At 70.5% G+C, this 115,343-nt stretch carries 92 protein-coding genes, 1 pseudogene and 2 riboswitches (2 of these 95 only partly in view); of the genes and pseudogenes, 43 read left to right on the forward strand and 50 right to left on the reverse strand.

From position 1 onward, the window contains the following. A protein-coding gene (locus tag G4D86_RS16565; RefSeq protein ID WP_163995143.1) for a fatty acyl-AMP ligase crosses the window boundary here: on the forward strand, positions 1-200 show its 3' portion. Its footprint begins 1,510 nt before the window's first position; the window shows 200 of its 1,710 coding nt (coding positions 1,511-1,710); its start codon lies off the left edge, out of view; the stop codon is at positions 198-200. A 673-nt stretch (positions 201-873) separates the two neighbouring features. Continuing rightward, complete coding sequence (locus G4D86_RS16570) at positions 874-1,971, forward strand: NAD(P)/FAD-dependent oxidoreductase (protein WP_163994768.1); 1,098 nt, start codon at positions 874-876, stop codon at positions 1,969-1,971. A 27-nt stretch (positions 1,972-1,998) separates the two neighbouring features. On the opposite strand, the gene G4D86_RS16575 is transcribed toward G4D86_RS16570, so the two are convergent. Beyond that, a complete protein-coding gene (locus tag G4D86_RS16575) occupies positions 1,999-2,580 on the reverse strand; it encodes a hypothetical protein (protein WP_163994769.1) in 582 nt (193 codons plus the stop codon). A gap of 237 nt (positions 2,581-2,817) precedes the next feature. Here G4D86_RS16575 and G4D86_RS16580 point away from each other — a divergent pair, with 237 nt between their 5' ends. The 4 genes from G4D86_RS16580 to G4D86_RS16595 are packed head-to-tail and all read left to right on the forward strand — an operon-like array spanning position 2,818 to position 12,964. Beyond that, the gene (locus tag G4D86_RS16580) at positions 2,818-3,963 is read left to right on the forward strand and encodes a peptidylprolyl isomerase (protein WP_163994773.1); all 1,146 of its coding nucleotides are present in this window, start codon (positions 2,818-2,820) and stop codon (positions 3,961-3,963) included. A 29-nt stretch (positions 3,964-3,992) separates the two neighbouring features. After that, a complete protein-coding gene (locus tag G4D86_RS16585) occupies positions 3,993-8,477 on the forward strand; it encodes a PKD domain-containing protein (protein ID WP_163994776.1) in 4,485 nt (1,494 codons plus the stop codon). Further along, positions 8,474-9,034, forward strand: a complete 561-nt coding sequence (locus G4D86_RS16590; RefSeq protein ID WP_163994779.1) for a hypothetical protein — start codon at positions 8,474-8,476, stop codon at positions 9,032-9,034. Before G4D86_RS16585 ends, G4D86_RS16590 begins: the two co-directional genes overlap by 4 nt. 21 nt (positions 9,035-9,055) lie before the next feature. Further along, the gene (locus G4D86_RS16595; RefSeq protein ID WP_163994782.1) at positions 9,056-12,964 is read left to right on the forward strand and encodes an NHL repeat-containing protein; all 3,909 of its coding nucleotides are present in this window, start codon (positions 9,056-9,058) and stop codon (positions 12,962-12,964) included. 50 nt (positions 12,965-13,014) lie between these two features. On the opposite strand, the gene G4D86_RS16600 is transcribed toward G4D86_RS16595, so the two are convergent. Further along, on the reverse strand, positions 13,015-14,037 hold the full coding sequence (locus G4D86_RS16600; protein WP_240360292.1) for an alpha/beta fold hydrolase: 1,023 nt from the start codon (positions 14,035-14,037) through the stop codon (positions 13,015-13,017). Between the two features lie 173 nt (positions 14,038-14,210). On the opposite strand from G4D86_RS16600, the gene G4D86_RS16605 reads away from it, so the two are divergent. Both G4D86_RS16605 and G4D86_RS16610 read left to right on the forward strand, forming a co-directional pair. After that, the gene (locus tag G4D86_RS16605) at positions 14,211-15,104 is read left to right on the forward strand and encodes a helix-turn-helix transcriptional regulator (protein ID WP_163994785.1); all 894 of its coding nucleotides are present in this window, start codon (positions 14,211-14,213) and stop codon (positions 15,102-15,104) included. Positions 15,105-15,160: 56 nt separating this feature from the next. Continuing rightward, entirely contained in the window at positions 15,161-15,724 is a 564-nt protein-coding gene (locus G4D86_RS16610) for a Uma2 family endonuclease (RefSeq protein WP_163994788.1), read from the forward strand. 1 nt (position 15,725) lies between these two features. On the opposite strand, the gene G4D86_RS16615 is transcribed toward G4D86_RS16610, so the two are convergent. Then, on the reverse strand, positions 15,726-17,402 hold the full coding sequence (locus G4D86_RS16615) for an FAD-dependent oxidoreductase (protein ID WP_163994790.1): 1,677 nt from the start codon (positions 17,400-17,402) through the stop codon (positions 15,726-15,728). 230 nt (positions 17,403-17,632) lie between these two features. Between G4D86_RS16615 and G4D86_RS16620 the strand changes: the two genes are divergently transcribed. Next, positions 17,633-18,694: an MBL fold metallo-hydrolase gene (locus G4D86_RS16620; protein ID WP_240360293.1), complete on the forward strand. Its 1,062-nt coding sequence runs from the start codon at positions 17,633-17,635 to the stop codon at positions 18,692-18,694. Between the two features lie 4 nt (positions 18,695-18,698). Here the strand turns inward: G4D86_RS16620 and G4D86_RS16625 are convergent, their stop codons facing one another. The 8 genes from G4D86_RS16625 to G4D86_RS16660 form a co-directional block, all read right to left on the reverse strand. Then, the gene (locus G4D86_RS16625) at positions 18,699-20,054 is read right to left on the reverse strand and encodes a hypothetical protein (protein WP_163994794.1); all 1,356 of its coding nucleotides are present in this window, start codon (positions 20,052-20,054) and stop codon (positions 18,699-18,701) included. A 137-nt stretch (positions 20,055-20,191) separates the two neighbouring features. After that, positions 20,192-20,785, reverse strand: coding sequence for a Uma2 family endonuclease (locus tag G4D86_RS16630; protein WP_163994796.1), 594 nt, complete (start codon positions 20,783-20,785; stop codon positions 20,192-20,194). Between the two features lie 101 nt (positions 20,786-20,886). Further along, entirely contained in the window at positions 20,887-21,474 is a 588-nt protein-coding gene (locus G4D86_RS16635; RefSeq protein WP_163994797.1) for a Uma2 family endonuclease, read from the reverse strand. Between the two features lie 56 nt (positions 21,475-21,530). Next, positions 21,531-22,268, reverse strand: coding sequence for an SDR family oxidoreductase (locus G4D86_RS16640; protein WP_163994799.1), 738 nt, complete (start codon positions 22,266-22,268; stop codon positions 21,531-21,533). Positions 22,269-22,293: 25 nt separating this feature from the next. After that, on the reverse strand, positions 22,294-23,685 hold the full coding sequence (locus tag G4D86_RS16645; RefSeq protein WP_163994801.1) for an FAD-binding oxidoreductase: 1,392 nt from the start codon (positions 23,683-23,685) through the stop codon (positions 22,294-22,296). A gap of 13 nt (positions 23,686-23,698) precedes the next feature. Continuing rightward, positions 23,699-25,144, reverse strand: a complete 1,446-nt coding sequence (locus tag G4D86_RS16650) for a UbiA family prenyltransferase (RefSeq protein WP_163994803.1) — start codon at positions 25,142-25,144, stop codon at positions 23,699-23,701. An 84-nt stretch (positions 25,145-25,228) separates the two neighbouring features. Beyond that, entirely contained in the window at positions 25,229-26,272 is a 1,044-nt protein-coding gene (locus G4D86_RS16655) for a class I SAM-dependent methyltransferase (protein ID WP_163994805.1), read from the reverse strand. Between the two features lie 9 nt (positions 26,273-26,281). Continuing rightward, complete coding sequence (locus tag G4D86_RS16660; protein WP_163995145.1) at positions 26,282-26,665, reverse strand: MXAN_6627.5 family MYXO-CTERM protein; 384 nt, start codon at positions 26,663-26,665, stop codon at positions 26,282-26,284. Positions 26,666-26,782: 117 nt separating this feature from the next. On the opposite strand from G4D86_RS16660, the gene G4D86_RS16665 reads away from it, so the two are divergent. After that, on the forward strand, positions 26,783-28,105 hold the full coding sequence (locus G4D86_RS16665; protein WP_163994806.1) for a response regulator: 1,323 nt from the start codon (positions 26,783-26,785) through the stop codon (positions 28,103-28,105). A 109-nt stretch (positions 28,106-28,214) separates the two neighbouring features. On the opposite strand, the gene G4D86_RS16670 is transcribed toward G4D86_RS16665, so the two are convergent. Further along, positions 28,215-28,598 (reverse strand): hypothetical protein, encoded by a 384-nt coding sequence (locus G4D86_RS16670; RefSeq protein WP_163994808.1) that lies wholly within the window; start codon positions 28,596-28,598, stop codon positions 28,215-28,217. A gap of 201 nt (positions 28,599-28,799) precedes the next feature. Then, positions 28,800-29,444: a hypothetical protein gene (locus G4D86_RS16675; RefSeq protein ID WP_163994810.1), complete on the reverse strand. Its 645-nt coding sequence runs from the start codon at positions 29,442-29,444 to the stop codon at positions 28,800-28,802. 60 nt (positions 29,445-29,504) lie between these two features. Between G4D86_RS16675 and G4D86_RS16680 the strand changes: the two genes are divergently transcribed. The 4 genes from G4D86_RS16680 to G4D86_RS16695 all read left to right on the forward strand — a co-directional run bounded on the left by G4D86_RS16680 (position 29,505) and on the right by G4D86_RS16695 (position 31,875). Next, positions 29,505-30,023: a hypothetical protein gene (locus G4D86_RS16680; protein ID WP_205519597.1), complete on the forward strand. Its 519-nt coding sequence runs from the start codon at positions 29,505-29,507 to the stop codon at positions 30,021-30,023. Between the two features lie 68 nt (positions 30,024-30,091). After that, positions 30,092-30,745 (forward strand): thioredoxin-dependent thiol peroxidase, encoded by a 654-nt coding sequence (bcp, locus tag G4D86_RS16685; protein ID WP_275899116.1) that lies wholly within the window; start codon positions 30,092-30,094, stop codon positions 30,743-30,745. Between the two features lie 123 nt (positions 30,746-30,868). Continuing rightward, a complete protein-coding gene (locus tag G4D86_RS16690; RefSeq protein ID WP_163994814.1) occupies positions 30,869-31,366 on the forward strand; it encodes a hypothetical protein in 498 nt (165 codons plus the stop codon). Between the two features lie 107 nt (positions 31,367-31,473). After that, entirely contained in the window at positions 31,474-31,875 is a 402-nt protein-coding gene (locus G4D86_RS16695; protein ID WP_163994816.1) for a hypothetical protein, read from the forward strand. A gap of 12 nt (positions 31,876-31,887) precedes the next feature. On the opposite strand, the gene nagZ is transcribed toward G4D86_RS16695, so the two are convergent. The 4 genes from nagZ to G4D86_RS16715 form a co-directional block, all read right to left on the reverse strand. After that, on the reverse strand, positions 31,888-32,952 hold the full coding sequence (gene nagZ / locus G4D86_RS16700) for a beta-N-acetylhexosaminidase (protein WP_163995147.1): 1,065 nt from the start codon (positions 32,950-32,952) through the stop codon (positions 31,888-31,890). Between the two features lie 149 nt (positions 32,953-33,101). After that, positions 33,102-33,467 (reverse strand): response regulator, encoded by a 366-nt coding sequence (locus G4D86_RS16705; RefSeq protein ID WP_163994818.1) that lies wholly within the window; start codon positions 33,465-33,467, stop codon positions 33,102-33,104. Positions 33,468-33,469: 2 nt separating this feature from the next. Beyond that, the gene (locus tag G4D86_RS16710; RefSeq protein ID WP_163994820.1) at positions 33,470-34,957 is read right to left on the reverse strand and encodes an ATPase domain-containing protein; all 1,488 of its coding nucleotides are present in this window, start codon (positions 34,955-34,957) and stop codon (positions 33,470-33,472) included. Between the two features lie 137 nt (positions 34,958-35,094). After that, positions 35,095-36,021, reverse strand: a complete 927-nt coding sequence (locus G4D86_RS16715) for a DUF6209 family protein (RefSeq protein ID WP_163994822.1) — start codon at positions 36,019-36,021, stop codon at positions 35,095-35,097. Between the two features lie 194 nt (positions 36,022-36,215). Here G4D86_RS16715 and G4D86_RS16720 point away from each other — a divergent pair, with 194 nt between their 5' ends. From G4D86_RS16720 to G4D86_RS16730, 3 genes are all read left to right on the forward strand, one after another. Further along, positions 36,216-37,592 carry a hypothetical protein gene (locus tag G4D86_RS16720; RefSeq protein WP_163994824.1) on the forward strand — a complete coding sequence of 459 codons (1,377 nt, stop codon included), beginning with the start codon at positions 36,216-36,218 and terminating at the stop codon, positions 37,590-37,592. 20 nt (positions 37,593-37,612) lie between these two features. Next, a complete protein-coding gene (locus G4D86_RS16725) occupies positions 37,613-38,995 on the forward strand; it encodes a DUF4785 family immunoglobulin-like domain-containing protein (protein WP_163994826.1) in 1,383 nt (460 codons plus the stop codon). Positions 38,996-39,084: 89 nt separating this feature from the next. Beyond that, positions 39,085-39,366: a hypothetical protein gene (locus G4D86_RS16730; protein WP_163994828.1), complete on the forward strand. Its 282-nt coding sequence runs from the start codon at positions 39,085-39,087 to the stop codon at positions 39,364-39,366. 7 nt (positions 39,367-39,373) lie between these two features. Here G4D86_RS16730 and G4D86_RS16735 read toward each other — a convergent pair whose 3' ends face one another. Further along, complete coding sequence (locus G4D86_RS16735; RefSeq protein WP_240360294.1) at positions 39,374-40,120, reverse strand: trypsin-like serine peptidase; 747 nt, start codon at positions 40,118-40,120, stop codon at positions 39,374-39,376. Positions 40,121-40,150: 30 nt separating this feature from the next. After that, positions 40,151-40,909, reverse strand: a complete 759-nt coding sequence (locus G4D86_RS16740) for a zinc-dependent metalloprotease (RefSeq protein WP_163995148.1) — start codon at positions 40,907-40,909, stop codon at positions 40,151-40,153. A gap of 493 nt (positions 40,910-41,402) precedes the next feature. Here G4D86_RS16740 and G4D86_RS16745 point away from each other — a divergent pair, with 493 nt between their 5' ends. Together G4D86_RS16745 and G4D86_RS16750 are read left to right on the forward strand one after the other, a co-directional pair. After that, positions 41,403-42,590 (forward strand): DUF6068 family protein, encoded by a 1,188-nt coding sequence (locus G4D86_RS16745; protein ID WP_163994832.1) that lies wholly within the window; start codon positions 41,403-41,405, stop codon positions 42,588-42,590. 166 nt (positions 42,591-42,756) lie between these two features. Then, on the forward strand, positions 42,757-45,492 hold the full coding sequence (locus G4D86_RS16750) for a serine/threonine-protein kinase (protein WP_240360295.1): 2,736 nt from the start codon (positions 42,757-42,759) through the stop codon (positions 45,490-45,492). Between the two features lie 13 nt (positions 45,493-45,505). Here the strand turns inward: G4D86_RS16750 and G4D86_RS16755 are convergent, their stop codons facing one another. From G4D86_RS16755 to G4D86_RS16775, 5 genes are all read right to left on the reverse strand, one after another. Beyond that, positions 45,506-46,072: a hypothetical protein gene (locus G4D86_RS16755; protein WP_163994836.1), complete on the reverse strand. Its 567-nt coding sequence runs from the start codon at positions 46,070-46,072 to the stop codon at positions 45,506-45,508. Positions 46,073-46,292: 220 nt separating this feature from the next. Next, the gene (locus tag G4D86_RS16760) at positions 46,293-47,633 is read right to left on the reverse strand and encodes a sigma 54-interacting transcriptional regulator (protein WP_163994838.1); all 1,341 of its coding nucleotides are present in this window, start codon (positions 47,631-47,633) and stop codon (positions 46,293-46,295) included. A gap of 75 nt (positions 47,634-47,708) precedes the next feature. After that, positions 47,709-48,767, reverse strand: a complete 1,059-nt coding sequence (locus tag G4D86_RS16765) for a papain-like cysteine protease family protein (RefSeq protein WP_163994840.1) — start codon at positions 48,765-48,767, stop codon at positions 47,709-47,711. 123 nt (positions 48,768-48,890) lie between these two features. Beyond that, positions 48,891-50,501: a mucoidy inhibitor MuiA family protein gene (locus tag G4D86_RS16770; protein WP_163994842.1), complete on the reverse strand. Its 1,611-nt coding sequence runs from the start codon at positions 50,499-50,501 to the stop codon at positions 48,891-48,893. A 1-nt stretch (position 50,502) separates the two neighbouring features. After that, entirely contained in the window at positions 50,503-52,716 is a 2,214-nt protein-coding gene (locus G4D86_RS16775) for a mucoidy inhibitor MuiA family protein (protein WP_163994844.1), read from the reverse strand. 279 nt (positions 52,717-52,995) lie between these two features. On the opposite strand from G4D86_RS16775, the gene G4D86_RS16780 reads away from it, so the two are divergent. Then, positions 52,996-53,349 carry a hypothetical protein gene (locus G4D86_RS16780; protein ID WP_163994846.1) on the forward strand — a complete coding sequence of 118 codons (354 nt, stop codon included), beginning with the start codon at positions 52,996-52,998 and terminating at the stop codon, positions 53,347-53,349. Positions 53,350-53,450: 101 nt separating this feature from the next. Here G4D86_RS16780 and G4D86_RS16785 read toward each other — a convergent pair whose 3' ends face one another. The 4 genes from G4D86_RS16785 to G4D86_RS16800 all read right to left on the reverse strand — a co-directional run bounded on the left by G4D86_RS16785 (position 53,451) and on the right by G4D86_RS16800 (position 57,710). Continuing rightward, positions 53,451-54,164 carry a class I SAM-dependent methyltransferase gene (locus G4D86_RS16785; RefSeq protein WP_163994848.1) on the reverse strand — a complete coding sequence of 238 codons (714 nt, stop codon included), beginning with the start codon at positions 54,162-54,164 and terminating at the stop codon, positions 53,451-53,453. Between the two features lie 43 nt (positions 54,165-54,207). Beyond that, positions 54,208-54,765 (reverse strand): class I SAM-dependent methyltransferase, encoded by a 558-nt coding sequence (locus G4D86_RS16790; protein WP_163994850.1) that lies wholly within the window; start codon positions 54,763-54,765, stop codon positions 54,208-54,210. Between the two features lie 67 nt (positions 54,766-54,832). Beyond that, the gene (locus tag G4D86_RS16795) at positions 54,833-56,461 is read right to left on the reverse strand and encodes a M57 family metalloprotease (RefSeq protein ID WP_163994852.1); all 1,629 of its coding nucleotides are present in this window, start codon (positions 56,459-56,461) and stop codon (positions 54,833-54,835) included. 121 nt (positions 56,462-56,582) lie between these two features. Next, positions 56,583-57,710 (reverse strand): hypothetical protein, encoded by a 1,128-nt coding sequence (locus G4D86_RS16800; RefSeq protein ID WP_163994854.1) that lies wholly within the window; start codon positions 57,708-57,710, stop codon positions 56,583-56,585. Positions 57,711-57,974: 264 nt separating this feature from the next. Between G4D86_RS16800 and G4D86_RS16805 the strand changes: the two genes are divergently transcribed. Then, positions 57,975-58,208 carry a hypothetical protein gene (locus G4D86_RS16805; RefSeq protein ID WP_163994856.1) on the forward strand — a complete coding sequence of 78 codons (234 nt, stop codon included), beginning with the start codon at positions 57,975-57,977 and terminating at the stop codon, positions 58,206-58,208. Between the two features lie 787 nt (positions 58,209-58,995). Here the strand turns inward: G4D86_RS16805 and G4D86_RS16810 are convergent. Continuing rightward, entirely contained in the window at positions 58,996-60,465 is a 1,470-nt protein-coding gene (locus tag G4D86_RS16810; RefSeq protein WP_163994858.1) for an SMP-30/gluconolactonase/LRE family protein, read from the reverse strand. An 82-nt stretch (positions 60,466-60,547) separates the two neighbouring features. Here G4D86_RS16810 and G4D86_RS16815 point away from each other — a divergent pair, with 82 nt between their 5' ends. Further along, on the forward strand, positions 60,548-61,243 hold the full coding sequence (locus G4D86_RS16815) for an AIM24 family protein (protein WP_163994860.1): 696 nt from the start codon (positions 60,548-60,550) through the stop codon (positions 61,241-61,243). A 43-nt stretch (positions 61,244-61,286) separates the two neighbouring features. Here the strand turns inward: G4D86_RS16815 and G4D86_RS16820 are convergent, their stop codons facing one another. The 4 genes from G4D86_RS16820 to G4D86_RS16835 all read right to left on the reverse strand — a co-directional run bounded on the left by G4D86_RS16820 (position 61,287) and on the right by G4D86_RS16835 (position 66,790). Then, on the reverse strand, positions 61,287-62,792 hold the full coding sequence (locus tag G4D86_RS16820; protein ID WP_163994862.1) for a serine hydrolase: 1,506 nt from the start codon (positions 62,790-62,792) through the stop codon (positions 61,287-61,289). A gap of 213 nt (positions 62,793-63,005) precedes the next feature. Further along, positions 63,006-64,442, reverse strand: coding sequence for a serine/threonine protein kinase (locus G4D86_RS16825; protein WP_163994864.1), 1,437 nt, complete (start codon positions 64,440-64,442; stop codon positions 63,006-63,008). Positions 64,443-64,592: 150 nt separating this feature from the next. Continuing rightward, positions 64,593-65,561, reverse strand: a complete 969-nt coding sequence (locus tag G4D86_RS16830) for a hypothetical protein (protein WP_163994866.1) — start codon at positions 65,559-65,561, stop codon at positions 64,593-64,595. Positions 65,562-65,653: 92 nt separating this feature from the next. Continuing rightward, complete coding sequence (locus G4D86_RS16835; protein WP_163994868.1) at positions 65,654-66,790, reverse strand: DNA topoisomerase subunit B; 1,137 nt, start codon at positions 66,788-66,790, stop codon at positions 65,654-65,656. Positions 66,791-67,060: 270 nt separating this feature from the next. Between G4D86_RS16835 and G4D86_RS16840 the strand changes: the two genes are divergently transcribed. Both G4D86_RS16840 and G4D86_RS16845 read left to right on the forward strand, forming a co-directional pair. Continuing rightward, positions 67,061-67,360, forward strand: coding sequence for a hypothetical protein (locus G4D86_RS16840; protein ID WP_163994870.1), 300 nt, complete (start codon positions 67,061-67,063; stop codon positions 67,358-67,360). Positions 67,361-67,394: 34 nt separating this feature from the next. Then, positions 67,395-67,961, forward strand: coding sequence for a hypothetical protein (locus G4D86_RS16845; RefSeq protein ID WP_163994236.1), 567 nt, complete (start codon positions 67,395-67,397; stop codon positions 67,959-67,961). Between the two features lie 79 nt (positions 67,962-68,040). Here the strand turns inward: G4D86_RS16845 and G4D86_RS16850 are convergent, their stop codons facing one another. The 6 genes from G4D86_RS16850 to G4D86_RS16875 all read right to left on the reverse strand — a co-directional run bounded on the left by G4D86_RS16850 (position 68,041) and on the right by G4D86_RS16875 (position 76,094). Beyond that, positions 68,041-68,700: a hypothetical protein gene (locus tag G4D86_RS16850; RefSeq protein WP_163994872.1), complete on the reverse strand. Its 660-nt coding sequence runs from the start codon at positions 68,698-68,700 to the stop codon at positions 68,041-68,043. A gap of 167 nt (positions 68,701-68,867) precedes the next feature. After that, on the reverse strand, positions 68,868-70,439 hold the full coding sequence (locus tag G4D86_RS16855; RefSeq protein ID WP_163994873.1) for a DUF1570 domain-containing protein: 1,572 nt from the start codon (positions 70,437-70,439) through the stop codon (positions 68,868-68,870). Between the two features lie 234 nt (positions 70,440-70,673). Further along, positions 70,674-71,879, reverse strand: a complete 1,206-nt coding sequence (locus G4D86_RS16860) for a sensor histidine kinase (protein ID WP_163994875.1) — start codon at positions 71,877-71,879, stop codon at positions 70,674-70,676. 198 nt (positions 71,880-72,077) lie between these two features. After that, entirely contained in the window at positions 72,078-74,177 is a 2,100-nt protein-coding gene (locus tag G4D86_RS16865; RefSeq protein WP_163994877.1) for a BatA domain-containing protein, read from the reverse strand. Continuing rightward, positions 74,174-75,052, reverse strand: coding sequence for a DUF58 domain-containing protein (locus tag G4D86_RS16870; RefSeq protein ID WP_163994879.1), 879 nt, complete (start codon positions 75,050-75,052; stop codon positions 74,174-74,176). Before G4D86_RS16870 ends, G4D86_RS16865 begins: the two co-directional genes overlap by 4 nt. Positions 75,053-75,065: 13 nt before the next feature. Next, positions 75,066-76,094 carry an AAA family ATPase gene (locus tag G4D86_RS16875; protein ID WP_163994881.1) on the reverse strand — a complete coding sequence of 343 codons (1,029 nt, stop codon included), beginning with the start codon at positions 76,092-76,094 and terminating at the stop codon, positions 75,066-75,068. 278 nt (positions 76,095-76,372) lie between these two features. Here G4D86_RS16875 and G4D86_RS16880 point away from each other — a divergent pair, with 278 nt between their 5' ends. Then, positions 76,373-77,743, forward strand: coding sequence for a hypothetical protein (locus G4D86_RS16880; RefSeq protein WP_163994883.1), 1,371 nt, complete (start codon positions 76,373-76,375; stop codon positions 77,741-77,743). Positions 77,744-77,772: 29 nt separating this feature from the next. Beyond that, entirely contained in the window at positions 77,773-78,564 is a 792-nt protein-coding gene (locus tag G4D86_RS16885; protein ID WP_163994885.1) for an enoyl-CoA hydratase/isomerase family protein, read from the forward strand. A 55-nt stretch (positions 78,565-78,619) separates the two neighbouring features. On the opposite strand, the gene mltG is transcribed toward G4D86_RS16885, so the two are convergent. Together mltG and G4D86_RS16895 are read right to left on the reverse strand one after the other, a co-directional pair. Continuing rightward, the gene (gene mltG, locus G4D86_RS16890; RefSeq protein ID WP_163994887.1) at positions 78,620-79,639 is read right to left on the reverse strand and encodes an endolytic transglycosylase MltG; all 1,020 of its coding nucleotides are present in this window, start codon (positions 79,637-79,639) and stop codon (positions 78,620-78,622) included. A 101-nt stretch (positions 79,640-79,740) separates the two neighbouring features. Next, complete coding sequence (locus G4D86_RS16895; protein WP_163994889.1) at positions 79,741-80,883, reverse strand: hypothetical protein; 1,143 nt, start codon at positions 80,881-80,883, stop codon at positions 79,741-79,743. Between the two features lie 144 nt (positions 80,884-81,027). On the opposite strand from G4D86_RS16895, the gene G4D86_RS16900 reads away from it, so the two are divergent. Next, positions 81,028-84,363, forward strand: coding sequence for a TIGR02266 family protein (locus G4D86_RS16900; protein WP_163994891.1), 3,336 nt, complete (start codon positions 81,028-81,030; stop codon positions 84,361-84,363). Positions 84,364-84,373: 10 nt separating this feature from the next. Next, positions 84,374-85,627, forward strand: a complete 1,254-nt coding sequence (gene fliB / locus G4D86_RS16905) for a flagellin lysine-N-methylase (RefSeq protein WP_163994893.1) — start codon at positions 84,374-84,376, stop codon at positions 85,625-85,627. Between the two features lie 9 nt (positions 85,628-85,636). On the opposite strand, the gene G4D86_RS16910 is transcribed toward fliB, so the two are convergent. Then, positions 85,637-85,975: a TerB family tellurite resistance protein gene (locus G4D86_RS16910; RefSeq protein WP_163994895.1), complete on the reverse strand. Its 339-nt coding sequence runs from the start codon at positions 85,973-85,975 to the stop codon at positions 85,637-85,639. Positions 85,976-86,019: 44 nt separating this feature from the next. Next, positions 86,020-86,583 (reverse strand): annotated as a pseudogene (locus G4D86_RS16915) (DsbA family oxidoreductase); the annotation flags it as partial. 237 nt (positions 86,584-86,820) lie between these two features. Between G4D86_RS16915 and G4D86_RS16920 the strand changes: the two are divergent. Further along, positions 86,821-88,866, forward strand: a complete 2,046-nt coding sequence (locus G4D86_RS16920) for a S9 family peptidase (RefSeq protein WP_163994899.1) — start codon at positions 86,821-86,823, stop codon at positions 88,864-88,866. 63 nt (positions 88,867-88,929) lie between these two features. Here the strand turns inward: G4D86_RS16920 and G4D86_RS16925 are convergent, their stop codons facing one another. The 4 genes from G4D86_RS16925 to G4D86_RS16940 form a co-directional block, all read right to left on the reverse strand. Continuing rightward, positions 88,930-89,211 (reverse strand): hypothetical protein, encoded by a 282-nt coding sequence (locus tag G4D86_RS16925; RefSeq protein WP_163994901.1) that lies wholly within the window; start codon positions 89,209-89,211, stop codon positions 88,930-88,932. Positions 89,212-89,311: 100 nt separating this feature from the next. Then, positions 89,312-91,108 carry a peptidase MA family metallohydrolase gene (locus G4D86_RS16930; protein ID WP_163995149.1) on the reverse strand — a complete coding sequence of 599 codons (1,797 nt, stop codon included), beginning with the start codon at positions 91,106-91,108 and terminating at the stop codon, positions 89,312-89,314. A gap of 8 nt (positions 91,109-91,116) precedes the next feature. Then, positions 91,117-94,260 carry a DUF4175 family protein gene (locus G4D86_RS16935; protein WP_163994903.1) on the reverse strand — a complete coding sequence of 1,048 codons (3,144 nt, stop codon included), beginning with the start codon at positions 94,258-94,260 and terminating at the stop codon, positions 91,117-91,119. Between the two features lie 237 nt (positions 94,261-94,497). Beyond that, positions 94,498-95,040: a MarR family winged helix-turn-helix transcriptional regulator gene (locus tag G4D86_RS16940; RefSeq protein ID WP_163994904.1), complete on the reverse strand. Its 543-nt coding sequence runs from the start codon at positions 95,038-95,040 to the stop codon at positions 94,498-94,500. A 301-nt stretch (positions 95,041-95,341) separates the two neighbouring features. On the opposite strand from G4D86_RS16940, the gene G4D86_RS16945 reads away from it, so the two are divergent. Continuing rightward, on the forward strand, positions 95,342-95,740 hold the full coding sequence (locus G4D86_RS16945) for a hypothetical protein (protein ID WP_163994906.1): 399 nt from the start codon (positions 95,342-95,344) through the stop codon (positions 95,738-95,740). A 59-nt stretch (positions 95,741-95,799) separates the two neighbouring features. On the opposite strand, the gene G4D86_RS16950 is transcribed toward G4D86_RS16945, so the two are convergent. The 3 genes from G4D86_RS16950 to G4D86_RS16960 form a co-directional block, all read right to left on the reverse strand. Beyond that, on the reverse strand, positions 95,800-97,527 hold the full coding sequence (locus G4D86_RS16950; protein ID WP_163994908.1) for a dipeptidase: 1,728 nt from the start codon (positions 97,525-97,527) through the stop codon (positions 95,800-95,802). A gap of 168 nt (positions 97,528-97,695) precedes the next feature. Beyond that, a complete protein-coding gene (locus G4D86_RS16955; RefSeq protein WP_163994910.1) occupies positions 97,696-98,046 on the reverse strand; it encodes a ComEA family DNA-binding protein in 351 nt (116 codons plus the stop codon). After that, positions 98,043-98,291 (reverse strand): hypothetical protein, encoded by a 249-nt coding sequence (locus G4D86_RS16960; RefSeq protein ID WP_205519598.1) that lies wholly within the window; start codon positions 98,289-98,291, stop codon positions 98,043-98,045. The genes G4D86_RS16955 and G4D86_RS16960 overlap by 4 nt, the downstream gene beginning before the upstream one ends. Before the next feature lie 270 nt (positions 98,292-98,561). On the opposite strand from G4D86_RS16960, the gene G4D86_RS16965 reads away from it, so the two are divergent. From G4D86_RS16965 to G4D86_RS17025, 13 genes are all read left to right on the forward strand, one after another. Continuing rightward, a complete protein-coding gene (locus tag G4D86_RS16965) occupies positions 98,562-99,830 on the forward strand; it encodes a dipeptidase (RefSeq protein WP_163994914.1) in 1,269 nt (422 codons plus the stop codon). 167 nt (positions 99,831-99,997) lie between these two features. After that, positions 99,998-100,576 (forward strand): hypothetical protein, encoded by a 579-nt coding sequence (locus G4D86_RS16970; RefSeq protein WP_240360297.1) that lies wholly within the window; start codon positions 99,998-100,000, stop codon positions 100,574-100,576. A 443-nt stretch (positions 100,577-101,019) separates the two neighbouring features. Continuing rightward, positions 101,020-101,553: an FHA domain-containing protein gene (locus G4D86_RS16975; protein WP_240360298.1), complete on the forward strand. Its 534-nt coding sequence runs from the start codon at positions 101,020-101,022 to the stop codon at positions 101,551-101,553. A gap of 6 nt (positions 101,554-101,559) precedes the next feature. Further along, positions 101,560-101,806: riboswitch (cobalamin riboswitch) on the forward strand. A gap of 593 nt (positions 101,807-102,399) precedes the next feature. Continuing rightward, on the forward strand, positions 102,400-104,310 hold the full coding sequence (locus G4D86_RS16980) for a TonB-dependent receptor plug domain-containing protein (protein ID WP_163994920.1): 1,911 nt from the start codon (positions 102,400-102,402) through the stop codon (positions 104,308-104,310). 652 nt (positions 104,311-104,962) lie between these two features. Further along, the gene (locus tag G4D86_RS16985; protein ID WP_163994922.1) at positions 104,963-106,525 is read left to right on the forward strand and encodes an MXAN_6577-like cysteine-rich protein; all 1,563 of its coding nucleotides are present in this window, start codon (positions 104,963-104,965) and stop codon (positions 106,523-106,525) included. A 133-nt stretch (positions 106,526-106,658) separates the two neighbouring features. Further along, on the forward strand, positions 106,659-107,552 hold the full coding sequence (locus G4D86_RS16990) for an ABC transporter substrate-binding protein (RefSeq protein ID WP_420821858.1): 894 nt from the start codon (positions 106,659-106,661) through the stop codon (positions 107,550-107,552). Positions 107,553-108,033: 481 nt separating this feature from the next. Continuing rightward, positions 108,034-108,492: a hypothetical protein gene (locus tag G4D86_RS52130; RefSeq protein ID WP_205519601.1), complete on the forward strand. Its 459-nt coding sequence runs from the start codon at positions 108,034-108,036 to the stop codon at positions 108,490-108,492. A gap of 79 nt (positions 108,493-108,571) precedes the next feature. Further along, positions 108,572-109,630 carry a FecCD family ABC transporter permease gene (locus G4D86_RS17000; protein WP_163994924.1) on the forward strand — a complete coding sequence of 353 codons (1,059 nt, stop codon included), beginning with the start codon at positions 108,572-108,574 and terminating at the stop codon, positions 109,628-109,630. Between the two features lie 59 nt (positions 109,631-109,689). After that, positions 109,690-109,901: riboswitch (cobalamin riboswitch) on the forward strand. A 144-nt stretch (positions 109,902-110,045) separates the two neighbouring features. Then, positions 110,046-111,356 (forward strand): hypothetical protein, encoded by a 1,311-nt coding sequence (locus G4D86_RS17005; protein WP_163994926.1) that lies wholly within the window; start codon positions 110,046-110,048, stop codon positions 111,354-111,356. Beyond that, positions 111,353-112,090 carry a cell surface protein gene (locus G4D86_RS17010; protein ID WP_240360299.1) on the forward strand — a complete coding sequence of 246 codons (738 nt, stop codon included), beginning with the start codon at positions 111,353-111,355 and terminating at the stop codon, positions 112,088-112,090. Before G4D86_RS17005 ends, G4D86_RS17010 begins: the two co-directional genes overlap by 4 nt. After that, entirely contained in the window at positions 112,087-112,608 is a 522-nt protein-coding gene (locus G4D86_RS17015; protein ID WP_240360300.1) for a QcrA and Rieske domain-containing protein, read from the forward strand. Before G4D86_RS17010 ends, G4D86_RS17015 begins: the two co-directional genes overlap by 4 nt. Positions 112,609-112,763: 155 nt before the next feature. Beyond that, positions 112,764-114,452 (forward strand): FHA domain-containing protein, encoded by a 1,689-nt coding sequence (locus tag G4D86_RS17020; protein ID WP_163994928.1) that lies wholly within the window; start codon positions 112,764-112,766, stop codon positions 114,450-114,452. Positions 114,453-114,542: 90 nt separating this feature from the next. Continuing rightward, a protein-coding gene (locus tag G4D86_RS17025) for a serine/threonine-protein kinase (RefSeq protein WP_163994929.1) crosses the window boundary here: on the forward strand, positions 114,543-115,343 show its beginning. It continues 2,904 nt past the right edge of the window; only the first 801 of its 3,705 coding nucleotides appear in the window; its start codon is at positions 114,543-114,545; its stop codon lies off the right edge, out of view.

Consider the following 115,343-nt stretch of genomic DNA (forward strand, 5'->3'; position numbering starts at 1 on the left):
GCGTGCGGCCGCACACGGTGCGGCTGTTGGAGCCGGGGACGCTGCCGCGCACGTCGAGCGGCAAGCTGCGCCGGACGGAGGCGCTGCGGCGCTACCTGGCCGGAGAGCTGGCGCCGCCGAAGAAGGTAGGCATGGTCGGCATGGCGGTGGAGATGGCGAAGAGCGCCATCGCCATGGCGAGGGCGGAGCAGGACTCGTGAGCTGGAGCTCGGCGGAGTCAGGACGCGATAGCCCGCAGCGCGCCGCTCCGCCCCAGCTGGAGGATGCCTCGCGGAATGAACGTTCCTTCCGCGGCTCCCGGCCGCCGGGAGGCAGCCCCCTCCGTGCTGCGGGCCAGCCCCGTGCCCAGGAGGATGACTCGTGGAATGAACGTTCCTTCCGCTGCCCCCGGCCGCCGGGGGAGACCTCAGTCCATACGGGCCGCTCCCTCGCCCAGGAGGAGGACTCGCGGAATGAACGTTCCTTCCGCGGCTCCCGGTCGCCGGGGGAGACCTCAGTCCATACGGGCCGCCCCCACGCCCAGGAGGAGGGCTCGCGGAATGAACGTTCCTTCCGCGGCTCCCGGTCGCCTGGGGAGATCTCAGTCCATACGGGCCGCCCCCTCGCCCAGGAGGAGGACGCGCGGAATGAACGTTCCTTCCACGGCAGCCGGCGGCCGGGAGGCACCTCCCGCCATGCGAGTCGCCCCCGTGCCCTGAAGGACTCGCGGAATGAACGTTCCTTCCACGGCCACCAGCCACCGGGAGGCACCCCCCTCCGTGCTGCGATCTACCCCCGTGCCCTGGAGGAGGACGCGCGGAATGAACGTTCCTTCCACGGCAGCCGGCCGCCGGGAGGCACCTCATCGGACGCGGCGTGGGCGGAGAGCGCCACGTGAAGCGGTATGACGTCGCGGTGGTGGGCGGAGGACCGGCCGGGCTGGCCGTAGCCATCACCACCACCGCGCGAGGGCTGAACACGGTGGTGCTGGAGCGCGCGACGGTGCCCGCCGACAAGGCCTGCGGCGAGGGACTGATGCCTCCCGCGCTCGCGGTGCTGGACCGGCTCGGCGCGCTAGCCCTCCTGGACCGCCGCGAAACCTCGCCCTTCGTGGGCATCCGCTACGTGCAGGAGGACGGCTCCACGGTGGAGGGACTGCTACCCGGAGCCGGAGGGCTCGGCGTGCGGCGCGTGGCCCTGGCCTCCGCCCTGGTGGCGCGAGCCCGCGACGTGGGCGTGGAGCTCCGTGAGCGCACGCAGGTGTTGTCCCACCACCGCAGCAGCGAAGGCATGACGCTGGAGACCGCCGAAGGCCCGGTGGAGGCACGGATGCTGGTGGCGGCGGACGGGCTCGGCTCACCGCTGCGGCGCGCGGAGGGCCTCGACGTGGAGTCCTCGGGCCCGAAGCGCTTCGGCCTGCGCCGCCACTTCCAGCTGGAGCCGTGGACGCCCTACGTGGAGGTGCACTTCGCGGACGGCGTGGAGGCGTACGTCACCCCCGCGGGAGCCCGGCGAGTGGGCCTCGCCTTCCTCTGGGAGGACGGCGTCGTCGAAGGCCGCGTGGGCTTCGAGACGCTGCTCACACGCTTCCCCCGCCTCGCCGAGCGGCTGACAGGCGTGGAGCCAGACTCCCAGGTGCGAGGCGCAGGACCCCTGGCGCGCGTGGCCCGCGCGCGAGTCGCGGACCGCTTCGCACTGGTGGGAGACGCCGCCGGCTACGTGGACGCGCTGACAGGGGAGGGGCTCTCCCTGGCCTTCGCCTGCGCGGAGTCCCTGGGCACGCTGCTGCCCGACGCGCTGTCGAAGGGCGCGACCCCGGACGCCCTGCGCCCCTACGAGGCCTGCTTCCAGCGCGTGTTCCGCAAGTACGCCTGGACGACGCGAGCACTGCTCATGCTGGCCCGCCGTCCCCGGCTGCGCCGCCCGGTGGTGCGTCTGCTCGCGAAGACCCCCTGGCTCTTCGAGCGCATCCTCCACGCCGTGGTGACCTGAGCCGGCGGTGCGGCTGCTGTCGGAGCGTTATTGCTTCGCGGCCGGGCCCGCGAGCAGCCGCATGATGACCTCGTCCGCACGAACGTTCTTCATCTTCTGTTCGAAGAGCTTGCTGTCGCGCGCCCACTGGTCGGAGACACTGGTGGTGACGGACGGGGTGGCGTCGCAGTGGGTGAGCCGGACGTGGATCTCGCCAAGATAGACAGCCTTGCCTGCGACCACGTCGAACGTGGTCCGGGTCTCCCTGTAGAGGGACGGGCCGTTCTTGACCTCCAGATGTCGGAGCCGATACGTGCCCTCGAAGAGTGACTTCACCGAGAAGTGGCCGGGAGGCGCTTGAAACGCCTGTTCGATGGCCGGGTCATTCAAGGGAATCTCACTCACGCCGCTGTACATGGCATGGGAATCCATGAACCCGAGATTCGCGGAAGGGTTCTCGCCATTCTTGCAGTCGGTGGAGAAGCGGGTGGAGACGATGATCAACCCCATCTTCGGGTTCTCCGAGAGGCGGTAGTCGCCAGCGACATCGTTGATGGTACTGGCGCGTGTGCTGCCGCATCCCGCGCCAATCAGCACGCACAGGGCTACCCCGAAGAGACGAAGACGCATTCACTGCTCCTGGTGTGAGGACCGGATTCCGGGCCTCTTCTATCGCATCCGACGCGGGCTCCCCGCCGTCCGTGGACCGCGAGTCCACAGCGCTCCGGTGCCGTTGCCTGTGAGGCAACACGCCGACGCCTGCGCTGAAGCCTCCCTCCCTCGGGAAGTGCCGCGGGCCCGGTCCTTGCTCAATGGCCGGCTCGTCGCATTCCCGTACCCGACTCCCAAGCCCCGCTCCCGGTGACCATGGAAGCCACGCCTTCACGTCTTCGTCCTCGAACTCCCGCGCGCCGGTGGCTGCTCGCCGCCAGCCTGCTGCCCATTGCCCTGGGTGGGTTCGCGGCCCTCTCCGCCTCGAGCCGGCTGGACCAGCCGGAGCAGCAGGAGGTCGCCCTCGTCAACGACAAGCCCGTGTCGCTGGAGCGGTTCAACCGCCTCCTCGCCTTCACCGTGGCGCGCGCCACCTCCACCGATGGCCGCATCCCGGACGCGGACGCGCTCCTGCTCAAGAACGCCATCACCCAGAAGCTCGTCGACGAAGCCGTCACCGACGCGGCCGCCAAGGAGCAGGGCGTCGAGGTGTCGGAGAAGGAAATCGACGCGGCCTTCGCGGCCTTCGCGCAGACCTTCCCCACCAGCGACGCCTTCAAGCAGCACGTGGAGAGCACCCCGGACGGCGCCACGGCCCTCCGCGGTGACATCCGCCAGCGCCTGCTGCGCGAGCGGCTCGCGAAGAAGGACGCGGGCTGGACGCTCCCTCCCGACGAGGTGAAGCGCTACTACGAGGACAACGTCGCGACGTTCCACCAGCCCAAGCGGGTGCACGCGAGCGAGGTGCTCGTGCTTCCCGGCAAGGACTCCCTGACCCGGGCCAAGGAGCTGCTGGAGAAGGTGCGCAAGGGCAACGAGGCCTTCGCCGACGTCGCCCGCAATTCTTCGGAAGGCTCCACCCGCGCCCTCGGCGGCGCCCGGATGGACCTGACCGAGGACAAGCTCGAGGCCCACGTCTGGAAGGCGCTGGTGGAGCGCAAGCCCGGAGAGCTCACCGACGTCCTCGAGACGAAGGAGGGCTACTGCTTCCTCCTCGTGCATGAGGTCGTCCCCGCGGTGGACCGGAAGTTCGAGGACGTCCAGCCCGAAATCCAGGCCTGGCTGGAGCGGCTGTACGCGGAAGGCCGGCTCCAGGACCTGCTCGCGGAGCTGCGCTCCAAGGCCGTCATCAAGAACCTCTTCGCCGAGCGCTACGCGGACCTGCTCAAGGACCTGCTGAAGCCGGGCACTCCCGCCGCGCAGCTCTCGTTCAGCCTCCCGTCCACCTCGTCGGCGCCGGTGCCCGTCCCGTCCGGCGTGCCCGCCACTTCCGCCTCTCAGCTGAGCCGCCCGCGCCCATGAGCCCCGCCCCTATCTCGAGAGTCACTTCGATGCGCATCCATTGGCTCGCCTGTCTCCTCCTGGTCCTGGGCGCCTTCGCCAGCCAGGCCGGCGACTTCGCTGGACCCCAGCAGGTCAAGACCACGCAGGGTTATTTCGAGTTCGCGGAGGGCGGCTACCTCTGGCCCTTCCAGGTCAACTGCGCCCAGACGGGCTTCTCGCCCGGGCCCTCGGTGCAGATTGCCCCGGGCTCCGGAGACCCGGGCGTGGCGACGTCCAACCCGCTCTCCTCGCCCGGAGGGTGCCCCATCTTCGACTCGACGGGGGACGGCCAGCCCGAGTTCCACTTCAACATGAGGTTCAACTCCCTGCGGGACCTGGGACTGAAGACCATCACCTGCAACGGCACGCACGTCGACCCCGCCTACTGCGTGAGCGCGTCCTTCCCGCCGTGCAACGTCGTCTGTGACCTGGCGGGCGTGAGCAACTTCCCCGCCCCCGTCACCTTCCGCATCACCGTCACCAACTCGCCGCCCACCGCCAGCCTGAACCACACGCCCACGCCGGCGTGGAACGCCACCGTCACGCTGCGCTCCAACGCGTCGGACCCGGATGGCGGCGGGCTGACGCACGCCTGGCGCATCGTCAGCAAGCCGCCCATGTCCACCGCGACGCTGGCGGCCGCCAACACCGCCAACCCCACCATCACCTTCACCAGCGACCGTGACATCGGCAACTACCAGTTCGCGGTGGACATCGCGGACAACGAGGGCGAGCTGAAGTCCTTCACCTACGCGTTCTCCGTCCCCAACGTGCCGCCGAACATCAGCGTCGCCGGCGCGACGACGATTGACGCCAACACGCCCATCGCCCTCACCGCGTCGCCCACCACGGACGTGGACGGCGGCGCGCTGACCTTCGTGTGGGACTTGCTGGAGGCGCCCACCCGCTCGGGCCTCGCCCCGCAGAGCAACTACGCCACCACCGCGGGCATCAACATCCCCACCAACGGCAACCACGTGGGCACCTGGCGCTTCCGCGTCACCGCGAAGGACAACGAGAACGCCACCGACTCGGAGACAGTGACTGTCACGGTGCGCAACCTGAAGCCGCGCATCTCCTTCACCGGCCCCACGGAAATCGACGTCGGCCAGGCGCTCCAGGCGGCGACCAGCATCACCACCGATGACGACGGCGGCAACCTCACCTTCAAGTGGGAGCTCATCCAGGCGCCCCAGTCCGCGGGCGTCTCGCCGCTCACCGTGCTGTCCACCAGCGCCTCCGCCACCCGCGCGACTTCGGCGAGCTCCGCCGGCACGTGGATTCTGCGCCTCACCGCCACCGACGACGAGAACGAGTCCGTGAGCCAGGACCGCGCCATCGTCGTGGATGGCCTGCCCACCGCGGACATCGCCGGGCTGGACGTGGCCCACCTGCTGGAGTTCCCCCTGTTGCTGGACGGGCGCGGCTCCGTGGACCCTGACTCCCCGTGCCCCAGCCAGGCCAACCGCTGCCACGTGACGGACGGCAGCGCCGTCTCGGGCATCTCCGCGGGCATCGTCCGCTACACCTGGTACGTGGTGGACATCCCGCCGGACGCGTGGGGCCCCTACACCACCGGCCGCGTGGACGAGGTGTTCAACATCCCCGCCAACACCTCCACGCTGTCGCTGGACTGGTCGGACCTGCAGCCGGGCCAGTGGCAGTTCGAGCTGGAGGTGCAGGACGGCGAGGGCAACGTCGCGACCACCCGCCACACCGTCGTCGTCGTGCCGCCGCAGACCGTGCCCGCCGCCGTCGTCAGCGGGTCCGCCTGGTACCTCGTCAACCTCGCGGGCGTGCTGCCCGGCGCCATCGTCGTGAATGGCGCCGCCAGCTTCGACCTGGACAACGCGGTGTCGGGCCCTCCCGGCTCGGGCCTGGGAATCACGAACTACGCCTGGTCCGCGGTGCCGCCCGCCGGGTGCGCCGTGCCGTCGCTGCCGAGCGGCCCCTCGGCCAGCGTCCTCACCCTGTATCCCGCGGGCGCCGCCGTCCCGCCGGTCTGCCAGGGCTTCTGGAAGATTCGCCTCACCGTCACGGATGACGACTCGCCCGCCCAGACGAACTACGCGGAGACGGGAGTCACCATCGGCAACTGCGCGGCCGGCGTCTGCGTGGATGCGCCCACCACCGGCACGCCCGCCATCGTCCAGTCCTTCGACAGCGCGGACATCGACGTCTACTACCACATCGACTCCACGCTCTACGAAGACCCCATGTTCATGCTGGGCATGTACACGCTGCTGGAGGTCCTCCCCACGGGCAGCACCACGCCCGTCTACTCCGCGGTGGAGCTGAATGTCCCGCCGATGAGCAAGGGCCTGCCCCTGGTCTTCAACTGGAACGGGTTCACCAACGGTGGCACGCGGCCTCCCACCGGCCGCTACGACGTGCGCGTGACGCTGCTCGACTTCACGCTCTCGCCCACCCTCTTCTCCGGCTTCCAGTCGCAGGCCATCCAGACGGAGACGGTCTCCCTCCAGCTGGCCAGCACCGCGCCCTACGTCGACCGTGACGCCGTGGTGGCGGGCACGGGCAACGTGACGTTCGACTATCGCGTGGATGGCGCCCTCTCCATCTCCAGCCTGGAGTGGCGCGTGGTCAACCCGACGGGCAGCGTGGTGACGCGCGGCAACACGCCGAGCGCCGCCGCCCTGGGCACCTTCTCGTGGAACGGCCGCGTGGGCGCCACGCCCCAGGCCGCGGGCCGCTACCAGATGGAGGTCGAGGCGTTCCGCGGCGGCCGCTCCCTGGGCGTCTCCCCTCGAGTTTCCTTCACCCTCTACGACATGGCGCTCGAGGTCCCCGGCCACGCCATTCCCGCCAGCGGCCTGCCCGTCGCAGTCAACTCGGATGATGACGACGCGAACGGTGTCGTGGACTCCGCCCAGACGCCCGCGCCCGCCGCGGAGAACGACCTGGTGGCCGTCACCCTCCGCTTCCAGCCCCGCGTGGACGGCACGCTCACCCTGAGCTCGGACGCGCCGGCCCAGCTCAAGGTCTGGACCACCGCGAACAAGACCGGACAGCTGGTGCTGCCCAAGACGTTCAACCTCCCCGCGGACGCCGTCCCCGCCCAGGTCTACGTCGAGGCCCTCACGCCCGGCGCGCCGAAGCTGCGGGTGCAGTACACGCCCCCCGCCACCGCCGCGACTCCGCAGAAGGAGCTGAAGCTCAACCTCTGGAAGCTGGACACGATGCAGGACACCAACGGCGACTTCCGCATCACCGCGGCGGACGCGTCCACGCTCTTCGTCCGGGTGGGCCTGTGGGACTTCGCCTTCCGGGTGGCGGCGGATGCCTTCGGCGCCATCAACACCCTCTACAACGAGTCGGACCAGGTGCGCCTGGGGGCCTCCGCCAACCCGGACAACTTCGTCGGGCGCGACTCCCGCCGCTTCTACTACCAGCTCACCGACGCGGCGCGGAACACCAACGCCGCCACGGCGGAGGAGTACGCCCTGGAGTGGTTCACCACGGAGGCGGACGGCGTCACCAACCAGGACGCCCCGGCCACGAAGACCCTCACCCTCACCGAGACGGGGCCCAACACGGGCATCTTCGTGTCCCAGGCGGTGATGGTGGTGGCGGACCAGATTGACCGGGACGTGCCCACCAACACGGGACTCACGGCCCACGCGGGCAATGCGGCCTACAACGCGGCGGACCACCGCGTCCGTCAGGCGAAGAACCCGGACGGCCGGGTGGTGGCCAGGTACCAGTCGGCCGACCCGGCGACTCCGGCCAGCCTGCTCAAGACGCCGCTCTTCCAGCGCGCTCCCGAGGAGCGCCGGGTGATGACCGTCCGGGTCTTCAACTTCCAGGACCCCAACAACCTGAACATCCCGGCCGTCCCCGCGGCGACCGTGGACCTCGTCACGCAGATTCTCCGGGAGCAGTACATCCTCATGGGGATTCGCGTGGAAATCGTCCACACCGCCGCCACGGACGTCATCACCCTGCCCGCCGGCAGCCCGGTGAACCTGAACAGCGTCGCCAGCTTCGGGGGAGGGTACGGAGGCCTCGCGCCCTCGGCGGACCAGCTGGCGCTCATCAACCTGGTGCGCGGCGTGGACCCGGCCAGCCCCGCCAACACCAACACGGTGTACCTGCTCTTCGTGGGCAACCTGAACACGGGCAACCGTGGCGAGTCCTTCCCGGATGGGTGGATTCCCGCGGGCTCTCCCGCCAGGAACTTCGTCATCGCCGCGGGCCGGGCCGCCGCCATCGGCGACACCGGCGCGCACGAGGTGGGCCACATGCTCACCAACGCCACGCTGACGCTGGCCGAGGCCAGCGGGACGCAGGCCGGCTGGGCCAGCGGCGGGCACTACGGCGGTACCCACGACATGTTCAACCTGATGCGCAACGGAACCATCATCACCAGTCCGCGCCTGCACACGAACACCAAGCGGCTGTGGGACGACACCGCCGTCCACACCGTGCAGCAGATTACCCGCGCGCGCACCACGCGCTTCCTGAGGACTCCATGAACCGGCGCCTGCTTGCTGTCCTGGCACTCACCCTCTCCACCATGGCCTTCGCCCAGACGGCCGCCGTGGAGCTCGGCCGCGACTTCGCCACGGATGATGGCCTCGCGCGGCTCTCCGCCTACTCCCGCTTCGAGAAGGCGGTGGCACCGGCGGCGCGAGCGTCCGCCCTCTCGGACATCTGGGAGTCGGTGGAGGGCAAGCCCGAGGCGGAGGCGGTGCGCTCCAGCGTGCTCGCCTACCTGATGTCGCAGCCGGCGCAGAAGATGCCGTGGGACGCGCGCCTGGGCGGCCACGTGGCCGAGGCGGGCAAGGCCAAGAGCCCTGCCCTGAGGCGACTGTCGTTGAACACCTTCTCGCGCCGCGGTCCCGAGCTCGCCAAGCAGGAGACGCTCACCTTCCTGGACGACACGGACGACAACGTCCGCGAGCTGGCCCTGATGGAGGTGTCGCGCTGGTCGGACGGGAAGTCCGTCCTCACCGACTACGTGACGAAGCACTCCAAGTCCACGCTGCACAAGGGCTCCGTGGCTCGCGCCCGGTTCCTCCTCGACAAGTAATCTCCTGAAAGGACTCCACTCGTGAGCCCCACACCTTCCACGCACCGCCTGAGGGCGGTGCGGCGTACCCTTGTTGTCTTCGTAGGTCTCGTCCTCGTCTGGAGTCAGACCTCCCTGGGCGGCGGCGCGGCCGATGCCGGCGCGCCCAATCCCGTCACCGGCGGCTTCCTCGTTCCCTTCGGCGTGGGCGTCGACGAATTGAACGGCCGCGTGCTGGTGGCGGACACCGCGCACCGGCTCATCAAGTACACCGCCATCTCCACCCTCTCGGGGGGCGCGCCCACCTGGTCGGAGGTCGGCTTCGTGGCGGACCCCACCCAGGAGCAGGCCCTCAACCAGCCCCAGGGCGTGGCCGCCGACGCGCAGGGCAACCTCTACGCCCTGGACAGCATTGGCGGCGAGGTGGAGCTGTACCGGTGGAACGCCGCCACCTCCAGCTACACGTATGACCCGGCCTTCGCATCCACCACGCGCAACAGCGTGGCGGGAGTGAATATCACCCAGCCCAAGGACCTCGCCGTGGGGGCCATGGGCAAGGTGTACCTGCTCGACTCGGGCAACAACCGCATCCTCGTGGCGGACGGTCCGGACGACACGAGCTGGTCGGTCGCGCTCTCGGACCCCACGTGGTTCGGCGCCAGTGGCTTCGACGTGGGCGCGGACGGCACCTTCTACGTGGCGGACACCGGCAACAACCAGATTGTCAAAGTCCCGCCGGTGGGCTCGCCCCTGCGCTTCGGCTCCATGGGCTCGGGCACCTCGCAGTTCCGCAGCCCGCGCGACGTGGCCGTGGCGCCGGACGGGATGATGTGGGTGGCCGACACGCAGAACCACCGCGTCACCGTCTTCCGCCCGGACGGGAGCTTCGACTCCACGCTGGGCATTGCTCCGCTCTTCACCTCGCCGCAGAAGCTGGAGATTGACGGGCTGGGGCGCGTGTTCGTCATCGACTCGGACGCCGCGCGGCTCGTGGCCTTCCTGGGCTCGGGCGCGCCGATGCCCTTCGACCTGTACGCGCGGGACTACCTGGGTGACACCGGCACGGAGCCCTCCTCCACCGCCATCACCCTGTCCTCGCCGGACATCCTCGTGCGCCACCGGCCGGATGTGAACCTGGCCACCGCGGCGCAGTTCGGCCTGGGCTACTACGCCTTCGAGCAGCCGCGCTACGGCACCAACAACTACGTCTATGTGATGGTGCGCAACCGCAACACCGCGCCGGCCACCAACTCCGCCGTGCGGCTGTACTGGGGTGACCCGGCGTCGCCGCTCGCGTTCCCCACGAACTGGAGCCTGGACGGCTTCTTCGAGAGCTTCTCCAGCGACACCGTCAACGCGCCCGCCAACGCGCTCGCCGTCCCCACCGTGCCCGGCTCCACGATGGCGGGCCATGGCGTCACCGTGGTGGGCCCCATCGTCTTCCGGCCGCCGGCCCCCGAGTCCGCCGCCGCGGCGGATGGCCGCTTCCTGCTCTCGGCCCGGGTGTCCAACCTCTATGACCGGCTGACGCCCGCCACGGGGCTGGACGAGGTGCGCAAGAACAACAACATCGCGCTGCGTCCCGTGCAGGTCGCCCGCGGGCCATTCCCCGACGGCATCCAGGACACGCTCGTGCTCCGGGTGAACTTCTCGAACGTCACCGGCACCGCGGACCAGGCCACCGTCACCCAGCGCATCGACGCACTGACGCAGTGGATTTCCGAGGTCAGCTACAACCAGGCCACGCTGGTGCCCGTGTACAAGGAGCCCCTCGCCCTGGGCCGCCCCAGCACCGACTACTATTCGGGCAGCGTGACGCCGCTGGTGGAGCTGGCCACGGACTCGCTCAACGGGCTGGTCGCCCTCGAGCCGGGCGCGCTGGACGGCCCCACGGCGGACCCGTCGGACGACATCGACCGCGTCATCCTCGTGGTGAACGACCCGGCCTTCACGAGCGACTGGGCCACCACGGGCAACTGGCCGTACACCGTCGGCGGCAACACCCGCTACCTCTCCGTCTCCATCCAGGGGCCGACGAACACGCTGCCGCAGTACGCCCACGGCTACTCGCACCAGTTCGGCCTCGTGGACCTGTTCGCGCACGAGAACGTGGAGTTCCCCATCGCCGAGCCCGCCAACAAGTGGGACAACATGGCGCTGCCCTTCGAGGGGGCGCACCCGCTCGTGTGGTCCAAGCAGTACGCGGAGTGGGTGACGAGCAGCGGCGGGCAGATTTTCTTCATCCCCCGTCCGCCGGGGACGTCGCCGCGCACGGGCCAGCCGGCCATTCCGGTCAGCTTCCAGAGCTCACTGGCGGCGGGGCAGTACGGCGCCATCGCCATCGGCCTGACGCCGGGCGTGACGTCCTTCGAGGACGAGACGAACTTCTACTGGGTGGAGGCGCGCACGCCGACGCTGGCGAACCGGGACCAGACGGTGCCGGGCAAGGGCGTGCTCGTGTACTCCGCGAACAAGGCGATTCCGCAGGGCCAGGTGCCCGTCGTCATCCGGGACCGCACGCCGGCCACCACGGTGGGTGACGCGGCGCTGGGCGTGGGCGGCACGGACGCGCCTCCCGGCACGGGCATCAGCGTGCGCGTGACGGCCGAGCGCCCGTCCAACGGCGGCTATGACGTCACCGTCGATTACACGCCCCCCGTCGACTACAACGTCCGCATCCGCGTGGGCGACCCGGTGTGGACCAGCCCGGACATCTGGGTGGACAACCAGGAGGACGGTGGCGGCTACAACACCACGCAGGTGGACGAGCAACCCATCGGCGACCAGGACAACCGCATCTACGCCCGCGTCTACAACGACGGCCCGGCGGACGCGTACGACACGGAGGTCCGCTTCCTGCTCTCGGCGCCGTACCACACGGTGGATGGCGTGGGCTCGTTCGACCTCTACAAGAGCGTCTTCATCCCGGTGATTCCCGCGGGCGAGTTCCGGGACATCTACGTGGTGTGGAGGCCCGTGGGCGCGGACGACCCGCACAACTGCGTGAAGGTGCAGCTGCGCCGGATGACGTCCGACACCAACGCCAACGACAACGAGGCCCAGCAGAACCTCCACGTGAAGCAGTCCAGCCACGCCAGCCCCTATGACGTGGTGGACTTCGGCTTCCAGTTCAAGAACGCCGGCGAGAAGGAGCAGCTCGTGTACTTCCGCTACGAGGGCGTGCCGGGACACTGGGGCCAGTCCTTCGGGCCGGACAAGGCCGTGGTGAAGCCGGGCGAGCTGCTGGAGGGGCACCTGAAGTTCCAGCCCGACGAGAAGGACAAGGACTGCGTCAGCCACGACGCCCACGTCACCGCGTGGACGCCGCGCGGGGACACGCTGGTGCGGATGGGAGGCGCCACCGTGCGCGTGCCGCTGCGCCGCCGCACCACCGTGGAAATCGAGACGGTGGAGGTGGTGAAGGTGAGCTGCAAGGAGTTCCCCGCGTATCACCTGGAGCCGGACCAGAAGCGCAAGGTCTACTTCTACGACCCGAAGAGGCCGCCCGAGACGTGTGGCCTCATCCGCGTGAAGGGCTACACGAAGCCCTCGCGGCCCGGCCAGACGTTCCTCCTGCGCTACACGGACGATGCCGGCAACCCCGTCTACCAGACGGTGACGACGAGCAGCACCGGCACGTTCGAGGACTACCGGCTCACCGTGGCGGGAGGCAAGTGGAGCGCCACGGCCATCTACCCGGGTGACGGGAAGTGCAGCGGCTCCACGCGGACGAAGGTGGAGCTCGAGGTCCCGCTCGACAGCAAGGGCGACCAGGACCAGGACGGGCTGCCGGACAAGTACGAGGTCCAGGGCGACGCGGACGGGGACGGCCTGCCCAACGTGCTCGACACGGACAGTGACAACGACGGCCTCCCGGATGGCAAGGAGCCGCCGGGTGACGACGACAAGGACGGCGTGGACAACGTCGTCGACAAGGACAACAAGGGCTAGGGCCGGAGCAGGGCGCCCCGGGTTCGAGGTGAACCCGGGGCCGTCCACTCTCAGCCCACTCCCCAGAGCCGGCGCGCTTCCTCGGCAATGAGGTCGGGGAACTCCTCGGGGAAGAAGAGCTTCGCGCCCGGGACGCGCCGCACGCCTCGCGAGTTGGGGAGCGTGCGGTCCAGGTAGTCGGCGCTCGCCTGGGAGAAGATGGTGTCCCCCGTTCCCCAGAGGATTCGAGTCGGCACGGTGCAGCGCTTCAGTGCCGGCTCCAGGCCCGCCAGCGGGTTGGGCGCCAGCGCGACGGTGTACGCGTGTACCTGGTCCTTCCCGCGTGGAGTGACGAGGGGCGCGAAGTAGTACTCGATGGCCTCGTCGGTGGGCTGGGTGGGATGGGTGTACGTCATCCCGCCAATGCCCGCCTCCGAGCGCGCCAGGGGCTTGTCGGCGAGCCACGGCGCGAGCCACTGGTCCACGTACGTCCCGGCACGCGCCATCTCGATGACGGGAAGGACGGCGGCGGGAGGGCACTCGTTCTCCACGTCGCAGTTCGTCAGCAGCAGCGTCCGGACGCGCTCCGGGTAGCGGGTGACGAAGAGCTGCGCGACGGCGCCGCCGCTGTCATTGGCGACGAGGTCGACGGTGGAGATGGAGAGCGAGTCCAGCAGCGCCACGAGCATGTCGGCCTGCGCACCGGCCGCGACGCTCTGCCCTTCGGCGACCTCCGTGTAGCCGAGCCCCATGAAGTCGGGAGCGACGCACCGGCGGTAGGGAGACAACTGCTCCAGTGCGCCGCGCCACTGGAAGCCGTTCAGCGGAAAGCCGTGCAGGAACAAAGCGGCGTCCCCGGTTCCGCGCTCGACGTAGGCGATGCGTCCGAAGCGCGTCTCGGCGAAGCGTCGCGAGGCGCGGAAGGCCGCGGCATCCAGTGTTTCGCGAGTCCCTCCCGTCGTCGGGCGTGGCCCGCCGCCAGACGCGCAGCCGGCGAGCGCCCCCACCGTGAGCGCTCCGGTTGCGAGGAGGAACTCCCTGCGGCGCATCCGCGCCACCGGGCCGTGCTCCTGTTCCATGTTCTTCGAGCCCATGTCGTCTGCCCTCTTTGAGCGGCGGAGGCCGCGCTGTGAGACGAGCGGGGCTTGTAGCGAGGCCGCCTCCGCGCCCACTTGGCGAAAATTGCGGTGGAGGGGCCCTGCGTCGGGACTGCTAGGCTGGCGGCATGAGTCGCTCGCCGGGAAGGCCACCGTCGGCAGCTCCAGCCATGTCCCGCCGCGAGCTGGCGCGCGACGGGCTGGTGCGCGTCTTCGACTACCGTTGCACCGCGGAGAAGGGGGCACCGAGCGAGCCGGAGCAGTTCACCTCCGCCTCCATCGCGGTGGTGCGCTCGGGCGTGTTCAGCTTCCGGAGCGAGCGTGGGCCGCAGTTGCTCACCACCGGCTTCTCGCTGCTCGCCAACCCGGGCCAGCAGTACGAAATCTCGCACGAGCACGCCGGTGGGGACCGCTGCCTCATCTTCCGCTTCGATGAGGCCACCCTCGAGCGCCTGGTGGGGAGCGGCCCGCGCGGTGCGTCGCGGCGTTACTTCGCGCGCTCGGTGCTTCCGGCGATGCCGCGCATCGAGGCGCTTGGGCACCTCGCCGAGCAGCGGCTCGACGAGGGAGGAGTGACGCTGGGCCTGGAGGAGCTGGGGCTCGCGCTCGCCGCGAATGTCTCCGCGCAACTGGGCCGCGCGCCCAGGGGCGAGGTGACGCGTGACAGCCGGGCCGCCCGGGACAGCGTCTACGCCGCGCTCGCGCAGATTGAGCACGCCTCGAAGGACGAGCTGCGCCTGGGCGACCTGGCGCGGGTGGCGGGCCTGAGCCCGTACCACTTCCTCCGGGTGTTCAAGCGGGAGACGGGAGTGACGCCGCACCGCTTCCTGATGCAGGTGCGGGTGCGGCGCGCGGTGGAGCTGCTCCGCGACACGGACCGGCCGGTGACGGAGATTGCCTACGACGTGGGCTTCGGCGACCTCTCGAACTTCATCAACACGTTTCGCCGCGAGCTGGGCTGCTCACCGGCGCGCTTCCGCAAGGTGACACCGGAGGACTGGGCGCGCGGCACGGGGGGGAACGTTTCCCAGGTGGCAGCCCACGTACGAGTAGCCGCCATGTGACCTCCAGGATTCCCTGACCCCATCAGGATGTCAGGGGTATGATGCAAGCTGGACACATGAGCGACAAGACGCGAACAGAACGCGCATACGAAGCGCTGGAACGCCTCCCGCCGAACGTGGTTGGGGAGATCATCGACGGAGAGCTGTACGTGACGCCTCACCCCGGTACGGTCCATGTAAGGACAGCAGGCCAGGTGGCGAGGGCACTGTGGCCATTCGATGAGGAACCGGAGCAGGAGGGACCCGGTGGATGGGTCCTGTTGCCCAAAACCGAATTGCACCTCGGCGGTGATGTGTTGGTGCCCGACCTCGTGGGGTGGCGGCGTGAGCGCATGCCGGAGATACCGGATGTCGTCGGTGTGGAGCTCACCCCCGACTGGCTCTGCGAGGTGCTGTCTCCCTCCACGGAGCACCTGGACCGGACCCTGAAGCTGGCTGTGTATGCGAGGGAAGGCGTGAAGCACCTCTGGCTCGTGGACCCACGTCCCCAGACGCTGGAAGTCTATCGACTGGAGGGAAGTCGCTGGGTCCTCCTCGGCACGCACCCCGGCAATGGTCCGGTCCGGGCCGAGCCCTTCGAGGCCATTCCCATCGAGCTGGCCGCGCTCTGGGAACGCTGACTCACACCACCCCGGGGTGCAGGAAGCCGTGAATCGCCTGCACCACCACGGAGCCCTCGCCCACGCTCGACGCCACGCGCTTCACCGAGCCCGAGCGCACGTCCCCCACCGCGTAGATGCCCGGCCGCGACGTCGCATACGGTGACGCGAGCGCCCGGCCCTCCGGGTCCTGCCCCGTCCGGATGAAGCCCTTGCCGTCCAGCTCCAGGCAGCCATTGAGCCACTCCGTGTTCGGCTCGGCGCCAATCATCACGAAGATATTCCCGATGGGGCGCGTGGTGGCCTCCTCCGTGGGCCGGTGCACCCACGTCACCTCTTCCAGGAACCGTCTCCCCGCCAGCCGCGTGATTTCCGTGCGCGTGTGCAGTTCGATGCGCGGCGAGGACTCGATGCGCTGGACGAGGTAGTCGGACATCGTCGCCGCGAGCCCTCCGCTGCGCACGAGCAGATGCACCTTCGACACCGTGCGCGACAGGAAGACGGCGGCCTGTCCGGCGGAATTGCCACCGCCCACGACGATGATTTCCTCGCCGTTGCACAGGTTCGACTCCATGGCCGTCGCGGCGTAGTGGACGCCCTGGCCCTCGAACTTCGCCAGGTCGGGCACGTCCAGCTTCCGGTAGCGCGCCCCGGTGGCGATGACCACCGAGCGCGCGGACACCACGCGGCCGTCCTCCAGGAGCAGACGGTAGGGCGTGCTCTTGCAGTCGATGCCACTGACGGAGCGGGAGACGATGAGCCGCGCGCCGAACTTCCGCGCCTGGACCTGCGCCCTGCCCGCGAGCGCCTGGCCGGAGATGCCGGTGGGAAAGCCGAGGTAGTTCTCTATCTTCGAGCTGGTCCCCGCCTGTCCCCCGGGCGCCAGGGCCTCGACGACGACGGTCTCCAGTCCTTCCGACGCCGCGTAGACGGCGGTCGCGAGCCCCGCGGGACCGGCGCCGACCACGGCCACGTCATGCACATGCGCGGGGTCGACGGCCTCGCTGAAGCCCAGGTCATCCGCCAGCGCGGCGTTGGACGGATTCCGGAAGACCGTCCTCCCCGGAGCGATGACGACGGGGAGCTGGGCGGGGGTCAGCGAGAAGCACTTCAGGAAGCCGCTCGCGCCCGGGTCGACGTCGATGTCGAGGAGCCGGTGGGGATAGCCATTGCGGGTCAGGAAGCTCTGCAGCCGGAGCGTGTCCGCGCCATGGCCGGAGCCGATGAGCACCACCCCGGCCTGCGCATGACGGATGAGGCCGACGCGGCGCAGGATGAACGCGCGCATGATGATTTCGCCGATGTCGGCCTCGGTGCTGACCAGCCGGCGGAAGTCGTGCGGCTTGACGCGAACCACCCGGCAGTCGCCGCGGGTGCGGCCACTCACGAGAATCTGGTGGTCGGTGAAGAGGTCCAGCTCGCCGGTGAACTGCTGCTCGCCCTGGACGGCGAAGACGTGGGGGGCGCCTTCGGAGTCCAGGTCGAAGAGCTCGACCGCGCCTTCGACGACGAAGAAGAAATCGACGTTCCGGTCTCCCCGGCTGAAGAGGGGCGTGCCACCCGTCACACGCTCCTCGGTGCCGTAGGTGGCAACGCGCTCCGCCATCTCCGGGCTGAGCTGCGGAAAGGTCTGCGCTTCGCGGGCATAGGGGTCGGAGGGGTCCAGGCCCGGCTCGCTCGTGACGGGGAGTACGTCCATGCCTCGAACGTGGGAAGGCCCCCGGGGTGTCGCAATGAATCCCCGGCCGCCGGGCGTGGGGGCGTCGACACTCCGCCCGTGGGGCGGCCGGCCGGGCCGGCGCCGGCTCGCACCCTTCGGCGCCCTTTCATGATTGAAAGCAGGGTGGGAACCCGGGGCCGCGCCGGGCCTCCTTCCTTCCTCACGGAGCGCCGGAAACCATGTCGCACCTTCAGGACACTCCTCCGCCCATGGCGAAGCGCCTCGCGCTCGTCCTCCTCCTGTGCGCGCCGTGGCTCGGCGGCTGCCTCTTCGCCGGGTCTCGCCACGAGGGCCCGGCGACGGACCACTTCGACGGCGAGCAGTTCCACAACCTGGAGCCCGTCCGCCGGCTCGGCCCGGGAGACGTCCTGGAGGCGCTGCGTACGGAGCCTCGGGGCGAGTGGCGCGACTACGAGGACCTGGCTCCCGGCAGGCCGCCGCCGGAGCGCGTGGGGCCGGGGCAATTGCGCGTCACGTTCATCAACCACGCCACGGTGCTGCTCCAGGCGGACGGGCTGAATGTGCTGACGGACCCCATCTACTCGGACCGGCCGAGCCCGGTGTCCTGGCTGGGCCCGCACCGGGTGCGCCCGCCGGGAATCCGCTTCGAGGACCTGCCGCCCATCGACGTGGTGCTGGTGAGCCACAACCACTACGACCACATGGACCTGCCAACGCTGCGGCGCCTGGAAGCGGCGCACCACCCGCGCTTCATCGTGGGCCTGGGCAACAAGGCGCTGCTGGACGGCGAGGGCTTCCAGCGCGTGGAGCAATTGGACTGGTGGCAGTCCACGCCAGTCGCGCCGGGGCACACGGTGACGGCGGTGCCGGCGCAGCACCGCTCCAACCGCGGGCTGACGGACACGTCCGCGACGCTGTGGGCGGGCTTCGTGCTCTCCACCTCGGGCGGGCCGGTGCTCTTCGCGGGAGACACGGGCTACGGCCCGCAGTTCGCGATGATGGCCGAGCGCTTCGGGCCCATGCGGCTGTCGGTGCTGCCCATTGGCGCCTTCCGGCCCACCGCCTTCCGGCCGGTGCACATGGGCCCGAGGGAGGCGCTCCAGGCGCACCACGTGCTGCGCTCGGCCACGTCGGTGGCCATGCACTACGGCACCTTCGCGCTGGCGCTGGATGGCCAGGACGAGGCGAAGTACCTCCTGCTGCGACTGGTGGCGCGCGAGCCGGTGCGCCCGCGCTTCTGGGCCCTGGGCTTCGGCGAGGGCCGTGACGTGCCCCCGCTGGAGCCGGCTCCTGCCGCGCGCCGGGACTGACGGCTCAGCGGTTGAAGGGGAACTCCTGAATCCAGTTGAAGCCGCGGTTGACGAGCAGGTGCTTGGACTCGTCCACCTTCTTGAGGCGGACCTCGAGGGGGGCGCCCTGGAAGGTGCCCTGGAAGACGAAGTGCTCCGCGTCCGGCTGTGAGTACGCGAGCACCATCGTCTTCTGCGCGTCTCCGGCGCCCTCGGTGACGGTGACGGTCGACTTCGACGGGTCGTGCTCCATGCGGAGGCGCTGTGCGCGGTCATCCATCGTCCGGACGGTGAACCGGTTGTAGCGACTGATGGCCAGGTAGCGCCACCGCAGCGGGTCCCCCAGCAGCGGCGGCAGCGTCTGGCCGTCGCGGGTGAAGGACTCGACCTCATAGAGGCCGTAGAGCGCGGGCCTGGGCGCGAAGTCGCTGGACCCCGCGAGGCGGCTCGTCCCCTCGTTCCAGAAGGACCAGCCCATGGTGGCGAGGAAGAGCACCTTCACGGCGAGGAAGCCCCGTGCCTCCCGCGGCGAGAGCTGGAAGGGCATGCCCAGCGCCCGTGGCTCCGTGGCGCGGTTGAGGAGGAGGACTCCGAGGAGCCGCTGGACGTCGGGCAGCAGCAGGAAGAGCGCCATCAGCACCAGGTGCGAGGAATAGATTTTGACCGGGACGTCATAGAAGAAGTTGAGCGCCACCACGTTGACCATGACGGCGGTGACGACCAGCGCGCCCAGCGTGGTGGTGCGGCGCAAGAGCAGGAGGAGGCCGCCGAGCATCTCCGCGCCGCCGGTGAAGAGGTTGTAGCCCTTCGAGTACCCCATGAAGGTCCACAGCAGTCCCATGGGGGAGAGCTCACCCAGCGGCTCCACCAGCCGCTCGGGGAACGGAAACTGGAACTGCGACTTGAGGACCTTGGCCATGCCGTAGGACAGCATGCTGCTGGCCAGCACGTAGCGGAGGAAGACGCGCAGCACGTCGTGGGCCTTCACGTACTGGGTGCGGCGCCGGTCGACGACGGACCAGACGGCGGCCACCAGCGCGCTGACGGCGAGGAACACGGGCAACTGCACGTAGTTGTACGTGGTGTCGCCGCTGCCGTTGGTGAACACGGTGATGTCCGTGCCCAGGCGCAGCACGTGCTTGCCCACCCAGGGCACGACGGCGTGCCAGACGAAGTTGAAGGCATCGCCGAGGAACGCCGTGTCCGGGAGGGAGTCCAGCGGGGAGGGGAGCGAGTAGAGCAGCAGGTACGCGAAGGCGAAGCGGAAGGCGATGCGCCGCGCCAGGCCCCAGGGCTTCGGCGCGGGGGCCGCCGGCTCGGGAGCGGAGGAGACGGGAGCGAGCGGCTCGGGGACGGGAGCAAGGGGAGAGGCGATGGTCATGGCGGGCGGGCCGCAAGCCTACCCAAGGAGGGGAGGGCGCCCCAAATCACCCTCCATTCCGCAACCATGTCATCGGTACTCCGGGTGCTGCTGAAACCCGATGGCGTCTTGGCGAACCGGTGCCCCAGAGCGCTGCGTCACTCCTGCCGGGACGTGTCGATGACGGGCCACAGCTCGCCCAGCTTGAGCTCGAGGGCGTCGAAGGGCGCAGCGCGGATGACGTCGTCCTCGCCGTACACACCCAGCTCCAGCCAGTGGCCTTCCCTCAGCTCGCTGACGGAGAGTGTCCGGGCCTCCAGGTCGATGAACCACAGGTGACGGATGCCGATGCGCGCGTAGAACGGTCGCTTGATGCGCTGGTCATAGGCGCGAGTCGAAGGTGAGAGGACTTCGCAGGCCCAGTCGGGAACCAGCGTCCACGAGCCGTCGGGAATCCCACGGGGAACGCGCTCCCTTCGCCAGCCCGCGAGGTCCGGCACGAACTCCGGGGCTTCCGCGAGCCGGATGCCGGGCTCGCCGTGGATGATCCACCCGCCCGGTCCTCCGCGTCCCCGCTGAAAGGGGCCTCGGAGCTCCGAGGACAGCCCGGTCAGGATGTCCGTATTCGCGGCCCGGGGCCGAGGATGCACGTACAGCGTCCCGTCGATGATTTCCCCCACCACGCCCTCCGACAGGGCCTCGATGTCGGCGAGGGTTGCGGGACCGTCCTGCTTTCGCGCGCCATAGGCCATGCTCGAAGTGTGGGCATATCAACCACGTCTGACAAGCGGCGTCCCACCTGTCAGGTGAGACGGGCCTGTCGCCTGGCCAGCGCCCTCTGCCGGCGTCGTCCTCAGCGCCTGCCTCCGACGGACTGCCAGAGCCAGCCCAGCCGCAGCTCCACGTCCTCGAACGGCGCCACGCGGACGCGTGTGTCGTCTTCGCCGTAGACGCCCGTCTCCATCCAGAAGCCGTTCACCTGCGTGTTGACGGAGAGCGTCCGCTCCTCCAGGTCGACGAACCACAGGTGCTGCACGCCGATGCGCGCGTAGAAGGGGCGCTTGATGCGCCGGTCATACGCGCGCGTCGAGGGTGAGAGCACCTCGCAGACCCACTCGGGTGCGGTGGTCCACCGTCCCTCGGGAGGCTCGGGGACCCGCTCCCGCCTCCACCCGGCGAGGTCCGGGATGAACTCCGGCGAGCCCGCCACCTGCACGCCAGGCTCGACCCGGAGCCACCATCCGCCCGGCCCGTTGGCGCCCAATTGGAAGGGGCCATCCAGCTCTCCGAAGAGCCGCAGCCCGAAATAGATGTGCCCGTCCCCAGGCCGGGCATGCGTGTACAGCGTCCCATCGATGATTTCCCCCACCACGCCCTCCGGCAGGGCCTCGATGTCGGCGAGAGTCGCCGGACGCTCCTGTTTGCGCGCGCCGTAGGCCATGCTCGAAGTGTGGGGATATCAGGGGCGTCTGACAAGCGCCCCACCCGGCAGGTAGTCTACAGCTTCATCCGCTTGAACACCGTCTCCGGAATCGTCCGGATGATGAGCATGATGAGCGCCCAGATGCCGGGGACGTAGACCTCGTTCTTCCGCGCATCCGCGGCGCTCAAGAGCCCGCGCGCCACCTTGTCCGGCGAGGCGAACAGCTTGTTCTTCGGCAGGTGCGCCGTCATCGGTGTGTCCACGAAGCCGGGCTTCACGGTGACGACGGCCACGTTGGACTTCGCCAGCCGGTTGCGCAGGCCCTGGAGGAACACGTTGAGCGCGCCCTTGGACGCGCCGTACACGTAGTTGCTCTGTCGGCCGCGGTCTCCCGCCACCGACGAAATCACCACCAGCGTCCCGGCCTTCTGCGCCTCGAAGCGGTTGGCCAGCACCGTCAGCAGCGACACCGCGCTCAGGAAGTTGGTGCGCAGCACCGCCTCCGTCGCCGCCCAGGACTTCTGTGCCTCCGCCTGGTCTCCCAGCACGCCGTGCGCCAGCACCACCCCGTCCAGCCCGCCCAGCGCCGAGTACGCCGCGTCCACCAGCGGCTCGTGCGCGTCGAAGTCATTCAGGTCCACCGCGCGCGACTCCACCTTCGCCGCGCCGCGCGTGGCGGCGTCCTTCGCCACCGCCTCCAGGTTCGCCGCGTTGCGGCCGACGAGGTACAGCGAGGCACCGCGCGCGGCCAGCAGCCGCACCGTCGCCTGGGCAATGGCGCTGGTGGCGCCGAGGACGAGCACTTTCTTCATGGGGTCGGCAATCTCGGAGAAGACGTCAGCGAATCGCAAGCAGGGACTGGGGCTGAGTGGCCGCCGGGCCGCGCTCGGACTCCAGGGAGAAGGGCAGGGTGACGGGGTTCACCCGCCGCCAGAACGACGAGGAGAAGGCCGGGTCCAGGTAGCCGGAGAACTCATCGCGCCGGGGGAAGTACGCCGCGAAGCTCTCGGGGCTCATGCGCGCGTCCTTCGCCGGGTACACCGCGCCGCCCGCCTCGCGCGTCAGCTTGTCCAACTCCTCCACCAGCCGCCACGTCTTCTCCCCGCGGTTGGCGAAGTCCATGGCCAGCGTCACGCCCTGGCGCGGGAAGGACATCCACCCCGGCGAGGGAATGTCGCCGAACGTCTTCAGCACGGAGAGGAAGCTGGGCAGCCCGCCGCGTGAGCTGCGCTCCAGGATTTCCTTCAGCGCGTCGCGCGCGGTGGCGTACGGCACCACGCACTGGAACTGGAGAAAGCCGCGCTTCCCGTAGATGCGGTTCCATCCGTAGATGGCGTCCAGCGGGTAGAAGAACGGGTCGTAGTGCGTCAGCTGCGCCTTCGGCTTGCCGTTCTGCCGGTGGTAGTAGAGCCAGTTGAACGCGGACACCGACAGCCGGTTGAGGCAGAAGGCCGGCATGTCCATGGGCACCGCCAGCCCCACGCCGTGGGACAGGTGGCTCTTCTTCAGGGGCAGCCCGTCGAACTGCGGCGGCGCGAAGTTGCCCCGGTACAGGAGCCCCCGCCCCACCTTCTTCCCCCGGGCCAGGCAGTCCACCCAGGCCATGGTGAACTCGTAGTCGGCCTCGGACGCGCGAGCCACCTCGATGAACCCATCCAGGTTCTCGAAGGGCACCGTCTCCTGGAGGATGTACGGGTTGCTGATGGGCTTGAGCTGCACCTCCGCCCACGTCACGAGCCCGGTGAGTCCCAGGCCGCCAATCGTCGCGCCGTACCAGTCCGGATTCTCGTCCGGCGCGCACACGCGGCGGCTGGCGTCCGAGCGCAGCAATTCGAAGCGCCGCACGTACCGGCCGAAGGTGCCGCCCCGGTGGTGGTTCTTCCCGTGCACGTCATTGGCGATGGCGCCGCCCACCGTCACGAACTTGGTGCCCGGCGTCACTGGCAGGAACCAGCCGCGCGGGGCCGCCAGCCGCAAGAGCGTGTCCAGCGTGACGCCCGCCTCGCAGCGCACCACGCCCGTGCTGGCGTCGAAGGAGATGAGCTTGTCCAGCCCGGCGGTGAGCAGCAGCGTGCCGCCCTCGTTGAGGCACGAGTCGCCGTAGCTGCGGCCCAGGCCGTGCGGCAGCAGCGTGCCGCCGGGCCGGGGCAGCGCGTCCGTGCGCCACACCAGCGGGTGCGTCCGCTGTTCCACCCGGGGATAGCGCCCCCACGACTCCAGAGTCTTCATCGCGGAAGTCCTCTCACCGGGCGACCCATAGCACCACGGCCGCGGCGAGCCCCACCACGTAGCTCACCCGGTCCCTCAGCGCGAAGACGAGCGGGTCCTCGTTCACCAGTCCGCGGTGCGCCAGCACCCATACCCGCCCCACCCAGTACAGCATGATGGGGCACAGCAGCCAGAGCCACTCATGGTGCGAGTACAGCGCCGTCACCTCCTTGGAGGTGATGTAGAGCGCCAGCACCAGCACGGACACCTGGCCGGCCGCCGCGCCCAGGCTGGCGAGCTGCTCGTAGTCCTGCGCCAGGTAGCCGCGCCCGTGCGCCGACGTCTCGTTGGCCTGCCGCAGCCGGCGCACCTCGCTCAGCCGCTTCACCAGCGCCAGCGAGAGGAAGAGGAACATGCTGAACATCATCAGCCAGCTCGACGTGGGCACGCCCACCGCCAGCGAGCCGCCGAAAATCCGCACCGTGTACAGGCCCGCGAGCACCAGCACGTCCAGCATCACCACCTGCTTCAGCCGCAGCGAGTACGCCAGCGTCAGCACGTAGTACGTGGCGAGCAGCGCGGAGAAGGCGGGCGGCAGCAGCAGGCACACCGCCGCTCCGGCCAACAGCAGCGCGGGCGCCAGCACCACGCCGGTGCTCACCGGCAGCGCGCACGCGGCGAAGGGACGCTTGCACTTCGTCGGGTGCCGCCGGTCCGACTCCAGGTCCAGCATGTCGTTGAGCACGTACACGCTGGAGGCGCACAGGCTGAAGGCGACGAAGCCGAGCACCGCCTTGAGCAGCAGGCCCGGCTCCATCACCTTGTGGGCCGCCAGCACCGGCACGAAGACGAGCGCGTTCTTCGCCCACTGGTGCACGCGCAGCGCCTTCACCCAGACGCGCGGGCCCACGCGGGGGCGCTCGAAGACGCGGTGCACCTCGCGGCCCAGCCCGCGCGCCTGCTTCAGCACTCCGGCCGGGGCGTGCACCACCACCACCCGGTGCGACTCGCGCCACAGGGGCAGGTCCACCCCGTCATTGCCCGCGTAGTCGAAGGTGCCCAGCGTCTCCTTCAGCCGCGCCAGCTTGCGCGCACCGGACAGGTTCACCGTCCCGTCGCTCGCGTACACGTCGGAGAAGAGGCCCAGGTGCGCGGCCACGCCGTCGGCGATGCGCCGGTCCGCCGCGGTGGCCAGCACCAGCCGGCGGCCGCGCGCCTGCTCCTCGCGCAGGAAGGCCAGCAGCTCCTCGTTGTACGGCAGGCGCGACGCGTCCAGCGCCGCCCGCCGTGCCACCTCCGCCTTGAAGAAGGCCTTGCCCTTGAGCACCCACAGCGGCAGCAGCAGCAGCACCCAGGGCGCCAGCTTGAAGAGGGCGAGCAGGTTCTCGTGCAGCGTGTCCGTGCGCACCAGCGTCCCGTCGAGGTCGACGGCGAGCGGCACGTCCGGAGGGTCGGCGGGGAGCGGTTTTTCGGGAAGCATCGGAAGAAGGGGCACGCTAGCGCAGCGGGAGGACAGGCCTCCAGGAGGGCGGGGGGGATGGGTCCGGCCCCGCCGGAGGCCTGCTCACTCCGGCCGGGCCAGCAGCAGCGTCTGCAGGGGGAGGTGGCGGATGGGGCGACTCTGGGCGATGCGGAAACCCGCGTCGTCGAGGAAGCCCTCCACCTCCGCGGGCGTATAGGCCGCCGCGCCGGACGTCAGGAAGTAGTGCAGGCCGATCAGCGGCGCGGAGCTGGCCGGGTCGTCGATGTCCTCGCGCAGGTACTCCAGGACGGCGAGCGTGCCCTTGGAGCCCAGCGCGCCGCGCACCCGGCGCAGCAGGGCCACGTTCTGCGCGGGCGACAGGTGGTGCATCACCTGGAAGAGCAGCACCGCGTCGTACGGGCCGCCCAGCTCCGCGGTGAGGATGTCCCCCTCGCGGTGGGTGACGAGGTGGCTCAGTCCCGCCGAGGTGATGATGTCCCGGCCCACGCGCGCGCTGCCCTCCAGGTCCAGCACCGTGGCCTTCAGCCCCCGGTGGCGCAGGCACAGCTCCGCCGCGTACCAGCCGTGCGCGCCGCCCAGATCCAACAGGCTCTTCGCCCCGCGGGGCAGGGGGATGGCCGCAGCGACTTCCGGGGCCGCCAGCCGCGCCAGCTGGTGCATGGCGTGGATGTAGTCCCGCCAGCGCGGGTCCGCCGGAGCGAACTGGTGGATGTCCACCGCCTCGCCGGAGCGCACCACGCCCTCCAGCCCCGTCCACCAGTCCCACTGGGAGTAATTGAACTCCAGGAAGGCGCCCACGTACTTCGGCGAGTGCGGGTCCAACCAGCGCTTGGCCCGGGGGGCCAGCCGGTAGCGGCCGCCGCGCTGGCGCTCCACGGCCTCGCAGGCCACCAGTGCTTCCAGCAGGGTGCGCGTGCCCTCGGGCGACAGCTTCAGCCGCTCCGCCAGGGTCTCCGCCGACGCGGGCCCTTCCGCCAGCGCCGCGTACACCCCCAGCCGCACGCCGGCCATCAGCGTGCGGGACGCCATCATCCCGAAGAAGGCATGCGCCAGGGGCTGGGGGGCCAGGTTGAACCAGTCCGCCACGCGCTCCAGCAGGTTGTCCGCCTTGAGCCCCAGCCGCATGCGCGTCCTCTATCGTTTCTTCCGGCGGGGCGCGGCCACCGCGGCCAGCCCCACTATCAGCAGGGCCGCCTCCGGGCCCAGCAGGCAGCCCGCGCGGTCCGCCTGCCGCACGCCCGTGTAGCGGCACCTGCCTTCCTGACAGGTGAAGCGGGCCGCGCAGTCCCCGCTCTTGCGGCACGTGACGGGCAGGTGGCCGTCCTCGCCCTCGGGGTTGTCCCGGTCCGGGCCGCCCTCGCCCACGGAGGCGTCGGGCAGGGGGATGTAGATGCCTCCGGCATCTTCGGACCCCGCGTCAGCGGCGTCCTGCGCCAGGGCCGCGACGGGCAGCAAGAGGGGGAGGCAGGCCAGCAGGCCCACCATCCGGGAGCGGAGGGGATGACGGGTGGGAGACATCACGGGGCAGCCACCCTAACGCTCCGGCGGGACGGATGCATCCTCCACGGAAACGGGGCCGGACGGGAGGCGGATTGTCTGACCCTTCAGCCCGCATCTGGTACGGTACGCCCCGCGATGGCACCCCGAATTCTCGTCGTCGACGACAACCAGGAACTCCTGTCCCTCCTCACCCAGCTCTTCGAGGATGCGGGCTACGAGGTTGTCGGAGCCAACCGTGGAAAGCAGGCCATCGAGGTGGCCAAGGCGAACCCGCCCGCGGCCGCCGTGCTCGATATCCTGCTGCCGGACATGATGGGGTACCACCTCGCGGACTCGCTGCGGAAGGACAACCCCCAGCTCCCGCTCCTCTTCATCACCGGCGTCTTCAAGGGCGGCAAGCACGCCGTGGAGTCGCGCACGAAGTACCAGGCCGCCGGCTACTTCGAGAAGCCCTTCGAGGCCCAGAAGCTCCTGGAGGCGATGACGAAGGTCCTCCCCGCGGAGAAGAAGGCGCCCGCCGCCTCGCTCCAGGACGCCTTCGAGGTGGAGCTGGACATCGACGTGGAGGACGAAGGTCCTCAGGACGTCATGGAGCTCACCGGCCGCATCAAGGTGACGGGCGGCGGCAACATCACCGCGGAAATCCGCGGCGCCAACCTCACCGCCAGCCCCATGCAGAAGGTGCCGGCCACCCAGGTGCGCCCGCCCACCCCGGGCCGGCCGCCGGACCCGGTGCCCGCGGGCGGCGGCGCTCCCGGCAGCCGCCGCGGCGAGCTGAAGGACAACCTGCCCTCGCTGCTCACCGCCTTCTACCTGTCGCGCGAGACGGGCGAGCTGGGCATCCAGAAGGGCAAGGTGAAGAAGGTCGTCTACTTCGAGAAGGGCACCCCGGTGTTCGCCCTCTCCAACCTCCTGGCGGACCGCTTCGGCCAGTTCCTCGTGCGCGTGGGCAAGATCAAGCCCGAGCAGCTCCAGGACGCGTCCGCGGTGGCGGCCCAGACGAACCGCCGCACCGGCGACGTGCTGGTGGAGCGCGGCCTGCTCAAGGACACCGAGCGGCTGTACTACGTGGGCCAGCAGGTGAAGGCCGTCATCTACTCGCTCTTCGCGTGGGATGAAGGCACGTACGTGATGAGCTTCAAGGAGAAGGCCTCCTCGGAGTCCATCAAGCTGGACGTCCACCCGGCCAACCTCATCGTCCGGGGCATCAAGAAGCTCTACAAGCCGGAGCGCCTGCGCCGCCTGCTGCAGCCGGAGGACAGGCTCATCCCCGCCGTGGCCCCGGCCTACCAGCTCAACGAGGTGGAGCTGGAGCGGTGGGAGGCGGAGCTCCTGCCGAAGATTGACGGCAACCGCACCGTGGCGGAGCTGCTGGCCTTCGCCAACCGCCCCGAGCACGTCGTCTACGGCTTCCTGGTGGCGATGATGTCGCTGGGCATCCTGGACAAGCGCTCGTAGCGCCCTCTCCAGCCCGCGGGTGCTCCCCCAACGCGCCGACGGCGCCGCGGGGGAGCTGTTCATCGTCCGCGCTGACGCCGGGCGTCGGCGCGGCGGGTGGAGGACGCGGCTAGTGACAGAGCCCGTCCCAGCGGACGTAGCCGTAGCCGCCGGTGCAGGTGTAGGGCGGGTAGCAGTACAGCTGGCCCCGGACCCAGTAGTCACCATTCGCCCAGAACACCGAGCTGTCCGTATTGAAGTGGTTGCCGTACTGGAGCACGAACACCTTCAGGCTGGAGGTGGACGGGCTCTGGTAGATGCCGAGCTCCCCCCAGCAGACCGAGTAGACGGCCTGCTGGTGGACCTCGCCGGGCTGCTCCTCGGACATGGGCGGCTGCTCGGCCGCGGGCGGCTGCTCCACCTCTGCCGGGGTCTCCTGGGGCGCGCCTCCGCACCCCATTCCGAACAGGGCACCGCCAGCAAGGCACACGAGCATTCGCAGGCTCTTCTTCATCTGGTTTCTTCTCCGTGGGTGTGGGGACGCCGTCACGCAGCGTTCCCGCGGAACGGCGAGGCCGGCGTCGGAGGAGCACGCAGCGGCTCCCCGGACCGATATTGAACCTGGCCCGGAGCGCTGGATCCTCAACGCTTGTAGTTCATGGGCCCGGGCAGGCCGCACACCTGGATGAGCGCCCGCCGCCCCGGCTGGCGCGGCTCAGCCCGCGAGCCGGGAGCCAATCCAGAACAGCCCGAGCGCGCCGGAGCCCAGCGCCACTGCGCGGTGCACCCACGCCACCAGCCCGTCGCCCAGGCGGGACATGCCTTCCGCGAAGAGCAGGCCCACCGCGCCCATCCCCAGGAGGATGCCGAGCGCGAAGCCGGGCAGGTACGTCCACGCGGCCAGGCTCATGCTGCCGCCCATCAGCAGCGGGGGCAGCGCCAGCAGCAGCGAGCGCACACCGCTGATGGCCATGAAGGCGCCGGCCGCGGTGCTCACTGTGTGCACGTGCTCGTGCGGCTCGCGCGAGTGGCCGGGCAGGTGCGGGTGGCCGTGGTTGAGGCTGTGGGGGAACAGCAGTGCCGTCACCGCCAGGGCGACGAGGATGCCGCCGCCGAACACCTCGGCCCAGCGCTCGAATGTCTCGGACAGGCCCACGCCGGCCAGCAGGCACACGGCGGCGATGCCACCCAGCATGGCCGCATGGCCCAGGGCGAAGCGCAGGGCCGTGGCGAGGGCGAGCCGCTTGCGGCCGCCGCCCAGGGTGCCGAGCGTGGCCATGGCGGCGCAGTGGTCCGGCCCCACCGCGTGGAGCAGGCCCTGGGAGAGACCGACCAGGAAGGCGAGGAGGATGGACGACACGACGCGGCACCCTACCCGTGCTTCAATCGGGAGGCCAGCAGGACAGGAGACCCACCCTTCATGAGGATTGCCACCCGACGTCTCACCGCGTTGTCGCTCGTGCTCTGCCTGCACCTGGCCACCGGGTGCGACAAGGGCCCGGAGCAGCTCCAGGCCGCGGAGGCCGACTACAAGGCGCTCGTCGACCGGGGCGTGCCCCCCCGCAACCCGGAGTGGGACGCCGTCATCGCCGCCTTCGAGGCGGTGCCTCGCGACTCGAAGGCGCGGCCCGAGGCGGAGGCGCGGCTCGCCGCCATCCGCACCCTGCGCGGCACGCTGCCCCCGCGCCCCCTGGCGACGCCGGGCGCGACGGGGCCGGGCACCGACGCGGCGGACGTGAAGCGCGCCGCGTGCGAGGCGCTGGCGAAGAAGCTGGGAGAGACGCGCGAGGAGTCGGCCCGCGAGCCCCTGAAGCAGGCGCTGCAGCAGTGCCGCGCGGAGCTCATCAAGTACGAAGCGCACGCCCACCCCGAGGGTGAAGAGGGCTCGGCCCACGCCGGTGAGCCCGCCGCTCCCGTTGATGCGGGCAACCCGCGGTAGCGGACGCCGGAGGGACGACGCTGGACGTTGAGGGCGGCGCCGTTTGTCGTTAATGAAGCGGAATGCCCATGCCCCAAGCAGGTGACCAGGCCCCCGGCTTCCAGCTTCAGGACCAGGACGGCAAGTCCGTGACGCTCTCCCAGCACGCGGGGAAGAACGTCGTCCTCTATTTCTATCCGAAGGACGACACTCCCGGCTGCACCACGGAGGCGTGCAACTTCCGCGACGAGCACTCGGCGCTGGGTGCCGCCGGCGCGGTGGTGCTCGGCGTGTCCGCGGACAGCGTGGACCGCCACCGGAAGTTCGCGTCGAAGTACAGCCTGCCCTTCCCGCTGCTCGCGGACCCCGAGCACAAGGCGCTCGAGGCGTACGGCGTCTGGGGTGAGAAGTCGCTCTACGGCCGCAAGTTCCAGGGCATCACCCGCACCACCTTCCTCATCGGCCCGGACGGCCGCGTGAAGCAGGTGTGGCCCAAGGTGAAGGTGAGCGGCCACGTGGACGAGGTGCTCGCCGCGCTCGGCGCGAAGGGCGGCTCCGGCACGGCTGCTCCCACGAAGAAGGCCGCGTCCGCGAAGACGCCCGCTCCGGCGAAGAAGGCCACGGGTGCCAAGGCCGTGAAGAAAGCTACATCGGCGAAGAAGGTCACCTCGAGCAAGGCGCCCGCGAAGAAGTCCGCCGCGCGCAAGGGCGCCGCGAAGGTTGCTGCCCGCGCGCGTCGCTGAGGCTATACCTGGGCGCGGGCGGCCAGGCGGGCCGCCGTGTAGCCGCCTCGTGGTTCGGACACCCGACGTGCCCAACTCCTCGGGGTGACGGAAAACCGATTGCAGGGACTCGGAGGAGTGGACATGCGCGAGCGGAGTTTTCGGCGGTGGACCCAGGCGGCGGCGCTGGTCGTGGGCGTCGTACTGGGCGCGGGCTGCCGCGGGCTGCCCGAATCAGGCGGCAAGCAGCCCGATGAGAACCGGGGCAATGTCTTCGCCCAGCGTGGCCATCAGCCCGAGGCCATGCGGACCATGGAGGGCGGCGAGCCCCCGAAGGGGCAGCTCGCGCCGTGGACGCTGCCGGCGGACCGTGGCTACAACTCCACGATTCATCAGCTTGGCTCCAGCATCGACCCGCGCACGCCCCAGACGGACGGCAAGCAGAACAACTCCATCCACGATGATGCCGGGAAGATGATGCAGGACCGGTACTCCGGGCTGGGCGGCGCCAGCTACGCGCCCACCTCCCAGGGCCTGGGCGGCGAGGACGGCGCCGAGCAGGGCAACATGGCCCCTCACGCAACGCGTGCGGGCTTCGCGCCGCTGGGCTGGCAGGACCGCAACGACCACAACCGTCGCTGAGTCGGGTCGGCTGGGGGGCGCCTGTCCGCCCCCTCGCCAACTCCCGGCGGACCGGGCGGGTGCCCATCCCTCTGGAAGAGCACAGGGCTCCACCAGAGGAGAGGCATATGCACCCAGGAGGTTTCCGCCGCTGGCTGTTGCTGCCGGGCGCGCTGGCCGCGGTCGCGCTGCTGGGCACGGCCTGTGAGCGCGACAAGCCGCTGCCGAAGACGGGCGGCGAGTACGAAGGCGTCGCGAACGAGCAACAGCCCCTCGAGAGCTTCGGCCCGGCCAATCAGCAACCCGCGTCGCAGCTGGGCGGCAAGCCAGCAACGGGCTCCACCCCACCACCCGCGACGGGGGGCTCGGGCACGAGCAGCCCGCGGGAGCAGCCCTCCACGGACCAGGGCGGCACGCGGCAGTTCGAGGAGCAGGGCGGCCCGGGCAACTCCACGGTGCAGCCGGGCACCGAGCAGGGCCCGCGCAGCCCTCCGAAAGTCGACACGGAAGAGCCGGCGCCGAAAGAGTAGGGCGCCCGCGCCTCAGCGGGATGCCAGCATGACCTCGGTCGGGTCCTTGCCAGCGAAGGAGCTGGCGAGGCCCTCGGCGAGCGCGCGGTGCTCGCTGTCGCCCAGCGTGGCGAGCCGGTCCTCCGCCGGGTGCGCGAAGCGGGCCGCGAGCGCGTCGAGCCGCCGGTGCGCCTCCGTGATTCGCGCGCGCGGGACGCGGCCGGACTCCACCGCCTTCACCAGCGCTTCAATCGCGCGGCGCTGCACGTCCGCGCGGTGGCACACCAGGAACAGGTCCACGCCCGCGAGCGTGCCCTGCACCGTGGCCTCCTCCACGGAGTAGTGGTCCGCGATGGCCTTCATCTCCAGGTCATCACTGACGAGCACGCCGTCGAAGCCCAGCTCCTGGCGCAGCACGCCCTGCAGCACGCGCCGGCTCATGGTGGCGGGCACGCCCGGGTCCAGCGCGTCGAAGAGGACGTGCGCCGTCATCAGCGAGGCCAGCCCCGCCTGGGCGAAGGCGCGGAAGGGCACCAGCTCCACCTTGCGCAGCCGCTCCAAGTCGTGCGGCAGCCGGGGCAGCGTCAGGTGGCTGTCCGTGGTGGTGTCGCCATGGCCGGGGAAGTGCTTCCCGCAGGACGCCACGCCACCGGCCTCCAGCCCGCGCGAGAGCGCCACGCCCAGCCGGCCGACCTCGTCCGCGTCCCGGCTGAAGCTGCGGTCGCCGATGACGGGGTTGCCGGGGTTGGTGTCCACGTCCAGCACCGGCGCGAAGTCCCAGTCGAAGCCCACCGCGCGCAGCTCGTGCGCCAGCAGCCGGCCCACGCGCTCCACCTGGGCCGCGTCCCCGCGCTGTCCCAATTCGCGCATGGGCGGCAGCGTGGTGAAGGGGGCGCCGCGCAGGCGGGCCACGCGGCCTCCCTCCTGGTCCACCGACAGGATGAAGGGCCGGCCGGCGCGCACCTTCAGCTCGCGGCACAGCGCGGCCGTCTCCTGCGCGGTGCCGACGTTGCGCTTGAAGAGGATGGCCCCGTAGATGCCGTCGTCCATCAGCGCGGCGAGGTCGCCGTCGATGCGGGTGCCGGGGAAACCCACCATGAAGAGGCGGGCGCAGTCGCGGTAGAGGGCGGAGGCAGTCACGGCGCGCAGTCTGTCAGAAGGCGGGCCCGGGCTGGGCGCTGGTGTGGAGGCGCCCAGGCGGATGTCGGCTGCCTGTCAGGACGCGGAGCGGTGGAGCACGGACCGGGCTAGGACTCGGAAGGGGACCCGGCGAGCCGGAGGACGGTCTTCATGAGCTGGTCCAGGGTGAAGGGCTTGGGCAGGAAGGCGGCGCAGCGCAGGTGCCGCCAGTGCTCCGGGGTGCTCGCGCTCATCATCACCACGGGCACGTCCCTCAGGGAGTCATTCCCCAGCATCGCCTCCAGCAGCGTGGGGCCGTTCATCACCGGCATCATGTAGTCGAGCAGCACCAGGCTCGGACGCTCCTCCGCCATGCGCTCGAGGGCCTCCCGGCCGTTGAGCGCGATGGCCGTCCGGTACCCCTCGTCGGTCAGCAGGTCCCGGATGGCCTCGACGATGCCGAACTCATCGTCGACGATGAGGATGAGCCCCATGGCTACTTTCCCCGGCGTCCACGCGGGCGCGGGGCCGGCGCGGTCACGCGGGCCAGGCCTGTCATGAGCTGCTGGGCATCCTCGAAGGTTGCTCCCACCTCCATCCCCTTCGCGCTGATGAGCAACTCGCGAAGGGCCGGGTCGAACCCGCTGCCGCGCACCTTCAGCGCGCAGATGAAGCGGCGCAGCTCGGAGCGCAGCTCCGCCAGGCGCAGGAAGAGGAGGTTCTCCGCCACCATGGAGATGCCCCGCATCGGGAACTCCACCTGCGGGCCGAAGGCGGTCGTCGTCTCCACCGTGTAGACCAGCGTCACCCCACGCACGCGGCACTCGTTGACCAGCGCAGTGAGGAAGCGGGCCGAGCGGCTGGGCCGGACGGCGGCCTTCTGGAGCGCGTCATAGCCGTCCAGGAAGAGCCGCTTCACCCCGCGCTCGCGGATGGCCTCCAGCAGCTGCATGCCCAGCTTGTCGAGGATGTTCTCCATGGGCGCCCGGAAGCTCACCTCCAGGTCCCCTCGCGCGAGGAACGGCGCCAGCTTCATCCCGACTCCGGCCGTCTGCAGCAGCATCCGCTCGGGGGAGTCGTAGAAGGAGAAGTAGTGGCCGCGCTCGCCCTTGCGGACGCCTTCCGCGAGGAAGTTCAGCCCGAGCAGCGTCTTCCCGCTGCCGGGAGGGCCGAGCAGCAGCGTCGCCGAGCCGGCGGGAAGGCCGCCGGACAGCATCTTGTCCAGGCCCTTGATGCCGAAGGCGCTGCGCGCGTTGCTCAGCGGGAGCGGGGTCGCCCCCTCGTCCACCAGCGTCTCCAACCGGGGGTAGAGGACGATGCCGTCATTCGTGATTTCGAAGCTGTGCTTGCCGAGCAGGTGGGCGCTTCCGCGGAACTTGCGGACGACCAGCTCGCGGATGCTCCGGGCGCCGAACATCCGCTGCTTCAGGATGAGCAGCCCGTCCACCATGGTGTGCTCGGCGCGCAGGCCGCGCCCACCGCCCGTGGTGAGCACCAGCGTGGTGCAGCCCACCAGGTTCGTCACCACCTGCAGCCCGTGGATGAACTTCTTGAGGGCCTGCGGCGACGGCGCCGCCTCCTCCGCCGCCACCAGCCCGTCGAGCACGATGAGCGTGGCCTTCTGGGCGCGAATCTCCTTGCGGATGAGCTCGGCCAGGGCCTCCAGCCCGCCCTGCTCCAGCACGGTGAAGGCACTCAGGTAGGTGACGGACTCGGGGAGTCGGGAGCTGTCGAAGAAGCTGAGCGAGCGGAGGTTGGCGACCAGCTCCGTGTGGGACTCGGCCAGCAGCGTGACGTAGAGCACGCGTCCGCCGTCGGCGGCATGGTGGAAGCAGACCTGGTTGGCGAGGATGGTCTTCCCCGCTCCCGGCAGGCCCATCACCATATAGGTGCGGCCCGGCCGGAAACCCCCGCGGAGGACCGTGTCGAGGCCGGGGATTCCCGTCTGGAGCCGTTCCTCGCCGCGTGGACTGCTGTCGGTCATCTCGCGTTCCCTTCGTGGGGCCGGCCCGCCGCGCCCCTGCTGGAGGCGGCGAGCCTATCGCCCGGGACTCCAGGGGGACACGGATTCCAGCGGGCCGCCGGCCTTCATCGTCCACCGGCGGCCACTCACGCCAGGGATTAGAAGGCGCGCTGCACGGTGCGCGTGGCACCGCCCGCGGGGCCGGCGCCGAGCGCGACGCGGTACCAGCTCACGCCGTCCGTGGAGTAGCGGAAGGCGTACGCGTACTGCGCCCACGTCGTGTACGCGAGCGGCTCCGAGGCCAGGTCCCAGCGCCAGCGTTGGTTGTTGCCCACGCGGCCCTGGTAGCTCAGCCACTTGTACTGGAGCGGACCGCCGTCGACGCTGAACTCCACCTGCGCCTGGACGAGCTCCGGCCGCGCGGTGGCGGCGTCCGTCACGCCGGGCACGTACACGTCCGCGTCCACCCACTTGCAGGCGCGCTGCATGACGTAGCTGTCGATGACGATGGGGTCCTCCATCCCGTCGCGGTGCACGCAGTCGCGCGAGAGGCTGCCGCCCCAGTCACCGGCCCACCCCACCGCCGCGGGGGACTGCGCCTCCACGGGGAAGGGATAGTTGGCGCCATAGTTGCTGTCGTAGCGGCTCTGGCAGGTGCGGCCAGAGGTGAAGAACCACGTCTCCACGCTCGTGGCGTCCGAGGGCACCGTCACCACGAAGGGCTTGTTCACGAAGGTGGTGCTGCCGGTGGCCTGCTTCACGCTGCCGGAGAAGAGCTGGCCGCTCGGCAGGAAGCGCACGTAGGCCAGCGTGTCCCACGCCTGCTGGCCGGCGTAGGTGCTGTTGTGGCAGTCGGTCATCCGGTAGAGGTCGTAGTCCACCACCAGCTGGCCGCCGCGGACGATGGCGCCGCGCTGCTCCTGCGTCCAGCCGGTGAAGAAGCGCACCGTGGCGGTGGGCGTGGTGAGCGGGGCGGCCTGCGTCTCGGCGGCCGGGTCGGCCGGTGCGTGCTCCGGCTGCGGCGGGCTGCCACACGCCGCGAGCAGCGGCAGCACGAGGGCCAGGGACTTCCATGCGGGCTTCATTCGGGAATCCTCCAAAGTAGGGGGGAATCCGCATCTACCAGGAGTTCCTGACGTGTGTTGAGGGCCCGCTCCCGGCCCGGGTCGCCCCCGCCCCGGACCTCCCTGCTGTTCTGTGATGATCTGGAATTGCGCGATACGCCTTTTATTCGAGCTCACTTCGTGAGGTGCTCCGGGGTCCCCCTCACGGAGGTCTCATGCACCTTTCATCCAGAAAAGGCTGGGCGCTCGCGGCGGTCTGCGCGGTGTTGCTCGGCGCGAGCGGTGACGCGCTCGCCAACGCGGGCGTCGTCTTCGTCCATGGCACCGGCGACCAGTCCCCGAGCTCGGCGGTGGGCTACTGGACGCAGTCGTCCATCGACACCATGCGCAACGGCCGGCCCTACCTCGTCGTGGGCTATCCCGGCGCGAGCTGCCCGGGCTACAGCCAGTGCAGCTGGGGCGCCATCGTCGACCAGATTGTCCCGTGGGTGAATGCCAACGGCATCACCAGCTTCACCGTCATCACCCACTCCAACGGCTCCAGCCCGCTGCGGTACATGCTGGGCCACACCGGCGCGGTGAGCGCGCAGGGCCGTGCCGTCAGCCTGGTGACGAGCAAGATTTCGCAGGTCATCTTCTCCGCGCCGGACCTGACGGGCACGCCGCTGGCGGACCAGGTGACGACGAGCGGCTCGTTCCTCAACATCGCCAACAGCGTCGTCGAGTTCTTCGGCGGTGGCAGCTACAACAACCCGGCGGTGGTGCAGCAGCGCACGGACAACATGCGCGTGTACAACTCCAACGGGACGTTCGCCGGCACCCTGGGCGCGACGACGGTGGGCGGCAAGCCCATCTCCGTGGTGCGCGGCAACCGCGTGTACGCGAACCTGTTCTCCAGTGATGCGCACTGCGGCGGCTACCTGACCACGATTGGCCTCAAGGCGGCGTCGCTGCTCGGCTGGGGCAGCTTCAGCGCGGCCACGGACGGCTTCATCGGCACCGACAGCTCGGGCTACTTCGGCAACATCATCATCGACGACAGCCGGCTCAACCACAATCAGTCGCGCCGCAGCTGCCACAACAGCGGCAACCTCATCGGCCAGAAGGTGGCCTCCGCGCCCATTCCTCCACCGGCGAACCAGACGTACACGCCGGAGACGAACGTGGCCGCCGCGGGCCAGGCCTGCAACAACTACTACTCGGGCTACGCGACGGACTTCATGACCAACCACACCGTGTGGAAGTACGGGTGCTCGGCCAGCCAGCTCAACAACGGCTACCCGGAGCCGGACTGCCTCATCGCCTACGGCTACGCGAGCAGCTACAAAATCCCCAGCACCGCGAGCTGGAATCCCTATCTCAATTCCTATTACTACCCGACGTGGAGCCAGGTGTGCCCCGACTCGTGGGCGGGCGACGGCATCTGCGACGCGTGCCTCGTGGCGAAGTACGGCTTCGACGCCACCACCGGCTCCACCGGTGCGAATGACTGTGCGCAGGCGCCGCCGGGTGGCTCGAACTGGTGCGGTGCGCTCGCGTACGACTACTACTGGGGCCTCGACAACTACGTCGTCGTCCAGGCGCTTCACTGATGCGGACCCGGAGACCGAACATGAACTTCCCTCACTGCTTCGTCAGGTCCGCTGGTTTCGCGCTGGCCTTCGTCATCCTCGGTGGTTTCACGCAGGGCTCCGCCATGGCCGCGGACATGCAACGCACCACCGGCGCCTCGCTCGCGCCGGGGGACGTGTCTCCCGGACGGCTGTTCGGCCGCGACGCGCGCGAGGGCATTGGCCCCGGGCTCGTCTCGGTGTCCAACCCGTCATCGCCCAAGCAGCCGCTGGCGGCGCCGCTCGCGCCGGAGACGCGGCGCTCGAAGTCCACGATGCTGCACGTGCCTCCGGGCTCGGCGGCCACGCAGCTCGTGCTGCCCATCGACACGCCGGATGACGCGTGGGTGATGCTGATTCCCAAGGGCAACAACCCCAAGGCCGGCGAGGAGGCGCTGCGCGAGGTGACGATGCTGGACGCGAAGGGCCTCCGCGCGGACCTGAAGGCGGCGCGTCAGGGCAACGCGCAGCTGGGCGTGGACCCGGAGAAGCTGAAGGCCGAGGGCGTCACCCGGCCCATCTCCATGCTCCGCCTGGACAAGGAGATGGGGCGCGGCGGCTACCTGGTGCAGGTGGGCCGCAAGGCCGCGGAGCTGGGTCTGGCCGTGGAGGTGCGCCTGCCGTCGTCCAGCATCGAGCTGTCGCTCACGTCCTCCGCGATGCAGCTGTTCCCCGGGGACGACGGCTACGTGACGGTGGGCCTCCAGTCGGGCGAGAAGGTGGACCACGTGCGCTACGAGGCCGTGCTCTACACGCCGCGCTTCGAGAAGGACCGCGTGGTGCCGGTGGTGAAGGTGGGCAAGGAGCACCGGGCCATGGTGTCGCGGGTGCTGAACGAGAGGGACGAGCCGGGCGCCTGGGTGCTGGAGGTGCGCGCGGTGGGCTCGGCGGGTGGGCAGTCCTTCGACCGCCTGGCGCAGACGTCCTTCGGCTTCGCGGTGCCGACGGCGCGTATCGACTCGGTGGGGCGCGCGCGGCTGGTGCGTGACGCGGCCGGGAAGGTAGCGGCGCTGGAGGTGGACGTCGCGCTGGAGAGCGCGGCGGTGGACCGGTACGAGGTGACGGGCACGCTGGTGGCGACGGACGCGCACGGCGTGGAGCGTCCGGTGGCCGAGGCGCAGGTGACGGACCAGCTCGGCGCGGGCACGCACACGCTGACGCTGCGCTTCGAGGCGGGGCATGCCGGCCTGTCGAAGCTGGACGGCGTCTACTCGCTGCGCGGGCTGCAGCTGTACTCGCTGGGGACGAACACGCTGTACCACCGGCTGAACCAGGGGCTCGGCGTACGCTTCCCGGCGGTGCGAGTGGCAGACCTCGCGGCGGCGGAGCGGACGCCCGCCATCGACAACCTGCTGCGCGAGGGTGAGCTCAACTTCGTGCCATAGTCGTGGGCGCCGGGGGCCCGTTCACACGGGCCCCCGCGCTCCGTTCGTCAGCACCCACTTCCCACACCCCGAGCAGGAGGCTTCAGAACATGCGTCAATTCTTCGTGATGGCTTCACTGGTGTTCGTGACCGCGTGCGGTGGCCCGCCCAACGAGCAGACTGCTACCGAGCCGTCCGTATCCGAGGAGGCACCGACGTCGGGGAGCGCCACGGCGGACGACGTGAGCGCCGCGTCCGTGACGCCGGGCCCCGGGAGCTGTGGGCTGCTCCCGCCTCGGGAGTGCTTCTGCGCCCAGTACAAGACGGCCGCGACGTGCAACGCGAGCGGCGCCTGCGTCTGGAACTACAACTGCCAGCCGACGTACGAGTAGCCCGTCCTCAGCGCTCAGCGAGGTCGGCGCTCTGCAGGTACTCGGACGCCTCGACAATCGACGCCGCGGTCCAGCCCCAGTTGTGTCCGCGGCCGTTTTCTTCGCAGTCGCCGTCGGTGTGGACGCCCACCAGGTGGCCTTGGCGGTTGAGCACGCCGGCGCCGGAGCTGCCGACCAGGGTGTCCAGGTCCGTGTAGTAGATGAGCTGGTTGCACGAGTCCAGGTACCGGCCCTCGGCGATGACCTTGGGATGGCCCCGGGGATGCTGGACGATGGCCAGCTTCGCGCTGGCCTGGGTCGTCAGCAGGAGCGGCGTGACGGCGGGCAGCGTGTCGAGCTTGATGAGCGCATAGTCGGGTTCGAGCGATTGCTCGATGACAGTGCCCTCGGCCATCAGCTCGTCACCGTCCGGCGCGTCCTCGAAGTTGAAGAGCACCAGCGACCGGTCGCCGACGCCGACACAGTGGCCCGCGGTCACCACCACCGGGCCCGCGAGCGCTTGAATCAGCGTTCCGGTGCAGCGCCCGTCAATCAGGGCGACGGCGTCTTCCTTCTCCTGCGCGACGTCCGCGAACTCACCCAGGTAGAAATTGATGGGGGTGAAGTCTTGCGTCGGACCGCACTGGACCTGGCCGCGAACCTCTGGCTTCGCCGGAGCTTCGCAGACCGGGGGATCCGCGGGCACCGGCTCTTCTCCACAGGCCAGGATGCCCAGGAGGACGGTGCCCGCGAGGATCTGGCCCCACGGACTCATGAATGGACCATGGGGCCGCTGAGTCATCGCTTAGTAGAGGTAGTTCAGCGCCGTGATGTCAGAGCTGGTCCACTCGCCAGTCTCCGTCGAGCGGAAGCAGGCGTTCATGATGGAGCCGCCCACGGTCGCCGTGCTCGGCGTGCCGGGGATGAGGTTGGCGCCCACGCCGGCCGTGCCCTCGTTGGAGGCGGCGCCGCCGCAGCTGATGGCGCGGTTGTAGTAGTCCGAGTGACGGAAGCCGATGGTGTGGCCCAGCTCGTGGGTGATGACGTGCTCGTTCACGTCAACGCTGTAGCTGTTCAGGCCGGTGCCGATGTTGATGGTCCCGTAGGGCTTGCCGCCCGAGGGGAAGCCCGCGGAGCCGCCGGTGCCGGAGCTGGCATTCGCGGTGATGTTCGCGGTGCAGCCCGTGCCGCCGCGCTGGAAGGTGATGCGCAGGCCCCGGCCGTTGTAGTTGGCAATGGCCAGGTCGAGACCCTGGCTCAGGCGGGTGTAGCTGTTGAAGGCGGAGGTGGGGTTGACGCAGATCTTCGTCACGGACGTGCCGACGAGGTTGTTGGTGCTGTACTGCTCGTGGCCACCCGGGCCCGAGATCATCTCGCGGGACGCCTCGAGCGTCACGTGCGCGTCGTTGCCCACGTACACGTTGCCGTCGACAACGCGGATGTCGTCGGCCTGGTAACCGGCCTCGATCAGGTTGGCGGTGATCTCCTCGTTCTCGCCCATGGCATCACCGCAGCCGGCCAGCACGCCACAGCTCACCGCGAGGACAGCAGCTCCCTTGAACATGTTCTTGAGCATTTGGATTTCCTCGTACACCTGACTGCGGGGGGACGCGTCGTCCGCCTGGCTTCCACCAGCCACGGCACGGCGCTTCCCAGAACTTGAGCAAGTGACGGGCCAAGCACGCTCATAGAGTGAAAAAGCTGAAATCGAAGCTTTACCTGGACTGCCTGTGCTCCAGGTCCCGACGCCGCATTTGTAAATAGACATGACGTTCGCGGTCGCAAGCCCGCGCCGCTGCTACGAATTCCTCGTGGAATCACGGGGCGTTGCGGAACCACACAGTGATGTCTGGTTATCGGTCACCGGCCCCGGGGTCTCAGACACCCCGAGCCAGGTTGAGCGCGACTCACCGACAGCACCGCACCCGGGCGGGGTGCGTCATCTCCTCACGACGCACCGCAGCCGGATGAATTCATTCTCGGCGCATCGCGCCAGGAGTTTCGTGGGGACGGGCGAGTGCTGGGGATGAATGCACTCCCGGTGTATCCCGTCTCCCATGCAAATGCGCCAATTCCCACTCCCCATTGCCGCGCTGCTGGGCGCGGCCCTGTCGTTCCTCCCGGGCTGCGAGAGCACGAAGTCGAGCAGCCCCTCTCCGTCCGACTCGCAGACGCAGGAGTCCGCTCCCATGCAGGCCGCTGACGCCTGGAAGCGCGCCCGCGTGGGCGACCGCGTCACCTATGCCTTCTCGGCGACGCAGGGCACCGAGCCCCGCGGCGGCGGCACCGCGCGCACGCTCGGCGGTCAGCTGACGCTGGAGGTGGTGGCCGTGCAGCAGCCCTGGGTCTGGGTGCGCGTGGCCTTCACCGACGAGGCCGGGCGGCCCCTGGCGCAGCCGCGGCTGGCGAAGGACCTGCTCCTTCCCGTGCGCGCGGACACGACGCGCCCGCTCGACGTGCCCCATGGGGGCCAGGCCACCGCCGAGAATGCCTCCAGCGCGGGCCGCACCTGGGAGGCGCTGCGCTACGTCAGCGACCAGCGCCCCGTGGACGGCCCCCTGCGCACGCGCGTGTACGCCAACACGCCGGGCCCGCTCTACCTCACCCACGGCCTGCTCGAGGCGAGCACCGAGGCGGCCGGCTTCCACACCCCGGGCGGCTTCACGGTGACGCTGCGCGAGTTCCGCGAGGGCACGGCCGACGCCAACGCCCCCGTGCCCGCGCTGGAGCGGCCCCTGGGGCCGGGCGCGTACTACGACCTGCGCGTGGACGTGGGCCCCACGCCTGGCGTGCAGCGCGTGTGCTTCACCGCCGAGCGCGGCTACGTCCTGCGCACCGAGGCCCCCGTGGACGGCGCTACCGGCGCGCCCTGCTCGGACTTCTCCCAGGCGGAGCCGGAGCCCCTGGAGGAGCTGCTGATGAACCTGCCCTGGAATGCGCTGTCCTCGATGGAGGGGCCTCCGACCGCCGCCGCGTCCGCAATCCGTGGCACCTTCACCGCGGAGGCCGGCACCGTGCCCGCCCTCATCACGCAGAGCACCGAGGACGCGGATGGCACCCAGCTCGTCCTCTCGGAGACCTACGCGGCCGACCCGTGGGCCCCGGGGCTCGCGGGCCTGCCGTATGAGGCGCGCTTCCAGCCGCTCTCCGGCAGCAGCGAGCGCGTCGCCACCGGTGGCAAGCGCGAGCCCCAGGGCGGCACGCGGCTCGTGCGTTGGGGCTCGTGGCTCGCGGGCCAGAAGTAGCGCCAGGCCCCAGGGGTCGTGCGCCGGGCGGGGGTAGGGGCCGTGCCCTCGCTCTCGGGGCATGACTCCCCCCGAGCGCCGGGGGGGCCGCGGCCCTTATGCTGCTGGCGCGATGAGCGGACCTCCTCCTTCCGATGAAGACGTCGCCCACCCTGGCGAGGAGGGCGTGACGGAGCCCGCCGCTCCGCCAGTCCGGCGGGGACTCCAGGAGCGACGCCCCAGCGCACCCGACGCCTCGCCCCCTCCCGGGGGCACCGGGCTCGTGCTGGAGCGAGGCACCCACGTCGAGCGCTACCTCATCCTCAATCCCGTGGGGCAGGGCGGCATGGGCGTGGTCTACGCCGCCCATGATCCGGAGCTGGACCGCAAGGTGGCCCTCAAGCTGTTGCGCCCGGACAAGGCCCGCCCCGGCGACCCGGATGAAGCGGCCGGGCTGCTGCGCGAGGCCCAGGCCATGGCTCGCATCTCCCACCCCAACGTCATCACCGTGCATGACGTGGGGACGGTGGGCGGCGGTGTCTTCATCGCCATGGAGTTCATCCAGGGCCAGAATCTCCACGAGTGGGCCCGCCAGAAGCCGCCTCCCTCGCCTCAGGAGGTGCTGCGCGTGTTCCTCCAGGCGGGGCAGGGCCTGCTCGCCGCGCACCGGGTGGGGCTGGTGCACCGGGACTTCAAGCCCGCCAACGTCCTCATGGGCCGCAACGGCCGCGTCTGCGTGACGGACTTCGGACTGGCCCGGCTCACGCCCCTTTCCCACGAGGACGAAGCGACACGACTCGACGAGGAGGCGCTGTCGGTCCGGGCGGGAAGCCTCCAGTCCGCCACGCCGCTGACGCAGCCGGGGCTCGTGATGGGCACTCCCCACTTCATGCCGCCCGAGCAGTACCTGGGCCGCGGCGTGGACGCACGCGCGGACCAGTTCAGCTTCTGCGCTTCACTGTTCTGGGCGCTGTATCGCAAGCACGCCGTGGAGCCCCGGCGCATGGTCGAAGCGGCCACCCAGGCGGTTCAACACCAGGGCAAGGCGCCCCCTGGCACGGAGGCCTGGCGGCTGCTGCCTCATGGCACCGCGAAGGTGCCTCCCGCGGAGCCCCGCGTCTCCGCCCGGGTGCGGAACGCGCTGATGCGGGGCCTGTCCCTGCACCCGGAGGACCGCTTCCCTTCCATGGAGGCCCTGCTGGAGGAGCTCGCCTGGGAGCAGCGGCGGAGCAACCGCCGTGGAGCCCTGGCGGCCCTGGGCCTGCTGACGGCGGCCACGGCGGGCCTGGGCCTGTACCTCCACCGCCAGAGCCAGGTGTGCGCGGGGGCGGACTCCCTCGTGGCTTCTGTATGGGGGCCCGGGGCGCGACAGAAGCTGGAGGCCGCCTTCGGCGCCACGGGCAAGCCCTTCGCCACGGAGAGCGCCCACGGGGTGACGCGGCTGCTGGATGCCTATGCCGGCCGGTGGGCCCGCCTGCACACCGAGGCCTGCGAGGCCACCCGCGTGCGCGGCGAGCAGACGGAGGAATTGCTGTCGTTGCGCATGGTGTGTCTGGAGCGTCGCCGCAAGAGCCTGGGCGCGCTGGTGGACCTGCTCACCAGCGCGGATGGCAAGGTGGTGGAGCGCGCCGTGGATGCCGCCTCCGCGCTCCCGGGACTCGAGGAGTGCCGCGACATCGAGTCCCTGGCCGAGCAGCCCGCGCTGCCCGCCGACCCCTTGCGCCGCGCCGCCCTCGAGCAACTCGGCGGGCAGCTCGCCCAGGTCCGCGCGCTGCTCGATGCGGGCCGCTATGCCCAGGGGCTGGAGCTGGCGCACAAGCTGGAGCCCCAGGCGGCCCTCACCGCCTGGCGCCCGCTCCAGGCCGAGCTGAGCTACCTGCTGGCCTGGCTGCTTCACCAGCAGGGCGAAGCGGAGGAGAGCCTGCGCCAGTTCGAGCATGCCCTCCAGGGTGCCGAGGCGAGCCGCGCGGACCGGCAGCGCCTGGAGGTGCTCACCCGCTTCACCTACGCGCTGGCCAACAACGGCCATCCGGAGGAAGCGCGCCGGTGGGGCGACCTGGCGCGAGGCGTGCTCGAGCGGGTGGGCAGCGAGCCGCTCGCGGCCTTCGACCTGAACGTGAACCTGGGCTACACCGCCCTCTTCGGCGGGCGCTACCAGGAGGCGTGGGACTCCTTCTCCAAGGCCCGCGCGCTGGAAGGGACGCTCGCGCCGGAGGACCCGCGCCGGGCCAAGGTGAGCCACGCCCTGGGCCTGGCGGCGCTGCGCCTGGGAGACCTTCCCAATGCCATCGCCATGCTCAGCGAGTCGCTGCGGCGCACGGAGGAACTCAAGGGACCTCAGCACCCCGAGGTCGCCATCCGCCGGAGCATGCTGGCCACGGCGTACCGGGAGAGCGGCGAGCCTGAGCAGGCGCTGGAGTACGCCCGGACGGCGCTCGCGGTCCGCCAGGCCGCGCTCGGGCCGGAGCACCCTTCCACGGCGGACGACCTGGACGAACTGGGCGAGTGCTTCCTCCAGCTGAAGCGCCATGACGAGGCCCTGAAGTCCTTCCGCGAGGCCGAGGCGCTCAAGCGGCGGGTGCTCGGGGCGGAGCACCCCGACCTCTCCTATTCGCTGGATGGCGTGGGCAAGACGCTGCTGGCCCAGGGCCACCCCGCCGAGGCCATCGGGCCGCTACGGCAGGCGCTCTCCTACGAGAACACGGACCCGGAGGCGCTCGCGCAGACGGGCTTCACCCTGGCCCAGGCGCTGTGGGCCGCGGGCCAGCAGCCGGAGCAGGCCCGCGCGGAGGCGCGGCGGGCCCGGGAGCGCTACACGGCGCTGGGCCAGCAGAAGCAGGCGGCGGACATCAGCGCCTGGCTCGAGGCACGGAAGGAGCGCCCTGTTCCCCAGAGCGCCCCCGACCGTTCCATGCCGCACTGAGCGGGCGCGACGACTACACCCGGATGCCGTCGTTGTGGCGCGCGTTGAAGATGCTGATGCTGGCCTCGCGCTGCAGCTGCCGGAGCTGGTTGTACTCCGCCTCGTCAATCGTCCCGTCGGCCATCGCCTTGCCCTTGGCCTCCGCGACGCGGGTCTGCTGCTCCATCAGGGAGCCGGCCTCGCCGGCGCTGACGGAGCCGTCACCGATGCCCTTCTGGATGCGGTTGCGCTGGCCGGTCTGGTGGCCTTCGATGTTGGAGCCGCGCTGCTCGGGCGCGACGGGGGCCTCGGACCCGTTGTGCCGCTGCTCGAAGATGTCGCGGCTGGCCTCCCGCTGCATCTTCCGCAGCTCCTTGCGCTCCTTCTTGTCAATCTTGCCATCGGCCATGGCGCGGTCCTTCGCTTCCGCGATCTGCGCCTGCTTCGCCTTCAGGCCGCTGGCCTCCTCGGAGGTGAGGGAGCCGTCAGCGATGCCCTTCTGGATGCGGTTGGCCTGGTTGCCCTGGCGGGTGGCGAAGGAGGAACGCTGGGCGTGGGAAGCAGCGGAGGAGCCGACAGAGGAGGAGCCGATGGCGCGCATGGGGGTTTGCCTTTCAGGTTCGCAGCGTCCGGAGGAGCGCTGTTGTGTGTGCCCATGCCTATTGCGAGGGGCATGCCACACACCCGCCGGGCTTGCGGCACAAGGTGCGCTCGTCTCTTCAGGGGTTTAGCGCGGGGGGCAGGGCACTCGGGCCCGGGCGGCGGGGGGCGTCCCTGGCGAGTCGCGTTGCCACCTGGCGACTGGAGTCGCCACCCCGGCCTCAGTTCGCGTCCAGCCCGTGCTTCTTCATCAGCTTGCGCAGGTAGAACCGGTCGATGCCGGCCTCGCGCGAGGCGCGGGAGAGGTTGCCCTCGCACCGCTCCATCAGGCTCCGGAGGTAGTCGCGCTCGAAGCCCTCGATGAGCCGCTCCTTGGCTTCCTTGAAGGGCAGCTCCAGTCCGGCCGAGCCCGCGTCGACGGAGTGCCCGAGCGGGTCCGGGGTCAGCTCGGGCAGCGTCTCCTCGCCCAGGTTCACCACCTGCTCCACCACGTTGCGCAGCTCGCGCACGTTGCCCGGCCACGGGTACTGGGCCAGCAGCGCGCGCGTCTGCTCCGACAGCGCGCCCGGGGGCTTGCTCATGCGCCGCAGCACCGTGTCCACCAGGAGGGGAAGGTCCTCGGGCCGCTCGCGCAGGGGGGGCAGGGTGACGCGCAGCACGGCGAGCCGGTGGAACAAGTCCCTGCGGAACTTGCCGGCCTTCACCGCGGCTTCCAGGTCGACATGCGTGGCGGCGACCACCCGCATGTCCACGGTGCGGTAGTCATTGGCGCCCACCCGCTTCAATTGGCGCCGCTCCAGCACTCGCAACAGCCGGGGCTGGAGCTCCAGCGGCAGCTCCCCCACCTCATCCAGGAAGACGGTGCCCCCGTGGGCCCGCTCGAAGGCGCCGGCCCGCTCCCCATGGGCTCCGGTGAAGGCCCCCTTCACATGGCCGAACAGCTCGGACTCGATGAGCGAGGGCGCCACGCCGGCCAGGTCGACGATGACGAACGGGCCCTGGCTGCGCCGGCCCTGCTGATGGAGCGCCTCGGCGCACAGCTCCTTGCCCGTGCCCGTCTCGCCCTGCACGAGCACATCCGCGTCCCCCGCCGCCAGTCGCTCCAGCAGGGTGAACAGCTCGCGCATGGGCCGGCTGTCGCCCACCAGCGCGCCAAAGGACTCGCGCGCGGAAGGCGGGATGATGCGCTCGCGTGACTCCTCCGGCACCAGCTTGAACTCGGTGGTGCCCACCTGGAGGACCGCGCCCACGCGGACCTCGAGCTCGGAGAAGCGCATCTGCTCGCAGAAGGAGCCATTGCGCGAGCCCGCGTCCACGGCCCGCACGCCGTCCTCACGCACCTCGAGCCGCAGGTGCTGGCGCGAGACAGTCTTGTCGCTCAGCGCAATCTCGCACGAGGGGGACGAGCCAATCCGGTACTGGCCTGGCTCGAGCGGCACGCTGCGGCCCACGTCGGGCCCGGAGATGACCAGGAGCTTCAGGCGGATGCGCGTGGGGCCGCGCACCTGCTCGAGCGGAGTGGTCTCCGACCCCGCGAGCTCCTCATCTTCCTCTGGAGGCACCGATGCCAAAGCGCCTGGAGGCTAGCACACGCGGTGTGCCCGGCACCCGCGGCGAGCGGAGCCCGGCACTGCCGCTCAGCAGGGGTCGCCGAGTATCTTCTTGCCGATGCCGGGCTGGCGCAGCTCCGCCCGCATGACGCGCGCGAAGACGCGCTGGTCCCTGGGGTAGGGGCTGGACTGGAGGAGCTCCAGGACGTGGAGGGCCTTGGGCTCTCCCTTCCGCTTGAGCCACAGCAGCCGGCCCGCGAAGTCCTCCGCGGAGAAGCGGTCCGGGGTCACCGGTCGGCTGGAGCCGTAGCGCATCGCATCGCGGCCGATGCTGGCCAGGTCCATGGAGAAGTTGCCGTGCGACCCGAAGCCGATGGGGCTGACGGAGCTGACGACGGGGCGCACCTCGCGGCCGCCGTAGTCGATGCCGAGCTTGAAGTCGTTGCGCGCCTCACGGCGGGCCATGATGCCCATGGGGCCGTCGTTCCGTCCCGGCGTGTCCAGCCGCGCGGGCTTGGGTGTGACGGCGCCGGTGCCCTTGGGGATGTTGCGGGGCTGGGCCACGGGGATGAGCATCCCTCCATCTGGCGGCGCCCGGTTCACGAGGCCACGGAGCCGGTTGGGAGACAGCACCTGGGGCCCGTTGGCCATCGGATTCGAGATGCGGTACTTGCCGTCGGGCGTCATCCCGCGCACCACGATGTAGTGCGCGCTCCGCTCCCCCGTCTTCGCGTTGACCGACTCCACCTGGGCAATGAGCTTGTGGCCCTGACGCAGGTGCTGTTGCAACTGGGTGTCCGAGTAGGAACCGGACAGCGCCGGGCCGCCCAGGGGGAGGTTGACGCGCTCCAGCATCTTCGTCAGGTCCTGGGGCGACGTCCCGTTCCGGGACACCAGGCCCTCGGAGAGCTCCTGGATGAGCCGGGCATCACTCAGACCGGGATACCTGTTGGCCCCCCGGGCGAGCATCGCCACCACGGCGGGGCCGCAGAAGGAGGCTCCGTTGACGTAGCCCTCGTTGGCGCCGTCCGGGCGGAGCTGATTGATGTGGGGGATGTTCAGCCAGTCGCGGCCCTTCGCGCCGCCCTTGCTCGAGGCGGCATTCTGCGTCGCGGACGGCTGGGTACCTGCACGGTGAACGCCCACGGGTCCGCTCCTCTTCGCATCACTCCACCCAGGTATTGTCTCGAGAAGGCGCACAAGGTTGCCTGCCGCGTGTACGAGTGCGCCTGGACGTCCTGGCGTCGGGGGTTTCCCGTATCCGGCCGCTCAGGAAATCTGCACCCCCGGCGCCATCGACATCTTGAACCAGAGGTGGAGCGTGGTGTGTCCGTTGGCGGGCAGCTCCACCTTCCACGTGACGAAGCCGTTCTCATCGAGCACGGGCCCGCCGGTGGTCTTCTTCGTGTCCAGCTCCACCTTCACGTGCTCGATTTCCGCCACGGGGATGCGCTCGGTGACGGTGACGGTGCGTGCTTCGCCGGACAGGTTGGACAGGTAGATGAGCCGGTGCAGGGTGTGCTCGGTCCACTTGCTCACCGCGTCCACCTCCTCGCGGTGCTTCTTGTCCTCGCGCTGGATGCGGATGGCGTCGTCCGGGCCGAAGCTCAGCTCGAACTTCTCCTGCGGCGCCACGAACAGCGTCTGCGTCCAGCCCACGAAGCCGTTGTCGCGCAGCAGCTCCACCGGGCCCGCCAGCACCGGACTGACGGAGGTATTGCGCGCCACCGCTCGCAGGAACGCCTTGGACTCCAGCTCCGGGAAGGCCACCAGCTCCGAGCGGGCCGCGTCCTCGAAGGTGAACAGCGGCACCACGTTGGGCCGCCCGTCCGAGGGCACGGTGTTCTTCCCGGGCGCTTTCAGATTTCGCGTCTCGCCGCCGTCGTCCACGCCCGGCAGGTCCACGGTGGCCGGCGCGGAGCCCTTCGCGGGAGCGCTGCCCAGGCCGGCCTTCTGCACCGCCACCTGCCGCGCCTGCACCAGCACCGTCTCGTTCTTCTTCTTCACCGTGAGCAGGTCGTCGCCCAGCAGCGGCGGCTCGATTCCCAGCGAGGAGCGCGCCGTGGAGAACTGGAGGTCCACGTCCTTCCAGTCCTCACCCGTGTCCTGCCACACCGCCGCGGACGCGGTGAAGCGCACCTGCCCGCCCTCCACCAGCCGTGCCGTGTGCAGCGGCCGCCACATGGCATTGGGCACCACGTAGTCGATGCGGACCTCCACCTCGCCGTCGGCGGTGGCCAGCAGGTCCGCCTCCAGCCAGGACACCACCTGGTGGTCCACGCGGTCCATCGCCTGCCGCTGGCGCGCCACCGCGGTCAGCTCCTCCGACAGCCGCTCCATCGTGAAGCTGGCCTGGAGTGCGTCCTCGCGCAGCTGGCGCGCCCTGCGGAACATCGACTCGAAGGTGTCCTGCCACTGGGCCGCGGTGCCCATGCCCCAGCCGGCGTCCTCGGGGATTTCGCCGGCGCCCAACTCCAGCATGTTGCCCACGCGCTCGAAGCGGAGCCTGCCGCGCACCTGGTCCTCGAGCACCTGCCCGTACTCGCGCTGAAGCGCGCGCAGCCGCTCCTCCAGGAGGCGGGCCGCCTCGGGCTTGTCCGCGGTGCGGATGCGAAGGGCCCGGCGGAGGCGGGCGTCCGCCACCCGTGCGGGGCCGGAGAGCACCTCGGCGCGCAGGGACACGTCCTGCAGCACGGGCGCGATGCCCGGGAGCACGACACGGTTCTGCCCGGCGCGCACGCGCACGGTGCCCTGGCGCGTCACCTGCGCGCGGTCCTCCAGCAACGTCACGCCGCGCACCGGCGCGTCCAGCCGCGTGGCCCCGGTGGGCAGCGGGGGTTCCTGACGCTCCACGCCCTGGGTCTGAATCTCGGTGCTCATGTCAGGCCTCGCGGCGGTTGCCGCCCTCGAGCTCGTTGTTGGCGTACAGCTTCACCACGTACTGCGCGGAGAGCTGCTGCGTCTGGTTGGCCGGCACGGTGAGGCGCCAGCGCCGCCCGCCCTCCAGCGCCTTGGCGCCGCGCTCCTGCTGCGTGTAGGGCTCCCACGCGGGGGTGACGGTGCCCTCTTCCACCACCACCTCCGCGTCGGGCGCGGGCTGGGGAATGCGCTCGCGGACCTCGCAGGTGATGTCCCGGTCCAGGTTGTTGGCCAGGTCGATGGTGAGGTCGTGCCACAGCTCCGTCGTCGCCACGATTTTGGAGCCGCTGCGCTGCTCGCGGTAGCGGGTGTTGCGCGCGCAGCGGATGGCCTGCTCCACGCCCAGGCCCAGCTTGAAGTTGCCGCGCGGGGCCACGGTGGGCAGGGTGGTGGACAGCACGTACTCGCCGCCCACGTACACCTCGGCGGGGCCGGCCAGCATGGGGGCGGGCAGCGGGTTGTTCACCTCGGCCTGACGGTAGACGTTCGAGTCCTCCCGGGGCACGGCCACGTAGAGGACGCTGGCGTCACCGGTGCGCGCACCCAGCGCCACGGAGTGGAAGACGCCGTCCGAGGGGACGTCCACGGTGGCCTCGGCCGTGTAGCTGAAGTCGAAGCGGCTGGAGGCGTTCCGCACGTCGGCGGTGCCGCCGGGCAGCGGCGTGGAGGCCATGCCCTGGGCGCGTGCCTCCGCCCCGGCCACCGCCGCCATGACGTCGAACGTCACCTCCACCTGGAAGCGCGCCAGCGTCTCCAGGTAGAAGCGCCGCGCGTCCATGGGCTGGAGCCGGTTGCGGTGCGCCCCGTCCGATGCGGGGGCGAGCCGCAGGTGCGTGAAGACCACCGCCTCCAGGCCGGCCTGCGTGGGCCCGGCGCCATAACCCCCCGAGGCGGGCCCGCCCCGGTCCATCTTCTTGGACATCTCCTTGCGGCGCGCGGGTGCCCCGGCGGATGCGGGCATCATGGACCTGCTGGGCGCGGGAGGAGGAGGGGCCATGGGGCCGGCGGCCACCGCCATGGGCTCCTCGGCCATCTCCTCCATCTCCGCGTCCCGCTCCGCGAAGGCCTTCATCGACGGGGCGGCGAGCCGCTCCACGCCCCCTTCGTCGGCCATGACCTCGCTCATGAAGACGTCCGGGTCCGACGGGACGGGGGGCTCCAGGCTCTCCAGGTCCATGGGCGAATTGAGGGTGGGAAGCGGGAAGGGCGAGGGCGTGGGCAGCGCGCGCAGCAGCGCCTGCTGGTCCCGGTCGAAGTCGGAGAAGAGCGAGGCGGCGCCCTGCGGCGGCGGCCGGAAGCCCGCGCGCGCGGGGGGCGGGGGCTGCGCGCGGCCGATGCGGATGGAGGACAGCTCCGGCAGCTCCGTCCAGCTCAGCGGGGCGGCGGTGGAGAGCACCAGCTTCACCCCGCTCCAGTCCTCGCCCGAGTGCTGGCCGATGAGGGCGCGCATCACCAGCTCCATCTGCCGGCAGTCCCGCGTCAGGCGGCACTGGTAGCTGGGGGCCCAGCGCGCGCCGGGGACGAAGTACTCCACGGAGAGGCTCGCGCGGGAGAGCGCGGCGCCCTGGTAGCGCAGCTTCACGTGCACGGACTTGTAGAGGTCCTGGGCCGTCACCTGCCGCGCGGTGGAGGCCAGGGCCAGCCGCTGCTCGAGGACGGCCACTTCCTCGCGCAGCGTGCGGAGCTGCTCGCCCAGGGCGCGCATCTCCGCGAGCCGGGCCTGCGCCCCGTCATGGGTGAACTGCTCCAGCGCCATGCGCGCGCCCAGCGGCGAGGCCGGAGGGGGCTTGCCCTCCTCGGGCTTCGGGCGCGGGGGCACGGTGATGCCACCGAAGACGTTCAGCTCCCACTGGCGCTGGCGGATGTGGCTCTCCACCGTGCGCACCTGCTGCCGCAGCGTGCGAAGCGCGGCCTGGTCCACCGTCTCCAGGGGCGCCTCGCGGGGCGGCAGCCACAGGCCCACGCGCACGTTCGTGGCCGTGACGTCCGCGCCGTCGCCGCCGGTGGACAGCACCCGCACGCGCACCGTGGGGTCGAACAGCGCCAGCGGCAGCCGGGGGATTTCGAGCTCCCCGGGCGCGCGGCCCTCGGGGCAGTCCAGCGTCAGCAGCCGCGTCACCCGCGCGCCCTGCTGGTAGAGCGTCACGGTGTCGATGCGGGATTCCACGACGGGCATCGGTGCTCCCGGTCAAAGGTGGGGCCGAGGGCTCACCGCCCGTCAGCATGCGCCCACTTTCTTCCGGAACGGTCCGTGGCCACAAGGTGACGCACGGCGCTTCGCGCTCGGTCAAGGTGGGCAGTATGTCGAAAGACGCCCATGCGCGGCTGCTCGGCCTGCCTTGACCCCGGAGCGGCGTCGGGTGGTGGAACCGCTCTTTCGGTATGGTGGGAGATTCCGGCACCTGGATGACCTTCGGTCCAGGGACCGGCTGACCCAATCTCAAGGAGACCTGTCATGCCTCGGAAGTTGATTCGCTGGGTGTCGGCTTCGTGCTTCGTGTTGGCGCTCTCGGCCTGTGGTCCGGCGGAGACCCAGGAACAGACGCCTTCGACGGTGGATGAAGTCGAGCAGAGCATCGGCTCGACGCCTTCGTGCACCAGCTCCACCACCGTGGTGGGCTTCATCCAGTCCAAGACGGACTGGGCCGCGGCCTGTGGCAACTGCGCCACTGTTGCGGGCGGAGGCTTCGGGCTCCCGGGCACGTACTACGAGCGGTGCTGCCAGCAGCCCCGCAGCGGCGACGGCCCGACGACGTGCGGGAGCTGGAAGCTCATCAAGCCCGTCTGTTCCGCCTGCTCGCCACTCTGATTCCGCAACGCGGGCCCGCGGCCTGATGTTGCCCGGCCGCTCCGAGTCCTCGTCGGAGCGGCCTCGAGCCCGCCTGACTCCGCGTGGCGGGCAAAGGATCGCTACCTGGGCTCGCGAGGTGACGACAGGCTTCGTCGTGTCCCCCAGCTCGGCCAGCCCTCGGGCAGCCCTAGCGGCGTGCCCCGATACACCGCGAGGTCCTCCGACGGCGGTGACACGAGCGTGAGCCACGGACACGGCGGGAGGGGGAGGTCCACCGTGCAGACGAGAATCTCTCGCGTGCGCGCGATGGGCTCCAGGTCGGCCATGACCTTGGCCAGTCGCTCTCCGTTGAAGGGGCAATACAAGAAGAAGACCGAGCCGATGACCATGTGGCCGGCGAGTGAGGCCGCATCGCCCTGGACGAACGAGACGCGCGAGAGGTTCAAGCGCCGGGTGAGCTCACGTGCCGCGAGGACGAGCCCGGGCTGAATCTCGAGCCCAATCGCCGAGGCTCCCGTCAGGAGGTGTACGAGCGCGGCGGCCCGGCCCAGGCCGGCGCCAACATCGACGAAGACGTCTGATGCCTGGACGCCCGCGAACTCCACCAGTCGGAGCAACGCATCGACAGGGCAGGGCAGGTAGGGAACACAGCCCGGTGGCAGCTCGGGTCCATCATCGGGAAGCGCGTCGAGGCCGAAGACCTGATTCACCCACGCATCCCGCTCCAGGGGAGGAACACCGAGGAGGGCCGAGCGGAAGCCTGCCGGGGACACCTGCGCGTTCATGAGCAGGGATTGAATCAACTCGGCGCTCGCGCGGTGAGTCTCTTCCATGCGCCCAGTATACGGGAGGTGCCCGGGAGTGACGCCACCCGCCTCAGGCTCTCGCCACCAGTCGGGCCTCGTGACGCCCTTCTTCGGTCCAGCCCTCGGTGTACGAGACGCACGTCAGCCCGTGGAGCAGCCCGGGCAGCTCACCGTCCTCCAACAGGAAGCGGGCGGAGGGATGCGCATGCCGCTGGAGGTTGCTCCGGGTGGGCTGTGCGAAGACGAGCAGCCCGCCAGGCGCCAGCACCTTCGGGAAGCCGGCGAACAGCGGCCGCCAGAGGAAGTTCAGGCAGAGCACGACATCGAAAGGTCCGGGCGGGAGCGGCTCCACCTCCACGTCCAGACGCTGCGTCCGCAGGCCCACGCCCGCTGCCCGTGCATCCTCGGAGGCCCGCTCCAGCGCCACCTCCGAGATGTCCAGCAGGGTGACGTCCAGGCCCCGCCTCGCGAGCCACAGGGCCTCCCGTCCGGTGCCTCCCGCCACGTCGAGCGCACGGCCCGTGACGGGAAGCAGGTCCGCGAGCGAGCGCAGGAAGGCGGAGGGCTCCCGGGCTTCCTGCGGCTCGCGGTAGCGCGTGTTCCACCGCTGCCGGTCTTCCTCGGACATGGTTGTTCCTGGGTAGATGGGGAGTACGGAACCTCCGCCTACCATGTCCGAGGCGACGGAAGGACGCTCAGGGCTTGCCGAGGTTCGTCCAGGTGTTGGTGGCGGGCTCGTAGCGCTCGATGGTGTCGTCGGGGTTGGTCGCGAAGAGGAAGCCGTTCGAGCCGAAGATTCGCGTTGCCGGCCCGTGGATGGAGTTCCACTGCGTGCCCGCGTACTTCATGACCCACGAGCCATCCGGCCGCAGCCCGTAGACGTTGGCGCCGGTCGCGACATAGCTCCTGCCCGTCCCGCCGATGGTGGTCCACGTCGAGCCGCCGTCGTAGCGCTGGATGGCGTTCTTGACGTTGGTGAGCCGGTACATGCTCGTGCCACCGCCGATGAGCTCACTGGCGCCCCCACCGACGATGGACCAGCCGGTGCCCGAGCCGCTCCAGCGCGCGACGTAGTCGTCCTGCCAGAGGCCGATGCCGAACACCTCGGTGGTGGTCGCGGCGAAGCGGGAGCCGGGCCCGCCGATGGTCGTCCACACGCCCGTGGTGGCGTTGTAGCGGACGACGTTGCCGGTGGTCGGGTCGGTGCCGCAGAGGGCGCCGGCGCACGCGAAAATCTGCCCGGCCGGGCCGCCGATGGTGACCCACCCGGTGCCCACGAACTTCACCGGCGCGCCGCGGCCCGGAGCCTGCCCGTAGAGCGTGTTGCCCACCGCGACGAAGGCCTGGCCCGGGTTGCCCACCAGCGTCCATGCGCTGGCGTCGCGCCGGTAGAGGTTGCCCGTCGAGCGCTGGCGGGCGAACACCGTGCCGCTGGAGGTGGCGAGCACGTTGGTGGGCGCTTCATAGAGGGACTGCGCGCCTTCCACGTCCCACTGCGAGATGAAGTTCAGCGTGCGGGATGGGTCGAGCCACCCTCCTTCGGACGGGTAGTGCATCGCGCCGCGGCCGTCGTAGCAGGTGAGGGGACGGTAGCTGCCGGTGGTCACCATGCCGCAGCCCGACGCGGTGTCGTGCTCGTGCACGAAGCCCAGCGCATGGCCGAACTCGTGGGTCAGTACGGCAATGAACTCCGCATCGGTCCATTCGTGGGTGGGGCCGAGCTCCAGGTACCGGGTGGGCCGGGAGTACGTGGGGAAGCCCATGCCGGCCGAGAGGCCCGTGAAGGCGAAGTTGCGCTCGACGTTGTATTTGACGCGGGTGTTGCTGCGGTTGCAGGTGCTCGAGTCCTCCGCCACGACGTGCACGAAGCGCACGTTGGCGGCGGCCTCCCAGCCCGAGGCGGCGCGCTGCATGAAGTCGACCACGCGGTCGTACTCGGTGCCGAAGTCGCTCGGTCGGATGCAGTAGGTGATGTTCCCGCGGTCGGTCCGGTTCCACGCCGCGTCGGCTCCCCCCACGCGGAAGACGGAGAGCGCGTTGGGGTTCTCGGTGAAGTCCTGCCAGTACTGGCGCACCGCCGCCAGGTCGGGCATGCGCATGTCACCCTCGACCAGGAACTGGCCGTCTCCAGTGGGGACGACGTGCTTCGCGCGCCAGGCCTCGAAGGAGGCCGTGGTGTGCTCTGCGGTGGAGCCGAGGTGGTCCGGGTCCTGGCCGGGCTCGGCCAGCTCCGGTCCGCAGCCGCCCAGCAGCATTGCCAGCGCCGCCGCGCCAATTGCCGCCGTCCGACTTCCGTGGTGTCGCGTGTGAGTCCTGAGCTTCATGTGAGCATTCCCCCGCGCTTCGAGGCTGTGCCTCGGCGCCGTGTTCTCGATGTGCCCCTGCGAATCGAGAACGAAGGGGGCGCGCGATATTCCCGCCACCGTGGCGTGCCCACGACCCGCCTCACCCCGTGCGGCGCCGCCGCGAGGACTTGCTCCTCGGCCGGATGTCCGAGATGGCGCGTCGATTCAGGGGGACCTCGAGGCGATGAGCGAGCCACTGCCCCAGGTGGTCGATGAGCTCCGGCTGCAACCAGTCTTTCTCCAGCCTCACGGGGCCCGTGGACGTGTGCAGCCACAAGGAGAACGACTCCCCAGAATCCTCGGACTCGTCCTTCCGCACCTCGAGCGACTTCGCGCGGTGGCTCACACGCTCGGGACGTCCAATCCGGTACCGGACCCTGTCGAGGACTCGCGGCCGGACCTGCCACTCCCACCGCGACTGGAAGGAAGGCCACGCCTTCAGGCCCACCCAGCCCGCGAGCCCCGCCAGGGCCACCGCCAGCAGCGGTCCCTCCACACTGGCTCCGTCGATGCCCTGTCGCCACATCACGACGGCCGCTGACACCCCGAGCAGGAGCGCCACGCCGCCCAGCACCCAGGCGCGATCGCTCGGGTCGCCCCGGCGGAGGCGAAGCGCCACCCCTCCCCCGGGAACCGACACCGCTTCGCGGTCCTTCGGGACGCAATCCGAGAGCACCGCGGGCGTGCCGCCCAGCTCGGAGCGTCCACGCAGTCGCTCCCGCAGCTCCTCGAGCTCCGACACTGTTCCCAGCGACGCCAGCACGACGGTCCTCCCGGTGTGCAGCAGCGCCATGACGTCCCCCACTCTTTCGGGAAACGCCGCCACGTCGGAGTACGGCAGGGAGTGCACCTGGCTCCAGGGGACCCGCCACCGTCGCCACGTCACGCTTTTCGAGTCCATCGCGAGCTGGTCCTCGCCCAGGACCGAGCGCAGCAGGAACCACGCGAAGCGGAAACCCACCCACATCCAGCCCGTCAGCACGGCGGCCAGCAGCAGTCCACCGAGCACCAGCCCCACGGCCGGGACATTCGTCATCGATTGCCGGCTCCCCATGGGCACGGGGTCCACGAGCACCTGGAGCACCGCGACGAGCACATCCATCATGACCTTCGCGCCCGCGACGCCAATGGCGCACCAGACGAGCAGAAGGACACCATGCCCCAGTCGTCTCTGATTGGGGGTCCGCAGCCGCGTCTGCCAATCTGGCTTCCCCCTTGCGTCAGCCATGTCCCGCTCCCTCCCGCTCGTGCTCGACGTTCCACTGACTCGAAAGGCTCGTCACCACTCAAGCGCGCGGGCCCCGGACGGAAAGTACGTCACCGCATTGTCACCCGGAAAGGAGCTCCTGGCCGGTCGGGTACCGGGGGGCGTCAGGTGAGGTCGGAGGGTTTGCTTGTCACGGATGGGACTTTACGACGAGGGTGCCGACGATGAAGTCATGGAGACACCGGCACTTCCAATCTATGCTCAGCGCAACCCAGGGAGAAATCGATGCAAGTTCATATCTTCAGAGGTCCGGGACGCGTCTTCGGTTTCACTCGGGATGAGGCAGGAACAAACCTTCCTTCCCGCTACGCGCCATGGACCCCTTTCAAAGTTGTCGAGATGACGAAGGGGAACGTGACGCCGGGGGTGAACGCCGACGAGTGTTTGAATGACATCGAAACGCACGGCTATCATCTGACCGATGCCCACGTGCGGATTACCGAGGACAAGCAAGCCTGACGCAATGCCGTTCACTTCAGGTGCGGACGCGACGTAGCGGCCTGCGGGAGCGTGCTCGTCGGACCGGGCGAGGACGACATCAACGGCAGACCAGATGTCCAGAAATCACGAAGTCTGATATAGGCTGGACGCCCTTCGATTGCGAGGGGTCTCCCAGGAGAGCGCATGCGAGTGATGCTGGTCATCGGCGTGCTGTGTGGCGCAGTGGGGTTGCTGAGTGGATGTGGCGGCACTTCGATGCCCGAGGAGGAGTCGTCCCCACTCACCACACGAGAGGATGCCATCAACGAATGCAACCTGGGCGCGCCTCAAGGGTCGAGTTGCCCCGGTGGCGTCTGCGTCTACGCTGACTACCAGTACGCTCCGGGATGCCGTCCCTTTTGCAACGTTGTCGATAGTCCCTGTCCGTCAGGTGGACGCTGCTGCCCGGGCATCATGAGCCCGGACGGGCAGCTGACGCGGAACTACTGCATGCTGGCCTACCTCCCATGCACCAACGAGTAGCCCGGTTGCGATGCTGCTCACTGAGCTCGCGGCGAGAAACGCTCGCGAGCCCAGCGCGAGGAGCGAGCAGCACCAGCGATCACATTCTCTGAGAATGCGTCGGTTCGCGATGGCCACCCCGGTCCTTTGAGGGGCCGGGGGCGGCATCCAGCGTTCGAGGATCGTGAGCGGTGGTCTGGCGGGCGTGCAACCCGCGTGGGGCACACGCCTGTCCTGGGCCCTGTCCGCTGTGCGGCGGGGGGCGTTGTGGACGTATGGGCAATTGCTGCCTGGCGCCCAGCACCTACTGGGATGCTCCACCCAGCGGGAGCCGGAGGATGAGCGGCGGTGCCAGGGCAGCGCCGTCGCGAAGCCGACCCTCGTCGTCGTAGTGCTCCCACTGGCTGTTGGCGACATAGCGCAGCTCATCGCCGACCACCGCGCCGACGGTGGGCTGGTCCGCCTCCGGGAGGTGACGGTCCAGCAGCTCCACGGCCCGGATTCGCAGCGGGTCCTCGTCGAGCCGCATGCGGATGACGCGGGCGGGCTGGAGCCCGTTCTGGATTCCGATGAGCGTGTCGCCGTGACGCGCGAGCCCGTCGATTCCGAGCACCGTGGCGCCTCCGGCGGGCGGCGTGACCTCCGAGACCTTCCGGCTCGCCCTGTCCACGGCCAGGATGCCGTGGGAGTAGTCGGCCACGTAGAGCCTGCGGCCGTCCGCGCTCTCCGCCATCCCTTGCGGCGACCGGAACAGCGGGTCGCTCGCGAAGACCTCCAGCGTGTCGCCAGTCACAGGCACCCGGTAGAGCACGGGCTGCTGGCTGTCGGAGACGAACACCTCTCCATTCGAGGTGACCTGGATGTCTCCTGGCGCATGCGGCCCCGCTCCGGCGGGGAAGCCAAGGCGCCGCTGGAGCCGGCCTGACGGGAGGTCGAAGGCGTGAACCCAGGCGAGGTTCTCATCCGCCTTGGCGAAGCCCTGCATCTGGGGAATGGCGGCCGACGTCACCCACAGCGTGCGCCCGTCGCGCGACACGGCCACGGCGAGCGCCGCCAGCACTCCGTCCTGGCCCGGGGGCACGACTTGCGTGGCCCGCCCGTCGCGCCCGACGCGCACCACCTTGCGGTGCCTCACGCTGGTCACGTAGCACGCCTCCCCCCGTGCATCGCAGGCGATGCCCTCGGGGAAGAAGTCCGCCTCGTCGAGCCGGAACGCCACGCGGCTGTGTGCCAGCGGCTCCAGGTTCCGGGCCAGCCGCTCGGCGGCGGCGCGGACGGGGGCGGAGTCGAGGACCTTGGCGAAGCTGTCATCACGCGTGAGGTCGACGCCCAGCCCGAGGTCGGCACTCACGTCGAGCCAGCGCGCGGTGGCGGTCGCGTCGCCAAGGCGGGCCGACAGCGCGGCGAGCCCGTAGGCGTAGGCAGCCTGGGTCGGCCATGCGGCCTGCGCCTCCGCCGCGAGCGCGTGGGCCTTCTCGAGGTGTCCCTCGCGACGGGCGGCGGCCGCTTCCCTCCAGCGCGTCCGCGCCAGGTCGGCGCGCGTCCGGGCCGAGGGAGGCGCACCCGGCTCGGTGGCGGACGCGCCAGGGGCAACGGCTTGCGGCGCGCCTGCGTCAGCAGCGGTGTCGGCCGTGGGTGCCTGGGCCCCACTCGCGCCGCCTCGGCATCCGACGAGCAGGAGGAGGACGAGGCCCGTGAGTGGAAGGCAGCGGAAGGACGCGTGAGGACAGTGAGCCTGGCGCATGGAGGTGCCAACGATGAAGGGACGCGGCATGCACGGCAAGAGCGCCCCCTGTGAGGGACTCGCAATCCCGACGGTGCTCGGGCGTAATGGTGGCTCCACCCCAGGGAGAACGATGAGCCGCTACTCGCTCGAGCAGTTCGTGCAGGAGACCGCGCAGAAGGACCAGAACCAGGGCGTCTTCGAGCTGGAGTCCAAGTACATGCTCGAGGTCAACCTGCGCGGGCGGGTGTGGACCAAGACGGGGTCCATGGTGGCCTATCAGGGCGGCGTGAAGTTCCGGCGCGAGGGCGCCTTCGAGCACGGCTTCTGGCGCTGGTTCAAGCGCTCCTTCACCGGCGAGGGAACCAATCTCACCAAGGCGGAAGGCGTGGGGCGCGTGTACCTGGCCGACTCCGGCAAGACCATCTCCATCCTCGGACTGCAAGGCGAGGCGGTGAGCGTCAACGGCAACGATTTGCTCGCCTTCGAGGACACCATCCAGTGGGACATCCGGATGATGCGCCGCGTGGGGGCGATGATGGCCGGTGGCCTCTTCAACGTGCGCCTGGAAGGGACGGGGATGGTGGCCGTCACCAGCCATGGCCAGCCGCTCACCCTGCGCGTCAGGCCGGGCAAGCCCGTGGTGACGGACCCCAACGCCACCGTGGCCTGGTCCGGCAACCTGGAGCCCGAGCTGAAGACAGACATCAACCTCAGGACGCTGGTGGGCCGAGGAAGCGGCGAGGCGTTCCAGATGCACTTCGAGGGTGACGGCTTCGTCGTCGTGCAGCCCTACGAGGAGCAGGGCCCCCAGGCCCGCGGACGCTGAAGCTCCGCGGTGACAGGAATAGGAGCGGCGGGCCGGAGGCGGCTCACCGCAGGAGCAGCGTGCGGATCCGCTGGGCCACGCGCTCGGCGGACGGCGGGTCTTGGTTCGACATCACCGCGACGGTGTAGCCCTTGCCCAGGTAGATATCGAGCTTGCTGTTGATGCCCGGGAAGCCGCCTCCGTGGCCGATGATGCGGGCTCCCTGGAGCTGCTCCTCGAAGAAGCCGTAAGCATACCTGGTGTCCTTGTCCTCGGGACGATGCTGCACCTTGCCCGTGGTCACGAGCTGCGTGGTCTTGGCGCCAAGCAGCTTGTTCGCCTGGAGCGCCTGGGAAAAGCGCCACAGGTCTTCGACCGTCGAGTACCCGCCTCCGGCCGGGCCTCCCTTGACCATGTGGAGGTAGAGGTTGTTCCAGTCCCGCTTGCGGCTCTCCTGCTCACCCGGGCCCTGGCTCGTGTATCCCACGGCGAGGTTTGGCGGATCGCGGTCGAGCTCGTAGCAGTCCGAGTTCGTCATGCCGGCGGGCTTGTAGATGTGCTCGCGCACATAGTCGAAGTAGCTCTGTCCAGAGGCCTTCTCGATGAGCAACCCCAGCAAGAGGAAGCCGGAGTTGCTGTAGCTGTAGCGCGCCCCTGGCTCGAACTTGGGGGGCTCATCCATGAACAACGGGAGGAAGTCCTTGGGTTCGCGCAGGCGGCTCTTGTCCGTCGCGGCGTACTTGTCATTGAAGAAGCTGCCGAGCCCGGACGTGTGGGTGAGGAGCTGATGGACGGTCACCTTCTCGGCGACAGTCTTGTTCGGGTAGTCCGGCAGCACCTTCCCCACCGTGTCCTGGAACGACAGCTTTCCGGCCTCGACCAGCTGCGCGATGGCAATGGCGGTGAACATCTTGTTCATCGAGCCGAGGTTGAACTTCGTGTCCAGCCGGTTGGGCACCTGAAAGCCTCGGCTCGCCAGGCCAAACGCCCCTTGGTAGATGAGCTTGTCCTCCCGCGCGATCAGCACCGTCCCAGAGAAGGCCTCCGCCGCGGCCAGCTTCTCGACGTAGGCCTGCGTGGCCCTGGCCACCTCCTCGTCGCTCAGCGGACGGCCGCTGTCGCCCGCGATGGGCTGGAGCTTCACGGCGGTGATGCCGTGCGGCGCCTTCGCCTCGACATCGACCTGCAGCCGCACCGATTCACCGGCCAGCTTGTCCTTCGCCACCAGGATGACCGTGCGCTCGCGCGACGACTCCACCTTCTGGAGGGGCAGTCCTTCCGTGTTCATCCACAGCTCGCCGTACGTGCCAAGGTGCTGGTCGGCGGGGCGCTGGGTCAGGGCCGCCTTCGCGTAGTGCTCCTGGATGAAGGCGAGCATCTTGGGGCCGTCGCCCTCGTTGAACACCTGGAGCAGCGCCGCGGCCTGCCGTCCCGCGGGTGTGCCCGGCAGCCCGGCTGGCGCCTGTGCGCGTGGAGCGTCCGCCGCCCGCGCTGGCGCCGCCACGAGCAAGGCGAGCGTCGCCACCATCACCACCACGGGACGCAGCAATGATTGCTTCGGAAGTCGCATCGGTCTGTCCTGTTGGAAGACGGGTTCCAGCCTTGGAGAGCCGGTCCGCGCGGAAATGATGCGCGAGGCACGGCTTCTCCTGTGCAGCATGACAGCACCATGACGAAGAAATGGGGCGCCCATGGCACGGGCCCTCCCGCGGTCGCCGGTCGAAGTTGGATGGATGGAGCAGCGGCCCGCATGCCGGGCCCTCCTCGTGCTCGAGCTGTGTGGCTATCCGCCGTCCGCGCGGTGTGTGGGACCCGAAGTGGCGGGACGCGGGGGCCCGTAGGCGGGCACGTAGCACGCGCCCCGGTACACATAGGCGCCGTCGTCACAGTCGTTCATGTCTGTGATTGACAGCTTCCTCCAGCAGCCGCCATTGATGGCCACCTGCTGCCTGCCGAGACAGCGGCCCTTGGCATCCGGGCGGCGCTGCCCGGGTACGGGGCTGGGGGGCAGGTTCTCGGAAACCGCCGACCACACGGAGGGCGCTCCCTCAGGCGCTTCTGGGGCTGTCAGGGCGGAGTCTCCCACCGCCACGGTGCCTCCATCCTTCGAGGCGTCCTCCTCCGCGAGCAGCCTTGTCACGGGCGTCTCGGCGGCCAGGGCGCTCAGCAGTCCTGCGGCGCACAGTGCCAGTGCGCCTCCCAGTCTCGCGGCGGTGAACCCGTACCGCCTCGCCGCGCGAGGAGGTGGCCGCACGGTGACGCGCTGGAGAGGAGGGAAGAGTCCCGCGGGCCGGGGCTCGTCTCCCGTGAAGAGGGGCGCATCCGCCTCGGGCCCCGCCTTCCATGCGGCCTGCTCCAGCGCTTCCGCCACGTCGCGCGCACTCCCCCGCGCTTCGGGGTCGGGCGAGAGCATCCGCGACACCTGGGCGCTCAGCTCCTCGGCGCAGCGGACATTGCACACTCGCGGGAGCCAGGCGCTCCGCGCTTCCGTGCGCCAGAGCCAGGCGTCCTTGTCATCCGGGTGGGTCGAAGGAGGGTACTTCCCGGTAATCAGCCGGAAGGCGGTGACGCCCAGGGCGAAGACGTCATCGGTGGGCCCTGGCGCATACGGAACGGCCGGGGGCCTGCGGGAGCGGAGGGCGAAACGCCAGGCCTCGGGCGCGCGGTAGGCCGAGGTACCGGGAGGAAACGGCTGCCACGTCAGCGTGGCGGCGCCCAGGTGGTGTCCGGAGCCGAAGTCCATGAGGAAGGGCTGGCCGTCCGCGCGCCGGACGCGCACGTTTTCGCCCTTCACATCACGGTGGAGACCTCCCGCCGCATGGGTGGCCTCCAGGGCCCGAGCCAGCCGCGCGAGGACCTGAAGCACCTGCCGTGAAGAAGGACGCTGCGCTCGCGCCCAGTCATAGAGCGTTGCGCCCTCGACCAGCTCCATGACCAGCCAGGCGTAGGATGCTCCCTCTCGGCCTTGCCATTGGCCGTGGTCCAGCAGGCGGGGGACGGCGGGGTGGTGGAGACGGGAGAGCAGCTCGGCTTCCCGCGCGAAGCGCGCATCCCCGGGGTACAGGGCCAGCTTGAGGGCCACGAAGCCCGCCGCCTCCCCCGGCCCCACGGCGCGATAGACGACTCCGTAGGCGCCCCGGCCGTGCGGCTCCACCACACGCCACGGCCCGATATGCGTCCCGGAGGGCAGACTTGCCGGATTCAGGTGGCCTGGTTCCATGAAGTGCCTCGTGAGGAGGTACGCGGTCTGCTCCGCGTACCACGAGACTGCTCGCGGGGTCGGCAGGTTCCAACTCGAGCCTCAAGCGGAGGGCCTGCTCGCCATCGACACCGCCGGCTGCACCCGGCCACAGTGACGCCGAGCCGTTCTTCAGCGCGCCTCAATGCGTTCGATTGCTCGCGTTGCGTCCGCCCCCATCGCTGGGTGCGTCTTCATCGCGCGCAGCGCATCCAGCGCTCCCGATGCCTCACCACCCATGAGCCCGAGCGTGATGATCGCAAGCTGGCGTCGTGCCACGGCCGCGGAGTCATCTCCAATGAAGGCCGCCAGCGCGGCCGCACTGATGGGGCCTCCACTTCGCAGCGCGAGCCAGATGGATTCCGTGTCACCGAGCTTCCGTGCGAGCGGCGCGTAGTCGGGTACATATTCCGGAGCCAGGACACGCCCTTTCGGCGAGAAGTGAATGAGTCGTTGATTCACCTCGAGCTCCAGCACGCTGAAGTCTCCCCCTGGACGTTCGAGGCGCCGGGTGATGACGAAAACCGACGGTGACGGAATCGACTTCGTGTCGAGGAACACCACGTAGCGGCGCTGCGCATCGTCGAGTGACAGGCTGTGCGAAGTCCGCCGTGCCTCGGTCACCGCCAACCGCTCATCGAGCGTCCGTGGGTACGAGATGCGTGTCGCGGGATTTTCTTTCGGCGGAGGTTGGGCGACCTGCTCTTGCGCCAGCTTCAAAGCCTGCTCTGGCCCGAAGAAATCGCCAGACTCGTCGCCGTACGCAATGCCGTCGGTGAGCGAAGCGAGCACACCCCACACGGCCACCGCACTCGCGAGCTGATTCGGGTCGGTTCTCGTCACGAGTGAAACGACGAGCTCCTGCTTCGCCACGCGCTTGCGGACCTTCGCCTCCAGCTCCGCATCAGCAATCGACTCGACCAGCCATTCGAAGCCCGCGGCGTAACCCTGGAACGTCGCCGGCCAGAACCCACTGTCGTCGCGAGTGTTCCACTTGGGGTCGAGTCGGAGGGCGATCTTCGCCTTCCCGAGCGCCTCATTGAGTTGGGCCGCGGTCGGCAGTCGCCCTGTGCGCAGAAAGACGGAGTGGGTGACGGACATGCTCGGGTTTTCTCCTTGGACTCCGGAACCTGTCAACACGGATGAGACAGTGGGTTCATGAGATGAGAGCCCATCTCAGAATGGGTGTGGATTCAGTCTCGCCGCCGACGCCTCGCCACGACGGCGGGCATCGGCCGGCGCCGCCCGTGCTCCATGAGCCAGGGCGTCAGCGGGTGCTCCCGCAGGGCCTCCACCATCCGCGGGAGGAGCTGGTCGCGCACGGCGTGCGCGAGGTCTTCGACGTCGAGCCGGTCCTCGGTGGGCCACCAGTACGCCGTCATCGTCCCGGGGCCCTCCTGGGCGATGATGGCCCGCAGCCCGCGCTCGAGACTCGTCCTGGAGAACGCGCGGGCCTGCGCACCCGTGAGCACCGAGAGGGCCTCCTGGAGGGCCAGGAAGACGCCGTCCACGTGCACGCCGTGCCTGCGCGTGCGCACCGATTTGACATACGAGTACACGCCGCCCTCGGCTTCACACCACTGGAGCGCGCACCGGACGCGGAAGCCGTCCCACGGGACGTCGAAGGCCAGCGGCTCGGGATGATGGAGCGGCACGTCCCCGGTGAGCTCCCGGAGCCGCTCAATGATGCCTCCGGCGCAGTGCAGCCGCGTGCTCTCTCCCGTCCGGTGGTCCGTGAAGAGGACGCGCAGCCCGGGAGCGAGGAACGCCATTTCGCGGCAGCGGCGCGAGAGCTTCTTCGCGTCGAACGTCGTCGTGTCGAAGAGGGTGGCGTCAGGGACGAGGCGGATGCGGATGCCCTTCTCGGCCGCGATGGGCAGCGGCTCCGCCGGCTGGACCTCCCGGGGCTTTCCCACGGGACGGCCCTCGATTCCAGACAGGTGCCACTGACGCGCTCCGTCCCACGTGTCCACCTCGTAGCGGGACGAGAGCGCGAGGGCGACGGGCATGCTGACGCCCCAGCCCCAATCATCCAGCATGCTGTCCCAGCCCAGCTTCAATTCCATCCACCGCGAGGACTTCTGCCCGGTGCGTCCCAGCACCGCCTCGGCCAGCTCCGCCGGGGACGCGGAGCGTCCGGTGGAGAAGACGGAGAGGGCGCCATCCGCGCCAACCTCCAGCGTGAAGTCCCGGCAGGTCCCCCGTCGCGCATCCGACCAGGCCCCGTCCAGCATGGAGCAGGCGAGCTGGTGCAGCCCATTGGCGCCCGTGTCCCCGACGACGCGCCCCGGCTCCATGCGGTTGGCCAGGATGTTGAAGTGGTCCGACACGTTGCCCTCCGTGACCCGCGTTCCTTCCTGATGCCAGTCTACCCGCCGGTCGGCCGGCCACCTTCGCTGGTGTGCGCCTGGCTGGAGCGCTGGCTCCGCGGCCAGTCCGTGTAGGGAACAGTGCCGCGAGACGGCTACGACAACGGTGGCCGGACTCCCTCATCTCCATTGCACATGCAACACGCATGACGGAAAGCGCGGGCGTCGCTGGCGTCCAGGTCGGAGGGACACGCAAAATCAATCGTCCCCCTTCCGACAGGAGACACGACGATGATGCGTCTTTCGCTGAAGAAGTCGTCCCTCGCCGCCCTCTGCGCCACCTCGCTGCTCGCCGGCTGCGGCGGCGCGCCTCAGGAAAGCAACGAACCGGAGACGCCGCGGTCCGGACAGGTCACCGCGCAGCAGTACCCGGACTGCGACCCGGCCTACGACTGCTCCGTCCCAACTCAGTACGTGGCCTGCTTGGACGGGATGATCATGTTCGCCTGGGCCACGCCCGAAGGCGGCTACTGCATCCAGCGTGGCGTCTGTGCCAGCCACGGCGGCCCCACCGTCTGTCCGTTCGAATAGACGCAGGGCGCCGCTTCGTTCGAGGATCCGGCCCATGGGCTTCGAATACGTGATTGCCGGTCGACGTGCGCTCCCTCCTCACGAGGGAGCGTGGGTCTACGAGCTCGAACACGACGAGGACGGGGACGAGGACGACGAGGACGACGAGGACGACGAGGACGACGAGGACGACGAGTTCAGGGATCGGTTCGACGAAGGCTCGCTGCAGTCCTGCGAGATATTGCCCAAGGGCAACGATGAGTTCCTCGCCGAGGTCGAGCGCCTGGTGGGCTTCGTGCCCGCGGTCGTTATCGCGATCGATCCTGCGGCATGGGAGGTGAGTACCCTTGTCGCGGAGGTGCTGGCGGAAGCGCTCGACGGCGTCATGTACTGCGACGGAACGGTGAACGAGTTCGGTCTGGAATATGTGCCAACGGCGGCCGCGTCGGCTGTGTCCACGATCGATGAGCTGGAGGCGCGAATCTTCGCCGCCTACGAGGATCCCAAGCCGTACGTCACCCGCAGGGCGGAGCGCTGGGCGGCCAGACAGGCCGAAGCCGATGCGCGCGATCCGGTCGGAGCCGCGAAACGAGCTGCGGAAAACGACTGGGGAGATGTCTGACCCAACGCAGGGCGCGCGCCGCCTGACCGAGCCGTGCTCCAGGGGTTCAGAGTCCGGCAGGCCTCCGGTGATGGTGGGGCTACGCCGTCAGCGAGACGTCGAGCGGCTCGAGCTGCGCTGTGAGGACGGGCATCGGTGTCACGGCGCCACCGAGGCGTGCGTAGACCTTGCGCCGGGTCGCAATCGGGAGCCCGTTGACCGTCTTGTATTCCGACGTGAAGTGCGCGCCAGTCGCCCAGGCGCCGACGACGTCGGCCCTGTAGTCATGGCGCAGGAGCAGCCCGTCGCGGTCGAAATAGAACTTCTGTCGCGGGCTGTGTGTGTGGATTTGCTCCGGAAAGAGGGCGCTGATTTCGAAGCCCTCGCGGGTCTCCACGGTGGTGGTGCTCAGCTCGCGCAGCAGGAACGGAATGCTGAGGTAGGTCGTGATGGCGTAGCCAAAGAAGTAGACCGCATCGGCGCTGCTCCACCGGCGGTACTTTCGAAAGCCCTCGAAGGTGCGACGGTACGCGTCCTGGCCGTCCACACGCCCCGCGCTGAAGGTGCCCAGGCCCTCGAACTCGGCGCGGAACTGCTTCGGATACACCCGGACGAGCCCTGGGGTGGGGAAGGTCCTGCCCAGTCCCTTCATCGCCGGGAGTGGCCCTCCGAGCGCGAGCATCCGGAGTGTCACGCAATCCAGCCGCCGCCAGAGCGAGTCACCTCCGTACCGGGCAATCGCCTTGTCGAGTGGAGTCATCGCATCCTCGAGTCTCACGGGGAGGGCCTGCTCGCCATCGACACCTCCGGCTGTACCCGGCCGTAGGGAGCATGGGGGAGATGGAAGGGCTGTTGAGGGGGGCGGGCTGGAGTGCAGGGGCCGAGGAGGGCCGCTGACACTCTCCGAGCCGCTCCGCACGCTCCTGCTCAGGGCTCCAGCTCCGGCGGCTGGCATGACTCGCGCCCGAGCGCCGCGAGGCGGCTTCGCAGCACCTTCTCCAGCTCGGGCTGGCGGTGCTCCTGGAGCAGGTCGATGGCACGCCGCTCGGCCAGGATGGCCTCTGCGCAGGCGCCGACGCCCGCGGAGGCCATGGCATAGGTGTCCAGCACATGGGGGCTCCAGGGCGCCAGCGAGACCGCCCGCTTCGCGATGGGGAGCGCCTCCGCGAAGCGCCCCTCGGTGACGAGCATCCACGCCAGCCTGTTCGCCGCGCTCACGTGCCGCGGAGCGAGCGCCAGGGCCTTCCGCAAGGCTTCCTCCCGCTCGTTCCGCGAGGCCGCGTCGCGAGGCAGCGAGGTGGCCAGCAGCAGCCACGCGGCGCTCTCGTCGGGATGGGCAGCCACCGCCGCGCGGGCAATTCCGGCCCGCTCGTGCTCGGGCGCGATGGCTGCCTTCGTGCGCAGGGCCAGCACCCCCTGGGGCTCCAACCGGATGGCCTCGGTGAGCTCGGCCTTCGCCAGCTTCTCCCTCGTCTGCGCGCGAGTCTGCTGCTCGGCCATGCCCGCGGCCATCGCCGCCAGCTTCGACCGGGTGGCATGGACCTCGGCATCCTCCAGCGGCCGCTCCGCGAAGCTCGAGCTCACCGGAGGCACCTGGACCGTGAGCTCCTGGTAGGAGCCCCGCTTCAGGTACTCCAGCAACACGGAGTCCAGCGAGCGGGCATACAGGTCCGGAAGCGTCGCCCGGAGGGACGAGTCGGGGTCGTCTCCCTGCGCGAGCTGGGCCTGGTAGTCGGCGAAGGCCTCCGAGCGGGTGTTGTAGAGCCAGTGCACCAGCAGCCAGCTCCCGGAGTACCGGCCGGCCATCACCAGGTCCGTGTCCGACTCGCTCGACGAATCCCACGCGAGCACATCGCTCATCGTCCAGTCGTCCCGCAGCAGCCCGCGCTCCGACGCGTCCAGGAGGAGCTTCATCTGGGACGTGGCCTCCAGGTGCGGCGTGCCCAGCACGGCCGTCTTCCCGTCCTCCGACAGGTGCAGCGTTTCCAGGAACTGGGCCAGCCCCTCGGCCAGCCAGCGCGGCTGGCGGATGAGGACGTAAGTGCTCAGGTGATGGGCCAGCTCATGCTTCAGCGCGGACGAGGAGATGTCCGACAGCCCCGTGAAGCGGCGCTGCCACGTGTCGGGCGAGCCGTGCAGGACGATGACCGGCTCGTTGTCGTCCTTCAGGAAGAAGGCCTCCAGCCGCCGGGGGAAGAGGCCCTCGAACTCGGAGCTGTCCGCGAGGACGATGACGGAGACCTTCACCATCTCCTTGCGGAGCGCGGCGGGCCAGGCGGCGGCGAGGATGGCCACGTGCGTCCGCTCCAGGTAGCCCATGGCCTTGCGCGCCTCGTCGGCCGGCAGGTCCGTGTGCAGGGTGTAGCGCTCGCTGTCCAGCTCCATCCACTCGCGCCCCCCTTCTCCAGGGCACCGGGTGAAGCGGGGGCCCGCGACGCAGGCGACGTTCGACACGACCAGGACGCCGAGCAGCGCGCCCATCCAGACACTCTGACGCATGACAGGCACTCCCCCCGGAGTCACCGGCTCCGGCCTGCGAGTGATTGCGCCTGGCAGTCTACCCGCACGTGCCGGGGTTGGGCACTGTGCCTTCAGTCGGTGAACGACCCGGGCTCCTTGCTGAAGCCCGCCTTCGCATGGCGAGCCCGCCGCTCGGCGCGGGAGGCCTGCTCGAGCGAGGCGACAACATCCCTGATACAGGGGGGCCCCACCAGCGCCGCTGCGCACCCGCCATCAGGCCTGGGCGCCCCGCGCCGCGAGGGACTTCGCCGCGGGCTGTTCCGGGAGCTCGATGATGAAGCGGGCGCCCACTCCCACCTGCCCTTCGGCCCGGATGGTCCCTCCGTGCCGCTGGATGACGTTCGACACCGTCGCGAGTCCCAGCCCGGTGCCGGCATAGCCCGAGGCCGAGGGGAGCCGGACGAAGGGCTCGAAGAGCTTCGACGCGGCATGAGTGTCGAAGCCGATGCCATTGTCCTCGACGACGAGCGAAGTCGGCGTCGGGCCACGGGTCACCGCGATGCGAGCGCCAGGCCGGCCCACGACGAACTTCCACGCGTTCTCGAGCAGGTTCGTCAGCGCGACGCGCATCAGCCCTTCGTCGACGGTGAAGGCCAGCCCCGGCTCCACGTGGGTCTCCACGAGAGACGAGGCATGCCGCGCCCGGAGGGAGCGGATGATGTCTTCGCTGACGGCCGACAGGTCTGTCGGGCGCGGAGCGAGCCCTCCTATCTTGGCGAAATGGAGGCGGATGAGGCTCTCCGTGATGTCGTTCATGCGGTTGGCGGCGCCTCGGATGTCCTGGGCGGCATCGTTCTGCGCATCGGGGAGCGGCTCGCTGGCCAACCAGTTCGCGCTGCTCCGAACGACCTGGATGAGGTTTCGAAGGTCGTGAGCCACCGTCGCGGCAAAGGCCTGGAGCTGGGTATTGGCCGCTCGTAACTCGACGGTGCGCTCCGCCACCTGGCGCTCCAGCGAGCGGCGCAGGGCGATGTTCTGGAGGCAGGAGGCGACCACGGTGGCGAGCGAGTCGAGCCGGGCGAGCTGGTCGGACGTGGGCTCGACGCGCAGCTGCCAGTAGGCGCCGATGGCCGCAGACACGTCGCCCTGACCCACCGGCACCATCGCCATGCTCTTCACGAAGGTCGGGGCGTAGGCCTCCACGGGCACGCGCGGGTCGGCGAACACGTCGGGGATGACGGTCCGCTTGCCATTCATCATGCACCAGCCGCTGACGCACGCCGTCAGTGGAAAGCGGCGCCCCTTGAACAGCGGACCAATCGCGTCCTCGTCGACATAGAAGCACTCGGCCCCATCACGAATGACGAAGGTGACGCCGTCGCAGCCCACCCACTTCCGGGCAGCGCGACGAATGACGGCGATGACGTCCGCGTCGGTCTCTGCGTTGCCCAGCTCACGTGCGATATGCGCAAACTCCATCCACGCCCCCTCGTCCCAGGGATACTACTGGCATCAGGTCTCCCGGGTGTCATGCCGAGACCTGCCACGTGGAACCCACCCCAGACGCCCAGTGCCCCCTGCGCCGGCATAGGGGATTTTCACGGGGTCAGGCGCAACCCACATCCAGACGCTTGCGCGGCATTGGGTTCTGCGCGCGATGGACGAGCGGGTGTGCGCCTACTTCCGCAGCAGCGTGCCCTCGAAGAAGAACGCGAGGCACGCGGCGAGAATCAGCCACGTCCACAGCGGCACGGCCGGCTTGTCCGTGTCGCCGCTCGACGCCTTCACCGTGTCCTCACCGAAGTACGCGGTGAGGGTGTCCTGCGGCACGCGGCTCAAATCACTCTCCGACGGGTCCAGCGACGCGGCGAAGGACAGGGCCGGCATCAGCTTGCCGTCCGCGCCCAGCACCGAGTACGCGCCCGGCTCCGTCACCGGGCCCGCCACCAGCGAGCCGTCCGGCTGCTCCTTCACCGGCACTTCACTGCCATCCGGCGCGCGCACGGCGGACACCTTCTGCGTGCCCTCGGGCCGCAGCGTCGCGCCCTCGCCCACGCGCACCCGAATCTCCTCGCGCTCCTCCAGCGAGCCCGTGAGGTATGCGGCGAAGCGCTGCATCAGCGGCAGGAATGAGGTGCGGATGGCGAAGTCACTCCAGTCGCGGTCCACCGTGCTGGTGAACAGCGCCACGCGGCCCTTGCCCTTGCGCATCACCGCCACCGCCGGAGCGCCGTCCTCGTACGTGGCCAGCACCTGACTGGCGCCCGGCGAGCGCGGGTTGTCCGCCTCCAGCAGCATGTACTTGAAGAAGCGCGCCCCGATGAGGCCCTCCTCCGCGCGCCCCGTGAAGGGCGAGAAGAGGACGTGCTCCACCGACACCTTCGCCAGCCGCGCCGTCTTCGTATCCGCTTCCGGGTCCTCGCGCTCGGCACTGGTACGGACGAGGCGCAGCGGGCGGGGCAGCACGCCGCTCAGCCGCTCGTTGTACTCCTCCGTGTTCACCCGGTCGCCCATGCTGATGAAGAGGCCACCGCCGTTCTCTACGAAGTCCGCCAGCCGCTTCGCATCGTCCGCGCCCGGCGCCGCCACGTTGAGCAGCAGCACCAGGTCGTACGTGGAGAAGTCCTCGCGCAGCCCCACCTCCGCGTCGCGCGTGGCCACCTCCACCGGCGAGCCCGGGGCGGTGAGCGCCGCGTCCACGAAGAAGGCCTCGTCCCGGTAGCGCGTCGCATGCGGCGCCCCGTTCACCACCAGCGCCTTCAGCGCTCGCGGCACCGGCAGCACGAAGGCCCGCTTGTCATCCTCCGCCAGCGCGTCCGGCGCCAGGGACACCTGCCCCACCACCGTGCCGCCCTGCGGGAAGCGCACCGTCAGTGCCTTCTGCGTGGTGCCGCCCGCGGGCACGTCCACGAAGCCCTTGGCCAGCGTCTGCTCGCCCACGCGCACCGTGGCTTCCAGGTCCTTCACCGCCTCCGCGCCGAAGTTGCGCACCGTGAAGGTGAACTGGAACGAGCGCGGACCCGCCTGCAGCGCGGGCTCCACCTTGAGGTCGACAATGGCGTGGTTGTTCAGCACGTCCCGGCCGCTGGCCGCGTCGCGCAGCACCACCTCCGGCTTCACCGGCGCGCCCGTGGGGCCCTTCATCGTGGGCGGAGGCGCCTCCAGCCGGAACGCGCCCGCAGTCATGTCGGAGACCACCACCAGCCGCTTGCCCGGCATGGGGTTCTCCTCCAGCGCCCGCGCCGCCATGTCCATGCAGCGCGACAGGTCCGCCGCGCCGTACGTGGGCTTCGCCTCGTCCACCAGCCCGCGCAGCCGGCCCCGGTCGAAGCCGGGCGGTGGAGGCGCGGCCGGCGACTGGGTGCACACCAGCACCGTGGCGGGCTCTTCCGGGAGCAAGTCCTTCAGTGCGTCACGGGCCTCGTCCCGGCCGCGCTCGAAGAGGGACGTGCCGTCCGACCAGCGCATGGACAGCGACGCGTCCAGGATGATGGCCGTGGCGGCGGGGCCCTTCACCACCTGGGCGGCCGCCGCGTCCGAGCGGAATTCAGGCCGGGCCAGCGCCAACGGAATGGCGAGGAGGATGAGGGTGCGCAGCGCGTACAGGAGCAGGCGCTTGAGCTTGAGGCGGCTGGCGGTGCGCTTCTGGCTGCGCAGCACGAAGGCCAGCGGACCGAAGGGGTGCGGCCGGGGACGGCGCCGGTCGAACAGGTGCACCAGCAGGGGGATGAGGGCGCCCAGCGCGCCCAGCAGCATCCACGGATTGCCGAACGTCACGCGCGCCTCCCGCGCCGCGCGAGGTAGCGCAGCAGCACGTCGTCCAGCTTCTCGTCGGTGCGCACCAGCTCGTAGTCCACGTCCGCCTCGGCGCACGCGGCCTTCGTGCTCGCGAGGAAGGCGTTGAACTCCTCCAGGTAGCTCTCCTTGATTTCGCGCGGGTTCACCTCGATGCGGCCCTCGCCCTCCATGTCGAGGAACAGCGTGGGGTCATCGAAGGGGAACGTCAGCTCCGCCGGGTCCACCAGGTGGAACACCGAGACGTCGTTCTTCCGCTGCCGCAGCGCGAGGATGCGCTTGAGCGCGTCCTGGTTCTCGTCGAGCAGGTCGGACAGGACGATGACGGTGGAGCGGCGCGGCAGCACCTCCACCAGGTGGTCCGCGGCGCTGCCCAGGTCCGTGGCGCCGTTGGGCTGCGTGGACTCCAGCGTGTCGAGCAGCACGTTGAGGTGGCCGGCGGACGCGCGCGGCGGCACGTCCCGCCACTTGCCGCCCGTCATCAGCGCCAGGCCCGCCGCGTCCTGCTGGCGCACCAGCAGGTAGCAGAGCGCGCCGGCCAGCGTGTTGGCCACGTCCAGCTTGCTCAGCGCGCCGCTGCGGTAGCCCATGGAGGCGGAGGCATCCACCACCATGACGGCGCGCAGGTTCGTCTCGTGCTCGAAGCGCTTGACGTAGTACTTGTCGAACTTGCCGTACGCCTTCCAGTCGAGGTGGCGCAGCTCGTCGCCGGGGGCGTACTCCTTGTGCTCGGCGAACTCCACGCTCTGCCCCTGATGGGGGCTCTTGTGGAGGCCGGACAGCACGCCCTCCATCACCGCGCGGGCGCGCAGCTTTACACCGCGGAGGCGGGCCAGCGTCTGGGCGTCGAGCAGCATGGCGTTCGCGCGCCTAGCCCTTCACCACCGCGAGGAGCTGGTCGATGAGCTTCACCGAGGTGATGCCCTCGCTCTCCGCGGTGAAGTTGGGCAGCACGCGGTGGCGCAGCACGGGACGCGCCAGCGCACGCACGTCCTCGACGGTGGCCACGAAGCGGCCGTTGAGGATGGCGCGCGCCTTGGCGGCGACCACCAGGTACTGGCTCGCGCGAGGCCCCGCGCCCCACGACGCATTCTTCGCGATGAAGTCCGGCGCGCCCGGCTCCTTGGGACGCGTGTGGCGCACCAGGTCCACCGCGTAGCGCACCACGTGGTCCGGCACGGGCACCCGGCGCACCAATTCCTGCAACGCGAGGATGCGCTCAGGCGAGAGAATCTTCTCCAGCTTCGGCTGCGGGCCGCCGGTGGTGCTCTTGACGATCTGCACCTCCTCCTCGGCGGTGGGGTAGCCCACGTCCACCAGGAACATGAACCGGTCCAGCTGCGCCTCGGGCAGCGGGTACGTGCCCTCCTGCTCGATGGGGTTCTGCGTGGCGAACACGAGGAAGGGCAAATCGAGCGGGTAGGTGCGGCCGCCGGCGGTGACGCGGTACTCCTGCATGGCCTGGAGGAGCGCGGCCTGCGTCTTGGGCGGGGTGCGGTTCACCTCGTCCGCGAGGATGATGTTCGCGAACAGGGGGCCCTGGAGGAAGCGGAAGGTGCGCCGGCCGGTGGTGCGGTCCTCTTCGAGGATGTCCGTGCCGGTGATGTCCGACGGCATCAGGTCCGGGGTGAACTGGATGCGGTTGAAGGAGAGGTTGAGGACGTCCGCCAGGGTGGAGATGAGCAGCGTCTTGGCGAGGCCGGGCACGCCGACGAAGAGACAGTGGCCGCGGCTGAAGAGCGAGATGAGCAGGTGCTCCACCACTTCGCGCTGGCCGACGACGCGCTTCTCGATTTGAGCGACGATTTCGTTCCGGGCCTGGGAGAGCTCCTCGACGGCGCGGAGGTCGTCGCTCGAGGCGTCGGGCACGGGGCGTGGGGCAGGGGCGGCGCTTTCCATGGAAGGGTTCTCTTAATTCGCGGGCGGCGCAGGGACCAACGGTTTCCGTCACGAGAGCGGCCGAGGCGTGCGCTGGCAACCGTTGGGGCGCAGACCTATTCCGCTGCCGTACATTCCGGCACGTCCGGGTACAGACGGGCTTCGGGCTCCGGCCGCCTGCACGCCCCCCGGCCATGTATGGCCATCCCCAGGGGCGGGGGAATGCCGCTCCCAGAACACGCTGCTTACGTTCCCGAGGCCCTGCTGCCAGTGACGGAGAGCGGGTCCTTGGAGCGCGCATGCGGTCAGAGCGAGTGGGCAACCGTTGGCTGGGGCTGTTTCCCATGGCCCTGCTGTGGCTGGGGGCGGGGTGCGGCGGGAGCGCGGAGGCGACCCCCTCGGACGACGGGCAGCCGGCCTCGGACGCGCTGGCGCCCTCGCTCCCGGAGGGGGCCGGTGAGTCCCCGCAGACGCCCCGGGAGCCGGCGACTCCGGAGCGGCCCGCGCCGTCCGCGGGGCTGGCGTGGAGCCAGCTCGTCGGCGGTCCCCAGGACGACAGCGGCACCGGGGTGGCGGTGGGGCGGGATGGGGATGTGCTGGTCGTGGTGTCGAGCACCCCGCGCTCGGACGAGGACCGTGAGTCGGTGGAGGGGGAGAAGCTGGCGCTGACGCTGGCGCGGTATGCGCCGGATGGGAGGGTGCGCTGGGCTCGTGAGTTCGTCCGCAACCGCCTGTCCGGGACGCGAGTGGCGGCGTCAGCTGGGAGCGACGGTGCGGTGTTCCTCACGGGCAATGCGTTCTTGTACACGGCGGACTTCGGGCTGGGCGAGGCGCAGGACGGCTTCCTGGTGAAGTTCTCCGCCGAGGGCACGGCGGTGTGGCAGCAGCGCGTGGGGCAGAAGGCGCACGCGGTGGCGGCGGACGCGGCGGGCGGGGTGCTGGCGGCGGGCGAGGAATGGACGGCGGAGGCGCATGACCCGGTGCTCACGCGCTACGGGGCGGATGGCTCCGTGCGGTGGACGCGGCGCTTCGCGGGAGCGGGGGAGGGCACGTTGCTCGATGCGGTGGCGGTGACTCCCGCTGGGCTGTCGGTGCTCGCGGGGCAGCTCGTGGGCGCGCTGGCGGTGGAGGGCCGGACGTTCGGGACGCCGAATGTGCGGAGCCTGGTGGTGTTCGTGTTCGATGTGGACGGGCGGCTGGTGTGGGGCCGCGAAGTGCCGGGCGCGAAGGGGCGGGTGACGTCGGTGGCGGTGGGGCCGGATGGCGCGGTGGCGGTGGCGGGTGACTTCGCGGGGCTGATGGTGTGGGGCGAGGCGTCGCTGGGCAGCTCGGGGGCGTATGTGTTCACCGTGGGGGCGGACGGGAGCGAGCGCTGGCTGAAGCAGCCGTCGTGTGGCCCGGTGGCGCAGGTGGGGCCGGCGGTCGCGGTGGACGGTGAGGGCACGGTGGCGGTGGCGTGCGGCGACGTGCTCACGCGGTACGGCGCGGATGGGGCATGGCGGGATGAGCGGCGGTTGCCCGTGGCGCAGTGCCAGCGCGGCGAGTGTTCGCTCGCGGCGGCGGGGATGGCGGTGGTGCCCGGGAAGGGGCTCGCCGTCACGGGGTGGCAGCGCGATGGTGCGGGCAAGGCGTGGAACCAGGATGCGTTCCTGCGGGTCGTGGTGCCGTAGCCGTGCGCGGGCCGCTACAGTGCGCGCCCATGTCCGCTCCTGCCGCTGACGTACTGCTGGAGGTAGAGGGTGCCATTGCCACCCTCACCCTGAATGACACCGCTCGCCGCAACGTGATGACTCCCGAGCTGGGGGCCGCGCTGCGGACCCATGTGGAGTCGCTGCGCGGGCGCACCGACGTGCGCGCCGTGGTCCTCACCGGCGCGGGGGGCGCGTTCTCCGCGGGCGGCGACTTGAAGATGCTGGAGCGGCTGCGCAAGGCCTCCTTCGAGGAGGCTCGCGTCTTCATGCTCGACTTCTACGCGCGCTACCTGAGCGTGCTCGATTTGCCCATGCCCACCGTGGCCGCGGTGGAGGGGCCGGCCATCGGCGCGGGCCTGTGCGTGGCGCTCGCGTGTGACGTGTGCATCGTGGGCGAGGACGCGAAGCTCGCGCTCAACTTCGTGCAGCTCGGCTTGCACCCCGGCATGGGCGCGACGTACTTCGTGCCCCGGCGCGCCGGTGCCCAGGCCGCGGCGGAGCTGCTCCTCACCGGCCGCCGCTTCGACGGGAAGGAAGCGGCGCGCCTCGGGCTCGCGCTGGAGGCCGCGCCCCCGGGCACCGCGCTCTCGCGCGCCCGGGCCCTGGCCGTGCAGCTGGCGGGCAATGCGCCACTGGCCATGCGCGCCCTCAAGCAGCGGCTGGCTCCGGACCGGGCCGCGCTTCAGGTCGCGCTGGAGGAGGAGGCGCGCTTCCAGGCGGAGAGCTACGGCAGCGCGGACCTGGGTGAGGGGCTCGCGGCCGCGGCGGCGCGCAGGCCGCCTGTGTTCGAGGGGCGCTGACTCCAGATGCGCGGGTGGCCCGTGCCTGCGAGCAGGCGCGGGGCCGCATTTCGAATCAGTACACGTTGTACTTTTTGCGGAGCGCCTCGTGCTCGTCCGCGTTGCGCGAGGGGTGCAGCTTCCGCTCGGCGTCGTGCAGGTAGTACCAGAAGTCGCTCGGCTTCGGCGTCATGGCCGCCTGGAGCGACGCGACGGTGGGCGCGCCGATGGGGCTCGGCGGCAGGCCCTTGCGGTGCCGGGTGTTGTACGGGTCCTGCGTATCGCGCAGGCGCTTGAGGAAGGCGATGCGGTCGTTCCACTGCGCCAGCTCGTAGCGAGACGTGGCGTCCACGCCGAGCGGGAAGCCCTTGTCCACGCGCTTCCAGAGGATGCCGGCCACCAGCGGGCGCTGCTCGGGGAGGGGCTCCTCGCGCTCCAGCATGGAGGCCATGATGACGACCTCGTGCAGCGTGCGGCCGCTCTTGGTGAGCCCGGCGCGGTTGGGGGCGAAGAAGCGCTCGGCGAACATGTCGAGCTGGCGCTGGATGAGCTGGTGCACGTCCAGCTTGCCCGGGAGGATTCCGTAGGTCTCCGGGTAGAGGTAGCCCTCCAGCGTGCCCGCGGAAGGCAGGGGGAACGGGGCGGTGAACTTCCCGGGGGTGCTGGCCTCGGCGATGTACGCCCCGGCGGTGATGAGGCCCGCCGCCGTGAGCGCCGCGTCGGTGTCGCGCAGGCGCCAGCCTTCCACGACGACGAAGGGGACGTCCTCGGGAATGGGGTTGTCCTCCAGCGCGGCGGCGAGCTCCGCCATCGTCATCGAGGGGCTGACCTCATGGCGCCCGGCCTTGGGCGAGAAGGCGCCGCGGCGGAACAGGAGCCAGCGCCAGATGCGCGCGTCGCGGATGAGTCCCTGGGAGGCGAGCAGCGTGCCCAGGCCGCGCCCGGACGTGCCCTTGGGGACGGTGAACTCCACGGGGGCCGCCCCGGGGGGCGCCATGGGGCTCCGCAACTGACCTTCGGCCCACAGGAAGGCACCGGTGCCGCCAATGGCCAGCAGTACGACGACCACGCACAAGAAGAGGACGAAACGCTTCATCGCGACGCAGGGTAGCACCGGACTTTGGCTTCGCACCGATTCGTGTCGCGGGTTGTCCGGTCCCGGGCGCTGGCCAGGCGGGAGGCCAGGCGGTGTGCGGCCTACGCCGCCGAGGGCGTGCCGAGCTTCAAGTCCTTGTTCAGCCCCGCGTCCCGGCTCACGCGCCAGATTTTCTGGTCCAGGTAGTAGTGGTGGAGGGCGAAGCCCCAGATGAAGCCCCCCATCAAATCCCTCAGCGTCAGCCCCGCCGCCAGCGGCAGCCGCAGGTCGAACCCGCCGCAGCCCGGGTGCGCGCCGAAGCCGCAGCCCAGCCCGCGATACAGCAGCGTGAAGACCACGCCGCACACCGCGTAGATGACGAAGCGCCGGCTCACCTGCGGCGCCCAGCCGAAAGCCTTCGGGTCCACCCCGGCCGAGTGATAGCGGTTGCGGTGATAGAACCAGACCACGCCGTGGTACTGCACGTTGTGGAACGCCGTCACCGCCACGGCGAACATGATGAAGTCCATGCGCGCCGACACCGACGGCCAGAACACCACCGCCGTCAGCCCCAGCGCCGCGCCCATCATCAGCATCTTCGGCCCGTTCACCCGCTGGCCCGCCCGCCACCGCAGCACCTGCCGCACGGCGTAGAGCACCACCAGCGCCCCCACCAGCGCGAAGCACGCCCCCGCGACCACCGGCTCCCACGTGGGCTCGCCCGTCAGCCCCAGCTGCCTGCGCGCCGTCGGGTGCGTCACCGCGAACGCCACGAACGGCGCCAGCAGCCCCGTGTACAGCGTCACGCTGTCCAGCTTCCGGTCCACCGCGGACGACTCGCCGCCCTTGCGCTGGTACAGCACCATGATGCCGTAGTGCTGCCGCACCACGTGCCAGTACGCCCACAGCGACGCGAGCGTCAGGAACACCACGAAGGGCACCTTCGTCCCCAGCAGCGCCGACACCCCGAAGCACAGCGGCCCCGACGCGAACCACCCCAGGCTGCCCAGCAGCAACCGGCGCCGCGTCTGCCACTCGCGCGCGTCCAGGTACGTGCGCGACACCGTGGCGAAGAGGTGCGGCCCATCCAGCGCCAGCACCCACGCCCACCACAGCACCAGGCTGCTGACACCTCCCCAGACATGCAGCCCGACCAACGCCAGGCTCGCGGCGGCCCCGCCCACCGTGGAAATCAGGTCGTGCCGCCGGTCCACGAGCCAGCCCGAGCGGGCCGGCGCGGCGGCGGTGAGGGTGACAGCGCTCATGAAAGGGCTCCCGCGAGGGTCAGCAAGATACAGGAAGGTGCAGGTAGGAAACTGCGCACCTGCTGTCGTCCAACCGCCGGGCGGCCAGCCGAGGGGTCAAAACCCTCTTGAGCGCGGCGTCATGTACCGCGATTGTCGGGCGCTATGGATCAAGGCAGGCGCACCACGGACCGCAAAGCAGTGGGTCTGCTGGTGAAGCTCAAGCATGAAACGGTGGGGAGCTTCGCGGAGGAGTTCGCCACCAACCTGAGCCCGGGTGGGATGTTCGTCCGCTCGCGCACCCCACAGCCCGTGGGGACACCCGTCAAGTTCGAGGTACAGATCGCCGGAGGCGTGCGCGTGCTGCGCGGCGCCGCCATGGTGCGCTGGGTCCGCGAGGTCGGAGACCCGGCCGGGCCTCCCGGCATGGGACTCCAGTTCGAGGAGCTCGACACCGCCAGTCGCGCGCTCGTGGACATGATGCTCCTGCAGCGCAAGCCGGACGCCGCCGCGTCCGCCGTGACGCCGCTGCCCTCCATCGCGCCCTCGGTGGCGCCCGCTGTCGCTCCCGCCGTGGCGCCCGTGGCCCCCCGCGCCGCCCCCGTGCAGGCGCGCCCCGCGCCGCCGCCCGCCCCCGTGCCTCCCGCTCCCGTGCGCCCCGCGGCGCCGGCCCCGGCGCCTGCTTCGCGCGCAGCGGGGGGCATGGCGCTCGACTCGCTCTTCGATGACCTGGAGTCGTCGGACGGGCCCGCCACGTCCATGGCGGACGAGACGTTCGACTTCTCGCCCCCGACGCCCGCGCCGGCCTCCGCCGCGTACACGCCGCCGCCCGCCGCGGACGACGACGTGGACATCCCGCTCGACGAGCTCATCGCGAGCACGCCGCCTCCGCCCGCTCCGCTGGACGGCGACGAGCCGCTGCCCGGGTTCGACTTCGAGATGGAGGCCCCCATCACCGGCACGCCCGTGGCCATGGGCCTGCCGCTCGACGAGCCGCCCATCGAGGTCGGCATCACCATGGAGCTCGAGCCGTCCTCCACGGACCCTTCGCCTTCGGGCGGAGCCCTGGAGTTCGAGCTGGACCTCGGTGATGCCGTGGAAGAGGCACCCCGCGCCGCGGCGCCTCCGCCTCGCGCCGCGCCGCGTGCCGCGCCTCCACCCCCGCCCCCCGCCCAGGCGTCGCCCAGCGCCGGCATCGAGTTCGAGCTCGACTTCGGCGATGTCGTGGAAGAGGCGCCTCCGTCCCGCGCGGTGGCACCGCCTCCGGCCCCTCGCGCCGCGGCCGCTCCGCCTCCGCCGCCTCGCGCCGCGCCGGCTCCCGTGGCGCCGCCTCCGGCGCCCGCCGAGGCCCGCTCCTCGGGTGGCAGCTTCGAGTTCGACCTGGACCTGTCCGACGCCATGGAGGAGGCACCTCCCGTGGCGCCTCCGCCGCCGCCCCGCGCGGCCATGTCGGCTCCGGCTCCGGTGACGCCGCCTCCGGCCCCTGCCGCGGCCCGCTCCTCGGGCGGCAGCTTCGAGTTCGACCTGGACCTGTCGGACACCGACGCGTTCGAGCCAACCAGCCCTACGCCCGCTCCCGTCGCGAAGGCCGCACCGGCGCCGGCCCGGCCCGTGGCGCCTCCGCCCGCGCCCCAGGTGGCCGCCCCGGTGGCCCGGCCTCCGCCTCCCCCCGTGGCGCCGCCTCCGCCGCCCGCGCCGTCGCTGCCCAACGTGCGCCGCGAGGCCCCGCGCGTTCCCGAGCCCGCGGGCACGCCCACGCTGCTCACCCCGGCCGCGGCGAAGCAGGCGCCCGTCGCGCCCGCGCTGGACGAGCGCGGCCTGCCGAGGACCATCTTCCTGCCGCCGCCCGGGCAGCTCAGCGGTACGGGCCCGGTCATCGGCATCGACCTGGGCACCACCAACTCGTGCGTGGCGCTGCTCACCAACGGCCGGCCGCTCGTGCTGCGCTCGCGCGAGGGCTACAACACGATTCCGTCGGTCATCTCGCTCAACGCGCAGAACAAGCTGCTCGTCAGCCACCGCGCGAAGAACCAGCTCGTGCTGCGCCCGCAGCAGACCATCTACGGCGCGAAGCGACTGGTGGGCCGTCCCTACGACAGCGCCGTGGTGAACCAGGTCCGCGAGCGCTTCCACTACGAAATCGTCCCCGACGCCGCGGGCCGCGCTGCCGTGCGCCTGGGCGACAACGTGCTGTCGCTCGAGGAGGTGCAGGCCATCATCCTCCGCGAGTGCAAGGAGATGGCGGAGGCCCACCTCAACCAGAAGGTGGAGCGCGCGGTGGTGACGGTGCCCGCGTACTACTCCGAGCCGCAGCGTGAGGCTGTCCGCAAGGCCGGCGTCCTCGCCGGGCTCAAGGTGGAGCGCATCCTCAACGAGCCCACCTCCGCGGCGCTCGCCTACGGCCTCAACCGCGAGCTGAACAAGAAGGTCCTCGTCTACGACCTGGGCGGCGGTACCTTCGACGCCACCATCCTCAAAATCGAGAAGAACGTCTTCGAGGTGCTCGGCACCGGCGGCGACATCTTCCTGGGCGGTATCGACTTCGACAACCTCATCGTCGACTGGCTCCTCGGGCGCTTCCAGGAGAAGGAGGGCATCGCCTTCTCCGGTGACGGCATCGCCCTGTCGCGCGTGAGCGACGCGGCCGAGCGCGCGAAGATGGCCCTCTCCGAGCGCGCCAGTTTCGAGGTCCACATCCCCATGCTGATGATGGACGACGCGGGGCGGCCCCGGGACCTCCGCGTCGTCATGACGCGGCAGGAGCTGGAGAAGATCTGCGACCCGCTGCTCAGCCGCACCGTGGACGTGGTGCGCGACGTGCTGCTGGACGCGAAGCTCAAGGCCTCCGAGGTGGATGACATCATCCTCGTGGGCGGCATGAGCCGCATGCCCCTGGTGCGCGACAAGCTCAAGGGGCTGTTCGGCAAGGGGCCGCAGGCCAGCGTCAACGCCGACGAGGCGGTGGCCCTGGGCGCGGCGCTCTACTCGGGCTCGGTGGACAAGGTGAGCAGCGTGGTGCTCATCGACGTGCTGCCGATGACGGTGGGCGTGGCCATGCCCGGCGGCGCCTTCAAGCGCGTCATCGAGCGCAACAGCCCGCTGCCTGCGCAGCGCTCCTTCGCCATCAACACGACGAAGGACAACGAGGACTTCCTCGAGCTGTCCATCTTCCAGGGCGAGGACAACCACATCTCCGCCAACGAGTACCTGGGCACGGTGCGCATCGAGGGCCTGCCGAAGGGCCCCAAGGGCGCGGTGCGCGTCGCCGTCACCATCAAGCTCGACTCGGAGTGCGTGCTGCACGTGGAAGCTCGCGAGTACTCCACGCGCAAGGAAGTGAAGGCCACACTGGCCACGCGCTATTCGCCCGAGGAGCTGCAGAAGCAACTCCAGGTGACCAAGGAGTCGGTGAAGGCGGCGGAGGACCGGCGCGGCGCCGACCTCAAGGAGCGCGCCGGCGGGTTCTGGGGCTTCGTCAAGAAGGCGCTGGGCCGCAAGTAGCGCTCCTTCCATGACGGCCACCGCGCCCCGGTACATGACGCGGTTCAGGTGCCTCGCGGATGCGTGCGAGGACACCTGCTGCGCGGGGCTCGTCGTCACCGTGAGCGAGGCGCGCTGGAAGCGCCTGCGCGACGCGGTGGCGGGCGGCCCGGACGCGGCGCGGGTGGAGGCGTTCATCCGGCCGGACGAAGGCAGCGGCCCCGGCGCGGAGGCCGCGGTCATCGCCAAGCGCGAGGACGGGCACTGCGCGTTCCTGGATGAGCGCAAGCTGTGCTCGCTGCACCGGGCGTATGGTGAGGCGGTGCTGCCGGATGCGTGCGCGACGTTTCCCCGCGTGGCCACGCGGTGGGGCGAGCGGCTGGAGGTGGCCGGCTCGCTCGCGTGCCCGGAGGTGGCACGGCTGTGCCTGCTTGCCGAGGACGGTGTGGAGCCCGTGCCCGTGTCCGAAGATGTGGCCGCGCGTCCGGAGATAGCGCGGCGGCTCGGAGGCGATGCGTGGACGGGGCACGCGGAGGCCGTGCGTGCCGTGGCGATGCGACTGCTTCAACGGCGAGAGGTCCCGTTCGCCTCGCGGCTGTTCGCGCTGGGCCAGCTCGCGCTCCGGTTGGATGGGTTCTACTTCCAGGGCACGGAGGCGTTCAGCGATGAGGCCGAGGCCCTGCTCGCCGACGTGCTCCGCTCCTTCGACGCGCCAGAAGTGCTGGCGGAGCTTCATGCCGGCTTCTCGGACATTGCACTGCCAGGAGGCCCTTGGGCGGCCATCTGCGCCACCGTGCTCAAGGCCCGCCTCGGGTTCGTGCGCAGCGAGCGATTCGCCGTGCTCGCGCGCGCGGTGCTCGCGTCCTACGGCGGCGCGGAGTCACCGGACGACGTCTGGCGCATCCACTCGGAGCGGCGCGCGCAGCTGGCCCCGGGACTGGCGGAGCGCGTGGAGCAGTACTTCCGCCACCACGCGGTGAACCACTGGCTGCGCCACCCCTTCACCGATGCGCCCACGCTGCTGGACTACGTGTTCCGCCTGACGTTGCGCGCGGCGGTGCTGCGGTGGACGCTCTTCGGCCACCCGACGGTGGTGTCGCTGTGCGGAGTGGAGGACTCGCCGGACGCGCGGACCCGGCTGGACGCCGCCGCGGTGGAGTGCTTCCAGCTCATCGCGAAGCACGTGGAGCAGGCGCCGGAGCTGCACTCGCTCGCGCAGGGGCTGGCGGGGAAGGGCGGCGCGGAGACGCTGGGCCGCATGCTGGTGCTGCTGAAGGGACTGTGAGCCCGCGGCTCAGCCCGTGACGCCGAGCAGCTCGCGCAGCTGCCGCAGCATCTCGATTTCCTCCCCATGCACGTGGCTGTCACTGGCCATGAGTCCCTGGGCCGCCTGGATGGCCGCGTTCGGGTTGGCGCGCAGCACGCCCAGGTTCGGCGCGGGCAGCGGCTCGCCGTTCTTCAGGCACCGCGTAATCGCGGCCAGCTCCTCCAGCGGCACGCTCATGCCGCGCGCGGCCGCCACGAGGTGCTGGATTTCCTCGTGGGTGACGCGGTCGTCGCTGGTGGCGACCTGGAGCAGCAGCTTGACGACCTCGATGTGGAACCGCGACTCGGAGCTCGGAGGGGTGGTCATCGCACCCCCACTCCTAAGTCACTCCCGGGGGACAGGAAAGCCCCTCAGGACTCCGAGCGGGGCTTCACGCCCAGCCGCTGCATCGCCTGCTTGAAGACGGCGTAGTCCTGCGCGCCCTGGAGCCCGAACTTGTCCCCGAGGATGAACGTGGGCACCGCGTTGATGCCCAGCTCATGGGCCTGCTTCACGGAGTCCTCCACGGCCTCCTTGTAGCGGCCCTCCTCGACGGCGCGCTGCACCTCGTCCGGATTCAGCCCGGCCTCCTCGGCCGCGCCCCGCAGCGTGTCCCACTGCCAGAGGTCCTGGCCCTCGCTCCAGTAGCGCCGGAGGATGGCCGCGTTGAAGGGCTCCAGCTTCCCCTGCTCGCGGGCATACTCCGCGGCTTGGTGGGCGCGCCGGGTGGAGGGAATGACTTCCCGCTCCACCATGGTCAGCCCGGCCGCGGCCGCGCGGCGCTTCAGCGGGTTGTTGGGGTCCTTCATCCGCTCGCGCACGTAGGCCGGTAGGGGCAGTCCCTCTGGCGGCGTCTCCGGGCGCAGGAAGAATGGACGCCAGTCCACCTGGACGTCGTATTCCTTCTTCAGCTTCTCGACCTCCACGAGGCCGACGTAACACCAGGGTCAGACGAAGTCGGACCAGACGCGGACGATGATGGGCTCGCTCATGTCCCTGCCTGTAACACCGTCGCGCCGCGGCGTCATGGCGACGTGAAGGCCGCGGCGCGTCACGCCTGGTCCGGGTGACGCATGGTGGACAGCGCCCGGCCGAGCGGGCAGCGTCCACCCCCGAAAGCACGCCCGCGCCCCACCCCCCGTCGGACGCGGTCCCACCCAGGAGGACTCACCTTGCCGCTGTCGCTACTCGCGGCCCTGGCCCTTGGCGCCACCCCGGCGCCGGCCCGGCCCCAGCCGTACACCATCCAGGACCAGGTCACGATGCGCCGGCTGAGCAACCCGCGCGTCTCGCCGGACGGGCAGCAGATTGCCTACGCCCTGCGCACCACCGACATGGAGGCCAACCGCGGGCGCAATGACCTGTGGCTCGTCAGCCTCGACGAGAAGGACAAGGGCGCCCCGCGCCAGCTCACCTCGCACCCGGACTCGGACTCGGATCCCATCTGGGCTCCGGACGGCAAGAGCCTCTTCTTCCTCTCCTCGCGCGGCGGCTCCTCGCAGGTGTGGCGCCTGCCCGTGGACGGCGGCGAGCCCCAGCAGGTGACGAAGCTCCCCCTCGACGTGGGCGCCTTCCGTCTGTCCGGCGACGGCAGCCAGCTCGCCGTGGCCATGGACGTGTTCCCCGACTGCGCCAACCTGGAGTGCAACACCCAGCGCGACACGGAGCGCTCCAACAAGAAGAAGTCCTCCGGCCGCAGCTACGACAAGCTCTTCGTCCGCCACTGGGACACGTGGAAGGACGGCAAGCGCTCGCACATCTTCGTCGTCCCCGTGGCCGGCGGCACGCCCGTGGACGTGATGAAGGGCATGGACGCGGACGGCCCCTCCAAGCCCTTCGGCGGCTCGGAGGAGTTCACCTTCACCCCGGACGGCAAGGGCGTCGTCTTCACCGCTCGCGACGTGGGCCGCGCCGAGTCCTGGTCCACGGATTTGGACCTCTTCCTCGCCCCGGTGGACGGCAAGGCGAAGCCGCGCAAGCTCACCGAGAAGAACCGCGCCACCGACACCAGCCCCGTCTTCAGCCCGGACGGCAAGACGCTGGCCTACCTCGCGATGTCCCGCCCCGGCTACGAGGCGGACCGCTACCGCGTCATCCTGCGCACGTGGCCGGGCGGCCAGGAGCGCGTGCTCGCCGACGAGTGGGACCGCTCCGCCTCCGCCCTCGCGTGGAGCGCGGACGGCAAGACGCTCTACGCGGTGGCCAACCACCTCGGCATCCAGCCCGTGTTCGCGCTGGATGTGGCCAGCGGCAAGGTGAGCCAGCTCACCAAGGACGGCACCGATGACACGCCCCAGCCGGCCGCTGGAGGCCGCGTCGTCTACGTGCATGACGACCTGGACTCGCCCGCGGACATGTTCGTGATGAACGCGGACGGCACCGGCACGCGCCAGCTCACCCACGTGAATCAGGACGCGCTGGCCCGCATCCGCTTCGGCGCCTTCGAGCAGTTCGAGTTCCCCGGCTGGAACAACGAGACGGTGCGCGCCTGGGTGGTGAAGCCCGTGGACTTCGATGCGAAGCGCCAGTACCCGCTGGCCTTCCTCATCCACGGCGGCCCGCAGGGCTCCTTCGGCAACCACTTCCATTACCGGTGGAACCCGCAGGTGTACGCGGCGCGCGGCTACGTGGCCGTCATGGTCGACTTCCACGGCTCCACCGGCTACGGCCAGGCCTTCACCGACGCCATCCGCGACGACTGGGGCGGCAAGCCGCTGGAGGACTTGAAGAAGGGCCTGTCCGCCGCGCTGGAGCGCTACCCGTTCATCCACAAGCAGCGCCGCTGCGCGCTGGGTGCGAGCTACGGCGGGTACATGATCAACTGGATTGCCGGCAACTGGGCGGACGGCTTCCAGTGCCTCGTCAACCACGACGGCATCTTCGACGAGCACATGGGCTACTACGACACCGAGGAGCTGTGGTTCCCCGAGTGGGAGCACAACGGCACGCCCTGGGACAAGCCCGAGGCCTACCGCAAGCACAGCCCCAGCGAGTTCGTGGCGAAGTGGAAGACGCCGATGATGGTGGTGCACGGCGGCCAGGACTTCCGCGTGGTGGAGACGCAGGGGCTGGCCACCTTCACCGCGCTGCAGCGGCGGGGCATCCCCTCCAAGCTGCTCTACTTCCCGGACGAGAACCACTGGGTGGTGAAGCCGGCCAACAGCGTGCAGTGGCACGAAGAGGTGCTGGCCTGGCTGGACCAGTGGACGCGCAAGTAGCCGCGTGAGTCACGCCGTCCGGGGCCCGTTTCACGAGGGCCCCGGCGGCGGCAGGGCCTCACTTCAAGAGGGAATGTCGAAGCACTCGTCGAGGCAGCTCTCGAGGACCTCCGCGCAGGAGCGGTCGTCGATGCAGCGCGCGCAGTCCTCCACCTTTTCCCTCCGCTTGTCCTCGTCCTTGTCCTCGACCCACTGGTCGATCTTCTCGGCGCACTTCCCGGTGTCGAGGTTGTCGTCGAAGCAGCTCTGCCGCTTCTCGCAGATGGAGTCGGCGTTGTTGGAGCAGCCTGTCAGCAGTGAGCCGAGGGCGAGGAGCGTGGTCAGCGTCAGGGTTCGAAGCGTCATGGCGCGGCATCATGCAACGAAGCCGCGCCTCCCGGAACGTCCCGGAAGTGCGGTGCGTCATGGGTGAGAAAATGCGCCCCGATTGGCGTGTTGCCGGGCTTCAGCGCCCCGCGTCGGGCTTCGCCACGGGCGGCTGCGCGGCGGGCGGCTGCGCGGTCGGCTGCTGTGCGGCGGGGGTGCCGCCGACGTTCATCTCCGACAGCTCATCCTCATCGTTGAGGAAGGCCTGGGCCACGTGGTCCACCTGCTCGGGCTTGAGGTTGGTGAGCTGCACGGTGGCGGTGCGGGTGCGCGTGGCCAGCGCCGTCTCGCCCAGCGCGCCGTGGATGCGCGTGAGGGCCACGTGGATTTCCGGGTCGAACGGGTCCGAGGCCAGCGCCTCCAGGTACGCCACCTTCGCCTTCGGGTAGTCCTTGCGGAACAGCAGGATGCGGCCCAGGTGCACGTTGGTGGACGGCGAGCCCGGGTACACGCGCAGGCTGCCGCGCAGCACGCTCTCCGCCTCGTCCAGCCGCCGCAGCTCCAGCAGCGCCAGCGCGTACTTGTTGGAGATGGACTCGTACTTGTCGCCCACCAGCTTGTGGGCCTTGGCGTACTCCTCCGCCGCGGCCTTCACGCGGTTGCGCTCGCGCAGGAGCTCACCCAGGTGCGCGAAGCGGCGCGCTGGCACCTCCTCCACGTTGTCGAAGTCGCCGAAGGAGATTTCGCGGCCCTTCTTCTCGCCCTCGTCCTTCACCTTGCCCTTGGCGTCCTCCTTCAGCACCACGCGGTCCTCGCGCGGCAGCAGCTCTTGAGGGAAGGGCTGCTTCTTGATGTGGGCCAGCCAGGACTTCTCGAAGAGGGCGAAGGGCATGCCCATGGCCGCCTCCACCGCCTTGCGGTCCTTCTGCCCGGCCTTCAGCTCGTGGATGATGGCGCGCAGCCCCGCCGAGCCCTTCGTCTGGTGCACGTAGTCGATGGCGTAGTACACCTCGGCGAACGCGGTGGCCGCGTCCTCGGCGGTGGGAAGCAGCGCGATGGACGGGTGCATCTTCTCGAAGGGGATGAGCGTGTCCGCCTTCACGCGCTTGCCCAGCAGGGCCAGCGTGGAGGGCGTCATCGCCATGCCGCCCTTGCCGCGCCAGCGCGACTCGAGGAACTTGGCCATGCCCTCGTGCAGCCAGATGGGCACAGTGTTGTGGCTCGACTGGCTGATGACGAGGTGGATGTATTCGTGCGCCAGCGTGTCCTGCCAGTCGTAGCCCTGCGCCACGGCCTTGGGACTGGTCACCATCAGCTTGTTGAACTTGCAGATGGCGATGGTGCCGGTGGTGCGAATCTGCTTCTCCGTCAGGGTGCTCACCCGCGCCAGCTCGCGCGCGTTGTTCACCACCTCGACGCGAATCTTCCCGTTGGGCGGCGTCCAGCCCAGGTCCTCCGCCATGGCGCGGTGGATGGACTCCAGCGTCTCCAGCGCGTAGGGCACCAGCACCTCCTCCTTCCCCCTCGGGTAGAAGAAGATGAAGTGCTCGCTCTCCGCGCGCTTGTGGTTCTTGGTGATGTCGCGCGAGTCCTTGGCCAGCCGCAGGTAGCTGCCCGGCTTGTCCTCGATGTTGGCGCCCTCCAGCAGGGACACCGCGTCGTCGTAGCGTCCCTCCTCGAAGGCCACGCGGCCCTGGTAGTACTTCAGCGGCTCCAGCTCCGCGGGGACGAGCGGCTCCACCTCGGACAGCTCGCGCTTGGCGCCGGGGACGTCCCAGTCATCCAGCGACTGGTCCACGCGGCCCAGCCGCTCCTTCACCTCGTCCTTGAGCGCGGCGTCCTGCGCCAGCGCCACGGGAGGCACGCAGAAGAGCGTCACGGCCAGCAGCACGAAAGAAGCTCGGACGACGGTGCGCACGGGCGCGTGGGGCTTCATGGCGGGGCTCACTTCACCAGCTCCTCGTAGTAGCGCTTCACCTGCTCCCGGTACTTCTCCGGAGCGCCCTGCTTCATCGCGTCGAGCAGGTCCTTGCGGAACTCCTTCGGCGCCTGGAAGGCGTCTTCATCCGGCAGCTCCACCTGGTTGCGCGGGTCCTTCCCGTTGCCTTCCTGGCGGCGCGCGCCCGAGCCCATGGGCATGGGCAGGCCGCCCTTGCCGCCCTTCTGGCCCTCCTGCATCTGCCGCTGGAACTGGCGCAGGCCTTCGAGTGCCGCCTGCTGCTCGCCGTAGCCGCGGCCCGGGTCCTTGCCCTGCATCCGCTGCGAGGCCTCGCCCATGCGCTGGCCCACGCCCTCCATCTGCTGCGTGGCCTCTTCACCGAAGAGCGGCGCCATCTGCTGCATCTCCTCCATCTGCTGGCGCAGGCCCTGGGCGCGCTGCTCCAGCTGGCCCTGCTGCTGCGCGAGCTGCTGGAGCTGCTGCTTCTCCTGCTGCGACAGCTGCGAGCCCGGCGGCGGGAAGAGGGACTGGAGCTGCTTGTTGACCTCCTCCACGTTGCGCGCGTCGCGCTCCAGCCTCTGCGCGAGGTTGGCGGACTGCTGCCGCACCTCGGGCGGGTTGCCGAACATCTCGTCGAGCTGCCGCTGCTGCTCGCCCATCATCGACAGCTGCCGGGCCGCGTCCTCGGCGCGCGCGGCGGCCTCGGCGGCGAGGTCGAAGTCGTTCACCTTGAGCGCGTTCTCCACGTTCTGCAGCTCGGACTGGGCCTCTTCCAGCGGGCGCGCGGCGCGGCTGTTGAGCTGCTCGGGCTGCAGCTTCTTGTAGTCCTCCTGCGCCTGCTGGACCTTGCGCATCAGCTCGTCCTTCGCGGCCTTGCCCTTCTCCGCCAGGCGCTCCCGGTTCTGCGAGCGGGCCTGGTCTCTGAGCTGGCGCGTCTGGTCCGCCACCTTCTGCTGCTCCTGCACGGTGCTCTGCAGCTCCTCCATGAACTTGCCGAACTTCTCGGCCAGCTCGGGGTACTGCTCGGAGCCGACCTCGCTGCTCTCCTTGTCGAGGTTCTGGAGCATCTCGTCCATCTGCATGCCGAGCTGCTGGAGCTTCGCCAGGGCCTCGTCCGTCTTGCCCTCGCGCATCAGTTTCTCCACCTCGTCCATGGCGCTCTGCAGGTCCTGCTCCTTCATCATCTCGGAGAGGGCCTCGGCGTTGTAGTGCTCGTCGCGGATGCCCTTGCGCATCTCCGCCATGCGCTGCATCAGCTCGTTGATGCGATTCTTCAGCTGCGCAATCTGCTCCATCACCAGCTGGCGCGACTGCTCGTCGGGGTTGTTCTTGTACTGCTCGACGAGGTTGGCCAGCTCGCGCCGCTCGTTGGCGAGCTGCTTCGCCAATTCCTGCAGCGCCTCCAGCTTCTGCCTGTCCAGCAGCGACTCCAGGTAGAGGATGTCCTTCTCCGCCTCGTCCACCTCTTCGTTGACGACGGCGGTGAGGCGGTTGCCGGTGCCCCAGTCCTCGCCCCGCGCGCGCTGGGTGCGCAGGTAGAGGCGGCGGAAGTCCGCGGTGCCGGAGATGTGGCTGCCCAGTGACTCGGAGATGTGGCTCAGCGCGGAGACCAGCTCGCTGGGGACGTCGCGCTCGCGGGCCAGCTCCTGGGCGAGCGTGCGCATGTCCGTCATCAACTGCTGGCCGCTGGTGTCCGCGGAGGCCGCGGCGGCGACGGCCTGCGGGTCCTTCTGCTTCGCGCGGTCCGGGCCCTCCAGGCGGTCGGCGAGGTGGTCCACCATGCGGCCCCAGAGCTGCTCGGCCTTGTCCAGCGCGGCGCGGCGGTGCTCGGCGGCGGAGTAGACGCGCAGCACCTGCGTGCGGCTGACGCCCTTCTTGGGGCCCTCCACCGCGTCGTTGTCCTGCGCCTCCACGTAGTAGGTGACCCGGTCGCCCGGCTGGATTTTCATCGTGCCGAGGTCCCACGTGAAGGTGGCGCGGTTGCGGCGGCCGTCCTCGCGGGGCAGCGGCACGCGTGTCTCCTTCTGCGAGCCGGGCGTGCGGAAGACGAGCGCGAGGCCGGACAGGCCGTAGTCATCCGTGGCCTCGTACTTGAGCGTCACCTTCTGGCCGGGGTCCACCTCCAGCTCCGTCGCGGGCGTCATCAGCGACACCTGCGGCGCCTTGTCCGCCTCCACGTTGAGGGCGATTTCAGGCCCGGTGACGAGCAGCTTGTCGCGCGGCCCGTAGAAGACGAAGTGGTAGTGGCCGGACTGCCTGGCGACGAAGGCGCCCTCCAGGTCGCGGTTCTCCGTCACCTTGAGGGGCTGCGGCTGGCCGTTGACCACCACGTCCGCGCGCTCCACGGCGCGGTCCGAGCGCGTCTTGAGGAGCACCTCGGTGCCCGCGGGCGCACTCACCTCGCCGTTGGTGCCGGGCACGGTGCGCTGCGCGAGGCCCGTGTACGCGGGGTAGCGGTACGTCAGCTCGATGTCGCCGGTAATCGGCTCGGCCTGCGCCTGGGCCTGGGGGCTCTTGGCCAGCTCGCGGATGCGGGCCATGCCCGCGCTCCACCGTCCGCCCACCAGCACCATCAGCACCGCGAGCGCCAGCAGCACGCCACCGGATGCGAGCGCGGCGCGGCGCACCGGGCGCCCGTCCACCACGGAGCGCACGTCCACCGTGCGCACGCGGGTGTCCATCTGCTGGAGGAAGGCGCCAGCCAGGTCCGAGGACCAGCCGGCCTGGGGGCCGCGCTCGTGCTTCAATTCCACGGCGGCGAGCACGTCCAGCGACAATTCGGGGCGGCGCTGGCCCACCAGCCGCGCGGTGCGGGCATCGTCGCCCACCTGCTTCTTCGCGAGCCACAGGCCGAAGACACACGCCACGGCCACGCCCACGGGAAGGGCCAGCCACAACACCGGGCCGCCCAGGCGCGGGGCCACGAGGCCGAGGAAGCCCGCGGCCACGAAGAGCACCAGCGCCGCCGAGGCGCCCAGCATGCCGCCCTGCGCCCAGAGGTGCCGGCGCTGGCGGGTGCGCACCGCGACGAGGAGGGCCTCCACCCCCGGCGAGCCCCGCCCGGTGGCCCGGGAAGCCGGCGCGGAAGGGGGCGGGGGCGGCGGGGGCGGCAGCTCGGGGCCTGGGGTCTGCGGGGTGTCGAGGTTCACGCTGTCCTGTCCGCTCAGTGACGAGCCAACCCGTGCCAGGGCGGCCTATTTCCCGATTCTCTAGCAGCCTCACGTCCGGCGCGAGGCATCCGGGCCCGGGGACTCACGGGAGGGTGCCCACGGTGTCGGGCTTCGGAAGGAGGCAAAAGGGGGAGGGTCCGGGAGGCAACGCGAGAGGGGACCCGGCCCTTCCAGGGCGTCCCCTCCCAGGGGCAGGGGAGGGGGGCGGGCGGCCGGTCAGCGCGTGGCGGGCTTCCGGGCACTGGCCTCGGAGGGCTCGTCCTCCGGCATGGGGACGCCGCCCAATTCCTGCGCGAGCGCGGTGAGCACGTCCTGGGTGCAGAGGATGCGCGTGCGGGACATGCGCGAGAGGACGCGCTGGACGGCGGACTCCACCGTGCCCTCGGAGGGGATGTCGAGCGAGCGGCCCGTGTCGGTGAGGGCGAACAGCGCCTTGCGCCCGTCGAGCGGGTCCGACTTGCGCTCCAGCAGGCCCCGCTTCTCCAGGCGCTTGAGGACGCCGGTGAGGGTGCTGGGGTGGACGTGGAGAATCTGCGCGAGCGTGCCGGCGGTGATGCCCGGGAAGCGGCCCACCAGTCGCACGACGAGCCGCTGCGGGCCGGTGAGCCCGAGCGTGGACTCCATGCGCTTGGAGGTGGATTGGAGCCCGTGGTCCACGGCCCAGAGCAGGCGCATGAATTCGAGCACCTCTCCGAGCGGGGGACCCTTGGGGCGCTCGCCTTCCTGCGGTTCCGGCTCGTCGCTGGCCGTGTCCTTCATGGGTACATCATCCTTCACCTGCCGCCTCCCTGTCTCTCCGGTCGTTTGTGTTCCACGAGGTCTACCGCTTCACGGCGTCCCCTGCTGAGCAAAATCCGTTGTCTGTCGGTCACCAGCAAGCGACGGGCCGGCCTTCCGCCTGCCGTGGAAGCCCCCATCCGTCCCCTCCGCGCGGCCCTTGCACGGGTTCCAGGGGATGACGCCCGGGCGGCAGGGGTGTGAAGGGAGGGGCTCGCCTGCCCGCCTGCCGGGTGTAGAGAGCCCTTGGGGGCGGCTGAACCGGGCTACCCTCAACCGGGAAATGACCGAGCGACGAAAAATCCTCATTGAGGGCTACAGCCCGGAAGAGCTTCTGGGCCTGTTGGACAGCGAGGATGGGGCATGGGTGTTCACGGGAGAGCCCGTCATCTTCCAGCTGGGCAGCGCGCAGGTGCTCGGCCAGTTCGCGCTCACCGATACGGCGCTGGTGCTGGAGCTCGCCCAGATTGACGGCGGGGGCGAGGGCATCCTCCCTCAGCTCGCGGCGCTCGCTGAGCGCTTCGCACGGAGGCGGGGATTGCGGTCGGTCGAGTGGCTCGTCTACGCCGTCCACTGCGCCCAGCCGAACCTGAAGCTGCGCCGGGTGCTCGAGCGCCGGGGCTTCACGCTGCGGACGCCCCCGGGCAAGGGGGAGTGCTACTACCTGCGCGTCGACGTCTGAAACGCGAAGGCCCTTCCCGATACGAGCTGGGAAGGGCCAGGGGTGACACTGCGGTCCGCCTACGGTGCCGGAGCCACGGTGGGCTTCGCCGCGGGCTTCTGGGCCGGAGCGGTGGGCGCGGCCGGAGCGGCGGGCGCGGCGACGGGGACCGCCGGCTCCTCCTTCTTCGGCTCGGGCGGCATCTCCAGCGCCTTGCCCTTCTCCCTGGCAATGCGGCGGTACCACTCGTCCGAGTACTTCGGGTGGTTCACCTTGCCCTGCTCGTCGCGGACGTTGCCGTCGATGTACTTCACGAGCAGCGTCTCACCCAGCTTGCGCCACCGGTTGTGGACCTTCTCGCCCTGCTTGACGGAGTAGTCCGTGAGGTACTGGCGCGCCTCCTCGGGGCTGCGCTTGTACAGCTCCATGGCGGCCTGCTCGATGGCGCCCTGGTCCGCGAGGAACTGGCCCTCCAGCGCGCCCTGCTCGCGCTGCACGTCCACGGACATGTCGCTCCAGCGCGCGTAGGCCTGGTTCGACACCCAGTTGAACACCCAGAAGGACGAGTCCCAGGAGAACTGGCCGCGGCTCGCCACGCCCTGGGCGAAGTTGTGCGGCACCTCGCGGATGCCCGCGTACATCGGCGTGTAGACGGTCATCGACGTGTCATCCACGCCGAACCAGAGCACCCCGCCGATGGCGGACGGCAGCGACGAGCGCATCTGCGCGACGAGCGAGAAGCCCGTCTGCTGCGTGGAGATGGCGCGCTCGTGGACGTACTTCTTCCCGTCCACCTCCCACGTCATCGGCCGCCAGCGGTAGGGCGCCGCGTACGGACCCGCGCCCACGTCCTTCGTCATGTCCAGCGGCGTGCCCTCGAAGTGGTCTCGCATCAGCGCCATGGCGTCCTGCACGGACACTTCCTTGTCCGGCTTCACCCACAGCGGCAGCCGCTTGCCCGGCGCCGAGCCGTCCGCGTACTCCGCGCCCAGCTTCAGGGAGGGCGCCGCGCGACGGAAGATGCTCCACACGCGCCCCTCGGAGAACCGCTGCCCGCCGAAGTCGAGCGGGTGGTACGCGTCCGCGAAGCTGAAGTCCTTGTCCGCGCCCTTGAACCAGCCCTTCTCGCGCGCGAAGGAGATGACGTCCGGCGCGTAGAGCGTGTCCTGCGGCTCGTTGAGCGGGAACTTCGTGATTCGCGCCTGGTTGGCGTGCGCGGTGATGTAGCCCTCGGGGAGCTTGCGGGCGACCCACACGGCGCCCTTCTGGCCCTTGCCCTTGCCAATCATCTCCATCAGCCACGCCTCCTTCGGGTCGGCGATGGAGAACGTCTCACCGGTGGAGGCGTAGCCGTGCTCGGCCACGAGGCTGGTCATCACCTGGATGGCCTCGCGCGCCGTCTTCGCGCGCTCCAGCGCGATGTAGATGAGCGAACCGTAGTCGACGATGCCCGCCGGCCCTTCCAGCTCCTCGCGGCCCGTGAAGGTGGACTCGCCGATGGAGACCTGGTGCTCGTTCATGTTGCCGACCACCGAGTACGTCTGGGCCGGCTGGGGAATCCGGCCGAGGAACTTCCCGGTGTCCCACTCGAGGATGTCGCGCATGGCGCCCGTCGCATGGCGACGCGCGGGCGTGTAGTACAGCTCGCCGTACAGCTCGTGCGCGTCCGCGGAGTAGGTCATCAGGGTGGCGCCATTGGCCGCGGCGCCCTTGGACACCAGCATGCTGGTGCACGCGAGCACGGGCTGGGCGACCAGCGCGGCCGTGACGGGCAGCGCGGTGAGCAGATTCGCAATGCGTCGGTTCATGGCGGCGGAGAGTACCAAGATGCCCCGGGTTGGCTACCGCTCCCGGCGGACGCCTCCCTGGCTGCTTCGCGTTGACGCGGTGTTGCACGACAGGGCCGCCGCTCCAGACCACGAGAGGAGCAGATATCCAGCGCGGCGGCCCCTTATGCCGGGGTTCCCTTCAGGTTCTCAGTTGTTCGTGGCGACCACCTCCTTTCCCTCGGGAGGGGCGGGCACCTGCTCCACCCTCAGGGTGGTAGGCCCCGCGAGCGCCAGGTGCGCCTTGAGCTTGAGGAACTTCTTCTTCCCGAAGCCCTTCACCCGAACCAGCTCCTCCACGCGCTGGAAGGGCCGCTTCTTGCGATGCTCGATGATGCGCTGCGCCGCCTTCTCACCAACGCCCGGCAGCAAATCCAGCTGCTCCGCCGTGGCCTCGTTCAGGTTCACCATGCCGGTGTACTGGGTGCGCAGCTTGCCGGCCTCCGCCACGCCGGGCCCGCACAGCAGCAGGCCCAGCACCAGCGCTCCCAGCGCCCTCACGAGTGGCCTCCGACCGGCATCGCATCCAGTCCCGGCTCGCCCGCGTACCGGCTGCTCGCCGCCGCCGTGTCCCGCTTCTCCGCCGCCTCGCGCACGTGCAGCTTCCCGTCCAGGGGCAGCACATCCAGCAACACGTTCAGCGAGCCGTCCTTGTTCACGAAGGCGCTCCCCGCCCGCACCCAGATGCTCCCGCCCTTGCCCTCGCGAATGGAGAACACCGCCAACCGCTTCCCCGCCGTCAGCATCAACCACCTCCACACTCCTCACCGCGCCACCACGGCGCGGCCGCCTCGTCAGCTCGACCGCCTGAGGTCGCTCGCACCATGAGCAGCCGGCGTGCCAGCGCGTCCCTCCTCGGAAGACCCGCCCCACCCACCGTGCACGCTCGCGAAAACCGTCCCACCCCGAGGACGGGCGCGGATGCTCCAGTGGCTTCTCAGGGGCCAAGAGCGGGCTTCATCCCATCCGCGTCCCATGGGAGAGTCCTGCACGTCCCGTCTTCCCAAGGTGCCCGAGTGAACCGCTCCGTCCTCGCTTCCGTGCTCCTGCTGGGGGCACCCGCCCTCGCCGCGACGCCCACTGCTCCCGCCGCGCCCACGCAGGTCTCCGCGAAGGCCCGCGCCGTGCACGAGTCCGCGCTCATCATCGACACGCACGTGGACACGCCGCTGCGGATGCTGGAGGAGGGCTTCGACCTGGGCTCCAAGCCGCCCAACGGCGTGGGCCACCTGGACTTCACCCGCGCTCGCGCCGGCAACCTGGGCGCCGCCTTCTTCTCCATCTGGGTGGAGCCCAAGGAGTTCGCCGGCCAGTACACCCACCGCGCCCTGCGCCTCATGGACGCCGTGCTCCAGCAGGTGGAGCGCCACCCGGATGAGATGGTGGTGGCTCTCTCCTCCAAGGACATCGTCGCCGCGCGCAGTGGCAAGCAGAAGAAGCTGGCCACGCTGATGGGCGTCGAGGGCGGCCACGCCATCCAGAACGACCTGGGTGTGCTGCGCGACTTCTACCGCCTGGGCGTGCGCTACATGACGCTCACCTGGTCCAACACCAACGAGTGGGCCGACTCGTCCGGCGACATCAACGACGCCAACGTGAAGCACCACGGCGGCCTCACCGACTTCGGCCGCGACGTCGTGCGCGAGATGAACCGGCTGGGCATGCTCGTGGACATCTCCCACGTGGCCGACTCCACCTTCTTCGACGTGATGAAGGTGACGAAGGCGCCGGTGATTGCGTCACACTCGTCCGCCCGCGCGCTCACCGACCACCCGCGCAACATGACCGACGAGATGCTCAAGGCCGTCGCCGCCAATGGCGGAGTGGTCATGGTCAACTTCTTCTCCGCCTTCATCGACGACGACTTCCGCAAGGGCTACGCCGCCATGGCCCCCGAGCGGAAGGCCGCCACCGAGGCGCTGGAGGCAAAGAACAAGGACAAGGACCCCGCCACCCAGTTCCGGCTGTCCCAGGCGGCGGACTGGGAGTGGGCGGGCAAGGTGAAGCGGCCCCCGCTCGACGCGCTCATCAACCACATCGACCACATCGCCAAGGTGGCGGGCGTGGACCACGTGGGCCTGGGCTCGGACTTCGACGGCATCACCTCCACGCCCGAGGGCATCGACTCCGTGGCCGACCTGCCCCGCATCACCGAGGCCCTCATGGCCCGGGGCTATACCCGCGAGCAGCTCCACAAGATTCTCGGAGGCAACCTGCTGCGCGTCTTCCGCGAAACCGAGCGCGTCAGCCGCGAGCTGCGCGCGGCCCCGAGCGCCTCGCGTTGAGCGCCGGGCGTGAGGACTTCCGGCACGTCATGAGGGGCTTCCCCGCTCCGCCCGCGAGCGTTAGCGTCCGCGCCATGGCATCGGGCACCAGGTGGCTTCGGCTCGTAGGGGTGGTGGCGCTCCTCGTCGGTTCCGGCTCGCGGGCCGAGGAGACTCCGCCTCCACCCGTGAAGGACGCCCCCACGGCTCCGGAGGCCGCGCCAGAGGGCTCGTCCGTGCAGTGGCAGCTCATGGTGGGCGCCCAGGCCGCGCTGGATGGGTACACCTCGACGGGCCATCAGGGCCTGCTGCTCGGTTCAGGCTGGGAGGGCCGGTTGCTGCGCCTGCGCTTCCAGTTCCTCGCGGGCGTGCCGGACAACATCTTCGACGAGCGGACCCAGGTGAGGCTGGAGCAGTACACCTTCGGCTTCTGGCTGGACACGCCGGTGCTGCGCTCCGGGCCGCTGCGGTGGGGCGTGGGCGCGGGGGCAGGGCTGCTCGTCTTCGCGCGGACCACCTTCGCCCTGTTCCGCGGCGTCGAGGCCACCAGCCCGCGCTTCATCCCCTCGCTCCTCGCCGGCCCCGATACCTCCGTGCGCTGGCGCCTGTCGCGGCGCTTCGCGGTGGAGAGCACCGCCGCCGTGGACGTCGTCATGGGCCGGCCCACCCTGGGCTACGTGGACAGGAACAGGGAGAACTTCGTGCCGCTGCACCAGGGCTGGGCCGTGCAGCCGCGGCTGACGGTCGCGTTCATGATTCTTCCGTGAGTGGCGCTCCCATCATGGCTGCGCGAGAGTGAGAGGCGATGAACCGGACCTCCAACGTGCCGAGCTTCTGTTTCCGCTGGTGCCCCTCCATCGGCCCTCGAGGGTTTCTCCTCGCGGGCCTCCTGGCGTTCGTGGGGGGCTGTTCCGTGGAGGACCCGGTGGCCCGCATCATCACCCTGGACGCCGGCTCCGGCCCCCTGTTCATCGGGGACGAGGCGCCCGAGGCGGAGTGGCTCCCCGACGAAGAGGGCGCGCTCCCGGACTGCGCCCCGGGAGCTCCGGACTCGGGCGTACCGTGTGCCGACGTGGAAGCAGGTGGTTGCGAGTCCCACGGAGGGCCCGTGCGTCAGGGCCCTTGTGTCCTACGAAAATGAACGGGAGGGGGTGTCCGGATGGAACCCCCGTGCACAGGTTCGCTCCGCCTTTGTTCGCGCTGGAGGAACGTGCCGGTGCTCCATCGCCTGTCCACCCTGGCCTCGCAGCTGCTGGCCGACCGCGAGGCCTTGCTGCGCACCCTCCACTGGCCCGTGCTGGTGTGGGAGTCCGTGCCCGCGCTGCCGGCGTCCGTGGCGCGCACGGAGAGACTGACGCAGACGGGGCGGCGGCCCCAGGCCCGCTCCATGGAGCCGCTCGTCTTCGAGGTGCGCCCGCGTCCGCGCGACGGCTCCACCGAGGTGACGGTGGGCCGGAGCCCCGAGTGCGACATCGTCCTGTCGGAGCCCACCGTGTCGCGCATGCACGCGCGTTTCCGGCGTGAGCCGCACACCGGCATGTGGAGCGTGACGGATTTGGAGAGCCACAACGGGACGTTCCAGGGGGGCGTGTTGATCGTCCCCGGCCGGCCGGCGCCGCTGTTCCAGCGGGACTCGCTGCGGTTGGGCGGAGTGGAGCTGGTGTTCCTCCAGGCGTGCGCCTTCGAGCACTACGTGCGCACGTCGGGGCTGCGCTCCCCGGCTCGCTTGACGCGAGGGGGGTGACCCCCTAGAAGGGGTGCGCCCTTGGGTGCCCATGTCGGGCTTTCAAGAGGGAAGCCGGTGCGAATCCGGCGCGGTCCCGCCACTGTGAACGGGCAGCCCTGAGGTCAGGGCCGGGGACTTCGGTCAGTCGCCACTCCGGCAGCGGCCTCGCGGCGCTCCGGGGGAAGGCGGAAGGCCCCTTCCGGAACGGCGCGGCGTGCGCCGGCCTCCGGAGCCCGTCAGCCAGGAGACCTGCCCAGGGGTTCGACCGTGCCCTTCACCGGCACGGGCGGGTGGCCTTCTCTCTTCGATGGAGAGAGCGGAAGGCGGAGCATGCGGTGGACCTTCCTCGCCGGGCCCGTGGCGTGCCTGGCGCTCAATATCCCGCTCTTCGCGCATGCGCAGGCCGGTGGCGAGGTGCCGCCTGGCGACGCCGCTGCGCCTGTGTCCGCTTCGGGCTCCGGGGCCGGGGCGCCCGCACCGGGGGCCGAGGCGAACTCTGCCGTTGAAGCGAGTCCACGGGCCGATGCTCCTGCGCCGGACTCCGAAGCGCGTCCGGCTCCTGAAGCGAGTCCACGGGCCGATGCGCCTGTGCCGGGCTCTGAAGCGCGCTCGGCTCCTCAATCGAGTCCACGGGCGGATGCGCCTGCGCTGGACTCCGAAGCGCGTCCGGCTCCTGAAGCGAGTCCACGGGCCGATGCGCCTGTGCCGGGCTCTGAAGCGCGCACGGCCTCTGATGTGACTCCACGGGCCGATGCGCCTGTGCCGGGCTCCGAAGCGCGCTCGGCTCCTGAAGCGAGTCCATCCGGCGATTCGCCCGCGCCAGGCTCCGAGGAAGGTGTCGGTTCCAGCGCGCCCGGGTCGGACGTGGCTCCCGCTCCGCGCACCACCGTGGTGCGCGGGAAGACACCGCCGCCTCCGGAGTCGCCGGAGCGGCGAGACCCCACCGGCGCCATCACCGTCATCGACGCTCGCGAGCATGCGGGCGAGGCGCGTGACACGGCGGAGCTGCTCGTGGGTACCGCGGGCCTCGCGGTGCAGGACTCCGGCGGCTACGGGCAGAGCAAGAGCCTGGTGGTGCGCGGCGCCGCGGCCAACGGCGTGCTCGTCTTCCTGGACGGCATTCCCCTCAACGGCGCGGGCGGCATGGCGGATCTGTCGCAGATTCCCGCCGCGCTGGTGGAGCGCTTCGAGGTGCTGCGCGGCGGCGCGGGCGCGCGCTACGGCTCGGGAGGACTGGGCGGCGCGGTGAACATCATCACCCGCTCGCCCGGCCCGAACCTGCGCGCCAGCGGCGAGGTGACCTACGGGAGCTGGGACACGGTGCTGGGCCACGTCGCAGCCACCGGCCCGCTGCTCGATGGACAGGCGCTGTTGCTGCTGCATGCGGGGCGCTCGGACGGGGACTTCGCCTACGAGGTGGATGAGCTGCCCGCCGTGGATGACAACCCGCTCACCCCGCAGGTGCGTGCGCGCAACGACGCTCGGGGTGGGGGTGGGCTGCTGCGCTACCGGCGACGGCTGCCCGGGGGCTCGCGGCTGGATGCGCTCGCGGAGCTGTCGCTGGAGGACCGCGCCATCCCCGGTACGGTGCAGAACCCCCAATCCTCCGGCAACCAGGAGCTGGGACGGCTGGCGCTGGGACTGCGCTGGTCGGGCCTCCTCGGCACGGTGGGGCAGGGCAGTGCGCGAGGCTTCTTCCGTCGCGACGGGCTGGAGGTGACGGGCGACCTGCCGGGCGCGGGCGGTGCGCAGCGGCACTCGGTGGGCGGCGTGGAGCTGGAGGGACGCCGGATGCTCGGAGCGCGGCAGGCGCTCACCGTCACGGTGGCCACCTCCGGCGAAGGCGTTACCGATGCTCAGGATGCGCAGTCCGCATCCTGGTGGCGCGCGAGCGTCATGGCCATGGACGAGGTGCGGCTCTTCAGTGGCACGGTGAATGTGGTGCCCTCGCTGCGGGTGGAGCGGGTGGGGCCGTACTGGCTGCTGGCTCCGAAGCTGGGCGCGTCCGTGGCCCTGGGCGGCGGCTTCGACCTGCGCGCCAATGTCGGCCAGTCCCACCGCGCGCCGTCGTTCCTGGAACTCTACATCCGCCAGGGCACGCTGCTGCCCAACCCGGGGCTCAAGCCCGAGCGCGCTCTGTACGCGGATGCGGCGGTGTCATGGCACTCCGAGTCCGGTGTCGATGCGGAGCCCCTGTGGAGCGCTACTGCTGGCGGCTTCGGCGCGCTGTACGAGAACCTCATCGCGTATGAGCTGTACCCTCCGCTGCTCGCGCGGCCGTACAACTTCGACGCGGCGCGCGTGTGGGGCGTGGAGCTGGAGGGTGAGGCGCATCCGCTCCCGTGGCTCTCCGCCAGTGCCAGCTACACGTGGCTGCGCACGCAGAATCGCTTCGGGGACCCGCGCTTCTTCGGCATGGACCTGCCGTATCGCCCGCGACAGAAGTGGGTGGGGCGCGTGCGCGCGGGGCCGGCCTGGCTCAATGCTCGCACCGAGGTGCTCTACCAGTCGTCGCAGCTCGTCAATCGCACGGGCTCGCGGAGTCTGCCCTCACGCACGTTGCTGAGCGCGGGCGCGTCCAGCACCTTCCTGCACGGGCCGGAGGTCACCCTGTCCGTGGAGGTGAAGAACCTCCTCGACGTGCGGGCCTATGACTTCACCGGCTTTCCGCTTCCGGGGCGCGCCGCGTACGTGACGCTCGCGGTGGCGCTGGACCGGGATGCCTCCACGCCTTCCGCATCCGCTTCCGAGGAACCACATGCCTCGACTCCCTGATTCAGGACGCGGTAGCCCCATGCCCTCCGCTCCGCCTCCGCGGGCGGAGGGCTCGCGGAATGAACGTTCCTTCCGCGGCCCCCGGTCTCCGGAGGGCACTGCCCCCCCACCCCAGCGGGCGGAGGATTCGCGGAATGAACGTTCCTTCTGCCGCAGCCAGCCGCCGGAGGACGCAGCGCCAACTCCCCGAGCGGAGGGCTCGTGGCATGAACGTTCCTTCCGCCGCTCCCTGTTGCTGGAGGACGCCGCTCCATCCCAGCGGGCGGAGGATTCGCGGAATGAACGTTCCTTCCGCTACGGCCAGCCGCCGGAGGACTCCGCTCCACTCCAGCCGCCAGAGGGCTCGCGGAATGAACGTTCCTTCCGCTGCCCCCGGTCTCCGGAGGGCACTGCCCCCCCACCCCAGCGGGCGGAGGATTCGCGGAATGAACGTTCCTTCCGCCGCTCCCTGTCGCCGGAGGACGCTGCTCCGCCCCAGCCGCCAGAGGGCTCGCGGAATGAACGCTCCTTCCGCCGTTCCCTGTCGCCGGAGGACTCCGCTCCACCCCAGCCGCCGGGGGGCACGCGGAATGAACGTTCCTTCCGCCGCTCCCGGCCACCGGAGGGGACCTCCCCCCGCGTCCCGGATGCGTCGCTGCTCCCCGCCCTGCTCATGGCCGTGGTGGCCCTGACGCTCACCGGCTGCCCGGAAGAGGGCGTGGTGTGCACCTCCGGCCTCACCGTCTGCGGCAACGCCTGCGTGGACCTGGGCGGTGACACCGCGAACTGCGGCGCTTGTGGCAACGCGTGCGGCGATGGTCAGTCATGCCAGTCGGGAACCTGTGCCTGCCGCCCGGGCACGGAGTCCTGCGGTGGCGCGTGCGTGGCCACGGCGACGGACGTGGCGCACTGCGGTGCGTGTGGCAACGCGTGCCCCTCCGGACTCGTGTGCGAATCGGGCACGTGCCGCGAGGGCTGCTCCGCGGGCACGGCGCGCTGCGGGGACTCGTGCATCGACTTGAGGGTGGATGCGCTGAACTGCGGCGCGTGTGGCAACGCGTGCCCGGACGTGCAGACATGTCACTCGGGCCGGTGCGCGTATGACGTGGTGACGGCCTGCTACACCAACGGGCAGCTCGTGGGCATCCAGGCGGGGACGGATGGGCTCGGGCCTCGGCGGCAGTTTGGTGGGGGCGTGCAGTCGCTCGCGGCGTGGGACGGCTTCGTGCTCGCCGCGGACGCGACGAACTCCCGGCTGCTCCAGGCCGCGGGCGGCGAGCTCGGCACCGTGGCGGAGGAGGACTCGCTGGGCTCGGTGTCCAGCTCGCCCAACGACGTCTTCGTCGACCCGCCGTACGTCTACATCGCCGACTCGGTGAACAACACGCTCCAGGTGCTCAAGCGCGAGGGCCCCTCCCAGGGTGGCGGTCTGGGCCTGCGCACCGTGACGCAAATCAACCTGGGGCCCAACACCAGCCCGCAGGCCATCGCGAAGTGGGGCTCGACGCTCTACGTCCCGCTGTTCGGCACCGCTGGCTCCAACTTCCAGCAGGGCAACGCCGTGGCCCGCGTGGACGTCTCCAATCCCGAGCAGCCTCGCAAGCTGGACACGCTGTCCCTCACCGGCCTGGACTTGAAGTCCTTCGACGGCGGCACGGTGATGCCGCTGCCGTACTCGGCGACGGCGACGGATGGCGGGGTCTACGTGGCCCTCACCAACCTCAACCCGTTCAACAACTACCTGCCCAACGGCCCGGGCATGCTCGCGCGCATCGACCCCTCGGACGGCGGAGTGCGCGCCATCGACCTGGGCGCGAACGACTGTCTCAACGCGGGCTATGTGGAGGCCGTAGGGAATCAGCTCGTGGTGGCCTGCCTGGGCGAGGCCCGGTTGGACCGCGCCAATGGCAGTCGCGCCGACTCCGTGCGCGCCACCGGGCTGGTGCTGGTGAAGGACGACGTGCCGGTGGCCTCGTACGCGCTGAGCCCCGGCTGCGAGCCCGGCACGGAGGGCTGCCGTCTCGCCGTGGCCGGCCGCTTCGCCGTGGCGGGCGGCGCCGTGTATCTCGGAGACACCAACGCGGGCCGCGTCTTCGTGGTGGAGGTGGAGGAGGGTCGCCTCGTCGAGCGCCGTGGCAACACGACGCCCCAGGCGAGAGGCCCCGCGCTGGACACGTGCCCCGTGGACCCGCGCCGACCCGTGTCCAATGCCATCGACGTCACCGCGCTGCCGTGAATGCGCGCCCGGGCGCCGCGTCCTTCGCCTGGAAGAGCATCAGGCCGCCGTTCGTTGAAGTCATGAGTGCGAGTGTCGAGTCATCCCCTGTCGCAGCCCCCGCGCTGAAGGTGAGTCCGCCGTGATGATGAACGTGAGCCCTTCCACTTCGCGCCCCAGGGGACTCGCCCTGCTGGCCACCGTGCTGTGCCTCGTCGCGGGCACGGCGCGGGCGGCGACAGTCCCCACGCCCAAGGGGCCGCACCGGCTGGGGCCTCCCGCTCCGGCGCAGGTGCGGCGCGTGGTGACGCTGGCGCCCTCGCTGACGGAGATGGTGCTCACCCTGGGCGCGGGCAGCACGCTGGTGGGCGTGTCTCGCTTCGACGCGGCGAAGGAAGTGGAGAAGCTCCCTCGCGTGGGCGGCTTCGTGGACCCGTCCGTCGAGGCCGTGGTGGCGCTGAAGCCGGACCTCGTTCTGGTGCAGCCGGGGCCGGGCAACCAGCGTCCCGTGGAGAAGATGGCGGAGCTGGGTGTGCCCGTGCTGCTCCTGCCCCTGCACTCCGTGGCGGACGTGCTCGCCGGCATGCGCGAGGTAGGCAGGGCGCTCGGCCGCGAGAAGGAGGCGGATGCCGTCATCTCCAGCATCGAGGCCACGCGCACCCGCATCCGCGAGGCGGCGAAGAAGCTCCCCGCGCCGCGCGTGCTGTTCGCCTATGGCTTCGAGCCGCTCGTGGTGGCGGGGCCCGGCTCCTTCGCAAACGAGTTGCTGAAGGATGCGGGTGGCATCAACGTGGCGGCGGATGGGGGCTCCGCGTATCCCGTGTACTCGGTGGAGCGCGCGGTGAGGGCGCGGCCCGACGTGGTGGTGGACGCCGCGGACGTGGACGTGGGCAAGGACAAGGTGCGCGCGCTGCCGGGGCTGTCGGGCGCGCGCTGGGTGGAGGTGCCCTCGCTGGCGCTCCTGCAGCCCGGCCCGTCCCTGGGCCGGGGACTGGAGGAGCTGTTCCGGCTGCTGCACCCGGAAGGCGCCGCGAAGCCGTCGCCGTAGCCCTGGCCCTGGCGTGTGGCCTCGGACGCAACAACCGGGGCACGGCTGTGGCCTGAGAGGCCACACCGGCTCGCGATAAGTGCTGGAGATGACAGTGTGTCGGGGCGCGGGCGCCTCGGTACGGCCCTTGCTCATGTGGAGGGCGTCGCCAATCACTCCAAGGTGCGCGGCACCGGATGCCTGACACGCATTGGGGGGGCCGGTTCGGTCTTGTTTCAACCCGTGATGGAGGGGGGCACGGTTCGCGGCGCCGGGGGGCGCTTCAAGCCGTGAGCGGGTGTCAGGCCCGAGGTTCAACGCACCGGAGCGAGCCCATTCGCTCCGGTGCGGCGACTTCGTTCCGGCTCAAAGCGTCGAGTGCTCGGGGACGGCATGCCCCGGGCCTCGCGGTGCCCTTCCGAACGGGCCCGTGCGCGGAGGGCTTTCGGGGCGGCGGCGGCCGGAGTAGATGCGTGGCCGTCTCCCCCTGGAGTGCGCTCCCATGCTCCGCAGTCTCCCGTCACTCCTCGTCACCGCGTGCCTCGTGTCTGGCGCAGTGGGCGTCTCGCTGGTGCCGTGCGCCGCCCTGGCGCAGGCCGCGGCTCCCGCGCCCGCAGCACTCCCTGACGCCTCCACGCCTCCAGCACCGCCCGAGGCCCGGCCCGCTGCTCCGGCTCCCGCGCGCGTCGCCGTTCCGCCCGAAGCGCCCTCGCGTGCTTCCTCGACACGCACGCCGGCGTCCCATCGCAAGGCCGCGCCCGCTGAAGCTCCCGCGCCCGTCGCGGCGCCTCCGGCGCCTCCGACCGTGCAGGCCGTGGAGTACACGTTCCTGCGACGCGAGGACCCGGAGGCGGACCTCGTGCAGTTGCAGCAGCTCGGCGCCGAGGGGTGGCAGGTCGTCGCCACCGTCGTGGTGGACGGCAGCACGCGGCGCTACGTCCTCATGCGGCCCAGGCGGTGAGCCGGTTGGGTGCTCGCACTTCATGTCGTGAAGGCCACTCGCGCCCCACTTCCGTCCGGAGCGGGGCAGGGTGCGCCTCATGAGCGATGCGCGCGCCTACGGCTTCCGGGCCTCGCGAGTCCTCGCGCTCTTCGGTGCCTTCCTCGCGCTGGCCTGCGTCGCCTTCGCCGTGGCCGTGCGCTTCGGCGAGCAGCCCATCTCGCTCACCGCCGCGCTGACGGACCCGACCTCCACCGACGCGGTCATCTTCTGGTCCCTGCGCCTGCCGCGCGCGCTGCTCGGCGCCATCGTGGGCGCGGGGCTCGCCGCCTCGGGCACCACGCTCCAGGGCCTGCTGCGCAACCCCCTGGCGGACCCGTTCGTGCTCGGTGTCTCCGGCGGCGCCGCGCTCGGCGCCACGGTGGCGCTCGCCGTGGGCCTGGCCACCGTGGGCGAGGTGGCTCCGGGGCTGGGCGGCGCGCTGTCCCGCCTGTCCGCCCCCGCGCTCTTCTCCTTCTTCGGCGCGGGCGCCTCCATCCTCTTCGTCCTCTCCGCCAGCCAGGGCCCCGCCGCCCGCGCGCCCTACGCCGCGCTCCTCACCGGCGTCGTCTTCAACGCCTTCGCCTCCGCCGCCATCACCCTCGTGAAGACGCTGTCCGACCCGGACCGGCTCGGCGAAATCCTCTACTGGCTCGCGGGCGCACTCGGCTACGAGCGCGGCGCCACGCTGGCCCTGTCCGCGCTCCTGCAGGCGGGCGTCATCGGCGTCATGTGGGCGCTGTCCGGGCGGCTCAACCTCCTGTCGCTCGGAGACGATGACGCGGCCACGCTCGGCGTGCCCGTGCGCGCCACCCGCCGCTGGCTGCTGCTGGCCTCCAGCGCCAGCGTGGCCGGCGCGGTGGCCCTCACCGGCCTCATCGGCTTCGTGGGGCTCATCGTCCCGCACCTGCTCCGGCTCGCCTTCGGTCCGGACCAGCGGCTCCTGGTGCCGCTGTCCGCGCTGGGGGGCGCCGCCTTCCTCATGCTCGCGGACCTGTTGGCGCGGCTGGCCTTCCCGCTCTTCGGCGCGGAGCCTCCCGTGGGCGTCGTCACCGCGCTCCTCGGAGGTCCGCTCTTCCTCGTCCTGCTGCGGCGCAGGGCCCGGCTGGGGCAGGTCTGAGGGTGTGACACCGGACGGGAGTGCCCTGTCCGAGCATTGACAACGCCCGCCACCCGCCGTACTTCCCGCCCGTCCTCGGTGCCGCCGTGATGCAACGGCGGCTCAAGGGAACCCGGTGTGAATCCGGGACTGCCCCGCAGCGGTGAGCAGGAACGAACGCCGTCGAGAAGCACTGGCCCTGAGGGGCTGGGAAGCGACGGCCATTAGGTGGGCGCCCGTGAGGGCTCCCGCGCCTGCGAGTCCGAAAACCTGCCTTGGACCCGTGCTCCATGCACGGACATCACCGAAGCCTCCGAGGGGAGGCGACGGAGGCCTCCGCTCCCGCGCGCCTTCGCGTCGGGGGCCGGCCTTCGTCCCCGCTCCTCGCACTTGAGGCTCAGCCCGCCCGTGGGGGCGGAGAGGAAGCAGGACGCCGATGAAGACCGCCGACCTGAAGCGCGCCGCACCCTGGACGATGCCCGCGGCGCTCGCCGTGGCCACGCTCGCCCTGGCCCTGACCGCCACCGGCTGCCGCCCCGAGTGCGTGGATGCCTACGACTGCCGCGCCGACAACGGCCAGCCCCCCGCGGGCGAGCGCTGGGTCTGCCGCGACGAGAAGTGCGACACCGCGCCCATCGACGAGGAGGTGCCCGAGACGGACGCCGGGACGGACGCGGGCACCCAGGTGGATGCCGGCACCGACGCCGGGACGGACGCGGGCACCGATGCCGGCACGGACCCGTGTGCCACGGCCACGTACGACGCGAAGCTGGGCACGCTGCAGCTCCAGACGGGCTTCCGGGTGGCCGAGGCCCCCGCGCTTCCGGCCGACGTGGAAGCCGTGACCTCCACGCCCGGGCCCACGTACTCGCTCTATGCGGTGCGCGGCACCACCGGCAAGGACTCCGCGCTGTACTCGCTGGGCACGTGGCCCGACCTCCAGCCCACCACCACGAAGCTCTACGATGTGGTCACCACCGCGGACCGCTCGGCCGCCGCCGACGTGTACTCCAGCGGCTTCCTCTCCCATGACGGCCAGCGGCTGTTCGCCGGGTACACCACGCAGGCGCAGGGTGCGCCGGGCTCCATCGTGGCCTACGACATCGCCACGCCCGGCGACTCGACGTACGTCTCCGCGCCGAAGAACTATACCGCCGCGGCCTTCTCCTCGGACGCCACCACCGCGCTGCTGGTCAATGGCGGCGGCGTGGGCTCGGCTTCGGGCGGCCTGGGCGTCTACGCCCTGGTGACCTCCGCGAAGCCCTTCACCGCGACGAAGGTGGCCACCCTGCCGGCGAATGCGGGCGCGAGCGGCTACACCGCCGTGGCGAACAACGGCATCACCGTGCTGGGCTATGCCGCGACTCCGGATTACGTGAACCAGGTCCACGCGGTGGCGCCGTCGAAGGTGGCGCAGGCCATCTCCTCGGGCACGCCGGTCGACCTGGGCGCGCAGCCGAAGTTCGACGTGGGCAGCAACTTCAGCGGCGTCACGGCCTTCGGTGACGGCGTGGCCCTCAACCGCGGCGACTTCAACTCGAGCTTCCAGTTCATCGCCACGGACGTGTCGCGCTACGCGCTCACCATCGGCATCAACGACGTCGCCATCAGCTCCGGCGTGCCGGTGCTCATCTACGCGGACCAGTGCACCTCCGTGAATCTGCTGTCGTCGCTCGGTCCTGACCTGTTGGTGGGTCTGAAGGACAAGAACGGCCGCCGCCTCGTGCGCATCCAGCAGGCGCCGTGAGCTCGCGCCGCTCCATGCCGTGGTGCCGGGGCGCGGTGCTCGCCGCGCTCCTGGCCCTCGCCGCCTGCGGTGGCGAGGACGGCCCCGCCACGCCGGACGCGGGCACCGGGACGGATGCCGGCACCGACGCGGGCTCCGACGCTGGAGTCCGCCCGTCGGACCCGTACGCCGACGAGGTGGTCGAGTACGTGCCCGGCGAAGGTGCCGGCTTCGGACAGGACCGCTTCCCCTCGGTGGTGCTCGGGCCGCCTGCTGGCGTGGGCCCGGACAACGGCTCGCTCGACGTGCTCTCGTTGGGGCGAGGGGGGCACATCACCCTGCGTTTCACCGACGTGGCCGTCATCGACGGGCCCGGCGTGGACCTGCTCGTCTTCGAGAACGCCTTCGCCACCCCTGGCGGAGGCTCCTACGCGGAGACGGGCTTGGTGGAGGTGAGTGACGACAACGTCACGTGGAAGGCCTTCCCCTGTGCCTTCCGGGACGCGGCCGCGCGCTACCCGGGCTGTGCCGGCGTCCACCCCGTGCAGGCCAACCCCGCCAACGGCGTCAGCGCCACGGACCCCGCCGTGGCGGGCGGTGACAGCTTCGACCTGGCCACCGTCGGCCTGGCCCGAGCCCGCTACGTGCGCATCACCGACAGCGGCGCCAACGGCTACGGCGACACGGCCGGAGGCTTCGACCTGGACGCCGTCGCCGTCGTGAATGGCGAGCCCCTTCAGGGGACCTCGCCGTGAGTCGCGCTCCGCCTCCTCCCCATCTCGAGGAGGTGGACCGCCGCTCCGCGCTGCGCACCCTGCTGCGCTGCACCTGTGCCCTGGCCGCCGCCGGGGCCGGGTGCGGCGGGGAGTGGCGCGAGGCGGTGGTGCTCGACGCTCCGGCACCGGATGCCGGAGCCTGCTCGGAGGCGCCCACGCCGGGCACCGCCGAGGAGGGCTGGGTGGAGGTGAAGCTCGACGACTTCCCCGCGCTCCGCGAGCCGGGTGGGGCCGCCGAGGTGCGCGTCCCCCAGGCGCTGCTGGACGTGGTGGTGGTGCACACCTCGCCCGGTTGCTACGCGGCGCTCTGGCGCATCTGCACCCACGGGGACTGCCCCGTCGGATGGAAGCCAGCGGAGGGGCTGCTGGAGTGCCCCTGCCATGGCTCGCGCTTCGGCCAGGACGGCCGGGTCCTCAACGGGCCTGCCACCCGCCCTCTCACCGCCTTCCCGGCCGTGAGGGTAGGGGAGGCCGTCTTCATCCACCGGCCCCGCTGACCCCCCGGCCCCCGGAGTCCCATCCCCAGGCCCCATACTGACAGTCATGACGCGGCGCGGAGTCCCTCGCCGGGAGTCCGGGTTCACCCCCACCTGGCCCGGTATTCACCTCCTTCTCTCAAGAGTCGGGAGAGTCGTGTAATGTCCGGCCTTCGATGTGGCAGATCATCATCAACGGGCCCGGCTACTTCGACACGTCCTACGATCTGCCCGAGGGCGTGACGAGCCTCGGCCGCGCGGACGAGAACGACATCGTCCTCGGCGGCGATCTCGTCTCGCGCCGTCACGCCCGGCTGTACGTCGAGGGTGACATGCTGCGCATCGAGGACCTGGGCAGCCGCAACGGCAGCCGGGTCAACGGCGCGCCGCTGCAGGGCTCGCGCACCCTCACCCCCGGCGACACGGTGGCCCTGGGCGAGAACACGCTCTCCGTCCGCCAGCCCAACACGGTGGAGAGCGCGGCCACGGAGATGGTGGACCTGGGCGCGGGCGGGGTGGTGCGCTTCGGCCACGGGCAGGACGTGGGCCCCGGCGTGCTCCTCGCGAAGAATGTGAAGGACGCGGACGTGCTGCGCCTGCTGGACAACGTGGGCTCCCTCCCCTTCGACGACACCTTCTCCACGGCCTCGCCGGTGCCGCCCACCGCCAGCCCGCGCGTGGGGCAGGAGACGCTGGTGCTGCTGTTCCGCACCGCGGAAGCGCTAGCCACCGCCACCACGCTGTCCACCTTCCTCGACAACACCATGGACCGGCTGCTGGAGCGCACCGGCGCCACCACCGCCGTGGTGCTGCTCAAGCACTCCTCGGGCGCCCTCGTCCCCGCGGCCGTGCGCCACCGGGGCAAGCTGGCCAAGGGCGAGGTGCCCGTGTCGGACGCCATCGTCGAGGAGGCCCTGCGCCAGGGCCGTGCGCTCGCGGTGGACGACGTGCGCGACGACCGCCGCTTCGCCGGCCGCGAGAGCGTCATGCTCTACGGCGTGGACCGGGTGCTGTGCATCCCCATCGGCTCCGAGCCGCCCTATGCCGGCGTCCTCTACGTCAACACCGCCGCCAAGGGCGACACCAGCGTGGAGGTGATGCTGGACGCGTGCACCGCGGTGTCGCACCTGGTCGCCACCGGCGTGCAGAAGTTCGGCCCGCGCGACGGCTCGCCCGCGTCGGAGCGGCTGAAGCGGACGCTGGAGCGCTACCACCCGCCGGACGTCGCCGAGCGCCGCGCCGCCGAGGCCCAGCGCCAGGGCGGCCGGCTCCCCGGCCTGGAGGAGCGCAGCGTCACCGTGTTGCATGTGGAACTGGTGAACTTCACCACCGTGGCCACGAAGCTGGGCGCGCAGCGGGCCACGCAGATGCTCAACGACTTCCACTCGCGCATGAGCGGCATCGTCTTCAGCTTCGATGCCACCGTGGAGGGCTTCCAGGGCGACTCCATGCGCGCCCTCTTCGGCGTGCCGTACGCCAAGGGCGAGGACTCGGTGAGGGCCGTGCGCGCCGCCCTCGCGGTGCGCGCCGACTGGGAGCGGGCCAACTTCCGCCGCGCCCAGGACGAGCGCTGCGAGCTGCGCATCGCCCTCCACACCACCCGCGCGCTGGTGGGGATGATCGGCAACGAGGTGCGCTCGGACTACACCCTGGTGGGGGAGGGGGTGGGAGTGGCCGGCTGGCTGGCTGCTACCGGCAGCCCCGGGCAGGTCCTGATTACCGGAAAGGTTTTGGCCTCCGTCGGGGCCCGCTTCGACGTGCAACCCCTGGGAGAGAGGCTGCTTCGCCCTCCCAAGGACAGGATGGCCGCCTTCGAGGTGATTGAAGAGGATGTAGGCCAGCTCACCAACCCCGGCCTGCGGTGAAAACCCCCCGCGTCCGGTTGACGGGTTGATGGAACGGGCCAGACCGGGGTTCAATGCCCTCCCCGCCCAAGTGGTGCCTCCCCACACCGCATGAACGCCTCGACCCAACCCGCCCGGCTGAGACCCTTCCGGCCCCAGCCCTTTGGCCGGTACACGCTCCTGTCGCACCTGGCGACAGGCGGCATGGGGGAAATCTATCTCGCGAGGCTGGAGGGCGCGCAGGGCTTCGAGAAGCTCTGCGTCATCAAGAAAATCCTCCCGCAGCTCGCGGCGGACCAGGAGTTCGTCGAGCGCTTCGTGGGCGAGGCGCGCACGCTGGTGCGGCTCAGCCACGGCTCCATCGCCCAGGTGCTGGACATGGGGCTGCACGAGGGCGAGGCCTACATGGCCCTCGAGCACGTGGACGGCAAGGATTTGCGCAAGGTGGGCGCGCGCGTGCGGGACAGGCAGGTGCCGCTGCCGCTCACGTTCATCCTCTACACCATGGGCCGGGTGCTGGACGCGCTCGCCTACGCGCACCGCAAGAAGGACGACGACGGGGAGGACCTGAAGCTCGTCCACCGGGACATCTCGCCGCAGAACATCCTCATCTCCTACGAGGGGGAGGTGAAGGTCATCGACTTCGGCCTGGCCAAGAGCCGGCTGTCGGCGGCGAAGACGAACCCGAGCATCATCCTGGGCAAGTTCCTCTACATGTCGCCGGAGCAGGCGCGGCACCAGCCGGTGGACCGCCGCAGCGACTTGTACGCGGTGGGGCTGTGCCTCTACGAGCTCATTTGCGGGAAGAACCCCTTCGACGGCGTGCACCCCGGCGAGCTGATGACGGTGGTGGCGCAGCCGAAGATTCCGCCGCTGGACGAGGTGGAGCCACTCACCCCGCGCGCGGTGACG

It is taken from the genome of Pyxidicoccus caerfyrddinensis, from assembly GCF_010894405.1.
Classification (GTDB): domain Bacteria; phylum Myxococcota; class Myxococcia; order Myxococcales; family Myxococcaceae; genus Myxococcus; species Myxococcus caerfyrddinensis.

Excerpts from the sequence above, each read along its gene's own strand:
- G4D86_RS16885 (WP_163994885.1), top strand. The coding sequence starts at position 77,773 with ATGTCCGCTCCTGCCGCTGACGTACTGCTGGAGGTAGAGGGTGCCATT.
- G4D86_RS16655 (WP_163994805.1), bottom strand. The coding sequence starts at position 26,272 with ATGCGGCTGGGGCTCAAGGCGGACAACCTGCTGGAGCGCGTGGCGGAC.
- G4D86_RS16985 (WP_163994922.1), top strand. The coding sequence starts at position 104,963 with ATGGCCGTGGTGGCCCTGACGCTCACCGGCTGCCCGGAAGAGGGCGTG.
- G4D86_RS16840 (WP_163994870.1), top strand. The coding sequence starts at position 67,061 with ATGATGCGTCTTTCGCTGAAGAAGTCGTCCCTCGCCGCCCTCTGCGCC.
- G4D86_RS16690 (WP_163994814.1), top strand. The coding sequence starts at position 30,869 with ATGCGCGAGCGGAGTTTTCGGCGGTGGACCCAGGCGGCGGCGCTGGTC.
- G4D86_RS16925 (WP_163994901.1), bottom strand. The coding sequence starts at position 89,211 with ATGACGCTTCGAACCCTGACGCTGACCACGCTCCTCGCCCTCGGCTCA.
- G4D86_RS16785 (WP_163994848.1), bottom strand. The coding sequence starts at position 54,164 with ATGGAAGAGACTCACCGCGCGAGCGCCGAGTTGATTCAATCCCTGCTC.
- G4D86_RS16730 (WP_163994828.1), top strand. The coding sequence starts at position 39,085 with ATGCGTCAATTCTTCGTGATGGCTTCACTGGTGTTCGTGACCGCGTGC.
- G4D86_RS16625 (WP_163994794.1), bottom strand. The coding sequence starts at position 20,054 with ATGACCATCGCCTCTCCCCTTGCTCCCGTCCCCGAGCCGCTCGCTCCC.
- G4D86_RS16650 (WP_163994803.1), bottom strand. The coding sequence starts at position 25,144 with ATGCTTCCCGAAAAACCGCTCCCCGCCGACCCTCCGGACGTGCCGCTC.
- G4D86_RS16880 (WP_163994883.1), top strand. The coding sequence starts at position 76,373 with ATGCGGTCAGAGCGAGTGGGCAACCGTTGGCTGGGGCTGTTTCCCATG.
- G4D86_RS16950 (WP_163994908.1), bottom strand. The coding sequence starts at position 97,527 with ATGAACCGACGCATTGCGAATCTGCTCACCGCGCTGCCCGTCACGGCC.
- G4D86_RS16800 (WP_163994854.1), bottom strand. The coding sequence starts at position 57,710 with ATGGCTGACGCAAGGGGGAAGCCAGATTGGCAGACGCGGCTGCGGACC.
- G4D86_RS16645 (WP_163994801.1), bottom strand. The coding sequence starts at position 23,685 with ATGAAGACTCTGGAGTCGTGGGGGCGCTATCCCCGGGTGGAACAGCGG.
- G4D86_RS16735 (WP_240360294.1), bottom strand. The coding sequence starts at position 40,120 with ATGAGTCCGTGGGGCCAGATCCTCGCGGGCACCGTCCTCCTGGGCATC.
- G4D86_RS16930 (WP_163995149.1), bottom strand. The coding sequence starts at position 91,108 with ATGAAGCCCCACGCGCCCGTGCGCACCGTCGTCCGAGCTTCTTTCGTG.
- G4D86_RS16580 (WP_163994773.1), top strand. The coding sequence starts at position 2,818 with ATGGAAGCCACGCCTTCACGTCTTCGTCCTCGAACTCCCGCGCGCCGG.
- G4D86_RS16615 (WP_163994790.1), bottom strand. The coding sequence starts at position 17,402 with ATGGACGTACTCCCCGTCACGAGCGAGCCGGGCCTGGACCCCTCCGAC.
- G4D86_RS16790 (WP_163994850.1), bottom strand. The coding sequence starts at position 54,765 with ATGTCCGAGGAAGACCGGCAGCGGTGGAACACGCGCTACCGCGAGCCG.
- G4D86_RS16715 (WP_163994822.1), bottom strand. The coding sequence starts at position 36,021 with ATGAAGCCCGCATGGAAGTCCCTGGCCCTCGTGCTGCCGCTGCTCGCG.
- G4D86_RS16805 (WP_163994856.1), top strand. The coding sequence starts at position 57,975 with ATGCAAGTTCATATCTTCAGAGGTCCGGGACGCGTCTTCGGTTTCACT.
- G4D86_RS16770 (WP_163994842.1), bottom strand. The coding sequence starts at position 50,501 with ATGAGCACCGAGATTCAGACCCAGGGCGTGGAGCGTCAGGAACCCCCG.
- G4D86_RS16610 (WP_163994788.1), top strand. The coding sequence starts at position 15,161 with ATGAGCGACAAGACGCGAACAGAACGCGCATACGAAGCGCTGGAACGC.
- G4D86_RS16705 (WP_163994818.1), bottom strand. The coding sequence starts at position 33,467 with ATGGGGCTCATCCTCATCGTCGACGATGAGTTCGGCATCGTCGAGGCC.
- G4D86_RS17000 (WP_163994924.1), top strand. The coding sequence starts at position 108,572 with ATGAGCGATGCGCGCGCCTACGGCTTCCGGGCCTCGCGAGTCCTCGCG.
- G4D86_RS16660 (WP_163995145.1), bottom strand. The coding sequence starts at position 26,665 with ATGTCTCCCACCCGTCATCCCCTCCGCTCCCGGATGGTGGGCCTGCTG.
- G4D86_RS16900 (WP_163994891.1), top strand. The coding sequence starts at position 81,028 with ATGGATCAAGGCAGGCGCACCACGGACCGCAAAGCAGTGGGTCTGCTG.
- G4D86_RS16585 (WP_163994776.1), top strand. The coding sequence starts at position 3,993 with ATGCGCATCCATTGGCTCGCCTGTCTCCTCCTGGTCCTGGGCGCCTTC.
- G4D86_RS16945 (WP_163994906.1), top strand. The coding sequence starts at position 95,342 with ATGACCGAGCGACGAAAAATCCTCATTGAGGGCTACAGCCCGGAAGAG.
- nagZ (WP_163995147.1), bottom strand. The coding sequence starts at position 32,952 with ATGGTGGGTTTCCCCGGCACCCGCATCGACGGCGACCTCGCCGCGCTG.
- G4D86_RS16820 (WP_163994862.1), bottom strand. The coding sequence starts at position 62,792 with ATGCGACTTCCGAAGCAATCATTGCTGCGTCCCGTGGTGGTGATGGTG.
- G4D86_RS16780 (WP_163994846.1), top strand. The coding sequence starts at position 52,996 with ATGCCTCGGAAGTTGATTCGCTGGGTGTCGGCTTCGTGCTTCGTGTTG.
- G4D86_RS16875 (WP_163994881.1), bottom strand. The coding sequence starts at position 76,094 with ATGGAAAGCGCCGCCCCTGCCCCACGCCCCGTGCCCGACGCCTCGAGC.
- G4D86_RS16775 (WP_163994844.1), bottom strand. The coding sequence starts at position 52,716 with ATGCCCGTCGTGGAATCCCGCATCGACACCGTGACGCTCTACCAGCAG.
- G4D86_RS16960 (WP_205519598.1), bottom strand. The coding sequence starts at position 98,291 with ATGCTGACGGCGGGGAAGCGGTTGGCGGTGTTCTCCATTCGCGAGGGC.
- G4D86_RS16575 (WP_163994769.1), bottom strand. The coding sequence starts at position 2,580 with ATGCGTCTTCGTCTCTTCGGGGTAGCCCTGTGCGTGCTGATTGGCGCG.
- G4D86_RS16600 (WP_240360292.1), bottom strand. The coding sequence starts at position 14,037 with ATGGGCTCGAAGAACATGGAACAGGAGCACGGCCCGGTGGCGCGGATG.
- G4D86_RS16850 (WP_163994872.1), bottom strand. The coding sequence starts at position 68,700 with ATGACTCCACTCGACAAGGCGATTGCCCGGTACGGAGGTGACTCGCTC.
- mltG (WP_163994887.1), bottom strand. The coding sequence starts at position 79,639 with ATGAAGCGTTTCGTCCTCTTCTTGTGCGTGGTCGTCGTACTGCTGGCC.
- G4D86_RS16745 (WP_163994832.1), top strand. The coding sequence starts at position 41,403 with ATGCAAATGCGCCAATTCCCACTCCCCATTGCCGCGCTGCTGGGCGCG.
- G4D86_RS16815 (WP_163994860.1), top strand. The coding sequence starts at position 60,548 with ATGAGCCGCTACTCGCTCGAGCAGTTCGTGCAGGAGACCGCGCAGAAG.
- G4D86_RS16860 (WP_163994875.1), bottom strand. The coding sequence starts at position 71,879 with ATGGAGTTTGCGCATATCGCACGTGAGCTGGGCAACGCAGAGACCGAC.
- G4D86_RS16755 (WP_163994836.1), bottom strand. The coding sequence starts at position 46,072 with ATGCGCGCCATCGGCTCCTCCTCTGTCGGCTCCTCCGCTGCTTCCCAC.
- fliB (WP_163994893.1), top strand. The coding sequence starts at position 84,374 with ATGACGGCCACCGCGCCCCGGTACATGACGCGGTTCAGGTGCCTCGCG.
- G4D86_RS16725 (WP_163994826.1), top strand. The coding sequence starts at position 37,613 with ATGAACTTCCCTCACTGCTTCGTCAGGTCCGCTGGTTTCGCGCTGGCC.
- G4D86_RS17020 (WP_163994928.1), top strand. The coding sequence starts at position 112,764 with ATGTGGCAGATCATCATCAACGGGCCCGGCTACTTCGACACGTCCTAC.
- G4D86_RS16940 (WP_163994904.1), bottom strand. The coding sequence starts at position 95,040 with ATGAAGGACACGGCCAGCGACGAGCCGGAACCGCAGGAAGGCGAGCGC.
- G4D86_RS16680 (WP_205519597.1), top strand. The coding sequence starts at position 29,505 with ATGAGGATTGCCACCCGACGTCTCACCGCGTTGTCGCTCGTGCTCTGC.
- G4D86_RS16825 (WP_163994864.1), bottom strand. The coding sequence starts at position 64,442 with ATGGAACCAGGCCACCTGAATCCGGCAAGTCTGCCCTCCGGGACGCAT.
- bcp (WP_275899116.1), top strand. The coding sequence starts at position 30,092 with ATGCCCCAAGCAGGTGACCAGGCCCCCGGCTTCCAGCTTCAGGACCAG.
- G4D86_RS16720 (WP_163994824.1), top strand. The coding sequence starts at position 36,216 with ATGCACCTTTCATCCAGAAAAGGCTGGGCGCTCGCGGCGGTCTGCGCG.
- G4D86_RS16845 (WP_163994236.1), top strand. The coding sequence starts at position 67,395 with ATGGGCTTCGAATACGTGATTGCCGGTCGACGTGCGCTCCCTCCTCAC.
- G4D86_RS16630 (WP_163994796.1), bottom strand. The coding sequence starts at position 20,785 with ATGGCCTATGGCGCGCGAAAGCAGGACGGTCCCGCAACCCTCGCCGAC.
- G4D86_RS16740 (WP_163995148.1), bottom strand. The coding sequence starts at position 40,909 with ATGTTCAAGGGAGCTGCTGTCCTCGCGGTGAGCTGTGGCGTGCTGGCC.
- G4D86_RS16830 (WP_163994866.1), bottom strand. The coding sequence starts at position 65,561 with ATGTCCGTCACCCACTCCGTCTTTCTGCGCACAGGGCGACTGCCGACC.
- G4D86_RS16810 (WP_163994858.1), bottom strand. The coding sequence starts at position 60,465 with ATGCCGCGTCCCTTCATCGTTGGCACCTCCATGCGCCAGGCTCACTGT.
- G4D86_RS16590 (WP_163994779.1), top strand. The coding sequence starts at position 8,474 with ATGAACCGGCGCCTGCTTGCTGTCCTGGCACTCACCCTCTCCACCATG.
- G4D86_RS52130 (WP_205519601.1), top strand. The coding sequence starts at position 108,034 with ATGCTCCGCAGTCTCCCGTCACTCCTCGTCACCGCGTGCCTCGTGTCT.
- G4D86_RS16910 (WP_163994895.1), bottom strand. The coding sequence starts at position 85,975 with ATGACCACCCCTCCGAGCTCCGAGTCGCGGTTCCACATCGAGGTCGTC.
- G4D86_RS16795 (WP_163994852.1), bottom strand. The coding sequence starts at position 56,461 with ATGAAGCTCAGGACTCACACGCGACACCACGGAAGTCGGACGGCGGCA.
- G4D86_RS16895 (WP_163994889.1), bottom strand. The coding sequence starts at position 80,883 with ATGAGCGCTGTCACCCTCACCGCCGCCGCGCCGGCCCGCTCGGGCTGG.
- G4D86_RS16670 (WP_163994808.1), bottom strand. The coding sequence starts at position 28,598 with ATGAAGAAGAGCCTGCGAATGCTCGTGTGCCTTGCTGGCGGTGCCCTG.
- G4D86_RS16870 (WP_163994879.1), bottom strand. The coding sequence starts at position 75,052 with ATGCTGCTCGACGCCCAGACGCTGGCCCGCCTCCGCGGTGTAAAGCTG.
- G4D86_RS17005 (WP_163994926.1), top strand. The coding sequence starts at position 110,046 with ATGAAGACCGCCGACCTGAAGCGCGCCGCACCCTGGACGATGCCCGCG.
- G4D86_RS16695 (WP_163994816.1), top strand. The coding sequence starts at position 31,474 with ATGCACCCAGGAGGTTTCCGCCGCTGGCTGTTGCTGCCGGGCGCGCTG.
- G4D86_RS16635 (WP_163994797.1), bottom strand. The coding sequence starts at position 21,474 with ATGGCCTACGGCGCGCGCAAACAGGAGCGTCCGGCGACTCTCGCCGAC.
- G4D86_RS16855 (WP_163994873.1), bottom strand. The coding sequence starts at position 70,439 with ATGCGTCAGAGTGTCTGGATGGGCGCGCTGCTCGGCGTCCTGGTCGTG.
- G4D86_RS16710 (WP_163994820.1), bottom strand. The coding sequence starts at position 34,957 with ATGACCGACAGCAGTCCACGCGGCGAGGAACGGCTCCAGACGGGAATC.
- G4D86_RS16640 (WP_163994799.1), bottom strand. The coding sequence starts at position 22,268 with ATGAAGAAAGTGCTCGTCCTCGGCGCCACCAGCGCCATTGCCCAGGCG.
- G4D86_RS16665 (WP_163994806.1), top strand. The coding sequence starts at position 26,783 with ATGGCACCCCGAATTCTCGTCGTCGACGACAACCAGGAACTCCTGTCC.
- G4D86_RS16620 (WP_240360293.1), top strand. The coding sequence starts at position 17,633 with ATGGCGAAGCGCCTCGCGCTCGTCCTCCTCCTGTGCGCGCCGTGGCTC.
- G4D86_RS16605 (WP_163994785.1), top strand. The coding sequence starts at position 14,211 with ATGTCCCGCCGCGAGCTGGCGCGCGACGGGCTGGTGCGCGTCTTCGAC.